The following is an 89,990-nucleotide window of genomic DNA, read 5'->3' on the forward strand; positions in this document are numbered from 1 at the left end:
GGGCAGGCTGCGGCTGGGGCTGGGGAGGCGCCGACTCCGGCTCTGCGGCGGCCTGCTGCTCGCCCAGTTGCGGCGCGATGTCGGGTGCGGCCTCGGCGGCGGGATCGGGCGAGGTCGCCTTGTCGGCCACGTCGTCCGCGATCGTCACGGTCATCCGCTCGGGCGGTGGCTGGATCGACTTGCCCGGCGGGGACAGCGTCAGCGCGCCGATCAGCGCGGCATGGGCGAGCACGGCCACGCCCAGCCCGGCCATCTCGGCGCGGCTGAGGCGGCCCTGCGGCGCCGGTGTCAAAGGCGTATCGCGGCTCGCCATGGGATCAGGGCGTGGCCTCGGCGGCCGGGGCGCTGCCCACGCCGTTGCTCACCAGCGAGATTTGCTTCATGCCCGCCGCGTTCAATTCGCCCATCACCGCCATGACGCGGCCATAGTCGAGGCCCTTGTCGGCGCGCAGCGTCACCAGCGGCGCCTCGCCGTTGGGGCGGGGGACGGCGGCAAGACGGTCGGCCAGCTCGCCCGGCGCCAGTTCCTGGTCGTCGAGGAAGGTGCGGCCCGAGGCGTCCATGCTGACGGTGATCTCGTTCTTCTTTTCCTGCAGCGCCTCGGCCTTGCTGTCGGGCAGGTCGATCGGCACCCCGGCGGTGAGCATCGGCGCGGTGACCATGAAGATGATGAGCAGCACGAGCATGACGTCGACCAGCGGGGTCACGTTGATTTCGGCCATCGGCGCGCCGCGCGAACGCCGCCGGCGGCCTCCGCCACCGCCTCCGCCCTGGCTCATGTTCATCGCCACGGCTTACTGCTCCAGTTCGCGGCTGAGCGTCGCGTGGAAGCGGTCGGCAAAGCGGAAGAGGCGCGCCTCGAAGCGGTTCACCGTGTTGCTGAAGCGGTTGTAGGCGATCACCGAGGGAATGGCGGCGACGAGGCCGATCGCGGTGGCGAAGAGTGCCTCGGAAATGCCCGGGGCGACGACGGCGAGCGAGGAATTGGCCTGTGCGCCGATGTTGAAGAAGCTGTCCATGATGCCCCAGACCGTGCCGAACAGGCCCACGAACGGCGCGACCGAGCCGACGGTGGCGAGGAAGTTGAGCCGGCCCGAGAGGCTGTCGGTCTCCACCGCGATCGCGCTGTCCATGGCAGTCTGCAGGCGCTGGCGGGTGCCTTCGCGATCGAGCGACTTGCCGGCGGTGCTGCGGCGCCATTCGCCAAGGGCTGCGCTCACCACGCGCGCCGAGGGGACGTCGCCCTTGCCGTTTTCCTTGTGGTAGGCGTCGATGTCGCGGGCTTCCCAGAAGCCCTGCTCATACCTGGTGGAACGGCGCGAGACGCCGGCCATGCGCAGGCTGAACGAGACGATGATCATCCACACCCATATGCTGGCCAGCACCAGCGCGGTCATCACGATCTGCACCACGATGTCGGCGTGGAGGAACAGGGCCACCGGGTTCAACCGAGTGGGGGCGCCGGCAGTCACGCCTGCGGCGGCGGCAAGGGTCGACAAGATCATGACTGGGCTTTCTCAAGGTCCATGGCGGGAGCGGTCCCGGAAGGGTCTAGCAGGGTTGCAAGGGCATCCTGCCAGGCGGGCGGCAGGCGGCGCGGCCGGCCACCGGGCGTGACGAAGGCAACACGAACGCGCGCGCTGCACAGAAGGGTGGCGTCCCTGAACGCCTCCTGAAGCAAGGTGAAGCTGGCGCCGTGCCGCACCTCGAGCCGGGTGGCGATCGCGACCACGTCGTCCAGCCGCGCCGGGCTGGCGTAGCGCAAGTCGATCGACGTCACGGCAAAGGCGCCTTCGCCGGCCTCGTGCGCGGCGCGCTGGTCGATGTCGAGGCAGCGCAGCAGGTCCGACCGCGCCCGCTCGAACCAGCGCAGGTAGTTGGCGTGATAGACCACGCCCGACAGGTCTGTGTCCTCGTAATAGACGCGCACCCCGAAGAGGTGGGTCTGGCCGTCGATCCGGCCGGAGGGCGGTTCAGCGCGATGCATGGACGAAGCGTGGCTGCCTTGCGACGGATGGAGGCGACAAGCCTATGCCATCCTGCTGCAATGCGAAAGGCTTAACCTGCCAGCATCGGTCCGAGGGGAGCCCCGCCGAACAGGTGGACATGCAGGTGCGGCACTTCCTGCCCGCCATGCCCGCCGACGTTGCCGAGCAGGCGATAGCCCTGCGCGACCAGGCCCAGATCCCGTGCCACGGTGCCGACCGCGCGGACGTAGCCGGCGATGAGGTCGGCCGGGGCGTGCGCCGAGAAATCGTCCCAGCTGACATAGGCGCCCTTGGGAATGACGAGCACGTGGACCGGCGCCTGCGGGGCGATGTCGTGGAAGGCGAGGGCAAACTCGTCCTCGTAAACCTTGCGCGACGGGATCTCGCCGCGAAGAATGCGGGCGAAGACGTTCTGGTCGTCGTAGGGCAGGGTGGCATCGATCGGCATGGTCGTCCTCGTCGTTCGGATTTGCGAAATGCTCAGTCCCGCGGCCGGGCGGCCTTTTCGGCAAGGCCCGACAGCCCCTCGCGGCGATCGAGTTCGGCGAGCACGCGCGCGAAAGGCACGTCGCGCGCACCGAGCAGGACCATGAGGTGGAACACGAGGTCCGCGGCTTCGCCGACCAGCTCCTGCTCGCTGCCCGAGAGCGCGGCGATCACCGTCTCGACGCCTTCTTCGCCCACCTTCTGCGCGATCTTGCCCAGGCCCTTGGCGTGGAGCCGGGCGACATAGCTGGCATCGGGATCGCCCGCGCGCCGGCTGGCGATCGTGGCTTCGAGACGGTCGAGCGTGGCGGCGTTCTGGTCCATGCGCGCGGCATGGAACGGCGCATCGCGGGGGTCAAGGGCCACGCGGCATGAGGCGGGCGCGGGACCTGCTGCTTAATCGCCGAAGAAGTTCAGCTCGAGCAGTACGTTGTTGGGATCGGCGACGAAGATCTGGCGCAAGGCGATCGCGCTGACAAAGTTGCGCTGGCAATCGAGGCCCATCGCCGCGATCCGCGCCAGAACTTCGTCATGGCCCGAGCAATTGAGCGCGACGTGATGGATCGCCCCGGTCAGCGCGCCGGGCTCGACCGTGCGATCGAAGGTACGGGGGCAATCGGTGCTGTTGATGTGCAGTACGGCGCGCCCGCCCTTGTCGTAAAGCCACTGCGCGTTCTGCGGCGTCAGCGGCGGAGGGGCGTCGCGCCGCTCGAGGCCGAGCAGCGCGACATAGAACCGGCAGGTGTCGTCGAGGCGATCGGTGATCACGTTGACGTGGTCGAGGGCATTCACCTGCATCGGTTCGATCCTTCCTCTGTCGACGGTCAGCTCTTGAATACGACCGTCTTGTTGCCGTTGACCAGCGCGCGGTCGTCGAGGTGCAGGCGCACCGCTTCGGCCAGGACGCGACGTTCGATGTCGCGGCCCTTGCGCACGAGATCGTCGGGGCGGTCGGCATGCGTCACCGGCTCGACATCTTGGTGAATGATCGGGCCTTCGTCGAGATCCGCGGTCACGTAGTGGCCGGTCGCACCGATCATCTTGACCCCGCGCGCATGGGCCTGGTGATAGGGCTTCGCGCCCTTGAAGCTGGGCAGGAACGAGTGGTGGATGTTGATGCAGCGGCCCGAGAGGAACGCGGCCAGGTCATCCGACAGGATCTGCATGTAGCGCGCCAGCACGACCAGCTCGGCGCCGGTCTCGGTGACGATGCGCTTCACCTGCGCTTCCTGCTGCGGCTTGGTGTCCTTGGTGATCGGCAGGTGGTGATAGGGGATGTCGCCGATCAGCGAGATCGACAGCGCTTCCTTGGGGTGGTTGCCGATTATCGCGACGACCTCCATCGGCAGCTCGCCGATGCGGGCGCGGTAAAGCAGGTCGCCCAAGCAGTGGTCGAACTTGGAGACCATCATCACGACGCGGCGCTTGTGCGCAGTGTCGCGCAGGTTCCAGTCCATGTCGTATTGCTGCGCAACAGGCTCCAGCGCGGCGCGCAGCATTTCGGCCGACTTCTCGCCGGGATCGAACACCACGCGCATGAAAAACTTGCCGGATTCCTGGTCGTCGAACTGCTGCGCCTCGAGCACGTTGGCGCCCTGCTCGAACAATGTGCCCGAGACGCGGGCGACGATGCCGGGCACGTCGGTGCACGAGATGGTCAAAATCAGCGGTGCCGTCATGGTGTTCTCTCTCCCGTCGCATGTGTCGCACAGACTGCACGATTTGCCATTGCGAATCTGATGCGATATTGTATGTGTTGCATACAAAATTCAACCAGCCATTTTCAGTCGGGAGAGAATCGAATGGCCGCAAGCAATCTTGACCAGCTTCTGCAGCAAACGCCGGACATCGTCGGCATGCTGCGCAACTCGCAGCTGGGCGCCTATGTCTATCCGGTGGTCGCACCCGAGTTCTCGAACTGGCGTTCGGAGCAGTGGGCCTGGCAGCATTCCGCCGTGCTGTTCGACCAGTCGCACCACATGGTGAACCTCTACATCCGCGGCAAGGACGCGCTGAAGCTGCTGTCCGACACCATGATCAACAGCCCCAAGGGCTGGACAGTCAACAAGGCCAAGCAGTACGTGCCGACGACGCCCTATGGCCATGTCATCGGCGACGGCATCATCTTCTGGGAAGAAGAAGAAAGCTTCACCTATGTCGGCCGCGCGCCCGCTTCGAACTGGCTGCGCTACCACGCTGCCACCGGTGGCTACGACTGCGAGATCGAACTCGACGATCGTTCGCCGATGCGCCCGATGGGCAAGCCGGTGAGCCGCAAGGAATGGCGCTTCCAGATCCAGGGCCCCAATGCCTGGGCCGTGATCGAGAAGCTGCATGGCGGCCCGCTCGAGCAGCTCAAGTTCTTCAACATGAGCACCATGAACATCGCCGGGAAGACCGTGCGCACGCTGCGCCACGGCATGTCGGGCGCTCCGGGCCTCGAAATCTGGGGTCCCTATGCCGAGCAGGAAGAGATCCGCGCCGCGATCCTCGAGGCGGGCAAGGAATTCGGCCTCGTCGCTTGCGGCAGCCGCGCCTACCCGTCGAACACGCTCGAATCCGGCTGGATCCCCTCGCCGCTGCCCGCCATCTACACCGGCGAAAAGCTCAAGGGTTTCCGCGAATGGCTCGGCGCCGACAGCTATGAAGCAACCGGTTCGATCGGTGGCTCGTTCGTGTCGGACAACATCGAGGACTACTACCTCAACCCGTGGGAGCTGGGTTACGGCTCGTTCGTGAAGTTCGATCACGAGTTCCACGGTCGCGAGGCGCTCGAGGCGCTCAACCCCGCCGAGCAGCGCAAGAAGGTGACGCTGGCCTGGAACCCCGAGGACATGGCCAAGATCACGGCCTCGCTGTTCAACCCCGATGGCGACCAGTACAAGTTCTTCGACGTTCCGCTCGCGAACTATGCCTCGTCGAACTACGACCGCGTCGTCGATGCCTCGGGCAAGACCGTCGGTCTGTCGATGTTCACCGGCTACTCGTACAACGAGAAGCAGGCCCTGAGCCTCGCCACCGTCGACCACGAGATCCCCGTCGGCACCGAACTGCGCGTCGTCTGGGGTGAAGAGAACGGCGGCACCAAGAAGACCACGGTCGAGCCGCACAAGCAGATCGAAGTGCGCGCGATCGTCTCGCCGGTGCCGTACAGCCGCGTGGCGCGCGAGCAGTACGCCGAAGGCTGGCGCACCGGCCGCTAAGGCCGACGTCAAGGACAAGCCCCCGTCGCCTCGGCGGCGGGGGCGGTCCGCGACCAGATACAAAAAACACGACATGGGCGAGGGATCAGACATGGCATACGCGCAGATTCATCCCAATTGGGACAAGGAACCCGCCGGCATCACCGACGGCTACTCGCTGGAGATGACCGCCAAGGACATCGAGTCCCTGCGCGAGGCCGCGCCCCTGATCCCCGCCGACACGCCCGTCGCCGTGACGTTCCTTCCTGGCGAGGAAGCCGGCGCGCGGATCGCCGCGACCGTCGCGGTGCGCGAACTGGGCTTCGAGCCCATGCCCCACTTCTCCGCCCGGCGCATCACTGATGCCGCGGAGTTCGAAGCCTATCTCAAGGCGGTGGTCGAGCAGGCCGGCGTGCGCCGCTGCTTCATCGTCGCCGGCGACCCGGCCGAGCCGCAGGGCCCGTTCTTCGACAGCTCCGCACTCATCGCCACCGGCGCCTTCGAGCGTGCCGGGATCACCGCGATCGGCGTCGGCGGCCACCCCGACGGCCACCCCAACATGACCGAAGCCGAGTGCTGGGCCGTGCTCGACAAGAAAGTGGCCGAGATTTCGGCGCGCGGCATGGCCCCGCTGATCGTCACCCAGTTCGGCTTCGACGCCGACTCGTTCCTCGCCTGGCTCAAGGCGCTGCGCGCGCGCGGGATCGACGCACCCGTGCGTATCGGCGTGCCCGGGCCTGCCGGCATCAAGCGCCTGCTCTCGTTCGCGGCGCGCTGCGGCGTCGGCGCCTCGGCCAGCGTGATGAAGAAGTACGGCATTTCGCTGGGCAATCTCATCGGCAGCGCCGGCCCCGACAAGCTGGTCGACACCTTCGCGCGCGAACTGGGCCCCGAACACGGCCGCGTGCGCCTGCACTTCTATCCCTTCGGCGGCCTGCGCAAGACCGTGGAATGGATCCAGGACTATAACCGCCGCCACCCCGTCGACTGACCGGACGGGCGTGGCGATGGCGGACTATGTCCTCGTCCACGGCGCCTGGGGCGGCGCATGGTGCTATGAAAGGCTGGTCCGCGAACTGGTCGCGGCAGGGCACCGCGTCGTCGCGGTCGACCTGCCGGGCCTCGGTGCCGATGTCGCGAACTTCCACCCCGGCATCACGCTGAGCGACCATGTCGCGCACGTCGTCGCAGCGGCAGACGACGCGGGCTTCGAGCGTTTCGTGCTGGTCGGGCACAGCTTTGGCGGCATGGTCGTGACCGGAGTCGCTGCCAGGATCGGATCGCGGATCGACGCGCTGGTCTATGTCGATGCCTTCCTGCCCGCCGACGGCCAGTCGCTGTGGGACCTCACCGGCGAGTGGGAGCACGCCCACTACATCGACTCGCAAAAGCACCAGCCCGGCGCGGTCGCCCCGCTTCCCGGCTTCGCGCACCCTGGCCTCACGCCGCATCCGCTGCTCACCCTGCTCGAAGCCGTGCGCCTTGGCGGCGAAGCGGCACACGTGCGGCGCCGAATCTATGTCTTCGCCACCGGAGGGTCACCCACCCCCTTCGCCCGCTTTGCCGAGGCGGTGCGGGCAGACCCGGCCTGGGAATACCACGAGGCCGAGGCGGGGCATTTCGTCATGGCGGATCAGCCCGAGCAACTCCTCGACATCGTGCTGGGCGCGGGCGTCACCTAGCCCAGCTTGCTTTCGAGCAGGTCGATCAGCGCCTTTACGTTGGTCAGCTTCTCGATCTCGTTCGAGCGGATCTTGATCTCGAACGCTTCTTCCACCGCGAGAATCAGGTTGATGTGCGTCAGCGACGTCCAGGCCTCGACATCGTTTGCCGTCATTTCGTCGTGCAGGACGAGATCGTCATCGTAGAAGATGTCGCGGAACAGCCCGGTCAGGGTTTCGGTGATTTCGCTTCGGGTCACGTCGGTTAGGTCCTCAGGCTTTCGGCTTGCGCCAGATGATCTGTCCCGGCACCCCGAACACGGTCGCGCCGGGCGGAACATTGCCGGTGACGACGGTGTTCATGCCGACCGTTGCCCCGTCGCCGATCTTGAGCCGACCGACGATCCGCGCACCAGGCCGCACGGTCACGTCATCACCGATCCACGGCACGTCGGTATCGTTGGAATAGCCGATCGTCACCTGCTGATTGAGCCAGAAATTGGCGCCGATGCGCTGCGCCGACACGATGCTGGAAAAGCCATGCTGGATGAAACATCCCGGTCCCAGGTCGGGAACATAGATGGCAAGGCTGTCGAGCTTGGGCATCAGCCAGCCGTAAGTGCGCGCAAGGCGCAGGCGCAGGTAGGCCAGGTTTCTGTATTCGCGGTAGAAGACCATAAGCCAGCAATGGCGCCACAGTATCCCGCCGGCCGAGAGATGGTCTTCCTTGAACAGGATCGATGCCCAGCGACGAATGTCGGCGCGGATCGGCGCGTCCTGTGCGCTCGACGCCAGGGCGATCAGGCTGGGCCAGAGCCGCACCAGATTGGCCAGCACCCATACCCGCTTCAATTGCTGCTTCATCGTGCCCCCATGCCGCCTTGGCTAGACCCCCGCCGCCGCCTGCGGGACAACGCGGACAGCCCCGGGCGACGCGACCGGCGTTGCTGTCGATAGCCTCCAACGCATCTCGTCACCGCCCTCATACACGGCCGTAAAGCCGAGGCGCGCATAATGGTCGCGCACCATGTCGTTTCGCGCCGTAGGGCGAAACACGCCTTGAAGTTCGGTCACGCCGGCTGCCGCGGCTTGGTCGACGAGCACCGCAAGGCATGCCCGCTCGACGTCCCGTCCCAGCACCCGGCAGCTCATCAGCCAGGCCTGGATTTCCAGCGTGGCGGGCGTCTGTGCCGGCATGGCCACGATCAGGGCGATGACGCCATTGTCGCCATAGCGATCGCGGAGCCGGAACTGCAGGACGCAGGCGGCGGGATCGACGATCAGCGCCGCCATCTCGGCTTCGCTGTAGCGGCGGGTCGTGAGGTTGAACTGGTTGGTCTTGTTGGCAAGCTGCGTGGCGCGGGCCAGGCCACTGCGGTCCACGCGCTGCCATTCGAGCACCATGTCGAGGCTGGCCAGATACCCGGCCAGGTCGGTCGCCTCGTCGCGCAGGCGCGCCCGTGCGGCGTTGGCGGCATAAAGCTGCGTGCGCGCGGCATCCTCGCTGGTCAGGGCCACGGCTTCGAAATATCCGGCGCTGGCGAGGCGGTCAGCGAAGAGGGCCGCGTCCTCGGGCATTTCCGGCACGCGCACCATCGGCAGCGTCTGTCGCACAAGTTCGCGCTCGAAGGGGTTGTCGTCGACGAAAACGAGCGCATCCAGCCCGATGCCGATCTGGTCGGCAATTCGCCGCAGATTGGTGGGCTTGTCGTCCCAGTTCGCCAAGAATGCGGTGATGTGGTCGGACCGCAGCAGCATGTCGGGATGGCGCTCGAACGCCGCACGGGCATTGGCCGCGTCGTTCTTGGAGCAGATGGCGAGGATCACCCCGCGTTCCATCAGCGAGAGAACATACCGCTGGAACCCGAGGAATGCCTCACCCTCGGGGCTGCCCTGCCCGATGGCGATACCGTCGAGGCCATCGTCGCCGATGACCCCGCCCCAAAGCGTGTTGTCGAGATCGAGCACGAGGCACTTGGCCGACCGGCCGCGGCGCGCAGACACCAGCCGGCAGGTGAGTTCGGCGTAGTGCTGGGCGGCGGCCGGTGAAACTTCCTGCCGTGCCTTCAGCCAGAGGACGGGGTCGTGCCAGGCCGACAGGCCATCGCGCATCACTTGCGTGTCGATCGCGAGAACATCCACACCTGCAGCGTCGGCTTCGTTACGCAAACGCGCGTTGAACGTCTGGACCAGCGCAGCCGGCGAACCGCCGAGCCGATGTTCGTTGTTGCCGAGCAGTGCGGGCATTCGGGGCAAAGCGGCTTGCTGGATGACCTGCGCCCCCAGTTCGCCAACCAGCACACACCATAGCGCACGCAGTCGGGCGAACGTCTCATCGAGCACGCGCCCGCCGTCGGGCTGTACCGTCTCGCCCACGAGGTGCGCAGCATCGAGCGCCAGCACCACCACGTCGGGCGCGAAGGCATGGAGAGGGCTGTTCCGGTCCATGACATCGGCAAGATACTGCCCGTAGTCGCCGACTTGGATATCAATATTGAAACCATGGCGAAGCCCGACCACGCGCAGCGCGGGCACCAGGTGGTCGAGCGTTGCGGACCCCAGCACCGCGATGCGCAGCGGACGCATGTGCTCTGGCGCCCGTCCCTGCAAGCGGAGGGCCTGCAGCCAGCGGTCGACCTTGAAGATCTGCGTGAAGCTGAAGTCGCGATGCGCCAGTTGCTGGGCAACGGCAGTAAAATCGGCTGACGATAGACCGCTCGCGGGGGCGGGCGCCGGGAGAACCAGCGTTTCGTCGCGAACCAGCCATTCCAGCCTTGTTGCCACGCGCTATCCTTTTGACTCTCATGGATCCGGTTGAGCCGAAAATCCGTTCGCCTCGGCGTCACGGTCGAGGCGGCGGCGGTTTATCGCTTCAGCAGTGCCTCCGCGCCTGCTACACACCTTGCTGCATTGCGGCAAGGAGATGGCGTTGAAAGCGTGGCGTTGGGCGGTGGGCGGACTTGCCGCCTGTGTGGCAATCGGCGCAGTGGCGGTGTGGTCGACAGCGGCCCGGCCAGGTCCGGGCCAGGTCGTGGTGGCGGCGAAGACCCCCTATTCGCAAGGTCTCTATTTTGCCTACGCCCAGCCGTGGGGTGGCGAGCGCTCTGCGCTGACCCGCTGGTGGGCGCCCCACGCCGATACGATCGCCGTCGATCTCAAGCGCTTCCCCGACAACACGACGACGCATTGGCGTTGGCTGCCGTTCTCCCCGCGGAGCGGGCCGGGGGTCTGGTCATACCAGGCTGTCATGCACGGCAACTACGATGGCGGCGAGCCGGAGGAGGCGATCCCGCCCGCACGGGTAAACGCCGTGCGCCGCTTCTCGCAGGACTTCGCCTGGTCGATCGACAACCGTTACGGCGATGCCAATGTCCTTACCGAATTCTACCTGCGATCGAGCCCGACCGATCCGGATGCAAAGCTCTTGGAGGTCGGCTGGCTGCTCCATGCACCGGCGCACTCGCGCCGGTATTTCGAGGCCGCGCAACTTGTCGGCCGTTACACGGATCCGCAGGGCCGGGCCTGGGAGGTCCGCCGCGACGGAAAGTTCTGCATGTTTGCGCCGCAGATCCCCGGCGACGTGACGAGCGGGACGATCGACATGCGCGCCGCGCTTGCCTGGTTGCAGCAGACCGGCACGATCCGCGGCGACGAATGGCTATGGGGCGTCGCGCTCGGCTCCGAAGCGATCAAGGGCATCGGCGGGCTTTCGATTCGCCATTGGAGTGTTACGCGCGAGCAGTAACAGCCGGCGAGCGCGCGCCCTAGCCTTCGAAATCAATCCAGTGGCGGTTATCGGGGCCAAGGCACTCGTCGGCTTTGGAGCGCGGAAAGATCGCGCAATTCCACAGCATCACTTCCATCCACTTGGCGCGCCGGTCGCGGATGTAGACGAATGCAATTTCGGATCGGTCCTCGACATGGCCCAGTACCTTGCAGACCTGGCGGCCGTCGCAGCGGCCCAGCGCCTGGAACGATTGCCGACCGCCGTCGCCGCCGGGCAACATCGTGATGCCGATCGCTTCGACGCGGGCTTGCCTCGGGCTTGATCCAAATGGATTGAGACCGTTCGGCACACCGGTGTTTGCCTTGCCATTCTGTATGAGCGCCGCGCCTGTGCTTTCGACCGCCTTTTCATCGAAGGCCATCGGAACAGGACCGGCCACAAGCGCGCCAGCGCGATGGGCATCCGACAACCCCGCCAGTGCGGCAATGACAGGCTCCTGGCCACGGTAAGGCTTGCCGAAAGCCCGGTCGCTTCCCCAGGCGCCATGCCACCGGAAAAACAGGTGCGTCTGGATGGCTGACAGCTTGTCCATCTCGGCGCTCCAGATCGGATGCACCCAATCGGTGTGGTAATGGGTGGCAAGGCCGACCTGTCTGACGACGCCCCCTGCCAGCATTTGCCATGCCCGCGCCTGGGCCAGCGCGAATCTGCGCCGATCGATCACCCGTCCAAGCGCGCCGTCGCAGGTGAACGTGAACTGGCACCCGGTCGCACGATCCGATCCCTGGAACACGACACCGCAAACCGTTGCGGGAAATGCGGCATGGCGGACGCGGTTAAGCACCACCTGCGCCACCGCGCGCTGGCCGAGGTCGTCGCTTCCGGCTTCATAGATCATCGCGGCGGCCAGGCAGTCCGCGGCGCGACTTTGGCTGGCCGCGTCCCCGCGCAGAGCAAAGGGCAAAGCAGCAGCGCCGACCGAGGAGGCGAACGGGATCGCTGCATTGAGCATGCGCGCCCGGTCGGCTGGTAGCGGTGCGAATGCCAAAGGCTCGATCGCGGGCGAGGGTGAGCCCAGGATCCGCGCCGTCTGCGCGGTGAAGCGGGCTGCTGCAGGATCGCCATTCGCGGCTCCATCGATCACGGGCGACCACGGCGCAGCGGGTAGGAGTGCAACCGGATGGCTACCGGCCGGCAGCGTCAGGACGGCGGAACACATTGCAACGCGGAGCCCTTGGCGGATCGTCCGAGTTCGGATCGAGCCGATCGTCTGCAGTGCATGGCGCGCGCCTAAGCGAATGCGCAATGTCACGGCCGCGCTCGCAGGCTGCGGCATCTGGATCGTCTCGCGCAATGCCATCGTGCTTGCCGCATGGGGCGGTATGTGTCGGTGAGTCAACCCGGGGAATGCCCGCCCAAGTCACCTGCCTGCCAAGGCGAGGTCGCGACGATCCTTATCCCAAATCGGGAGCGTACCCGGCCGTTTTGGCGAATGCTCTGTCAGCTATTGCAATCCGAAGCTCATCCCTGCGTTGAGGAACACGGCATTGACGGGGCTCGAAGTCATTGAATTGGAGGTGCAATGCGCGAAATGGGAGCATGCATAAGCGTAAATCGATATGCGGGGACGCTGCTCAGGTTTATGTCGCAGTGCAGCATCGGAAACGGTGAAAAATGTTGCGGAGGCAAACCGGCCGTGCCATTCCGCTGGCGTGCAACCTTTTGCAGTCCGTGGGGGTAATGTGAAATTTCTGCGATTCTTGGTTGTTCTCCCGGCCCTGCTCGCCAGTGCGTGTTCCACGCTCGAAGGTCATCAACTGATCTCCAGTGGTGAGCGGTACGAGGCGGCGCCTGCCACTGCCCCCTACGTTCTGGATGCCGGCGACGTGCTTCACGTTCAGGTCTACGGCGAAGCGACGATTGCGGGCGACTATACCGTCGAAACCGACGGCATGGTCGATCTGCCCTTGATCGGCCGCGTCGCCGCTGCCGGGAAGACGGCTGCAGACGTCGCCGCTGATGCGACCACGCGATACGGCGCCGGCTATCTGAAGACGCCGAGCGTGACGGCAGAAGTCCGGCAATACCGTCCATTCTTCATCCTGGGCGAAGTGGCCCTGGCCGGGCAATATCCCTACGTGCCCGGCATGTCGGCCCAAGCTGCCATTGCCGTCGCCAAGGGTTTCAGCCCACGCGCCAACCAGAAGTTCGTGTTCATCCGCCGCGCCGGCAGCGATCACGAGGATGCATTCGCGCTGACGCCAGCGCTGCGCATCTATCCGGGCGATACGCTGCGCGTGACCGAGCGGTATTTCTGACGTTTGATTTGAAGGGGGTCTGATACGGTCGGTCTACCAGGGCCTCGTGCATCATGATCCCGCGCGACAAGGATGCTCGCTTGACGATTTCGATGCCTTGGACTGGCAGGTCAGCACCGGCAAAGCGCGCGGCGCTTCGCGCGACCGGCTCGCTTGCTGCGGCTGCGACGTGGCTCGTCTGCGCCGGGGTGGCACAGGCCCAGGTCGCCGAAACCGTTCTGCTCAATCCTGCCTATCCCGACGGCTACGAAGCCTATCGCCAGCAGGGTGTGACCGAGCAAGGCCAGGGAGACTGGGCGGCGCGGGGCATCAGGGCCGGGTCTTTCGAAATCTTCCCGCAGCTGCGCACCGAAGTGGCGGGCACCACAAATGCGTACGTCTCCGCTGTGCGGAACGTTGCCACGCCGTTCGTGACCGTCAGCCCGGCTGTGCGTGCGAATTCGACCTGGTCACGGCATTATGTCGGTCTTACCGCTGACGCTGATTTTGCCCGCTATATCGGGCAGTCACGGCGTAACGAAAACAACTGGGAGGTCGCCGCCACCGGGAAACTTGACGTCTCGTCCAGTTTTTCCGTGACCGGTGAAGCCCAAGCCAATCAGATCACGCTCAACCGATTTTCGGGCGAGTTGACGGTCGATGCCGCGGCCGTTGCGGCCATCCGGCAGAATAGTGCATCTGTTACCGCCGAATCGAGTTTCGGCCGAGGCCGATTTATTGCCTCGCTCGAATATCTTGATCTTAGCTTCGCGCGCATTTTACTGGTGGACGGCACACAGTCGGACCAGTCTGCGCGCAACCATTCGGTGATGCGCGCCAGTTCGCAGGCGGAGTACAGCTTTACCCCGGCCCTGACGGTTTTTGCCCAGATGGCCTACGTGCGCTTCGACTATCGTCGGCCGACCACAGCGTCGATTTCGACCTCGGATTCAGACGGGGTGCGCGCAGTCGGTGGTGTGCGATACGAGATACAGGGCTTGGCCCGTCTCACGGTCGCAGCTGGGTATTCGCGTCGCACGTATGATGTGGGTGGGATCGGTGCGATCGGGCGTTTCACCGCCGAAGGCCGCGCGGAAATCTTTCCCAGTGCACTTACGACCATTCGCATCGAAGCCGGTCATCGGTTCACCGATGCACGCTTGATCGACTCCTCGCCGTTTTTGCAAAATTACGCATACGGCAACATCTCCCACGCTCTGCGCCGTAATTTCACGCTGGGAGTCAATGGTGGTTTCCAGCGCCAGAGCTACTTCGCGAGCTCGCAGGTCACCCGCATCATGAGCCTGGGTTTAACAGCCCGCTATCTCGTGTCCCCCCATTGGGAACTCGGTGCGCGATTGATCAACTCCAACCGTCACACGACGTCCCGAACGCAAGACTACAGTATCCAGGATACGACGGGCGGTATATCCGCGACGTTCAAAATCTAATGCACCCGACACACGCAGCTGAGCAGGCCTGACATGGAAATCGCAATAGCCCAACAAGAAGAATCTACGCTCGCCGAGGTGATCTTGCGGGCTCGCGATGTTTTCGTACGTCGCTGGAAGGTCTTCGCGCTCGTATTCGCGGCGCTGTTCGTCGTAGGTGTGGCGGTCGTCTTCGTCCTGAAGCCGAAGTACATTGCCACGACGCACATTCGCATCGACCCTTCGCGCGATCCGGTTGCCGCACAGACCAACGAGGTCAAGACGGGCCTGTCGGACGGCGCGATCGAGACCGAGGTGGCGGCGTTCTATTCGCTGGCACTGGCCAAGAGCGTGGTCGACGACCTGCAATTGACCAAGGATCCGGCCCTCGTCGAATTGGCGCAAAAGGCGGGTGCCGCGACGCCGGACGACATCAAGACCAGCATCGCCAACGAACTGCTGCGACGCCTCAATGTAGCGCGCGAGCAGACGACGTATGTGCTCGATGTCAACTTCACTGACAACGATCCGGTCAAGGCTGCGCAGGTCGCCAACGCATTTTCCGAGCACTACATCGCCGGCTCGGTCGGTTCGCGCACCAGCGTCGCCAGCGCGCAGGCCGAATGGTATCAGCAGCAGTTGCAGAAGCTCAGCCAGGAAATCACGCAAGCCGATGATGCTGCCGCGCGTTTCAAGGCGGCCCATGGCCTGACCGTGAGCACGAGCAGCGGTTCGTCGTCGGGCACGCTGGTCGACCAGCAGGTCCCCTCGCTCGCCTCGAGCCTCGCCGATGCGGAATCGACCGCCGCAGCGGCGCGCGCGCAATACCAGTCGGCGCTGGCGCAAGCCGCACGCCACGGCGTGGGTTCGGTACAGGAAGTCCTTGCCTCGCCGATCATCGCCCAGCTTCAGGCGCAGCGCTCCGCGCTCGTCCAGCAGCAGCAGCAGGCTAACGCCAACTTCGGCCCGATGCATCCGTCTGCCCGCCAGACCAATGCCGGCCTCGAGGAACTGGACAAGCAGATCGCGGCGGAAAGCCAGAAGATCGTATCCTCACTCGGCTCGGTTGCGGCTTCGGCGCAGGCGCGGGCCGACAGCCTTCGCGGATCGCTGAAGTCGGTCGAGGGTATCCGCACCGGACAGGCTGCCGATTCCGTTACCGCCAATGCCCTCGACCGTGAGGCCGAGGCCAAGCGCGACCTTTACAAGCAGTTGAGCGAACAGGCGCAGGCGAGCCTGCAGGCGTCGCAGAACTCGATGTCCTCGGCCACGATCATCGACAAGGCCGTGCCGCCGCAGGAACCGTCGTCGCCCAATCGTCCGCTGTTCATCGTGCTCGCTGCCATCTTTGCCGCGATCGCAGGCACTGCCACGATCGCCATGCAGGAACTGCTGTCGGGCTCTGTCCGCAACACCGACGACATCGAGAAGAAGCTCGGGCAGCGCCTGCTGTCCGCAATCCCGAACGTCAAGGACGACAAGCCGGCAGCGCTCATCACCGAGCGGCCGACCTCGATCTACGCCGAGGCGTTCCGTATCGCACGGACCGGCCTGTTCGGTGCGCGTGGTTGGCCGACGGACAGCGCGATCATCGCCTTCACGTCGTCGCTGCCCGGCGAAGGCAAGACGACATCGTCGCTCGCCTTCTCGCGCTCGCTGGCGGACAGCCAGCGTCGCACCCTGATCATCGACTGCGACGTCCGACGCGCGGCCCTTCCGGGAGCCTCGGGCGTGGTGTGCGACAAGGGCCTGGTCGAGTATCTCGGCGGTGAAGCCGAGATTTCGGACATCGTCGTCCATGCCGACGACGGCGGCCTCGACATGATCCTGGTCAAGGCGCCCTATTTCAGCACGACCAACCTGTTCGACAACGATCGCATGGCCAAGCTCCTGGCCTGGGCGCGCCAGAACTACGACCAGATCGTGCTCGACCTTCCGCCGATCGTGGGCCTGGCCGACGGGCGCAACCTTGCGGCGATGGCCGATGTCGTGGTCTTCGTGGTCAAGTGGAACGCCACGCCGGTCGCGATCGTGCGCAGCGCGCTCGATGCCCTGCAGGATATCGGCAAGGCCCCGGCCGGCGTCATCGTCAACGCCGTGTCGGAAACCTCGGACATGCTGGCCTCGGGTTATTACTACCTGAACCGCTACTCGAGCTATTATCAAAACGCCAACGCATGACATGACCGGTGGTCGTCGGCGCGCGTTCCTGCCGCAACATCTTGTTCGGCAATGGGCGCGCACCGGCGACCTTGTGCGATATGGTGCAGCCCTCGTCGGTACGGCCGGCAGTTCGGGCGCCCAGTTCGTCCTGACGATCGCACTGCTGCGGCGGATGCCGCCCGACGGGTTCGGGCGCTATACCTTCCTGATGATCGTCAGCCAACTCGTCTGGGGGCTCGGCGGGGCCCTGTTCGCCGCGCCGCTGGCCAAGCTCGCTGCGGGTGGCAGTGGCGAGGGCGGGGCAAGGGCAGCCAAGGCGGTCATCCGGCTGCAACCCTGGTTTGCGCTGGCCTGTTCGCTGGTCGCCTTCGCCGTCGCCGTGGCGATCGGCGCGGCTGCCTTGGCAAGCTTCGTCTTTGCGCTTCTCGTCGCGTCAGGGGGCCTTCGCCAGTTCCTGAGGATCGCAGGCTACAGCAAGGGGCGGCAGGGCCGCGTCGTCCTGTCCGATGCCCTCTACACCGCCTGCGTCCTTGTCCTGACGGGCTGGCTTTACTGGATCGGCAATCAGGACCTGGTCCTGGTGCTCGGCATTCTCGCCGCGGCGCATATCCTGGGCACGCTGCCCTTGGCCTGGCTGATCCTCGAACGTGGCGACGGCATCGGCAGCCGTTCGGCGGTAGTGGCCTATCGTGCGATATGGCGCGACTATGCCGGCTGGTCGCTTGTCGGCTTGATCGCCACCGAGACGACCGGCAATGCGCACAGCTACATCGTAACCGCGGTTGCGGGGCCGATGGGTTTCAGCGCCATCGCGGCGAGCACCGTCCTGTCCAAGCCCGCCACGGTGGCGATGAACGCGCTTAGCGAGCTTGAACGGGCGCGCATGGCGCGGTTCCATGCCGAAGGGGCTCTCGACCGGTTGCTGAGCACGCGCCGGCTGTTCCGCGCGATGGTGCTTCTGCTCTGGCTCGGGACGGTCGTGCTTACGTACCTCGCGCTCCATGTCTGGCCGGCGCAATTCTTTCATGATCGATACGATTTGACCGCGCTGCGCACGGCCGGATGGCTGTGGGTTCTGGCCATGCTGGTCCGCTGCTGGTGCCTGCCCGAAGCGATGGAAATGCAGGCCCGTGGGGCGTTCGACCGCCTGGCATCGACCAGGTTCATTGCGGCGCCAATTAGCTTGGTGGGCTCGTTGCTTGCCGTATTGATTGCAGCGCCGGAATGGTCGATGCTGGCCATATGCGCCGGCGAGGGGGTTTCGACGGCCCTGCTGATGCGTGCTTTTCGTCGGCTTGGTAGGACTGAGTCTGAATCTCGATGATAACGGTCGCGATCAAGGCGTTGAATGAAGAGGCGCACATCGCCGCGGCGATAGAAAGTGCCCTTCAGGCGGTCGCGCCTTTCGATGGTGTGGTCGTTTTAGCCGATAGTGGTTCGACCGACAGAACGACGGAGATCGCCCAAAACTATCCGATCACGATTCTGCGCCTGGCCGATCCAGAACAGCGCTGTTGCGGTGCGGGTGCGCAACTGGCGTTCCAGGGGGTTGCGACCCCATGGTTCTACCTGATGGACGGCGACATGGTGCTCGAGGCTGACTTTCTCGCACCGGGGCTGGCCTACCTTCAGGCCAATCCCGGTTGCGCCGGCGTGGGTGGCCGTGTCATCGAGACGGTTCTTGCCAACGCCGAGTTTCGCATCCGCAATGCCGCCATGGCGCGCGAGCCTCACCGGCGCGAAGGCCTGGTCGATCGCCTGGACGGCGGCGGCCTGTACCGGACCGATGCCATCCGCTCGGTCGGCTATTTCGCTGATGCCAACCTTGTCTCTTACGAAGAATTCGAACTGGCGGCGCGGCTTCATGCCGCCGGTTGGTCTTTGGCGCGGATCGACCGGCCCGCTGTTTCGCATGCCGGCTATACCGAGGGTGGCTATACCCTGATGTACCGTCGTTTCGTCTCGAGACGCATGGATGGTGCAGGGGCCGTCTTGCGCGCGGCATTGGCACGACCACATTTCGGAAGGGTTCTTCGGCGGCTCGCGCCACTTCGAGTCACGGCGATCGTCGCCCTGTGGTGGGTGCTGCTGGTTGCCGCCATGTGGAGCGGGCGGGATGGGCTTGTTGTGGCTTTGCTGGTCGTGCCACTTGCGTTCCTCACCTTGCGGCGTGGTTCGCTTGCGCTCGGGGTCTATTCATTCTGTCAGTGGAACCTGACTGCCCTCGGAACGCTGCGGGGCCTGCTGGTCCCCCAACGCAATCCCGCGAACGGCATCGCCGCCACCTTGCTCAAACGCGGTCCAACGCCTGTCGGCATGACGTCAGCACCCGTTGAACCATGACGGGCCAGCCGTATTCGCGACGTGTCCTTTCCCCCGCAGCGCGACCCATCGCGCGCACCTGATCTGGCGTCAATTCCGCCAATCGATCGAACGCGGAGCAGGCAGGATCCGCTTGATCCGCCAAAAGCCCGCCCATGGCCTCGACCATGTCGCGCGCGCCCGCCATCGGCAGGACCACGGGCAGGCAATCTGCCGCCAAAGCCTCGAGCACGATCAGGGGAAAGCTGTCGATAGCAGACAGATGGACCAGGACGTCCGCTGACCGCAATTGCTGCTGCATTGCCACTTCGTCGAGCCAGTCGATCTGTTCGACCACATCTTCGAGCCCGGCCTGTCGGATCGCCTCGGCGATCGAGTCCATGGTTGCCGGATCGGATCGGCCGACGAGGCGGGCCTCGAATGGAATGTGGGCGGCACGCAGCCGGGCGCACAGTGCCAGCATGTGGAACGTGCCCTTCTCAGCCGAAAACCGTGCGGCGTGAAGCAGCCGGAGGTGACGAGGACGGCGTTGCACCGTCTCGTCCGCTTCACCGTCACGCAGCGCCGACTGAGGCAGGAACGTGCCCAGAACCGTCGTGGGCAGATCAGGGATCATGATTTCGTGGCCTTGTCCGCGAAACAGGAGAAGGATGCCATCCGCGCGGCCCACGAGCCAGCGCACCAGGCCGCGGCGGAGTACCTTCTGCTGTACGGCACTGTTGGCGCCGAAATGGGGTGTCGCGAGAACGCGCATGCCGGCAATGCGGGCCAACGCCACATAGAACGCATCGGGCAGGTTGCTGACCTGCACCCACGCGACGTCGTGGGTGCGGGCGAGGCGGCGCAGGCGAACGAGCGCCATGGGCAGGTCCAGCAGGGCACGCGCGCCGCGATAGGCGGTGTTGGTCGCGATCAGGTCCACGTCGGTCGGCGGCGTTGCACTGGCCAAGGCAGCACGTGCCCGGTCACAGAACGCTTCAAGCCCGCCGGGATGCCTAGGTGTGCCGCCGATCAGGCATAGCCGCATGGGCGCTCAACTCCGCCGCCGCCGGACCCGCTTCGATGCCGTCGCCGGCATCGTTTCCGGCTCGGCGTTCGCGTCACGGTTGGCCCAGTCGAACAGGTCGTCGCTACCCGCCTGGGCCGCCTGGACCCGCGGGTTGACCACCATGGCCAAGGCGATCGTGATCATGAGAAAGACCTGGCCGATCGTATCACGGTCGAACAGGCTGCTCTCGGTGAAGTTGTGGCCGATGAAGAAGATGACCAGCGAGAGCAGCAAGGCGCTGCTGTCGCGCCGTGTCTGGCGCCAGGCCAGGATCCGCAGCACCGGTGCGACGAAAGCGCCGGCGATGATGAGCGCCAGGCCGATCGGACCGACCGCAGCAAGCAAGTCGAGATATCCATTGTGCGCTTCGGAAACCAGCTGGACCCAGCCCTTGCCATAGCGGAAGATCGGGCTGGCGGGGCCGATCTGCCAGAACGAGCCATAGCCTGCACCCAATACGGGATGATCCAGATAGAATGCCCAGACGGCGTCCCAGATCGCGGTACGGCCGGTGAAGGTAATCGGCGTGTTCAACGCTTGTTCGAGCATCGGGAACAGGATGTTCTGCAAGGCGAACAGGCCGACGGCGATCGCGATCATCGCACCGATGGCCAGGGAGCGGTAGCGGAACCGATAATAGACCGCAGTGGATGCCACCCCCAGCGCAATGATGCAGACGCCGAGAGAAGTCTTGGAATTCGACTTCCACATGAAGAAGGCTGCGGCGAGGATCACGACGATCTGGACGGCGCGAGGCAGCTTGCCGCGGTCGAAACCGCAGAACATGATCGTCAGGGCACAGACGATGCCGGCCATGTTCTTGTGGCCCATCAGGCCGTACCAGTTGCCGAGGAGGCTGGCATCACCATCGAGCATGACCTGGTGAATCGAGCCCAGCGGGTTGACCAGAACGGCAATGTAATTGGCCGCGAGCAGCAGGATGAGTGCACCCTGGATCATCGTGATCGTGGTGCGATACCCGATCTGGCGAATGACGATGAACGCCGTCCACGCCGCGATGAATAGCAGGATGAAGCGCCGCCCGCTGCTAGCCGGGTCGATGGCCCAGACGATGCTGAGTGCACACCAGGCGATCGCCAGCATGAGAGGTGGGGGAATGACCAGGAGTCGTGCGGGCGCGTCCCATCCGCGGACGGCGATGATCGAGGCGAGCGCGATCAGCGTGTAGCCGATCTGGCGGATGACCTGTTCGAAGCCGTTGCCCTGACTCGTATAGGTCATGTACGGACCGAACAGCACGAGGACGAGGAAAGCGCCGAAGGCGATGCGCAACGCCCGCTCCGCCACGGGCCGATCTGCCAGCTGCCCGGCGCTGTCGGCGGTATCCTGTCGCCTTCCGGCGACGCGCTTGCGCCGCTCGACCGTGCGGCGCGCCGGCGACGGATCCGCAGGCCCGGGGGGCATGTCCGGGGCGGCACTTCCGGCCACTTCGATCTCGCTGGTGCCGATGGTTTCCCGGTCCGGCACGGGCACAGCCGCTCGATCAGTCATGACATGTCACTCACGTCCGAACCTGTCCCAAAGCCTTGGTCAGAAACCCGGCGATTTCCGTGCAGACCGCCACTCTTCCCCGGCAGTCGCGCGTCGCGGGAGGAGGCGGTGGTGGATCGGCGATGAAGCGACGCAGCGATGCCTGATCACGAGCCACGGCAATACCGGCGCGCCCATCGAGAGCGCTGGCCGTCGCCATCTGATGATCGTTGCGATGCTCTGCCAGTTCGACAGCTCGCGGGAACAGGATGAGGCTGCGTCCGTGCCGTTCGGCGGTCAGGATGGTACCGATCCCGGCGTGCGAGACGATGACCCTCGCCCGATCGACGAGATTCTCGAAATCGAGCGGCGCAATGACCCTGTGCCACTCCATGTTTACGGGTAGGTACTTGGCCCGGCCGATCTGCGCAACGACGGGTTCGCCGAGATCGGGCGCCATGGCATCCATCATCTGGATCAGGCGATCGAACGGCAACTGCGTGCCCACCGTCACCAGGATCACAGCAGTGCTCCACGATAGAGCACGCGCCTGCCGCCAGCCAGGTGCTCCCACTGTGTCAGCCACAGTGAGGTGAACGGGCGGGCGACACGGCCACTGAGCGATGGTGCATCGGAATTGGCGATGCTGTCCACCCAGACCGTCTGCGCGCCGATCACCCGTCCCGCGATCAGGCAGAACAGGCCGGGTAGCGCACCCGTGGTGACGACCACCTTGGGGCGCAGCTGCAGCACGAGCTGCAGGCTGGCCCACATGCAGCGCAAGGACTTGCGCACCTGGTCGCGATTGCAGTCGGGAAGAACGGCGAGATCGACGATGTTGTCGCGCATCGACAGCTGCGGGTTCGTCGTGGCGTAGACGACCGAACGGCCGGTGAATGCCGACCGGAGCAGCATCAGTTCGTCCCAGTGCCCCCCGCCGGAAGCGATGGCGAGAATCTCGGTGGTCGCCCGTGCGCGCTTCATCATACGCATCCTGTTTTGCACTGCAGCGCGAAGCCGACAACCAATTTGTTGCGGATTCCACAGGGGCGGATCGCCGCCGACGGGCGGCGCAGTATCATTCTGACCCGTCCCCCGCCATCGTTTTCGCAGCACGCCCAGTTCGCAGCCGCCGCAACTCGCGTAGCGGCCTGCTGACCAGGCCGGAGAACGAAAACCGGCGCTGCTTGACGTCGATCAGCGTCACGTGCCCGGCGGGTGACAAGGTATGGCAGCCATCGACGAAGGGGTGGGCAGCAACCGGCGCGGCCATGAAGCCACCCTGCTCCAGCCGCACATCGCCATCGATCGCATCGACTTTCAGCAGGCGAAGTCCCGAGCCGTAGGACCGGGTGCAATCCTGTATGGGCAGAACGAGGCCTTCGCGGGACGTCAGGACGGGGCCGGCAGGCCGCGCTCCGGACTGGTCGCGCCAAACCGGGTTGCCGCGATGAGGGGACCAGGGGCCCAGGAGGTCCGGTGCGGTGGCAAGGTTGAGGTGAGTCAGACGCTCACGGGCAGAACCGACCGGGGCGTAGAACATCCACCATCGGTTGCCGACGCGGAACGGCGTCGCATCGATGGCCGGCAAGTCGATCGTCGCCGCCAGGACCCAGTCGAGAGGGAAAGTCCGAGCGCGGTAGATGCGCAGATGTCCGGATTCGCAACATTCCGGGATCATCCAGGTCTCGCCATCGTGCTCGACGATGAACGGATAGGACAAGTGGAACGGTTCGCGAAGGACCGTCCGGGTTTCGACCGTGCGAAACTGCTTGTCGACAATGTGCACGCCGATCGTCCCGCGGGCGTCGCGGTAGTCGAATTGCTCGACGAAAACATGAAGATGATCGTCGCGCCACAGGCCAAAAGGATCGGCGGTGTACGCCAGCGCGCCGGATTGCGGCAGGCCATGCAGCGCAAATCCGTCGAGCGATCCTGCATCGAGGATCGCATCGATGGGCGCTTCGACGATCATCGGACGCCAGAAATCCTTGACGATCTTCATCTGGCTAGAGCGGTCCGGTTTGCCTGCGTTGCCGTCAGCGTCGACACTTGCGACGCCATGATGGTTTCGCCATTTGCACGATGCCACCCAAGGCGGCTAATGCCATTCGCTCCGGGCCGATTGCCACAGCCCCCTCCGAGCAACAAGGCGCGCGTGCAACGCATTATGAAAGTCCCCAAACAAAGGAGCACTATGCACCGCGTGCGGCGAACAGCCAAGGGCGAACGCATTTACGTGATCGGGGACGTCCATGGACGCTACGACCTTCTGCGCGACCTGTTGCGGCGGATCGAACAGCATTCACGCGGCCGCGGGCAGGCGGATCGCATCCATATCGTCCTGCTGGGGGATATCGTCGATCGCGGTCCCGAATCCGCGCAGGCCTTGCGGTTTCTTCATGAATGGACCCGGCATGCGCGCGGGCAGCATATGCTGCTGGGCAATCACGAGGAGATGATGCTGCGGACGTATGGCGGAGACGCCCGCTCGTTCCGCGCCTGGCTGAGAGTGGGCGGGAGGCAGACGCTGCAGAGTTTTGGTCTGTCGATCGGCAAGGACGACGATCTGTACGACCCGCGCGTGCTGCGTCACGTTCGCGAAGCGTTGCCTGACGAGTTGATGGCGCACGTAGCCCGGTGGCCGCTGACGGCCCGTTCGGGGGACTATTTCTTTTGCCACGCGGGTGTGCGACCGAGTGTCGCGCTGGACAAGCAGGCCCGGCAGGACCTGATCTGGATTCGCGACGAGTTTCTATCGGATACCCGCGACCATGGCGCGATCATCGTGCACGGCCACAGCATTTCGCCAACGATCGATCGCCAAGCCAACCGGATCGGTATCGACACGGGCGCTTATCATACCGGCGTTCTGACGGCGGCCTATTTCGAGGACGACATGATGGACTTCATTTCCACCAGTCCGGAAGACCACACGACGGCATTGCTGCGGTAAACCGATGTCTTCGATCTGCAGCATAATAGCCGACTTGCCGAAATCTCTGCTAGAATCACGCAAAGGGTCCGGGCGAATAATACAATTCGATTGACGTTCTATGCTGCAATGCGGAATAGCTTTGCCGCCGGATCGCTGATTGCGTGCCGCCGGCAAATGGGCTTCGTGATGCCGATACCGCGCATCACGATCCCGGGGACCAACGCTGGTGCGAGAGACTGCCGCTATGAAGATTGCCGTTTTCGGACTGGGATATGTTGGCCTGTCCAACGCAGCGTTGCTCGCGCAGCACAGCACGGTCATGGCCGTCGACGTCAATGCCGAGCGGGTTGCCTTGCTCAACGCGCGCAAGTCGCCCATCGTCGATGCCGAGCTCGAGGACTTCCTCGCCACGCGCGAACTGGACCTCACCGCGACGCTTGATGCCCACGCCGCGCTGGCCGCTGCCGACTACGTCATCGTCGCGACGCCCACCAATTACGACGTGGACACGAACAAGTTCGACACGTCCTCGGTCGAAGCCGTGATCAAGGCCACGATCGCCGCCAACACGAATGCGACGATCGTCATCAAGTCGACGATCCCGGTCGGCTTCGTTGACGACGTGCGCGCGCGCTTTGGCACCGCGCAGGTGATCTTCAGCCCCGAATTCCTGCGCGAGGGCCGCGCGCTCTACGACAACCTGCACCCCTCGCGGATCATCGTGGGCGAGCAGTCGGAACGCGCACGCGTGTTCGCCGATCTCCTGCGCAACGGCGCCATCAAGCAGGACATCGACGTGCTGTTCACCGGCACGCGCGAGGCCGAGGCGATCAAGCTGTTCTCCAACACATACCTCGCGATGCGCGTCGCGTTCTTTAACGAGCTCGACAGCTACGCCATCGCCGGCGGCATGGATTCGCGCCAGATCATCGACGGCGTCGGCCTCGATCCGCGCATCGGCACGCATTACAACAACCCCAGCTTCGGCTACGGCGGGTATTGCCTGCCCAAGGACACGAAGCAGCTGCTAGCCAACTACTCCGAGGTCCCGCAGAACCTGATCCGCGCGATCGTCGACGCCAATCGCACCCGCAAGGACTTCCTCGCCGACCAGATCATCGCGAAGAAGCCCCGCAAAGTCGGCGTGTTCCGCCTGGTCATGAAAGCCGGCTCCGACAACTTCCGCCAGTCCTCGATTCAGGGCATCATGAAGCGGATCAAGGCCAAGGGCATCGAGGTCGTGATCTACGAGCCGACGATGACCGAGGACGACTTCTACGGCTCGAAGGTGATCCGCGACCTCGCCACGTTCAAGGCCGAAAGCGACGTGATCGTCGCCAACCGCGCCACCGCCGAGATTGCCGACGTGCCGGACAAGGTGTTCACGCGCGACCTGTTTGGATCGGATTGAGGAACTGACAATGCGTACTGCTCTCGTAACAGGATCCGCGGGGTTCATTGGGTCGTTTGTTTGTGCCCGCCTTCTCAAGGATGGCTTCAGAGTCATTGGCTTAGACGCGATGACCGACTATTATGATGTTGCACTTAAGGAGCGTCGCCATGCAGGACTGCTCCAGTCCGAGCAGTTCCGGGCCGTGATCGACAAGGTTGAGACGCCAGGCCTGCTCATGGATCTTTTCGAGAATGAGCGGCCTGACGTTGTGATCCATCTCGCCGCGCAGGCAGGTGTCCGTTACTCGATCGAAAACCCTCGTTCGTACCTCGAAAGCAATGTTGTCGGTACCTTCGAACTGCTTGAGGCTGCACGGGCTTATCCGCCCCAGCATATGCTGCTGGCGTCGACTTCGTCCGCGTTCGGGGCCAATACGGAGATGCCTTACCGGGAGACGGACAAGGCCGATCACCAGATGTCGTTCTACGCCGCCACGAAAAAGGCGACCGAGAACTTTGCCCACAGCTACGCGCACCTGTTCGGCCTGCCGATCACGATGTTCCGCTTTTTCACGGTTTACGGACCGTGGGGCCGCCCTGACATGGCGCTGTTCAAGTTCACTAAGGCCATCCTCGAGGGGCGCCCGATCGACGTGTACAATCACGGTGATATGAAGCGCGACTTCACGTATGTGGAGGATCTGGTCGAGGCTATCCGCCTGCTGATCGACGTGCCGCCTGTCGCGCCCGTCGATGGCGAAATGCCGGCGGAAGGGGACAGCCTCTCTCCGGTCGCGCCGTGGCGGGTGGTGAACATCGGCAATTCCGATTCGGTCCAACTCACCGCCTTCATTGAGGCGATCGAGGCGGCGACCGGCATCAAGGCTGAACAAAACCTCATGCCGATGCAGCCCGGTGACGTGCCCGCCACCTGGGCCGATGCTGAGTTGCTCAAGGCGCTGACGGGGTATACGCCAAAGACCGACGTGCGGGAAGGCGTAGCCAAGTTTGTCGCTTGGTATCGGGATTATTATAGGGTTTGACAGCACTGAATGTGCTGGCGGGAGCAGGGCATTGACACCTTGCTTCAGGCCGGTAGATTTACTTGAATTCGGTTTCCATATAGACGCGCTACATGGCACTTTTTTAAACGGTGGCGTATGTTGGATGATCCCGAAGTTCCTTCACCGCAATTGGTGGGAAGAAATAAAAGATCGAATAAAAGTGGTCGGGCCAATTCTGTTTTTTCCGCCGGCGTAATGACGCTTGCGACTTTGGCCGTATTTTTTTCCGTTGGGCCGTTTAACGATCAATTAATTCGGTCTTCCAACGGAGGATTCGATCAAGTTCAACAATACCTAACGATATTCCTGTGGTCTGCCACTGGCATCATGAGCATTTTAGGCCCGCTCTCAAGGCGCGCAGGAAAAATTCCGGTAGGATTGTCTGCGTTCTATGCATACTCCGCTTTAAGTGGCGCGTGGGCGGAAAAAGTAGAGGATGGGCTCCTTAAAGGCGCTATTTTGCTTGTTGTTGCGGTAATGGTCTACCTTTCAACATTTTCATTAGACTTAAAAAAGATGATGAAATGTGTTAAGATCGCAACACTGATTTTATGTGCTTTGTCATGGCCTATTGCGATATTAATGCCTAGCATCGGGACGTCGGGCTCATATTATCACACTGGCGCTTGGGAAGGTATCTTTAATAGTAAGCAGGCTTTAGGAATTAGCGGGGCCTTTTTAGCCTTTGCTAGTATGAATGATTTTATTGACAGATCCGCAAGGCAAAAATTTAGTAGATTGCTAAGTAACTTACTTGCATCTGTTTTTGGAATTACTACCTGCGTAATGTCCGAAAGTCGTGGTGCGGCGGCGATTGTTATTGTTGCAATTTTTATGGCGTATATTGGGAAAAATCTCGCAAATATCAGGAAGGTATTTGTGACGATTCCGCTCTTAACGCTAATAGCGGCTAGCGCAATGATTGCTTATATTGCAGGAACCGGCCATAACGGTTTTTATATTATCGGTCAAGAAATCACTTTAACGCAGCGTACCTTGATATGGTCTCATGCGATTCACCACTGGCTTGATCAGCCACTGCTCGGTTTTGGTTTGAACGGATTTTGGACCGTTGATAAATTCAATAGCGAGTTTCTCGGACAATACGGATGGTTCATTGCCAATTTCCATAGCGGATATGTTGCTGTTCTTACGGAAGTTGGGATAATTGGCTATGTATTATTTTTCTTAATGACATTCTTTCTTTGTATTCGATTGCTTAGCGGTTTGTCATACAATAAATACGACGAATACTCAAAATTTGTTCTGGTTGTTGGAGTTGTAATTATTTATACATTAAATCTGACTGAGACATTCTTTTTAAGATCTACTAATTTTCTAAACTGTTTTCTTTTGTTCATAATATTCAAAGCGTACGGCTCCTCTGAACCTGTTCTTTCCCCAAAGGTGTAGCGTGGCGAAGTTGCTCAAAAGTCGCAGATCTATCGTGCGGTCGTTGACTGCCATGTTTGGAGCCTTTGCTGCTCCAGCCGGCGCCGTTGCGAGGCAGCAAGCGGTTCGTAATGGAGGTAGCTTGCCAAAGCTCTCTAACGGATCTGGATTGCTCAAGATAGATTTTGATAAAGCTGGCGCATATTTGAGCGATGCGGCCGTGCATACTGCTGGATTCAATAGAATTGGAATAGGTGAAGGGCGATATGTCCATGACAAAAGCGCCAGTGATGTATTTGCCAAGCAGTTTCCTGCGGCAACCATAACGGATCATAGCGGAAGGATTTTTCGACTAGTTCAAGATCGTATTGGTCCTAGTCATTTTGGGGCCTACGGTGACGGTCTACGAGATGATTGGCCAGCTTGGGACGAATGTTGCCGATACGCTCGCCAATTCGGTATTAAGACGATATTTCTAAATGGAAGCAGTTTATATGGATCTAAAACCTTCGAACTTCCGGTAGGCATTAATATAGAATCAAGCGGCGCTGTATTTTACCCCCTCGATAACTTCGAGGGTGACTGCGTTGTATCAACGCCGGATGGTGAAATATACAATGATGTTATGATTGATAGTCTATCGGTCGATGTACTCGGAAAAAGATCCGTTAGCGGCCAACCAATATCTGGTGTAATTTTTAAATGGATTTCTTACATCCGTGTAGGAAGGGTCATTGTAGAAAATTCCACGGGTAATGGACTGCAAATTCTAAAAGGAAAAACGGGCGCACCGGAGGGGTCAACGCATCAGCTTTATTTGGAATATGCTTCCATCAAGGCTGACAAAAATGCGGATCCCGAAGCAACTGGCGTAACAATAGACGGATCGGACCACTTTTTTGGTTATGGTGTTGTGTTTGGTTTCTCCGTGGGTGGTTCGTCAGTGGGTTCCAATAACGCCCTAGGGACTTGGCATGTTTGGAGCCGCTATCGTGCTGGATGGCGACAAATGCGACTAGGCTGGGATGCGGTTGGAGAGGGTAATCGTGGCACGATTGAGGTCGATAGTCCAGGAATGGTGGTTCCTACCGAAAAGCCGAGTTTGGAAAATGGTCCGGTGGGAATTCATGTCCATGGGAATGCAATTCGAAATCGCCTTGACGTGATCGTAAACGTATCCCGCTGGGGTGATCCGGGGATCAGGCCTCCGCCAATGTCAATAACTCCGGCGATGGTTGAAGTAAAAAACAGCATTATTGATGTCGATGTGGTCGATTATCTCGGGCGCATTGCTGGGGTAACAACGATAAAGGAATGAAAACATAATCTATTTTGGGTGATTTATGTCGATATTAATGCTAAAAACGTATGTAATGCAAGATTTTGAAGCTAATCAAGGTAACGGCAAGGGAAGGATTTTTCTTTTAATATTTAGATTGGCGAAATGGCTAGATGGATCGTCTGCATTGATACGAACTTTTGGCATTCCAGTAATTTATTTTTACAAAATAGTCAGTCAATTTGGGTTTGGCTGTGATTTTCCACTTACAATTTCGTTGGGTAAGTCTGCCAAGATCGTCCATATTCACGGACTGGTCGTAAACAAGCGAACCGTGATCGGCGAAGGGGTAATTCTTCGAAATGGCGTTACACTAGGGGTGAAAGGCAATGGGATGGCTGGCGCTCCGGTGATCGGCGACCATGTGGAATTCGGCTCGAACGCAATCGTGATTGGTCCTGTCCATATAGGTAGCGGCGCCAAGATCGGAGCAGGGGCGGTCGTATTACGCGACGTTCCACCAAATGCTATCGCCGTGGGCAATCCTGCCCGCATCTTGACACGGTAAATGCGCTGACACTTAAGAGTGGGGACTATCGTGAAATTATCACAGGCAAACCGGGACCGGATCTTGAATTTGTCGGGTCCGTTGATTTTTTCGGGTTCCGGGTTTTTTGCCTCTTTTTTGGTTCAGCGCGCAAGTTCGCTACATGATTTTGGCGTCTTCGCATTTGTCCAGGTGGTGTTGGCAACGGGCATGGCGCTGTCGAATGGGCTCGTGACTGTCCCTGCCGCGTCCCAAATTGCGCAGGGCGGGCTGTTTGACGACGTCGAACGAGTGTTCGTGCCCACAGTCTGGGGCATATCCCTGATGGGGAGTCTAATGCTCATCCCGGTAATTTGGTCTGCCGGCGCTTCGTCAGGCGTCTTGGTGGCATCGGCACTGCTGGCATTGGCGACTTGGTCTCGATATGCGTTCAGGGCGCTGGCGTTGGTCGGTCAACAACGAAAAGAGGCTAGAAACTCCGATGTTGCTTACGGCCTTGTCTACTGCTTGCTGCTTGTCGGAGCCGCGATTATCAGACTTGAAAGCATTGTTTGGTTTCTTACCCTTCAGATATTCGCGTCAATCCTATCTGGAATACCAATTCGTCAGGTTTGGTTGAGACTTCCGAATTTTAGCCGAGATTGTTATATTAGTTACGTAGCGCGTTTCAAGCGCACTGGCGCTGGCTCGCTGCTGTCTTCGATATTTGGCCAGATCTCATCTAGTTCACATGCCTATCTGACCACCTTGTTTCTGTCGCCTGCTGCGTTTGCGCCGATCGCATTGGCTACGCTTACGTTCCGTCCGTTGGGCGTGGTGTTGACGGGAGTGATGCAATTTGAGACACCCCGAATTGCAGCCTCACTTCGCGACCAATCGGATCAAAGCTCCATCATCAAGCTTTTACGCGATCTTTTTTTCATAATGGCCATCGTGTGGGTACTGAATTGTTTGTTAGCGTTTCCTATCGCATATTGGTCGGACCGGCTCTTTGCATCTCGGGGGTACGAAGCTTCCCAAGTCCGAATTGCCATTTTTTTGATGGCGATTTTGGTGTTTTTCCGAGCATTGCGAGAGCCACATACCGCATTGCTGGCAGTGAGTGGTGCGAACCTTCACTTGGCAAAATTTAGCGGAATTTGCTCTGTTCTGACTTTGTCTCTAGTAATTATTTTTGCGCTAACATTTAAAAATAATTCTCCATTGACAATATTAGGCCCGGTTATTGGAGAAATTGTGAATTTTTTGGCAGTTCTATCGCTATCACGACGAAGATTTGCGTCCGCCGTTTCATAAATTGCAATCGACAGCCCATGTAAATGAATGTCAAGTTAGTCTTCAGACTGACAACCAAACATTTCGGCGTAGAATTTCGCGCTCATGGCGTCTGAACTGAAGTTCTGGGACCTCGCAATTCCTTTGGCTGCCTGCGTGTCTCGATAAGGGCGCGATATGAGATTTTCTATCTCTGCAGCCCAAAGGGCGGCGTCCAAGGGGAGTGTAATCGCTCCATCCCCGGCGACTTCTACCAGAGCCGGATAGTCTGAGCTTACGACTGGGGTGCCCGCTGCCATAGCTTCGACCATTGCGAGGCCGAAAGCCTCAAAGATCGATGGGAAAGCAAATACGTCACCTGCATGCATGAAGTCCGCGATATCTTGCGGCGGTATACGCCCTATCAACGAAAACCGTTCGGACAGATTGGCATCCTTCGCCTTATTTTCAAGTTCGGACTTCAATTCCCCTTCGCCGACAATGACGCATCTATAGTCTGTGGGAAGCCTCTTGAGGATATCAATCAAAAAGGATTGATTTTTTTGGTGCGACAATCTGCCGCAATTAATCAGTATCTTTTCGCCTTCGCGAAATCCGAATTTATTTCTTGCGTCCGCTCTGCTCATCGATGGCTCAATCGGGCGAATGCCGTTGTGGATGATCTTCAATGTGCTTCGGTAGCGCTGAGGGTAATCTTTCAAGCCATTAAAAATTGCTTCGGATGCCGCTATATTGGCGGTGTAAATACCAACGGCGCCGCAAAATTTGTCTAATGGCACCGCGGCAAACTTGGAATCATGAGGGGGGTTTGTCTGCGTCGCAATTCTGGATTTTATCCCAAAAAATAACCCCAAAGTGGTTGCTATGGGAGATGCGTAGTGTGCAAATCCTACCACTGAAGCATATTGGCCATTTTTATATAGCCTTAGTAGTTTAAAAAATCCCTTTAACAACGATATCGGGTTTTTTGTTTTTTCATGAAATATGGCAATAATGCTCTCATTTTCAGCAATGGCGGCACTCTTCCTGTAAAGGAAAACAATATCGACTTTTCCGCCGCGTTCTTCGATGAATCTTTTCAGCTCGAGTGCCCGGATCTGGACTCCGCCCAGTTCCATTTGCGTACAGACAAGCAGTGCTCTCTTCACGTGCGCAGACTCCTTGTATTCCATTCGATGTGAGGCGCGTCGTCGGTTCTGCCTAAACTGATTATTCCAGGCGAATGGCTCCTTTCTGTGGCAAAGCATTTTACGTCCAAATGCAACAATTTTCTTGCACTGCGGCATAGCTAGCGCCAAAATTGCAGTGTGCGAGGCTTAACCCGTTGCAGTGGGAATTCATCCGTGGTCGAATCGATTTTCATCAAAGCAAGCGGTTCGGGCAGCGATGATGCTGTCGGCTTGGCCCGTGCTGTCGTAGGGGGCTTGCCGACATTACAGATCACCCGTCCCGCCTTCGCGGACCTGATGGTTGCTGATTGCAAAAAAGCCCAGCTTTCACGCGATAAGGCCATGCCTAAATTGGTTTTTTCGTCTAATGGCCAGGGAGTTGCTCTCGCTGGTCAAGACCCCAAGTTTCGCGATGTCATGCTGAAGGCGACATGGATCCATGCAGACGGGCAGTCGGTCGTGTTTGCAAGCCGCTTGACCAAGGCACCGCTCCCCGAACGCATCGCAACGACTGATTTCTTTCATGACGCTGCGGAAGCTGCAGTGCAGCATAATCTTTCATTTTTTGTTCTGGGTGGTTCGGAAAGCCAGAACGAACGCGCGGTCGAGCAAATGCTCACGCTTTATCCTGGCCTGAAGGTAGTCGGCCGCCGCAACGGCTACTTCAGGCCGGATGAAGAAGACGCGATCTGTGCTGACATCCGTGCCAGCGGTGCGGACGTATTGTGGGTAGGGCTGGGCAAGCCCCTGCAAGAGCATTGGTGTGTGAGAAATGCCGCCAAGCTTAAGGGCGTCGGCTGGATCAAAACGTGCGGTGGCTTGTACGGATTTCTATCCGGCGACTCGCCGCGTGCTCCAAACTGGATGCAAGATCTTTGCCTCGAATGGTTGTTTCGGACACTCCAAGATCCCAAGCGCCTGGTTTGGCGCTATTTAACAACCAATCCGTATTCTCTGTATCGTCTGCTTCGCTACACAAAGTCCGAGCCGGTTTGATCCAAGCCCCGTTCCAGATGGAACGAGGCTTTGAGTTTTGTCGGTTTCGTCACACTCCACTCGCCTTCGATCGCGCCCTTGCCTCTGCGAAGGACTTTGCCCGAAACGCCTCGAAGGCCACGCGCTGGTCGTAGCCGGTGTCCTTGGGGTAGTCCTGGTATTCGGCGATGATCTCGTCGAAGATTTCGCGCATCTCTTCCTTGTGGTCGGGGTGCGAGAAGATGTGGAGGCGGTTTTCGCGCATGGCGTCGAGGGTGCGGCGGGCGATGACGTCGGGTTCCATGCCGAACTCGTGCACCCCGGCGAGGCGATCGACCGCGGCCTGGTTCACCGGCTTGGCACCGGCTTTCAGGGCATCGGGGCGGATCGCGTCGCTGGCGTAGATGTAGCTCTTGACCAAGCCCGGGCATAGCACCGAGACGCCGATGCCGTATTGCAGCAGCGAGTAATGCAGCGATTCCGACAGGCCGCGCACCGCGAACTTGGTGGTGTTGTAGATCCCCGGCGTGCCCGCGGCTAGGAAGGCGGCCATCGAGGCGGTGTTGGTGATGTGCCCGCCAGTCTGGGTGCCGGCCTTCACCCGCTCGACCATGCGCGGCACGAAGGTCATGACCCCGTTGATCACGCCGTGGAGGTTGACGCCGAGCAGCCAGTCCCAGTCGTCGTAGCTCGATTCCTCGATCGGCTGGAAGAGATTGACGCCGGCGTTGTTGAACAGCAGCGAGACCGGGCCGAATTCGGCCTCGACGCGGTCGGCGGCCTTGCGGAAGGCCTCGCGGCTGGAGACGTCGAGCTGGACGCCCATGACTTCCCGGTTGTCGAGGCTGGCGAGCGCCTGGTCGATCGAATCCTGGCGGATGTCGGCGATCGCGACCTTGCAGCCCTCTTCGAGCAGCTGGCGAACGAGGCCGATGCCGACGCCGTTGGCGCCGCCGGTGACGAAGGCCGTACGGCCGGCATAATCCTTCATGAGTCTTGCTTCTCCGGTCTTGGCGTTCAGGCGGTTGCGGGCTGGGCCGGGGTGGGCTGGGTACGCGACGCTTTCAGGGCGCCCTGCCGTTCGACTTCGGCGGTGATCGCCGGGTTGCGGAACAGCATGGCGAAGGTCTGCTTGTATTCCTCGTTCTCGGGCAGGTGCGTCTGCACGGCGGCGGTCGTCGCCTCGCCGCGTTCGCGCACGCCGACGAGGAATTCGGCGTGGGTGAGGATGTAGAGCTCGTCGGCGAGGATGCCGGCGAGCACGCGCTGGCCCACCTCTTCCTTGGTCTGATAGAGGTGCGCAAAATTGCCGCCGGCCTGGCGGCGCTTGTCGGCTTCGGCATAACCGGTTTCGGCAAGGTCGGCCGGGCGGGTCTTGCCCGCCTCGGCAATGTTGGACTGGACCGCGCCGGGGCAGAACGCCGAGCAGATCACGCCGCGCGCCTCGAGTTCGGGGCGCATGCATTCCATCATCGAGGTGACGGCCGCCTTGCCCGAGGAATAGATCGTGGTCATCGCCGCGGGCACCAGGGCCGACATCGAGGCGGTGTTGACGATGTGGCCGCCTTCGCCATGCGCGAGGATGCGCGGCAGCACGGTAACAATGCCGTTGATGGTCCCGCCCAGGTTCACGCCCATGACCCAGTCCCAGTCGGCGAAAGTCGCCAGTTCGGTCGGGCCGACAACGGCGACGCCGGCATTGTTGGCAAGCAGGTGGATCTTGCCGAAGCGCGCCTCGATCGCGTCCGCTACTCCGGCGAACTGCGCGCGGTTGGTCACGTCGAGCTTGAGGGCGAGGATGCGGTCGGTGGCGCCGCCTGCCACGTCGGCCAGCTCGGCCGCGCCGGCGGCGAGGTGATCGTCGCGGATGTCGGCGATGGCGACGTTCATCCCGGCGCCTAGCAGCGCCTTGGCGATGCCGAGGCCGATCCCGCTCGCGCCTCCGGTGACAAGGGCGGTCTTGCCCGGCAGGTCCTGCATCGAAGCTCTCCTCTTCCGCTGTAACGATTGTTATCGTCTGGACCGGTCCGAAACGGCCGCATCCAAGTTTTTCGCCTTACCTATTCACCAAGGCGAATTTGTATGCAAGACTAACAATGCGCCGGATGAAAAAGGTTCGCGATTCAAGCGTGCCTGGCCGGGAGAGGAGATCGATCATGGCAGGTGCAATGGCGCCGACGATTCCCGACGACGGGGTCGCGGCGATCGCGGCGGAAGCGGAGGCCGGGCGCGAATCGGGGCAGGCTGCTCAGGCCAGCACGCAGGCCTGGCCCAAGGCGTCGGCAGCGTGGTTCGCGCTGTTCGCCATCGTCTTCGCCACCTTTCTCAATTTCTTCGACCAGACCGTGTTCGGAATGCTGGCGCAGCGGGTGAAGCTCGACTTCGGGCTGTCGGACGAGCAGCTGGGCTTCCTCGGTGGCCCGGCGAGCGTGATCTTCTTCGTCGTGGTCGGCATTCCGCTGGCGCGCCTCGCGGATATCTACCCGCGCCGCCTCGTGCTGGCGGGCGGAATGCTGGCGACGGGCACGGTCATGGCGCTGGGTGGCCTTGCGCAGGGGTTCGGGCAGTTCGTCGGCTCGCGCATGTTCCTGGGCGCAGGCGGTTCGGCACATGCGCCGGCCTCGTACTCGCTGCTGGCGGATTTCTTCCCGCCGCAGAAGATCACCCGCGCCTTTGCCGTGCTGCAGTTCGGCTTCATCGGCGGGACGACGGTGGGCGTCGCGCTCGGCGGCAAGCTGATCGTCTGGCTGGCGGGGATCAAGGACCCGGTGGTGCTGGGGCTGCACGTCCATTCGTGGCAGCTGATCCTGCTGGGGCAGGGGGCGCTGGCGCTGGTCGCGGCTGCGCTGCTGCTGATGATCCGCGAGCCGGCGCGGCGCGGGATCGCCCCGCCGATGCAGGTGCAGAGCGCCGCGCCGCGGCAGGGCCTGGCGCAGCGCATGCTGACCTTCACGGGGCTTGACGCGGTGCGCGCGATCCACGCCCGCGGGCGGGTCTATTATCCGCTGTTCCTCGGCCTCGCGCTCGCCGCGATCGAGACCTTCGGCCTGGCCTTCTGGCGCGTGCCCTTCATGATCCGCACCTATGGCTGGGACGAGGGGCGGATCGGCATGGTCATGGCGCCGATGCTGCTGGTCAGCTCGGTGCTCGGCGTGTTCCTCGGTGGGGCCTTCGTCGAATGGATGGCCAAGCGGCACAAGGACGCCAATGTGCGCTGCGCCGCGATCCTGTTCAGCCTGGTGACGGTCTGCGCGATCACCTCGCCGCTGATGCCCACCGGCGAGGCGAGCCTTGCGGTTATGGCACTGGGCGGCATGTTCGGCCTGGCCGGCGCCGTCCCGCAGAACGCGGCGATCCAGCGCATCGCCCCCAATGTGATGCGCGGGCAGGTCACGGCGATCTACCTGTTCATGTTCACCTTCTTCGGCGCGATGGGCAGCTTCGTGGTCGGCGTGATCGCGCAGCGCGTGGTCGGCGTCGAGAGCGAGCTGTGGAAGGCCCTGGTCATCACCGCGGCCGTGCTGCTGCCGGTCGCCACCCTCAGCATGATCCTGGCGATCCGCCCTTATCGCGACGAAGTCCTGCGGCTGGAAGCGGAAGGTCGTTGACACCCGGCCGGCGATCCGCAATTCGTTAGTGAGGCATACTAACTAAAAAGCGCTGGCCCCAATCCGGCCGGGCAAACATGGAGAGTGGGATGACGGGCGAAACCGATCGCATCGCGGCGCTGGAGGCCAAGCTGGCCGACGTGGAACGCCGCCTGACCGTGCGCGAAGACGAGCTGGACGTGCGCAAGCTGCAGCACCTCTACGGCTACCTGATCGACAAGTGCCTCTACAACGAGACCGTCGACCTGTTCACCGAGGACGGCGAGGTCCGTTTCTTCGGCGGCGTGTGGAAGGGCCGCGAGGGCATCCGTCGCCTCTATTGCGAACGGTTCCAGAAGCGTTTCACCTACGGCAACAATGGCCCGATCGACGGCTTCCTGCTCGATCACCCGCAGCTGCAGGACATCATCGATATCCAGCCCGACGGCGTCACCGCGCTGGGCCGTGCCCGGTCGATGATGCAGGCCGGGCGCCATAAGGATTTCGAGGGCGAGGAGCCGCATCTCAAGGCACGCCAGTGGTGGGAAGGCGGCATTTACGAGAACACCTACAAGAAGGTCGACGGGGTGTGGCGCATGCACATCCTCAACTACATGCCGATCTGGCATGGCGACTTCGAAAAGGGCTGGGCGCATACCCCGCCCGAATACGTGCCGTTCCCCAAGGTGACTTATCCCACCGACCCGACTGGCCCGGACGAATTGCTCGAAGGTCACTGGCTCTGGCCGACCCACAAGATTACACCGTTCCACATGAACCACCCCGTGACCGGCAAGCCGATCGAGGCGCAGCGCCTGCAGCGCGACCTCGATCATGATGCCGCGATCGCTGCCAAGTAAAAGGCTGTAGTTGCAATGACCTATCCCCCGCTTTCGATGATTATCAACGGCCAGCGCGTCAGCGGGGAGGGTCGGCGCACACATGCCGTGGTCAATCCGGCAACCGGCGAGGTGCTGGCTGAATTGCCGCTGGCCTCGGCCGCCGATCTCGACCGGGCGCTCGAGGTTGCGGCCGAGGGCTTTGCCCTGTGGCGCAAGGCACCCGCCCAACAGCGCGCCGCGGTGCTCAACCGGGCTGCGGCGCTGCTGGTCGAGCGGCAGGAAGATCTGGCGCGGGCCGCCACGCTCGAGCAGGGCAAGACCCTGGCCGAGACGCGGATCGAGGTGATGATGTGCGCCGGGCTGTTCCAGTTCTATGCCGGCGAGGTTCACCGCATCTACGGCCGCGCGCTGGTGCGCCCCACCGGCACGCGCTCGATTGTCACGCACGAGCCGGTCGGCCCGGTCGCGGCCTTCGCGCCGTGGAATTTCCCGCTGGGCAACGTCGGGCGCAAGCTCGGCGCGCCGGTGGCGGCGGGCTGCTCGGTGATCCTCAAGGCTGCGGAAGAAACCCCTGCCTCGGCGCTGGGCGTGCTGCAGTGCCTGCTCGATGCCGGCCTTCCGCCGCAGGTCGCCCAGGCCGTGTTCGGCGTGCCCGACGAGGTCAGCCGGCACCTGCTCGGCAGCCCGGTGATCCGCAAGCTGTCGTTCACGGGCTCGACCGTGGTCGGCAAGCACCTCGCCAAGCTGGCGGCCGACGACATGAAGCGCACGACGATGGAACTGGGCGGGCATGGGCCGGTGCTGGTCTTCGCCGATGCCGACCTGCAGCGTGCGCTCGATACCGTGGTCGCCTCCAAGTATCGCAATGCCGGCCAGGTCTGCGTCAGCCCGACGCGCTTCATCGTCGAGGAGCCGGTGTTCGACGCCTTCGTCGAGGGCTTCGTCAGCCGTGCCGCCGCGATCCGCGTGGGCAACGGGCTGGAAGAGGGCGTGCAGATGGGCCCCATGGCCAATGCCCGCCGTCCCGAGGCGATGGAGCGGCTGATCGGCGATGCCGTGGCGCGGGGCGCCAAGCTGCACACCGGCGGCCAGCGCATCGGCAATGCCGGGTTCTTCTTCGCGCCGACCGTGCTGTCGGACGTGCCGCTCGATGCCGAGATCATGAACGAGGAGCCGTTCGGCCCGGTTGCGCTCATCAATCGCCACGCCGATGCCGACGCGATGATCGCCGAGGCCAACCGGCTGCCTTATGGCCTGGCCGCCTATGCCTGGACCGAGGGGCACGCCAATCGCGCGCGCGTCGCGGCCGAGGTCGAGGCGGGGATGCTGGGCATCAACACCACGATGATCGGCGGGTCGGATTCGCCGTTCGGCGGCATCAAGTGGTCGGGCCACGGCCACGAGGACGGGCCGGAAGGCCTGATGGCCTGTCTCGTCACCAAGACCATCCACGAAGCCTGACGCGCAACGTCATGCACGGGCAACACTCCGGAAAGGACAGGGGCATAGCGGGACCAGCTTCCCCCTCGTTTTTCGGAGTGACCCATGCGCCGCCTGCCTGCCAACTGCCTGTTGGCCGCTCCGCTGCTCGCGTGGGCCGCACCGGCTCTCGCGGCGGACCCCGATGCGCAGGTATGGGCCGCGCAGCAGGCGTTCATCACGCTCGATCCCAAGCTCCTGGCCTTCACCGACCTGCAGCTGCGCATGACGGACGATGCGAGCCGTGCCGGGCAGATCCTGGTGCGCGGCGCGCTCGGGGTGAAGGTCGCGCCCTCGACCACGGTCTGGGGCGGCTATGGCTACATCCGCACCGATCCCAAGGGCGGGCGTGTCAGCCACGAGCATCGCATCTTCCAGCAGGTGATGTGGCGCGCGCTGGGCGACGGCCTCGGCAACCAGACCTCGCGCGTAACGGTCACGGGTCGCACCCGGCTGGAGCAGCGCATGGTCGAGGGCACCGCCGGCACCGGCTGGCGGCTGCGACAGCTGGTCCGGCTCGACGTGCACATCGGCAAGCGCGGCGATCCGCTGGTGGTGGCCTGGGTCGAACCCTTCGTGGCCTTCAACCGCACCGCCTGGGGCCAGAAATCGGGCTTCGACCAGCTGCGCACTTTTGCCGGCGTGGCACTGCCGGTCGGGCGGGGCCTCAGCCTCGAGGCCGGCTATTCGACGCAATACGTGGCCCGCGAAGCGCGCGAGGACCGCATGAACCACATTGCCAGCCTGTCTTTCGTGATCCGACGGTGATCGCGGGCGGGCCGGCGCAAGCCATGGAGAGGCCCGCATGACCGAAGAACGCCAGACCGCACAGCTGAAGACCGGGGGCGATCAGGGCTACCTGCGCATCGCGACCGAGGAAGCCTTCGCCACCGAGGAACAGGTCGCGGCGTACCTGCGCATGATCCGCGATGGCGAGGCGGACAAGGGCATGGTCTCGCTCTGGGGCTTCTACGCCCAGTCGCCGTCGCCGCGCGCCACGCAGATCATGGAGCGCCTGCTCGACCTCGGCGAGCGCCGCATCGCCGACATGGACGTCCATGGCATCGACAAGGCGATCCTGGCGCTGACCTCCCCGGGCGTGCAGCCGCTGACCGACCTCGACGAGGCCAAGGGCATCGCCACGCGCGCCAACGACCAGCTTGCGGCGGCCTGCGCGAAGTACCCCGACCGCTACATCGGCATGGGCACCGTGGCGCCGCAGGACCCCGAGTGGTCCGCGCGCGAGATTCATCGCGGGGCCAAGGAGCTGGGCTTCAAGGGCATCCAGATCAACAGCCATACCCAGGGCCACTATCTCGACGAACCGCAGTTCGACCCGATCTTCCGCGCGCTGGCCGAGGTCGACCAGCCGCTCTACATCCACCCCTCGACCTCGCCCGATGCGATGATCGGCCCGATGCTCGACGCCGGGCTCGACGGCGCGATCTTCGGCTTCGGGGTGGAGACGGGGATGCACCTGCTGCGCCTCATCACCATCGGCATCTTCGACCGCTATCCGACCCTGCAGATCATGGTCGGCCACATGGGCGAGGCGCTGCCGTACTGGCTCTATCGCCTGGACTACATGCACCAGGCAGGCGTACGCTCGCAGCGCTACGAGCGGATGAAGCCGCTGAACAAGACCATCGCCGGATACCTCCAGTCTAACGTCCTCGTCACCAATTCTGGCGTGGCGTGGGAGCCGGCGATCAAGTTCTGCCAGGAGGTCATGGGCGAGGACCGCGTAATGTACGCCATGGACTATCCCTATCAGGTCGAGGCGCGCGAGGTGCACGCCATGGACGCGATGACCATGTCGCCCGAGACCAAGAAGAAGTTCTTCCAGACCAACGCCGAGCGCTGGTTCAAGCTCTGACGTCCCGCCTCCATCAAGGGGAAATTCCATGTACGCAGTTGCAGGTGCCTCGGGCCAGCTTGGCCGTCTCGCCCTCGGCGAACTCATTGGCCGCGTCGGTGCGGACAAGGTCGTCGCGCTGGCCCGCGATCCCGCGAAGCTCGCCGATGCGGGTGTCGCGGTGCGCGTGGCCGATTACGACCGGCCCGAAACGCTCGTCCCGGCCCTCGCCGGCGTGGAGCGGCTGTTGCTGATCTCGGGCAATGCCGTCGGCGCGCGGGTGGCGCAGCACAAGGCGGTGATCGACGCCGCGCGCGAGGCTGGGGTCAAGCTGATTGCCTATACCTCGATCCTCCATGCCGACAGCTCGACCATCGGTCTGGCGGAGGAGCACCGCCAGACCGAGGCGCTGCTACGCGAGAGCGGTCTCGCCTTCGTGCTGCTGCGCAATGGCTGGTATAACGAGAACTACACCGGGGCGCTGGCGCCGTCGGTGGCGCATGGCGCGATCATCGGTGCGGCGGGGACGGGGCGCATCGCCTCGGCCACGCGCGCCGACTATGCCGCGGCCGCCGCGGTCGCGCTGGTGAGCGCACAGGGCGGGGAGGTCTACGAACTGGCCGGCGATGCCGCCTTCACCATGGCCGATTTCGCCGCCGAGGTGGCGCAGGTGGCGGGCAAGCCAGTCGCTTATGTCGACATGCCCAAGGCCGACTATGCCGCCGCGCTCGAAGGTGTCGGCCTGCCCGGCTTCATCGCGCAGATGGTGTCGGACTCCAGCTTCGAATCGAGCAAGGACCAGCTGTTCGACGACAGCCACACCCTCAGTCGCCTGATCGGGCGCCCGACCACCCCGATCGCCGAGACCATCGCGGCGGCGCTCGCCTGATGGCCATCCCTGCCGCCCTCCCTGGCGCCGACGTTGCCAGCGGCGTAACCAGCCCCTCGCAGGCCATCGCCAAGGGCGGCTGGTATGCGCTCGTGCTCGTGGCGCTGACCAATGCGATGAGCCTGCTCGATCGCCAGATCCTCGCGATCCTCGCACCAGCGATCAAGCAGGACCTGGCCATCGGCGATGCCGAGATGGGGCTGCTATACGGCACCGTCTTCGCGCTGTTCTATGCGGTGTTCTCGTTGCCGGTCGGACGGCTGGCCGATGGCTGGACGCGCACGCGGCTGCTGGGCATCAGCCTGGTGCTGTGGTCGGCCGCGACGGGGCTGGCGGGTCTCGCCTCGAGCTTCGCGCTGCTCGCGCTCTCGCGGCTGGGGGTCGGCATCGGCGAGGCGGCGACGCAGCCGGCGGGCACCTCGCTGCTGTACGACTACTGGCCGAAACAGCGGCGCGGGTTCGTCATGGCGGTCATGGCTGCGGCGATCGCGCTGGGGCTGGGCGGCTCGCTGATCCTGGGCGGTGTCGCGGCACAGGCATGGACCGCGCATTGGGCGGGGGGCACGGCCCCGTTCGGCCTCAAGGGGTGGCAGTTCGCGTTCCTCGTGGCCGCGGTGCCCGGCTTTGTGCTGGCGGCGTTCCTGTGGACCATGCCCGAGCCGGTACGCGGCGCGATCGACGGAATGCCCACCCAGCCCGAGGCGAATCCGTTCCGCGCCAGCCTCGGCCTGCTCGGCGGGGTTACGCCCGGCTTCCACTGGATCGCCATGGCGAGGCGCCGTGCGCGTCCCGCCGCGATCGCCTTCAATCTTGCCGCGCTGGCCGCGATCGCCGGCTCCATGCGCGTGCTGGTCTGGCTGTGCCAGGGCCTGTCGCCGCGCCCGCCGATGGCGCTGGGGCCGGTCACGATCGATGCCCACGTCCTGCAATGGAGCGTGATCGGCCTGGGGCTGTTCGTGCTGGTCAACCTTATGCAGCGGATGCGCGCAGCCGATGCGCAGGCATTCCGCGTCATTGCCGGCTCGTCCACGCTGACCATGGCGATCGCGGTCGGCACGTTGCAGTCGACGATCAATTACGGGATGATGGCCTTCAACCCCAGCTTCCTCATCAAGACCTACCATCTCTCGATGAAGGATGCGGCGCTGCAGTTCGGCATGCTGTCGGTGGCGATGGGCATCGTCGGGCCGCTGCTGTGGGGGCCGCTGGCCGATGCGCTGCATCGCCGCCTGCCCTCGTCGGGCCGCGCGCTGGTGGCGCTGTTCACGATGGGGGTTTCGCCGATCCTGTCGTTCTGGACCTACCTCGCGCCCGACGCGCCGACGTTCTACTGGCACTTCGCGCTCTACAGCTTCGTGCTGACCGGCTGGATGCCGCCGCTCTACGCGATCATGTACGACCAGGTGCTGCCCCGCATGCGCGGCGTCACTTCCAGCCTCTACCTGTTGACGATGACGATCCTGGGCATGGGTATCGGCCCCTATGCGGTGGGTCTGCTGTCCGATGCCACCGGCAACCTGACCCACGCCATGCTGTCGATGAACGTGGTGGCGGTGCCGATCGTGGTGCTGATGCTGCTGATCGCGCGCCGGTCCGCGCGCGACGAGGCCCTTCTGATCGCGCGAGCGACCGTCTGACGACCGGCATGGACGTGCCGGTCGTCAGGCCCGGATCAGCTGCCCCCGGATCAGCTGCCGTTCGGGCCCGAACCGGTCGGGCCGCGGCCCTGGCCCTGTCCGCCCATGCCGCCGGGCAGCGCACCGACCGAGCCGATGTTGCCGAACAGATCCTGGAAGAAGCTGCGGTGACGGCCCAGCGTCGGCGTCGTCTCGCGCACGGGGTGGATCGTCGGCACGCGGGTCAGCCTGCTGCGGTCGATCGTGGTGACGTTGCCGGCGGCGTCGAAGTTCACCTTCATCACCTGCTCGTCGACGGTGCGCGGGCGCTTGAACGGACGCTGGCGCGTGTCGATCGACACGTAGTACCAGCTCTGCGGGCCGAACTGGCTCTTGAAGGTGGCCTGGCCCAGCGCGCGCTCGACCGAGAGGCGGTTGTCCACCCCCGGCTGCAGCGAATCGGTCAGCGCATGGTCCATCTGGAACCCGCGGTGATCGCGGATGCTCGCGCAGCCTCCGAGCGTCACCAGCGCGGCCAGCGCCGTGCCTGCCATGACCATCCGATTTGCGCGCATTCCCGAACTCCGAAATCCCGTGGCCGCGCCGGTTTTCCCGGCATGCGGCCGTCACAGCGACCAGCGATGACAACGTCCAAAGGCGCCCTTTGCCTTCGCGTCGCCGCGCCCTATATCCGCCCAAGCCTTAGGGGCGAAACGGGTTGTCCGCAATGGCGGCGTGCCGGTTTGGCCCATGACATCTTTACGCGTCCCATTTTGCCATCCCCTCCCGCCCGCCATTTTTTGCCCGCCAACTTCGAAAGCCTTGCCGCCATGTCCTTGCTCGCCCGCCTGATGGGCCAAACCCGCGATGATCGCGACGCCGCCCGCCCGCTGTGGCACCGCGTGGTGGAAATCGCCCGCGAGAAGGAATGGTACGCGCAATGCGGCGTGGCCGACACCGTGCCGGGCCGGTTCGACATGATCACGCTGATCCTGTCGCTCGTATTGCTGCGGATGGAGCGCGAGGAGGGCCTGATCCCCGCCTCGGTGTGGATGACCGAGCTCTTTGTCGACGACATGGACGGCCAGCTGCGCGAAAGCGGGGTGGGTGACATCGTCGTCGGCAAGCACATCGGCAAGCTGATGGGCACGCTGGGTGGCCGCCTCGGCGCCTATCGCGAGGGGCTGGAACAGGGCGAGGACGCCTTCGCTGCAGCGATCGCGCGCAACGTTACGCTGATTGAGGGGACCGACCCGCTGGTCCTGGCCCGCCGTGCGCGCGCCTTTGCCGCCGGCCTGGCGATGGTGCCCGCCGACCGCGTGCTCGGCGCGGAGATCGGCCGATGATCGAGACGCCCGAATTCTCGCACATGGTCGACTTGCGCCAGATCACCGACGCGCCGCTGCTGCTCGAGCCGGACGCGGAGGCCCGCCGCCGCCTGGCCGCGCGCTTCGGCATTTCGGCGATCCATGCCATGCAGGCCGCGGTCCGGCTGTCGGTCGACGGGACGGTCGTGCGGGCCGACGGGCGGCTGACCGCCACGATCGACCAGCCCTGCGCCATCTCGGGCGAGGACTTCGCCGTCACCATCGACGAGCCGCTGACCCTGCGCTTCGTGCCCGAGACCACGCTCGCGGCCGAGCCGGACGAGGAAATCGAGCTGACCGCCGACGACTGCGACGAGATTCCCTACGAAGGCCTGAGTTTCGATCTGGGCGAGGCGGTGGCGCAGAGCCTCGCGCTCGCGATCGATCCCTTTGCCGAGGGGCCGATGGCCGACAAGGCGCGCGCCGAGCACAACCTTTCGGGCGATCCGGCCAGCGGTCCTTTCGCCGCACTCGCCGCGCTACAGAACAAGAAGGACTGAACGGCATGGCACGTGCGCACGGCAATACCGCCCCGGGCGGCCCCGGGGCGCGCGACTTGACGCGCGGGCCGATCCTCAAGACCCTGCTGCTGTTTTCGCTGCCGACATTGGTCGGCAACATCCTCCAGTCGCTCAACGGCTCGATCAACGCGATCTGGGTCGGGCGCCTGCTCGGCGATTCGGCACTGGCCGCGACCGCCAATGCCAACGTCGTCATGTTCCTGGTCTTCGCCGCGGTGTTTGGCTTTGGCATGGCGGCGACGGTCAAGGTCGGGCAGTCGTTCGGCGCGGGCGACGTCGACGCGGCGCGCCGCACCTTCGGGACCGCGGTGGGCTTCTGCGTAGGGCTGGCGGTCCTCGTCGCCTCGGTGGGTTGGATGTCGGCGCCGGCGCTGCTCGGGCTCATGTCGACGCCGCCGGACATCTACGCCTTCGCGCTGGCGTACCTGCGAGTCATTTTCGTCGCGCTGCCCGCGACGATGATCTCGGTCATGGTCTCGATGGGCCTTCGCGGCGCGGGCGATGCCAAGACCAGCCTCTATTTCATGATCGTTTCGGTCGTGCTCGACTGCGGGCTCAACCCGGTCTTCATCGCCGGCCTCGGGCCGATCCCGGCCTTCGGGATCGCGGGCTCGGCGCTCGCCACCGCGACCTCGTCCTATGTCTCGATGATCGTGCTGGTGATCTATGCCTATGCGCGCAACCTGCCCTTGCGCTTGCGCGGGCCCGAGCTGGGCTATCTCGTGCCGCGCATGGACGAGCTGCGCTACATCGTCACCAAGGGCCTGCCGATGGGCGCGCAGATGCTGATCGTCTCGGGCGCAGGCATCGTCATGCTCGGCCTCGTCAACCGCGAGGGATCGGTGACCAGCGCCGCCTATGGCGCCTCGCTCCAGGTGTGGACCTACCTGCAGATGCCGGCGATGGCGATCTCCGCCGCGCTCAGCGCCATGGCCGCGCAGTCGATCGGGGCCGGACTGGTCGACCGCCTTGGCCGCATCACGCGCGCCGGCCTCATCCTCAACTGCGCGGTGACCGGGGCGATGACGGCGCTGTTGCTCGGTTTCGACCGGCCAGTGCTGGTGCTGTTCCTCGGCTCGACCAGCCCGGCCGTCGACATGGCCCGCCACATCCAGTTGCTGGCGAGCTGGAGCTACATCCTGTTCGGCATGACGATCATGCTGTTCGGCACGATGCGCGCGGGCGGCGTGGTGCTGGCACCCTTGCTGGTGATCGCCGTGGCGATGTTCCCGGTGCGGCTGGGCTTCTACCACCTGACCTATCCCGCGCTTGGCGCCGACGCGCTGTGGCTGGCCTTCCCGGTCGGCTCGCTCGCGGCGATCGTGATGGCCACGGTGGCCTATCTCCAGCCCGGCTGGAAGCGCAAGGCGACGGCGATCGCCTCCAGCCGGCGCATCGAGACCGAGGCCGCAGCAGAGTGTTCGGCCGAGGGCAAGCCGGGCTGAGCGGTTGAAGGTTGCGTCGCGTCTGGCCGTCCTTCGACAGGCTCAGGACGAGCGGATGGGATGCAGCGCAAACGACCCGAACCCATTCCCCCTGAGCCTGTCGAAGAGCCAGACGGCCATGCGCCCACGCCTCATCGAAGCGAGAGCCGAATTTATCCAAGATAAGCGCAAAGGTGGGGGGATTTCTGTTGCCCGGCACCCCCCGGGCCGCTGGTATCACTTCTGTTGACCGGCGTGTCCAGCCGCGCTTTCGCTTTGTAAGATCAGGCCGTTAGGCCGTCAGGTTACGCGGCGAGAGCAAGTGCTTCGTTGTCGTTGGCACTTGTGGGTTTTGAGCCTTTAACGGGTTACTCAGCCCGGGCGAAAACAACGCTTTTCAACACACGTCGATCCTAGTTCGGCCCCGTCATCTTTCCCGCAGCCCCTGGAAGGAGCCGTGCGCGGAAGAGGTGGTGGAGCCGCCGGGTACCGCCCCCGGGTCCGCTGCATCTATTGCACGTCGCAGTTTATCGCCATAGCCGGACGAACCGGCAGAGGGTCATATAGGAAGCCCGCGCCGCCAAGGGAAGGGGCGGCGCAGGCTTGTCCCGTCCTTTTCGTCTCAATCCCTGGCCTTGAGCGCGTCGCGGATCTCGATCAGCAGGTCGACTTCGCTCGGGCCGGCGGGCTTGGCGGGTTCTGCGGGCTTTTCCTCGTGATGCTTGCGGATCAGCGAGTTGGCGGCCTTGACCAGCAGGAAGATGATGAAGGCGACGATCAGGAAGTTGACCGCCTGGGTGATGAAGTCGCCATAGCCGATCATCGAAACGCCGGCGGCCTTGAGCTGCGAATAGCTGTCGACGTCGCCCTTGAACGTGGCGGGGATCGGGCCGAGGCGCACGAAGAAGCGCGTGAAATCGACGCCGCCGGTCACGAACCCAACCACCGGCATGATGACGCTTTCGGTCAGCGAGGTGACGATCTTGCCGAACGCGCCGCCGATGATCACACCGACCGCGAGGTCGAGCACGTTGCCGCGTGCGATGAAGGTCTTGAACTCGTCGAGAATGGCCACGCTGCGTGTCCCCCTTTTGTTAACCGTCGTTGGCGGTTTTGTGCCATTCGATGGCCTGCGCGGCAAGGCGCAGGGCCAATCCTTTACAGTTCGACGAACGACACGACGAACGCACGACGAAGCCGGGTTCATGCCCTTGAACGGAAACGTGCCTGCGCTATGTCGTCTCGTGCATTCTGCAACGAGGATCCAGTCATGTCCGGCCAGTTCAACCGCTTCCTGCCCCGCTTCGCCCTGACGGCCGTGGCGGCCGCGAGCCTCGCCGGCTGCGGGGTCAACTCGATCCCGACGTCGGAGGAAAACGCCAAGGCCAAGTGGGCCGAGGTGCAGAACCAGTACCAGCGCCGCGCCGATCTCGTGCCCAACCTGGTCGCGACGGTGAAGGGCTATGCCAAGCAGGAGCAGGACACCTTGGTCAAGGTGACCGAGGCGCGCGCCAAGGCGACGTCGGTACAGATCACCGCGGCCGACCTGACCGACCCCGACAAGGTCGCCGCCTACCAGAAGGCACAGGGCGAGCTGTCTCAGGGCCTCGGGCGCCTGATGGCCAACGTCGAGGCCTATCCGGACCTCAAGTCGAACGAGAACTTCCTCGCGCTGCAAAGCCAGCTCGAAGGCACCGAGAACCGCATCGCCGTCTCGCGCCGCGATTACAACGACGCGGTGCAGTCGTACAACACCACCATCCGCACCTTTCCGGCGGTGATCGGCGCCAAGGTGATCTACGGCGCCAAGCCGATGGTGCCGTTCCAGGCCACCACCCCGGGGGCAGACACCGCGCCCAAGGTCAACTTCAACTAAGCCGGTGAAACGGCTCGCCACGATCGTGCTGCTGGTGCTGGCGTTCCTCGCCGCACCAGCCATGGCGCAGACAGCGTCGGACCTGAAATTTCCGCAACTGACCGGCCGCGTGGTGGATGACGCCCACCTGCTCACGCCCGAGCAGGTGGGGGCACTTGATGCCAAGCTCGCCGCGCTCGAGACGCAGTCGCAGCGCCAGCTTGTCGTGGCGACGGTGCCCGATCTCGGCGGGCTCGAGATCGAGGACTATGGCTATCGGCTGGGCCGAGCCTGGGGGATCGGTGACAAGGGCCGCAACGACGGCGCGATCCTGCTGGTCGCGCCCAACCAGCGCAAGGTGCGCATCGAGGTCGGCTACGGGCTCGAGGGCATCCTGACCGACGCGCTTTCGGCGATCATCATCCAGCGCGAGATCGTGCCGCGCTTCAAGTCCGGCGACTATGCCGGCGGCATCAACGCGGCGACCGACCAGTTGATCGCGCAGCTCAAGCTGCCCGAGGACGAGGCGCGTAAGGTCGCGGCGCAGGCCGAAAAAACCCAACGCAAAGCGCGCGAGCCGCATTTCGATGCCGGCACTGTGGTGTTCCTGCTGATCTTCTTCTTCTTTTTTGCCCTGCCGTTCCTGCGCGCGATGCGCGGCGGGCGTCGCTATGGCGGCGGGCCGGGCGTGTTCATCTTCCCCACCGGTGGCTGGGGAGGCGGCGGTGGCGGCGGCGGCTCCGACTGGGGCGGCGGTGGTGGCTTTTCCGGTGGTGGCGGCAGCTTCGGCGGCGGCGGCGCTTCGGGGGACTGGTGACATGATACTGACCAGGGAAGATGGTACCCGGATCGCGCAGGCCGTGGCCGAGGCTGAAGCGGGCACCGCCGGGGAGATCGTCACGGTGCTGACCCCGCGCTCCGACAGCTACACCGACGTTGCCTTGGCATGGTCGGTCTTCGTCGCATTTCTCGCGCTGGCCGCGCTGGAGACGGCGCCTGCATTCTATATCGCGCTCGTCGATCGCGCGCTGGGCCTGTGGGCCAGCGAGTGGGGCCCGCGGGCCTATTTCGGGCTGGCGCTGACCGTGGCCGTCATCAAGTTCGCGGCGATGCTGGCGATCCTGCAATGGCGGCGCCTGCGCCTGTGGCTGACACCGACGCCCGTCAAGCGCGCCCGCGTCCATGCCCGCGCGCTGACCGCCTTCCGGCTGGGTGCTGAGAGCCGCACCACTGGACGCACCGGCGTGGTGATCTATGTCTCGCTGGACGAGCGCAAGGCCGAGATCATCGCCGACCGTGCCATCGCCGATCGCGTCGATCCCGAAGTCTGGGGCGCGGCGATGGTCGCGCTGCTCGGTCCCTTGCGCGACGGACGCTTGGCCGACGGCATGGTCGCCGCGATCGCGCAGGTCGGCGCGGTACTTGCCCAACACGCCCCGCGCCTGGCCGACGACGTCAACGAACTGCCCGACGGACCCATCCTGCTATGAGCTTCGAGACCGAATACCGCGAGAACCCCGAGGAAGTGCGCTGGGAAGGCCGCTTCATCACCGCGCGCACGCGTGGCCGCTGGGAATATGTCACCCGCGCCCGCAACATCCGCGCCGCGGTGATCCTCGCCATTACAGAGGCGCGCGAGGTCGTGCTGGTCGAGCAGTTCCGCGTGCCGCTGGGCCGGCCCTGCCTCGAGCTGCCTGCGGGCCTCATCGGCGACGATGACAGCAGCGCCGACGAGGACGCGATCCTGGCCGCCGCGCGCGAGCTGGAGGAAGAGACCGGCTACCACGCCGAGCGGCTGGAATCGCTGGGCGAGTTCTGGTCCTCGCCGGGCATGGTTTCGGAAAGCTTCACCCTGTTCCGCGCGCACGGGTTGACCCGCGTGGCGGCGGGCGGCGGCGTGGGCGAGGAAGGCATCACCGTCCATCACGCCCCGCTCGATGACTTCGCCGACTACCTCGCGGCGCAGCGCGCGCGCGGGCTGGCGGTGGACGTCAAGCTGCTGACGCTGCTGGGGCCGGGCCTGATCGCCTGACCTTCACGATCGGCGCAAAGCCGGCGAGCCTGGCAAGGCCGAGCCGCGTGGCGACGAGATCCAGAACGACGGGGATGGCCACCGCGCCGCCGAAGATCACCGCGAAGGCCAAGGCCACCGGGATGCCCGGCGCGACCTTGTAGACCAGCGCGCGCAGCACCGCGCCGACCATGACGTGCACGAGGTAGATCGGCAGCGAGCGCTGGCCAAGCCAGGCCAGCCCCGGCACCGCCAGCCGGCTCGCAAGCCAGACGAGGGCATAGCACGCGCACAGGCTGGGCACGAAGAACAGGCTCCAGCGGATGTCGATCCCGCTGCGCAGGCTGGCCAGTGCGGCAAGGGCCGCGACGGCGAAGGCGACGAGAGCTGGTCCGGTGCGCCAGCGCAGAAGCACCCCGCGCCGGGCCAGCCACGCACCGAAGAAGAAGAACGCCGGCCAGTACGTGCCGTTGTCGAGCGTGACGCCGAGCCGGTCCTGCGGCAGGTCGGCGCGCCAGGCGACAAGGTTGGCGACGAGGAACAGCCCCGTCACCAGCAGGGGCCAGCGCCCGACCAGTGCCATCAGCGCGATGCAGGCGATGAGGTACAGCAGGAACCAGTAGTGCTGGAACGGGATCACCGGCAGCACGATCACGTCGCTAAGGCGCAGGGCGCTGCCCGAGGCCGGCATGGCGAGCAGCAGGACCGCGGTGATCGTCGACCACAGCAGGTAGGGCCAGTAGAGATCGAGCGCGCGCGGCCAGACGTCGGCCCAGCGCCGCACGCGGCCTTGCAGGAAATAGCCCGAGACCAGGAAGAAGATCTGGACGTGCCAGCCATAGGCCAGCCGGTCCGCCCATTGCAGCAACGGGTCATCGGCCATGTGCCCGGTATTGATCAGCGCGCGCGTCATGTGGAACCACGCGACCGCCAGGATCGCCAGCCCGCGCGCGCGGTCGATAGCCGGATCTCGTGTCACGCTGCCCCCTTTGCCTGAGGGCCGGACATGCCACGGCGGCACGGGCGTGTCGATGTCGTGGTGGCGGGTGTCGGGTGTGGGCCTTCGACAGGCTCAGGCCGAACGGAGGTGGGGTTCGGGTTCCGGTTCCAGCACCCTTGGCCTCTCCATCCGTTCGCCCTGAGCTTGTCGAAGGGCGGGGCCGGCAGGCGCCTCGCTCAGACTCCTTCGCGCAGGCGCAGCGCCAGCAGCGTGCCGGCCGCGCACAGCGAGCCGAGCGCCATGATGATTGACACCGTGAGCAGCGGCATGCCGGCGGCGTGGAACAGTTCGCCCGCGAGGATGGGCGAGCCTGCCGCGCCGATGCGGCCGGCGCCGATGGCGAAGCCGGTGCCGGTGGCGCGGACCTTGGCCGGGAAGCCATGCGCGAAGGCGGAGTAGAAGCCGACGATCGCGGCATTGGTGGTGAAGCCGGTGCAAAACACCGCGAAACGCCAGCCGTCGAGGCTCTGCGCGCCGAGGCCGAAGACCATCACCGCGGCGCAGCCGGCCAGCAGCATGACGATCGTCGGCCACTTGATCCCGAAGCGGTGCATCAGGAAGCCGAACAGGCCGCCGCCGATCGCGCCGCCGATGTTGGCCCAGACGAGCACGCTGGCCGCCTCGGGCTGGCTGTAGCCGAAGTCGGCGACGATCTTGGGGCTCCACTTGAGGATGTAGTAGAACGTGATCGCGTGGAACGAGTAGCCGATGGTGAGCAGCAGCGTCGTGCCGATCAGGCCGGGGCGGAAGATGTCGAGCACGCTGGCGCGCGGCGCGGCGGCCTCGACCGGGGGCAGGGCGGTCGCGGGCGGCAGGCGGAACGCGGCGAGTGAGCGGTTGGCGCGTTCGAGCGCATCGGCCGGACGACGGACCAGATACCAGGCGGGCGTCTCGGGCACGAGGAAGAACACCAGCGGGATGAACACGACGGTCGCGATCGCGCCGAATTCGAAGACCAGGCGCCAGTCGCCGCCCTTGAGCAGCAGCGCGGCGATCGTGCCGCCCACGGTCGCGCCGATGGGATAGCCGATCACCATCAGCGACATGGCGAGGCTGCGCCCCTTGTTGCTGCAGATCTCGGCGGTCACGGCATTGATCGCAGCGAGCATGCCACCGATGCCCAGGCCCGTGAGCAGGCGCCACAGGGCCAGCGTCGTCGGGCTGGCGGCGGTCGTCGCGAAGCCCATGCCGATCGCCATCACGACGAGGCAGCCCAGCACCGTGGGCCGGCGGCCGAAGCGGTCGGCGGCACCGCCGAACACGATCGAGCCGAAGCCCATACCGATCAGTTCCATCGACAGCACGACGCCCAGCGCGTCGCGGGTGATGCCCCATTCCTTGGCGATGCCCGGCGCGGCGAAGGCGCTGGACAGCACGTCGAATCCGTCGAGCGCGTTGAGCGCGATCATCAGCGTCACGGCGATCCATTGCCGCGCGCCCATCGGCGACTGGCGGATCACGTCTCGTGGGTCGTTGAACATCGTGCCTCTCCCGTCGGCGCCATCCGGCGCGCATTGCTATGGCTTATAACAAGGTCTTGCGGCCTGACTACTCATGAATGCGGGCGAGCAGGTCGAGCAGCAGCCGGACTTCCTTGTCGCTGAAGCGGCTCTTCACCCAGGCCTCGTGCTCGCCGATCGCGAACTTGGCGCGGGCGAGCATGGCCTGGCCTTCGGGCTCGAGATAGAGCGCCTGCTTGCGGCCATCTTCTGGCGAGCGGTCGCGGCGCAGGAAATGCTTGGCCTGCAGGCGGTTGATGATGGCCATCGTCGTCGCGCGGTCCATGCGCAGGCGCTGGGCGAGGTCGGTCTGGGCAATGCCCGGGTGGTTGTCGACCAGCCACAGCACCGAGACCTGCTTCTGCGTGAGGTCCAGTTCGGTGAAGGTCTCGGTGAAGTGTCGCAGGCAGGCACCGTGGGCCAGGCGGATGTGGAAGCCGAGAATGTCGTTGATCTCGCCGATGTCGGCTTCCTCGCCGGGCGGCGGCGGCGTCACCGCGTCCACGAACTTGTCCTTGATCAATGCCTGCTCCCCGAATTCAAGCGCATCACGCTTGCACAATCGTTAGTGTACCATACAATGAACCACGAAGGATGCCCCACGAGGATTCCTCAGGAGGATGCCATGGCCCACTTTCCCGCGTCGCCCGCTTTCACGGGCTTCAATACGCCGTCGCGAATCGAGGCGGACATTGCCGACCTTGCGCACGAGGGCGAGATTCCCGCCGGTCTGAACGGGGCGTTCTACCGTGTCCAGCCCGACCCGCAATTCCCCCCGCGCCTGGGCGACGACATCGCCTTCAATGGCGATGGCATGATCACCCGCTTCCACATCCACGACGGCCAGGTCGATTTCCGCCAGCGCTGGGCGCAGACCGACAAGTGGAAGCTGGAAAAGGCCGCGGGCAAGGGCCTGTTCGGCGCCTATCGCAACCCGCTGACCGATGACGAGAGCGTGCAGGGCGCGATCCGATCCACCGCCAACACCAATGCCTTCATCCACGCCGGCAAGCTCTGGGCGATGAAGGAGGACAGCCCCGCGCTGCTGATGGATCCGGCGACGATGGAGACCATCGGCTTTGAAAAGTTCGGCGGGCGCATGACCGGCCAGACCTTCACAGCGCATCCCAAGATCGACCCGGCCACCGGCAACATGGTGGCGATCGGCTATGCCGCCAGCGGTCTGTGCACCGACGACGTCACTTACATGGAAGTCGGCCCCGATGGCGAACTGGTCCGCGAGGTCTGGTTCAAGGTGCCCTACTACTGCATGATGCACGACTTCGGCATCACCGAGGATTACCTCGTGCTGCACATCGTGCCCTCGATCGGCAGCTGGGAACGGCTGGAGCAGGGGCAACCGCACTTCGGCTTCGACACGACCAAGCCCGTGCATCTGGGCGTGATCCCCCGCCGCGACGGCGTGCGCCAGGAGGACATCCGCTGGTTCACGCGTGACAACTGCTTTGCCAGCCACGTGCTCAACGCCTGGCAGGACGGGACCAAGGTCCACTTCGTCACGTGCGAGGCGAAGAACAACATGTTCCCGTTCTTCCCCGATGTCCACGGCGCCCCGTTCAACGGCCGCGAGGCGATGAGCTTCCCGACCGACTGGGTGGTGGACATGGCGAGCAACGGCGAGGAATTCGCCGCGATCGAGCGCCTGTCGGATACCGCCTGCGAATTCCCCCGGATCGACGATCGCTTCGCTGGCCGGCACACCCGCCACGGCTGGTTCCTCGAGATGGACATGAAGCGCCCGGTCGAGCTGCGCGGCGGCAGCGCCGGGGGCCTGCTGATGAACTGCCTGTTTCACAAGGACTTCGCCTCGGGCGAGGAGCAGCACTGGTGGTGCGGCCCGACCTCGTCGCTGCAGGAGCCGTGCTTCGTGCCGCGCAGCCCCGATGCGCCGGAGGGTGACGGCTGGATCGTCCAGGTTTGCAACCGGCTGGAAGAGCAGCGCAGCGACCTCCTGATCTTCGAGGCACTGGACATCGCCAAGGGTCCTGTCGCAACCGTCAACATCCCCATCCGGCTGCGCTTCGGCCTGCACGGCAACTGGGCAAACGCCGACCAGATCGGCCTGATGGAGAAGGAAGCCGCCTGATGACCGCGATCCGTGCCGCCGTATGCCGCGAGGGCAGCCCCGCCTTCACGATCGAGAACGCCACGCTCGAGGCGCCGCGCGCGGGCGAAGTGCTCGTGCGCGTCGTCGGCGCGGGCGTGTGTCACACCGACATGGCGGTGCGCGACCGGCAGCTGCCCGTGCCGCTGCCCGTGGTGCTGGGCCACGAAGGCTCGGGCGTGGTCGAGGCGGTGGGCGAGGGCGTCACCAGCGTCGCGCCCGGCGATCCGGTGGTGCTGAGCTTCGCCAGCTGCGGGCAGTGCCCCAATTGCGCGGATCACGCGCCCGCCTACTGCTACGGCTTCGGCCTTCACAATTTCAGCGGCGGCCGGGCCGATGGCAGCACCGCGATCGCGACCGACGGCGGGGCGGTACACAGCCACTTCTTCGGGCAATCCTCGTTCGCGACCCATGCGCTGGCGACCGAACGCAACGTGGTCAAGGTGCCCGAGGATGCGCGCGACGTGCCGCTCGAGCTGCTCGGCCCGCTCGGCTGCGGCATCCAGACCGGCGCCGGCGCGGTGCTCAACGCCATGGCGGTCAAGCCGGGCCGCTCGCTCGCGGTATTCGGGGCGGGCGCGGTCGGCCTCTCGGCGATCATGGCCGCGCGCATCGCCGGCGCCCATCCGATCATCGCCATCGACCTGCATGACAACCGCCTTGCCCTGGCGCGCGAACTGGGGGCGACGCACACGATCAAGGGCGATGGCGACATCGCGGCAGAGCTTGCGGCGCTGTGCCCGCAAGGGTTGAACTATGCCTTCGACACCACCGGCCTCGCCAGGCTGATCGAGCTGGCCTTCGGGCTGATCGCCCCGCGCGGCATCCTCGGCCTCGTCGGTGCCTCGGATGCCGATGCCATGCTCCACTTCAACGAGACCGCGCTGATGGGCGGGGGCAAGCGCGTCATGGGCATCCTCGAAGGGGACAGCGATCCGCAGACCTTCATTCCCGAGCTGATCGGCCATTACCGCGCGGGGCGGTTTCCCTTCGACCGGCTGGTCGAGACGTTTCCGTTCGAGGCGATCAACGACGCGTTTGCCGCGGGCGAAAGCGGCCGCGTGATCAAGCCCGTCCTCAAGGTATCCGCTGCATGATGATCAAGCCCGAACTCGAATTCGTCTACGAGGCCAGCGGCGAGCTGGAGCCGCCGCGCGCGATCGGCAAGACCTATGACGGCACGCGCCGGATCATCCCGATCGTCGGCGGCGGCCGGGTCGAGGGCCCGCTGATCCAGGGCCGGCTGGTGGGAAACTCGGCCGACTGGCAGGTGACGCGCCCCGACGGCGTCACCGTGGCCGATGCGCTCTATGCGATCGAGACCGACGACGGCGTGGTCATCCAGATCCGCAACAAGGGCCTGCGCCGCGGCCCGCCCGAAGTCATGGCCCGCCTCGCCGCCGGTGAAGAGGTCGACCCGGCGGAATACTATTTCCGCACCGTGCCCGAGTTCATCGCGCCCGAGGGCAAGTATGCGTGGATGAACGAGTCGATCTTCGTGTGCAGCGGCGCGCGCTATCCGCTGGGCATCAAGCTGTGGGTCTGGCGCGTCCTCTAGGCGGCGTGGACAAATTGGAATGACTGATTACGCCCTAGAGTCGGACGTTCCGGATGGGGATCCGGGCTACCACGACCTGCCATTGGTTAAGCATGTCTTTCCCGTTTCTCCGTTTCGAACAGGCCGGTTTGGGAAAGAGCAATCGGGAACAGGTTTTGGGAAACGGGGTCCCTTGGACGGCCCCCGCTGGGATTGCCGCCGCGACTGTCCCGCCTTCGGTTCGTGTGCGGGAACGGTCGTGTCTGCTCGACGAGCCGGTTATGTGTAGTTGATGCCGCTGCTCGAGTCCGCCACCCACGAACCTCCGTCGATCCTGACAGAGAGTGATGCCGGCGAGGTCGCTGACCTATATGCCCGCTGCACCGACTATTTCATGTTGCAGGACGGGGAGCCGGCGACTCTGGCGGATGCGATCGAGCTGTTCCGGGACGTTCCAGAGGAAAAGAGTGCTGTCGATCAGGTCGTTATGGGCTGGCAAGACGAGAATGGTCTTATCGCCGTGGCCGCTATCCTGCGTGACTATCCAAGCGATGGTGTCTGGTATCTTGGCTTTATGATCGTTGATGCAGCTGCCAGAGGGCGAGGCATTGGCCGGTCGATCTATGACACGATCGAACGATGGGCGGTGGATGGCGGGGCGCAGGAAATACGCCTTGCCGTGCTTGAGGTGAACGGGGCAGCGGAAAGGTTCTGGCGGTCGCTGGGTTACAGAGAGCTTCGGCGGGTCGGTCCTGACACATTCAAGGCGCGAAGCCACCATCGCGTCGAACTATGCCGGTTGTTGGGCGGCAATCTGCCAGCGTAGCCCGCCCCGTGGGGTGGCAATCGGCATTCCCGATATTCGATCCCGATGCGAAGCCTCGGCCCGCTATCTGCCGGCGGCGCTCCGCTGTTCGGCCGGCGTCGCGGCGCGGTGTCCGTAGCTGAGAACGCTGGTGATCCGCCAGGCGCCATCCTGCTTCGCCCAGACCATAACGAACTTGGCGATCCCCTCGCATCGTCCCGTTGCGAGCTCACAGAAGCGGTGTTCACCTTCCTCGATCGCGCCGTAATCCTTGATCGGATAGACGCGGAACGTCGCCGAGATCAGTTCACGCTTCACCTTCCCGCAAATGTATTTGCGAACGCCGTCGACCATCGCGTCACGCTCGAATGTCGCACCGCCGGTGTCGTGATAGAAAGCGACCTTCGGATCGAAATAGCCGGAGAAGGTCGGCAGGTCGCAGCGATTGTAGGCGTCGAATACCTTCGCATCGAGCGCGCCGATCTCCGTGGTTAACGGATCGGCCGGCGGCAGCATGGACGTCGCGAGCAAAGCTGCGGCAGCGACGACGGCTGTCATCATGGCTTTGGTCCTGTCAGTTCATTTGGGCGCGAAGGAAGGCGATCAGCTTCGGATCGCTACCCGTGCGTTCGAGGATGGGCAGGATGACCCGCCACCCGTTGTCGCTGTTGGTCAGGATGACGATGCCGTCGCCGCTCACCCGATCGATCGCAGCGAAGGTAAACGCCCCGGCATCCTTGCCAGTGTGGAGCATCGTTGTGCCTCCGGGGAAGCCGAGGAGCTGCCAGCCAAGGCCGAAGCCAGTCCAGGGCGGGCAGGTGGCCACTTTCGATCCGGCACATATTTCGGGTGTCAGATCGGCTTGCGATCTGCTGCGCTCCGCCGCGACGGACGCGGACAGGCTACGGTCATTGCGGACGTCGGTGAGGAAGCGCGCATAATCGCGTGCCGTCGCATGCGCCAGATCGGCAGCGTTGTATCGCGTCACCCGTCCGACGGGCAACGGCTTGCCTGCGGCGTCATAGGGCACGGCGATCGGCACCGTCTCGCCTTGCGCCGACACATAGCCCGTGGCGCGCATTCGGGCGGGGGCGAACAGCCAGCGTCCGGCGAGCGCCTCGAACGACTGGCCGGTGCGGTGCTCGGCGTAGCGCGCCGCATATTGATACCCCTCGCCCGAATAGCCGGTCGTCGTGCCGGGATCATGATCGAACGCCAGCCCCTTTGCATCGCGCCAGTTGGGTAATCCGGTGCGATGGCTAAGCGCCATGCGGACCGTTAGCTTCATCCGCCGGGGATCGCGCGACAGGTCGGGATCGCTCCAGTAGCGATCCATCGGCTCGTCGAGCGGCAGCCTGCCAGCTGACACGAGCCGCAGGATGACTTCCGCCGTAAGCGGCTTAGTCAGCGAGGCGAGATTATAGGGCGTGGCAACAGTCGCCGTGCGGTTCGGCCCCGCCATACCCCAAGCCCCGGTAGAGACGATCCGTCCATCGCGGATCACGGCGACCGATGCGCTCTCCACCCGCTGTTCGCGGAGGGTTGTGGTCATGTCCGGCAGTGCGATGTTCCGGGCGTGCGCCATCGAGGTGCAAACCATCAACGCAAGCACGCCGACGCGGACTCCCCGTTTCGCCATATTCAATGTATTGCCCATATATAACAGCTAACGGTATCGAAGTTCGACGGCAACCTGCGTCGCATTTTCATCGAAGTGACGGACGCGAAACCGCTGCGAGATTCCTCAAATAGCATTGTTTTCGGGACGGCAGCTATCGCCCGCGCCCTCCCCAAAAACGGCCAGACTGCTCCCCACCAATTCTTGCCGTTCCCACCGATTCCGAATTTGTCCACGCTACCTAGGAGCGTGCCCTCTGGGGGCACGCGCTTGAACGGCGGGTCCGCGATCCCATATCGCGGGCATGAACGACAGCAAGGCGAGCCACGGCCTGGTCCAGTGGCACGGCACCACCATCATCGGGGTGAAGAAGAACGGCCGCACGGTCATCGCCGGCGATGGCCAGGTTTCCATGGGCAACACCGTCATGAAGCCCAATGCGCGCAAGGTGCGCCGCATCGGCGATGGCAAGGTGATCGCAGGCTTCGCCGGCGCCACGGCGGATGCGTTCACTCTGTTCGAGCGGCTCGAGCGCAAGCTGGAGCAGCATCGCGGCCAGTTGATGCGCGCGGCGGTCGAACTCGCCAAGGACTGGCGTACCGACAAGTACCTGCGCAACCTCGAGGCGCTGATGATCGTCGCCGATGCCGAAACGCTGCTGGTGCTGACCGGCAACGGTGACGTGCTCGAGCCCGAAGGCGGCATCACCGCGATCGGCTCGGGCGGCAATTATGCGCTCGCCGCCGCACGCGCCCTCGATCTGTATGAAGACGACCCGGAAGTGATCGCCCGCCGGGCGATGCAGGTGGCCGCAGACATCTGCGTGTTCACCAACGACCGCGTCACGCTGGAAGAAATCGCATGAAGGATTCGCTGACCCCCAAGGCCATCGTCCGCGCGCTCGACGAGCACATCGTCGGCCAGGCCGATGCCAAGCGCGCCGTGGCCGTGGCGCTGCGCAACCGCTGGCGCCGCCAGCACCTCTCGGCAGACCTGCGCGACGAGGTGAGCCCGAAGAACATCCTGATGATCGGGCCGACCGGCTGCGGCAAGACCGAGATCAGCCGGCGCCTGGCGCGGCTGGCCGACGCGCCCTTCGTCAAGGTCGAGGCGACCAAGTTCACCGAGGTCGGCTATGTCGGCCGCGATGTCGAGCAGATCGCCCGCGATCTTGCCGAGGAAGCCATCCGCCTGGAAAAGGAGCGGCGCCGCGAGGCGGTGCGCGAGGCGGCCAGCAAGGCGGCGATGGACCGCCTGCTCAAGGCCCTCGTCGGCGACGGCGCGAGCGAGGCGACCCGCGAGAGCTTCCGCCAGCGCCTGTCCGAGGGCGCGATGGACGATGTCGAGGTGGAGATCGAGGTCGAGGACCAGCCCTCGATGCCGATGGAGATCCCCGGCATGGGCGGCAACGTCGGCATGATCAATCTGTCGGACATGATGGGCAAGGCCTTTGGTCGCAACCAGACCAAGCGCCGCAAGATGCGTGTCGCCGATGCCTGGGACAAGCTGGTCGACGAGGAAGCCGACAAGCGCATGGACCAGGACGACGTGGCGCGCGTGGCGCTGCAGAATGCCGAGACCAACGGCATCGTCTTCCTCGACGAGATCGACAAAATCGCGGTGAGCGACGTGCGCGGCGGTTCGGTGAGCCGCGAAGGCGTGCAGCGCGACCTGCTGCCGCTGATCGAGGGCACCACGGTTGCGACCAAGTACGGGCCGATGAAGACAGACCACGTGCTGTTCATCGCCTCGGGCGCCTTCCACGTCGCCAAGCCTTCCGACATGCTGCCCGAACTTCAGGGTCGCCTGCCGATCCGGGTCGAGCTCAAGGCGCTGAGCGAGGACGACTTCGTGCGCATCCTGTCGGAAACGCGCGCCAACCTAGTCGAGCAGTACCGCGCGCTGATCGGCACCGAACAGGTGACGCTGGACTTCACGCCGGAGGCCGTGCGCGCGATCGCCCGCACCGCTGCGCAGGTCAACGATAGCGTCGAGAACATCGGCGCGCGCCGCCTGCAGACGGTGATGGAAAAGCTGCTCGAGGAAGTGAGCTTCGATGCCGAGGATCGCATCGGCACGACGGTGACGGTGGACGAAGCCTACGTGGCCGAACGCCTCGCGGGTCTTGCCGCCAACGCCGACCTGTCGAAGTACATTCTCTGACGGCACGCAAGGCTGCCACCCTCGTCTGACACCCAAATCCTCCCTGCCGCAAGGCGGGGAGGGGGACCACCGCAAAGCGGTGGTGGAGGGGCCGACTTAAGGGTCAGCCGTTGAGCCGGTCCCAGTCCTGCATCAGTTCCGCGCAATCGCGGATGTCGCCCGAGATCGCCGCCGTCAGCGCCTCGGCATCGGCCTTGGCAATCGCCTTGGCCGCGGACTGGTGGTGATCGACCAGCGCCGCAGTGCCGTAGCGGCCATAGACCACGCGCATGAACGGTCCGAACTGCATCCACAGGCTCTCGATCATGCGGTTGGCCAGCGGCATCGGCGCCGCCCCGTAGATCAGCGAGTGGAAGCGGAAGTTGGCTTCCATGTAAGCGTTGACGTCGCCTTCGCCGAGCGCGGCGTGGGTCGCCTCGTCGGCGGCGCGGATGTCGCGCAGGCGGGCCGCATCGATGTGGGGTAGGGCAGCCAGCGCGGTCATCGGCTCGAGCACGGTGCGCAGGCGCATGATCTCGTCGAAGCGTTCGAGCGTCATGCGCGGCACCATCACCGCTCGCTTCGAGCGGATCTCGACCGCGCCTTCGGCGGCGATGCGGCTGAGCGCGTCGCGCACCGGCATCTGGCTGACGCCCATCTGCTGCGCCAGCCCGCGTGTCGAAATGCCCACGCCCGGCGCGATCTTGCCGGTGATCAGGCGATAGCGCAGGTCGTTGTAGACCTGCTCGCGCAATGACGACACTGCATCGGGCTCGGCCACCGGGACGGCGCGCGCGGCAACGCCCTTGGAGGCAGCCTTGGATGCCGGGGCCTTGGCGACCGTCGTCTTTGCCGTCGCAGTCCTGGTCGCGGCTTTCGTGGCAGGTTTTGCAGCGGCGGTCTTGGCGCCAACAGTCTTGGCGGCTGCAGTCTTACCGGCAGTGCGCGGCGCCACCCCTTTCGCGGTCTTGGCGGAGGGTGCGCCGATCTTGCTGACTGCCATTGTTTTTTCTCTTCAAGCCGGGCGTGAACGTCCCGCCCGGTATTACCAACTGCCGTTCGCGATGCAAAGCCTGATGGCCTCGGCACGAACGGCAGATATCGATCAGGCCTGCGTGATTGCCTCCTGCAGCGGAATGCGGCGCAGGCGCTTGCCGGTGGCGGCGAAGATCGCATTGGCCACGGCCGGCGCGATGACCGCGGCGGGCGGCTCGCCCATGCCGCCCGGCGCATTGTCGGTCGGCATGACATGGACGACGACACGCGGCGCCTCGTTCATCCGCAAGGGGCGCACGTCGTTGTAGTTGCTTTGGGCGATCCGGCCCTTGGACAGCGTGACCCCGCCGAATAGCGCGGCCGACAGCGCGAAGATCACCCCGCCCTCGATCTGCGCCTTGACGCCCAGCGGATTGACCGCCGGCCCGCAGTCGACCGCGATCGTGACGCGCGGCACCGCGATCTGGCCTTGGCCATCGACCCGGGCGTGGGCGACCGCGGCAATATAGGTGTCCCAGATGTGCAGGACGGAAAGGCCGAGGCCTTCGCCCTTGGGCATGGCCTTGCCCCATCCGGCTTCCTGCGCGGCGCGTTGCAGCACGGCGCGGGCGCGCGGATCGGTGATATGCGCCAGGCGCCAGGCCAGCGGATCGGCGCCGGCGGCATGGGCCAGTTCGTCGGCGAAGCTCTCGATCACGAAGGTATTGCGCAGGCCGCCGACGCCACGCCACCAGCCAGTGGGCATCGCGCTTTCGACCTGCTTGAACGTGACGAGCCGCGCGGCGGCGGGATAGAGCGGATCGAGCGCGCCATCGACGGCGTCGGCATCGACGCCGGGGAACTTGTCGCCCATCAATCGCGCCATGACCGAGGAGCCGGCGATGCGATGTTCCCACGCCAGCGGCTTGCCGGTCTTGTCGAGCGCGACGGAAATGCGGTCGACGTAAGCGGGGCGCACGATGTCGTGCTGGATGTCTTCCTCGCGCGTCCACACCAGCTTGACCGGGTACGGCAGCTTGGCGGCCAATTCGACGGTGCGCTCGACCATGTCGGTCTCGAGCCGCCGGCCGAAGCCGCCACCCATCAGGAAGTTGTGGAACGTGACCTTCTCGACCGGCAGGCCGAGCTTGGCCGCGGCGGCCTTGCGCGCATCGGCCGGCACCTGGCTGCCGGCCCAGATCTCGGCACCGGCGGCGGTGACGTGCGCGGTGCAGTTGCACGGCTCCATCGTCGCATGCGCCAAGAACGGCTGGTGATAGACCGCCTCGACGGTCCGGGCCGCACCGGCGCGGGCGGCGGCGAGATCGCCGGTGGTCTTGGCGGTGACGCCGGGCTTGGCCAGCGCCGCCTCGATCGCGGCCTCGACCGCGGACTGGTCCGCGTTGGCGTTGGCGCCTTCGTTCCAGGTGGGCGCCGCGGCGGCGAGGCCCTGCTTGGCGTTCCACATCGTGTCGGCGACGACATAGAGGCAATCGTCGGTCGCGATCACCGCAGCGACACCCGGTACGGCCTTGGCGGCCTTGGCGTCATGGCCGGCGAGCTTGCCGCCGAACACCGGCGATTGCGCGAGCGTCGCGATCTTCATGCCGGGCACGGCCACATCGATGCCGAAGGCGGCGCGGCCGCGGATCTTGTCGGCCGAATCGAGGCGGCGCGTGTCCTTGCCGATGACCTTCCACGCCGAGGCGGGCTGCGGCACGGCATCGGTCGGCAGCGGGGCGGCAGCGGCGGCGGCGACCAGCGCCGCATAGGGCAGGCGCCTGCCGCTGGCGGGATCGACCACCGCGCCGTTGTCCACGCGCAGCCCGGCGGGCGAAACCTTCCACTGGCGCGCGGCGGCGCCGATCAGCGCGGCGCGGGCATTGGCCCCGGCCTGGCGCAGCGGCTTCCACACCTCGCGGATCGTGGTCGAGCCGCCGGTGCCAGTGTCGATCGGGGCGAAGCGTTCGGGCGCGGCGTCGGGGATCGACACGCGCACGGCCGTCACCGGGACGCCCAATTCCTCGGCGACCAGCATCGTCACCGAAGTCAGCACGCCTTGGCCCATCTCGGTCTTGGGCAGCGCCAGCGCGACGGTGCCGTCAGCCCCGACCGAGAGAAATCCATTGGCGGCGAGGCCACCCTTGCCGTCGCCAGGCGCAACAGCGGCTGCACCGCGCAGCGGCACCACGAGCGCACCGGCGAGGGCCGTCGCGCCGACGAGGAAGCCGCGGCGCGAGGGAGCGAGTGTGTCGGTCATGGTCGTCCCCCTCAGGCGCGTGCGGTGTCGGCGGCGCGATGGATCGCGGCGCGGATGCGGTTGTACGTGCCGCAGCGGCAGATGTTGCCGCTCATGCCCTCGTCGATCGCGGCGTCGTCGGGCTTGGGATTGGCCTTGAGCAGCGCGGCGGCGGCGACGATCTGCCCCGGCTGGCAATAGCCGCACTGCACGACGTCGAGCTCTTCCCATGCCGCCGCGAGGGCCTGGCCCAGCGGTTGCCGGGTCAGTCCCTCGACCGTGGTGACCTGCTTGCCCTCGACCGAGGACACCGGGGTCTGGCAGGAGAACAGCCGCTCGCCATCGACCAGCACGCTGCAGGCCCCGCACAGGCCCGCCCCGCATCCGAACTTGACCGCGGTCACCCCGGCGACGTCACGCAAGGCCCACAGCAGGGGCGTGTCGTCCGTCACCGCGAGGGTGCGTTGCTGGCCATCGATCGTGAGCGTGACGGGCATTGGGGCTCCTGGCGTATCTGCGATCAGTGCAGGGTCTTGAGGTAGGCGATGATGTCGGCGCGCTTCTTGGCGTCCGGCACGGCGATGACCATGCGGGTTCCGGGAACCAGCTTGCCGGGCGCGGTCAGGAAGGTGTCGAGCGTCTTCGGATCCCAGGTCTTGCCCGAATTCTTGAGCGCGGTCGAGTAGCTGAACGGCGTGCTGGCGGCCTTGCGTCCGACGACGCCCCAGAGGTTGGGCGCGGCCATGCCCTTGGCGCCGGCGGTGTTGACGTGGCACATCTGGCACTGCTGCTTGAACGAGGTCGCGCCGGCGGCGGCGTTCTGGGCCATGGCGGGCGCCGTCACGCTCGCGGCCAGGCTGGCAAGGGCAGTGGCAAACCAATGAATACGACGCATTCGGGATCGTCCTTCGGATGACAGGGCTCGCCACGCGCGGTTGATCCATGCGCACGGCCCGGGGGGGTCGGGGCTACGGAACGCGGCGTCCCGTCTCCCGCCCGCCGTTTTGCCGCATTGCAAGGGCAAAATCCACCGATTCAGCAGAACTGATGCCCCGCCAAAGGTATGGTTAAGTCCACCATCAGTCTCGAATTTGCCCGCGGACGTGGCTGGCGGGCAAGCGGTCCGAAGGGGAAGGTGTCAGAGCAGCGAGAGGTAGGTGTCGTATTCGAAGCGGTCGATCTGCGCGAGGAACGTCGCCCGGTCCTGGCGCTTGCACGCGGTGAAGATGTCGCGAAAGCGCGCGCCGAACAGGTCTGCCATGGCAGGCGATGCGCCAAAGGCCAACAAGGCGGCGCCCCATTCGACCGGCAGCGCGACGCCGGCCCCCGGCTGGCCCGGGTCCTGCGGCGGCGGCGGCGTCGATCGTCCCTCGATGCCCGCGAGCATGCCGCCGAGCATCGCGGCCATGGCGATGACGGGATTGGCGTCGGCCCCGGAAATGCGATGCTCGATCCGCGTCGCGGCCGGTCCGGCGCGGATCACCCGCACCGCAGCGGAGCGGTCATCGAAGCCCCATCCTGCCGACAGCGGCGCATGGGCATCGGGGCGGAAGCGGCGGTACGAGTTGAAGTTCGGCGCGAAGGCCAGCATCGCCTCGGGCATCGTCGCGATCAGCCCGGCCACGGCGTGATGCAGCATTTCTGATGGTCCGCCCTCGGCATCGGCGAGCACGTTGCGTCCGGTCGAGTCGAGCAGGCTGGCGTGGATGTGCAGGCCGCTGCCCGAACAATCGCCATAAGGCTTGGCCATGAAGGTCGCGCCAAGCCCATGCGCCGCGGCCAGGCGGCGGACCAGATGGCGCAACAGCACGGCGTCGTCGGCCGCGGCCAGCGCGTCGGCGCGGTGTTCGAGGTTGAGTTCGTACTGGCCCGGCCCGGCCTCGCTGACCAGCCCGTCGGCCGGGATGCCGCGGGCCTGTGCGGCACCGAGGATCGCATCGAACAAGGCCGCGTGCGACGCCAGCGCCGTGGTCGACAGCGTGTCGTTGCGATACCTTGCGCCGTCGGGCGGCACGGGCAGGCCATCTTCGCGGCGGTAGAGATAGAATTCGAGTTCGGTCGCCACCACCGGCGTCAGGCCGAGGGCGGCATATCGTGCCAGCACCGCCTGCAGCACGCCGCGCGGATCGGCGGGGCAGGGCGCGCCGTCGTCTCCCGTCATCGCCAGCATCACGGTCGCGCTGTTGCCATCCAGCCATGGCGCCATGCCCCAGCGGCCGGTGACCGGGCGGCACAGTCCATCGGGATCGCCCGTGCCGAACGCCAGCCCCGCCGCGCCGACATCACGGCCCCAGGCATCGAGCGCGAAGAGCGAGCGGGGCATCGGCATGCCCTTGGCGGCCAGCGCCAAGGCCTTGGCGCGGGTCAGCCACTTCCCGCGCGGGGCGGCGTTGATATCGAACAGCACGGCCTCGACGCGCGTGACGTCGGGATGCGCGGCCAGCCAGGCATCGAAGGAAATGGCGGTGTCATGAGGCATTGCCGGGGCATAGGAAAGCAGGGCGGCGCTGTCCATTGCGAGGGCCGGTTGTACCCCTCCGTCAGGCCTGACGGCCTGCCACCTCCCCGCCGCCATGCGGCAGGGAGGACCCCAAAGATCCTCCCCACACCGTGGGGAGGGGGACCGCCGGCGTAGCCGGTGGTGGAGGGGCAATGGCGCAACGCCCCACCCCTCCGTCAGGCCTTGCGGCCTGCCACCTCCCCATCAATGATGGGGAGGAGCGTCCGCGTTACAGCTTGCCGGCCAGTTCGGGTGCGGCGGTGAACAGGTCCGCCACCAGGCCCACGTCCGCGACCTGGAAGATCGGCGCGTCCTCGTCCTTGTTGATGGCGATGATGGTCTTGCTGTCCTTCATCCCGGCCAGGTGCTGGATCGCGCCCGAGATGCCGACCGCGACATAGACTTCGGGTGCCACGATCTTGCCGGTCTGCCCGACCTGGTAATCGTTGGGCACGTAGCCCGCGTCCACCGCCGCACGGCTCGCACCGATCGCGGCGCCGAGCTTGTCGGCCAGCGGGGTGATCGTCGCGGCGAAGGTCTCGGCATCCTTGAGCGCGCGGCCGCCCGAGACGATGATCTTGGCGCTGGTCAGTTCGGGGCGCTCGCTCTTGGCGATTTCCGAGCCGACGAAGCTCGACAGCCCGGCATCGCCCGCACCGCTCACCGCCTCGACCGCCGCGCTGCCGCCGCTGGCCTCGGCCTTGGCGAAGGCCGTGCCGCGTACGGTGACGACCAGCTTGGCATCGCCGCTCTCGACCGTGGCGATGGCATTGCCGGCATAGATCGGGCGCGTGAAGGTCTTGGGGCCCTCGACCGAGAGGATGTCGGACACCTGCATCACGTCGAGCAATGCGGCCACGCGCGGCGCGACGTTCTTGCCGGTGGTCGTGGCGGGCGCGACAAAGGCGTCGAAGCCGTCCATCAGCCCGGCGACGAGCGGCGCGACGTTCTCGGCCAGCGCATGGGCGTAGGCCGCATCGTCGGCCTTGAGCACCGCCGACACGCCGGCGACCTGCGCCGCGGCAGCGGCCACGGCATCGACGCCCGAACCGGCGACCAGCGCGGTCACGTCACCGATCTGCGCGGCGGCGGTCACGGCATGCAGCGTGGCGTCCTTGATCGCGGCGCCGTCGTGCTCGACCCAGAGAAGAACCTTACCCATCACGCGACTCCCAGTTCCTTGAGCTTGGCCACCAGGCCATCGACATCGGCGACCTTCACGCCGGCGGCGCGCACCGGCGGCTCGGCCACCTTCAGCGTCTTGAGGCGCGGCGCCACGTCGACGCCGAGGTCGGCCGGGGTCCTGGTCGCCAGCGGCTTCGACTTGGCCTTCATGATGTTGGGCAGCGAGGCATAGCGCGGCTCGTTGAGGCGCAGGTCGGTGGTCACCACCGCGGGCAGCGCCAGCTTGACCGTCTCCAGACCGCCGTCGATCTCGCGCTTGACCACGAGCTGGTCACCCTCGACCGAGACCTCGTTGGCGAAGGTGCCCTGCGGCCGGCCGAGCAGCGCGGCGACCATCTGGCCGACCTGGTTGCTGTCGTCGTCGATCGCCTGCTTGCCGGTGATGATCAGGCCCGGCTGCTCCTCGCCCGCGATCGCCTTGACGATCTTGGCGACGCCCAGCGGCTCGACCTCATCGTCGCTCTGCACCAGGATCGCGCGGTCCGCACCCATCGCCAGCGCCGTGCGCAGCGTGTCCGCCGCCTTCGCCGGCCCGACCGACACCGCCACGACTTCGGTAACCACGCCCTTTTCCTTCAGGCGGATCGCTTCCTCGACCGCGATCTCGTCGAACGGGTTCATGCTCATCTTCACGTTCGCCAGCTCGACACCCGTGCCGTCCGCCTTCACACGCGGCTTCACGTTGTAGTCGATCACGCGCTTTACGCAGACCAGGGCTTTCATCGGTAAAGTCCTTTCAACATCCTTTGCGCGGCAATCTACTCCCCTTTACGTAAACGTCAACCTGCCCGAGAGGCGGTGCGCTCATTCCATCTCGAGGATCACCGCATCGACCGCAAGGCTGTCACCCGCCTTGGCACGCACCGCCTTGACCGTGCCCGACTTTTCCGCGCGCAGGATGTTCTCCATCTTCATCGCCTCGACCACGGCCAGCGGCTGGCCGGCCTCGACCGAATCGCCCTCTGCCACATGGAGTGCCACCAGCAGCCCCGGCATCGGGCAGATCAGGAAGCGCGAGAGGTCGGGCGGGATCTTCTCGATCATGTGCGCGGCATAGGGCGCCACGTGGGCGGGCAGAACCTGTACCTTGTGGATCGCCCCGCGCGTGGTCAGTGCAAAGCCACCGCGCGTCGGCCTGATCTTCACGCCGAGCACGTCGCCGTCGACCTCGGCCTCGATCCAGGTCTCGCCGGGCGTGTATTCCATGGCGAGGTCGACTGGCGTGCCGTCGACCGTCACGCTGTCGCCGTCCATCGCCACGGCGAGGCTTTCGCCCTGCAGGGTCACGACCCAGCTCGCCGGCGGGCGCAGCCGCTTGCCCAGCTGGCCGTCGACCCGGCGGGCGCGATCGGCGCGGGCCGTGGCCAGGAACGCGGCAATCGCCGCCAGCGCGCGGCGCAGGTCGGGCGTGGCGGGGGCCCCGTGGAAGCCCTCGGGATATTCCTCGGCGATGAAGCCGGTGGTCAGCTCGCCCGAGCGGAAGCGCGGGTGCTGCATGATCGCGCTGAGGAAGTCGATGTTGTGCCCAAGGCCCTCGATCGCGAAGGCGTCGAGCGCGGCGACCTGCTTGTCGGCTGCCTCGCCGCGCGTCGCACCCCAGGTCACCAGCTTGGCGATCATGGGGTCGTAGAACATAGAGACTTCGCCGCCTTCGTAGACGCCATCGTCCACGCGCACGCCCTCGATCCCGCGCCGGCCGTTGGCCGCGCCATCGTCCGCCCAGCCTTCGACCGGCGGGTCATAGCGCACCAGCCGCCCGGTCGAGGGCAGGAAGCCGCGATAGGGATCCTCGGCATAGACGCGGTTCTCGATCGCCCAGCCGTCGATGCCGATGTCGTCCTGCCCGAAGGCCAGCTTCTCGCCCGCGGCGACGCGGATCATCTGCTCGACGAGGTCGATGCCGGTGATCGCCTCGGTCACGGGATGCTCCACCTGCAGGCGGGTGTTCATCTCGAGGAAGTAGAACGACTGGCCGGTTTTGTCCGCGCCCGAGACGATCAGCTCGACCGTGCCGGCGGAATGATAGCCGACCGCGCGCGCCAGGGCGACGCACTGCTCGCCCATGGCCTTGCGCATCGCGGGGCTGACGAAAGGCGAAGGCGCTTCCTCCACCACCTTCTGGTGGCGGCGCTGGATCGAGCATTCGCGCTCGTTGAGATAGAGGATCGTGCCGTGCTGGTCGCCCAGGATCTGGATCTCGATGTGGCGCGGGTTCTCGATGAACTTCTCGATGAACACGCGATCATCGCCGAACGAGTTGAGGCCCTCGCGCTTCACGCTCTCGAAGCCTTCGCGCACGTCCTTCTCGCTGAAGGCGAGGCGCATGCCCTTGCCGCCGCCGCCGGCCGAGGCCTTCATCATCACCGGATAGCCGATGTCGTCGGCGATCTGCACCGCGTGGTCGGTATCGGCGATCTCGCCCACGAAGCCGGGCACCACGTTGACGCCCGCGGCCTTGGCCAGCTTTTTGGATTCGATCTTGTCACCCATCGCGGCGATCGCGCCGACGGGCGGGCCGATGAAGGCGATGTTCTCGGCAGCGAGCGCCTCGGCGAAGCTGGTCCGCTCGGACAGGAAGCCATAGCCCGGATGCACCGCATCGGCGCCGGTCTGCTTGCAGGCGGCGATGATCTTCTCGGGGATCAGGTAGGATTGCGCGGCGGGGGCGGGGCCGATGTGCACCGCCTCGTCGGCCATCGCCACGAAGGGCGCGCGCGCATCGGCGTCTGAATAGACCGCCACGGTCGCGATGCCCATGCGGCGGGCCGTCTTGATGACGCGGCAGGCGATTTCGCCACGATTGGCGATGAGGATCTTCTTGAACATGGCTCTCTCCCGTCCCGTCATTCGCCCAGCGGCGGCATGTTGTGGCCCAGCAGCCGGAGCATGTCGGCCGCACACTCGACCACGTTTGAGCCCGGGCCGTAGATGCCCTGGACCCCGGCCTCGCGCAGATAGTCGTAGTCCTGCGGCGGGATCACCCCGCCGGCCACCACCTTGATGTCGCCGCGCCCGGCCTCGCGCAGGCGCTGGATCAGCTCGGGGATCAGCGTCTTGTGCCCGGCCGCGAGCGAGGAGGCGCCCACCGCGTCGACATCGGCCTGCAGCGCCAGCACGCAGGTTTCCGCAGGCGTCTGGAACAAGGGGCCGCTGGTCACGTCGAAGCCCATGTCGCCAAAGGCCGAGGCGATGACGTTGGCGCCGCGATCATGGCCATCCTGGCCCATCTTGGCGACAAGCAGGCGGGGGCGGCGCCCCATCCGGCGCGTGACCGCCTCGACGCCCTCGATCACCTGCACGTAGCGGCGATCCTGCGCATAGGCAGCACCATAGACGCCCTTGACCGGGGTCGGCTGCGTGCCGTGGCGACCGAACACCGCCTCCATCGCATCGGAAATCTCGCCCAGAGTGGCGCGATGGCGCGCCGCCTCGACCGCGAGCGCGAGAAGGTTGTGGGTAAGGTCGGGGGCCTGGCTGCTTGGCCCTTCGACAGGCTCAGGGCGAACGGGGGTGGACGAGGGGGTATCTTCCCCAACATCCGTTCGGGCTGAGCTTGTCGAAGACCCATGCCCACCCCGTGCCGCCTCGGTGATCGCCCGCAGTGCCGCCTGGCAGGCGGCTTCGTCGCGGCCCGCGCGCACGCGCCCGAGCCGGGCGATCTGCGCCTCGCGCACCGCGTGGTTGTCGACCTCCAGCGTCTCGATGCGGTCCTCCTCGGCGAGGCGGTACTTGTTGACGCCGACGATGACGTCCTCGCCGCGATCGACGCGGGCCTGGCGCGCGGCGGCGGCTTCCTCGATCATCGCCTTGGGCCAGCCGGCGGCGACGGCCTTGGCCATGCCGCCCTCGGCGCCGACGCGCTCGATGATCGTCCAGGCCTGGTCGACCAGCTGACTGGTCAGCGCCTCGATGTAGTACGACCCGCCGAGCGGATCGACCACGTTGCACATGCCCGTCTCTTCCTGGATCACGATCTGGGTGTTGCGGGCGATGCGCGCGGAAAAGTCGGTCGGCAGTGCGATCGCTTCATCCAGCGCATTGGTGTGCAGCGACTGGGTTCCGCCCAGCATGGCCGCCATCGCCTCGATCGTGGTGCGGATGACGTTGTTGTAGGGGTCCTGCTCCTGCAACGACACGCCCGAGGTCTGGCAGTGGGTGCGCAGCATCTTGGAGCGTTCGTCCTTGGCGCCCAGCTGTGTCATCGCCCGGTGCCACAGCACGCGTGCGGCGCGCAGCTTGGCCACTTCCATGAAGAAGTTCATGCCGATGGCGAAGAAGAACGACAGGCGTCCGGCGAACTTGTCGATGTCGAGGCCGGAGGCGACGCCGTACTTCACGTATTCGATGCCGTCGGCAATGGTGAAGGCCAGTTCCTGCACCTGCGTCGCCCCGGCTTCCTGCATGTGATAGCCGGAAATCGAGATTGAGTTGAACTTGGGCATCTTGGCGCTGGTGTAGGCGAAGATGTCCGAGATGATCCGCATCGAGGGTTCGGGGGGATAGATGTAGGTGTTGCGGACCATGAACTCCTTGAGGATGTCGTTCTGGATCGTGCCGTCGAGCTTTTCGGTCGGAACCCCCTGTTCCTCGCCCGCGACGATGAAGAAGGCGAGGATGGGGATCACCGCGCCGTTCATGGTCATCGACACCGACATCTGGTCGAGCGGGATGCCGTCGAACAGGATCTTCATGTCCTCGACGCTGTCAATCGCGACGCCCGCCTTGCCGACGTCGCCGACCACGCGCGGGTGATCGCTGTCATAGCCGCGGTGTGTCGCAAGGTCGAAGGCGACCGACAGGCCTTTCTGCCCCGCCGCGAGGTTGCGCCGATAGAACGCGTTCGATTCCTCGGCGGTGGAGAAGCCCGCGTACTGGCGGATCGTCCAGGGCCGCCCGGCGTACATGCTGGCGCGCACGCCGCGCGTGAACGGGGCGAAGCCGGGCAGGCCCAGATTTGCCTGCATCTCGGTGGTCACGTCAGCGGCGGTATAGAGCGGCTTGACCGCGATGCCTTCGGGGGTCTGCCAGGTCAGCTCGCGGCCCTTGACCTCCTTGGTGGCAAGGGCGTCCCACTCCTCGATACCCGGCTGTTCAAAGCCCGGCTTATCAATGTTGGCCACGGGGCGTCTCCATGATTTCGGTCAGCTGGCCCAGCATGTCCTTGGGGTGCAGGAAGAAGATCGGCGTGCCGTGCGCGCCGATGCGGGTGGGGCCGAGGATGCGCTTGCCCTGCGCGGTGAACCAGTCCCGCGCAGCCTCGATGTCTTCCACCTCGTAGCACAGGTGATGCTGGCCCCCGGCGGGATTGCGCGCGAGGAATGCGGTGATCGGGCTGTCGGCGCCTAGCGGCTCGATCAGTTCGATCTGCGTACCGGCGGTGCCGGCCTCGCCGGTTGTGTTGACGAACGCCACCAGCACGCCCTGTTCGGGCATGGCGAAAGGCTCGGTCACGACCTCGGCGCCCATCACATCGCGGTAATAGGCGATCGCGTCGGCCATCGCGGGCACGGCCACCCCGACGTGGTTGAGACGTCCTAGCTTCATCGCTGCGGATTCCTTAAAGCGGGATATTGTCGTGCTTCTTCCACGGATTGGCGAGCTGCTTGGTCCGCAGCTTGCGCAAGCCGAGGGCGATGCGCCGGCGGGTGGAGTGCGGGTGGATGACCTCGTCGATGAAGCCCTTGCTCGCCGCCACGAAGGGATTGGCGAAACGGTCCTCGTATTCGCGGGTCTTTTCCGCCTGTTCCTCGGCCGACAGCCCGCGGAAGATGATCTCGACCGCGCCCTTGGCGCCCATCACCGCGATCTCGGCGGTGGGCCAGGCATAGTTGAGATCGCCGCGCAGGTGCTTCGACGCCATGACGTCGTAAGCGCCGCCGTAGGCCTTGCGGGTGATGACGGTGATCTTGGGCACGGTCGCCTCGGCATAGGCGAACAGCAGCTTGGCGCCGTGCTTGATGATACCATTGTGCTCCTGCGCGGTGCCGGGCAGGAATCCGGGCACGTCGACGAAGGTCACGATCGGGATCTCGAAGGCATCGCAGAAGCGTACGAAGCGCGCGGCCTTCTTCGAGGAATCGATGTCGAGCACGCCGGCCAGCACCATCGGCTGGTTGGCGACGACGCCGACCGTCCGCCCCTCGATCCGGCCGAAACCGCACAGGATGTTGCCGGCATGGCCCGGCTGAATCTCGAAGAAATCGCCCTCGTCCAGAACCTTGGCGATGACTTCGTGCATGTCGTAGGGCTGGTTGGCCGAGGCCGGGACCAGCGTGTCGAGGCTGTCCTCGATGCGGTCCCACGGGTCCGAGGTCGGCCGCTCGGGAACACCGGTGCGGTTGGTCAGCGGCAGGAAGTCGAAGAACTCGCGCGCGGTCAGCAGCGCCTCGATGTCGTTCTCCAGCGCGAGGTCGGCGACCGAGGTGCGGGTCGAGTGCGTGACGGCACCGCCCAGTTCCTCCTGCGTCACGACTTCGTTGGTCACGGTCTTCACCACGTCGGGGCCGGTGACGAACATGTAGCTGCTGTCCTTCACCATGAAGATGAAGTCGGTCATCGCCGGCGAATAGACCGCGCCGCCCGCACATGGCCCCATGATGAGCGAGAGCTGCGGCACCACGCCCGAGGCGAGCGCGTTGCGCTGGAAGATTTCGGCATACCCACCGAGCGAGGCGACGCCTTCCTGGATGCGCGCGCCGCCCGAATCGTTGAGGCCGATCACCGGCGCGCCGACCTTCATCGCGGTGTCCATGATCTTGCAGATCTTCATCGCGTGGCGTTCCGACACGGCGCCGCCGAAGACGGTGAAGTCCTGGCTGAAGACATAGACCAGCCGGCCGTTGATCGTGCCCGAGCCGGTGACCACGCCGTCGCCCGGGATCACCGTGCCGGGCATGCCGAAGTCGACGCAGTTGTGCTCGACGTAGGCGTCGACTTCCTCGAAGCTGCCTTCATCGAGCAGGATGTCGAGGCGTTCGCGCGCGGTCAGCTTGCCCTTGGCGTGTTGCGCGTCGATCCGGCGCTGGCCGCCGCCCAGGTGCGCGGCGGCGCGGCGCCGTTCCATTTCGGCAATGTTGGCGGACATGGGCATCCTCTCGAGGCAGCAGGGTTGGGGATCTTGACCTCGCGATGCCGCAGCAGGACGGCACTGTCCAATGTTAAGCTGCAAAGTTGCAAAGCGTCACTTTGCAAAGCAGCTAAACGCATGATAGCGGCGGGCGCCATGGTACGTCGCTCGCTCTTCGCCGGTCAGGCCCTGCGCGCCCTGCGCCATCGTCGCGGACTGCGCCAGGCGGACATGGCGACGGCGCTGGGGATCAGCGCGTCCTATCTCTCACAGCTCGAGAACGACGAGCGCTCGCTCACCGCGGCATTGGCAGACACTCTGGCGAGCGCCTTCCCGGTCGACTGGGCGGACCTTGCGCCGCCCGCGGTCGACGACCTTGCCGAAACCCTGCGCGCGGCGCTTGGCGATCCCCAGCTTGCCGCCGCTCCTGCAGGGGAGCAGATCGAGCGCCTGGCGCGCCAGTTCCCCGATCTCGCGCGGCAGGTGGTGCAGTTGCATGGGCTCTATACCCGCGCCCGCCAGCGGCTGGACATGATGGACGAGACCATCGGCACCAGCCTCGCCGCCGGCGGGCGCCTGCCATGGGAAGAAGTGCGCGACTGGTTCCACCAGGCCAACAACTACGTGGATGCGCTCGATCGCGGGGCCGAGGATCTGGCGGCGCGCATCGGCGCGGGAGAGCCGTCGCCCGATATCGCGCAGATGGAGCAGTGGCTGGCCGGCGAGGGCGTGCGTGTGCTCTGGCGCGGGGGCGGGCCCGTGCGTCAGTTCGATGCCGAGCGCCGCGTGCTGACGCTCGATTCCAACCAGCCGCTCGAATCGAGCCGGTTCCAGATCGCCTACCAGGTCTGCGCGCTGGCCCTGGCCGACACGATCGCCGGGATCGCCGGGGCGGCCACCCTGCGCAGTGATGCGGCGCGCGACCTGCTCGCGGTGGGCCTGGGCAACTATGCTGCCGGTGCGCTGATCATGCCCTACGAGGCGTTCCGCCAGGCCGCGCGCACCTTGCGCCACGATGTCGACCGGTTGCGCCAGCCGTTCCACACCAGCTTCGAGCAGGCCTGCCATCGCCTCTCCACGCTGCAGCGCCCCCAGGCGCGGGGCATTCCGGTGTTCTTCTGCCGGGTCGACATGGCGGGCAACATCACCAAGCGCCATTCCGCCACGCGCCTGCAGTTCGGCCGCTATGGCGGCGCCTGCCCGCTGTGGATCGTGCACGAGGCCGTGGCTATCCCGGACCGCATTCACGTCCAGCTGGCCGAGATGCCCGATGGCGTGCGCTACGTCTCGATCGCCAAGGGCCTGGTGAAGCCCTCGGGCTCCTACTACCGCCCGCCGCGCCGCTATGCCGTGGCATTGGGGTGCGAGGCCGCGCTGGCGCGGGACTTTGTCTATGCTGACGGTCTCAACCTGCGCAGCGAGGAGGCGGTGACGCGCATCGGCACCTCGTGCCGGACCTGTCCGCGCGATGCCTGCGACCAGCGGGCGTTTCCGCCCAGCGACCGCTCGATTGCGGTCGATCCGGCCGAGCGCGACATGGTTCCCTACCGACTCATTCCCGGAAAGTGATTCGCGGCCCGGCTGGAATCGCGAGTCCAAATCGTTGCGTCGCAACAAATTTACGCACGAACCGTGGGAACGATTCCGAAAACCCCAAAAATCGGGGCTTCCCAAGTGATTTTGCGTAGGTAGAAGGCATTTGTTAACCAATGTCTGCAAGGTCTGCGGTGTGAATGCTGAGGGGTGGCACGATGCGGGCTGATGCTAAGATCCTTTTGGAAAGGCTGGGACGGAGCGATTTTCGCTATCGCGAGTTCGTCGACCGTTTCGCCGATCTCGAAAGCTGGCCCATCTTCGAGGCGCTCTTGCGTGACGGACGGGTCATGCCGCAGGACGAGGCCGCGATGATCGAGGCGGCGACGCCGGGCGACAGCCTGCGCCAGCCCGCGCCCCAGGCGCAGCCCGCGCCGGTCTTCAAGTCAGCGCCGGTGCCCGAGCCTGTCATGCCGCTGGCACAGCCCGAAGCCCGCGCCCCGGAACCCCGCACTGACGCCATGTCGCGGCCCGCGCCCTCACGCCCGCGCAGCGTCGATCTCACCGCCGAGGCACCGCCGCCGGCTTCCACGCTGTTCGGCCGCTACGGTCGCCCCGAACGTGCCCAGAACATCCGCTCGCTGTTGCAGCGCCTGTCCGATGCCGTCGAGGGTGGAGAAGACTGATGCCTTTGATCCTTTTCCACAGCCCGCGTGGCGGCACCGGCAATTCCTTCCTCGCCGCGACCACGGCCATCGCGCTTTCGCGCGCCGGGCACGACGTGACCGCGCTCGACTTCGACCGCAACGGAACGCTGCAGCTGCACTTCGGCATGGGTCCGGGCGAGCGCCTGCCCGGGCTCGACGCTCCGTCGGACGAAACCGCCAGCGCCTCGGTCCAGGGCGTTGCACTGCGCGATGCCTCCGCGCTTTCCCGCCAGAGCGACTTCGCCGAGGGTCTTGCGCGCAACGAGTTCGGCTTCTCGGGCCAGAAGGTCTTCGTGGCCGACATCGCCGCGGGTGACAGCCAGCTGCGCGACATGCTGCTGCCGCACGCCCTGCTCGAGATCTGCCCGCTGACCGCGACGGCCGAAAGCCTGATGATGCTGCCCGGCATCACCGACGCAGGGATCGCCAAGACCTTCTTCGTGCTCAGCATGGTCGAGGACACGCGCCGCTTCGCCCGTCACTCGATGGGCTTCCTGCGCGAACTGCTCGGCGAGCGCCTGCTCGGCCAGGTGCGCCGCGACGAGGCGGTGACCGAGGCCTGCGCCATGCTCAAGTCGCTCGGCCGCTATGCACCGCACAGCGCCGCGCTGGCCGACACCATCAAGCTTGGCGGCGAGATCAGCACGCTGCTGGCCGACCTCTACGACGAGGATCTCGACGTCGAGTTCTTCGACGACCCCGCGGCGCTCGGCACGAGCGACGACGACACCAGGCATCGCGCCGCATGATCCGGCTGCTGCGCCAACCGGCCACGCTGTTCCGGCTGGGCACCTTCGTGATGCTCGGTCTGATCGCCATCGTCGTGATCGGCGTTCCGCTCGACCTCAAGCAGCAGTGGATGCTGGCGGGCGGCACAATCGTGGGCATGATGGCGCTGTCGCGCTGGAAGACCCGCAAGGGTTCGCTGGCGATCGGCATCCTCGCGATCATCACCTCGACGCGCTACATCTTCTGGCGCACGACGCAGACGCTCGCCTTCGGCACGCCGCTCGAATTCCTGTTCGGCACCGGCCTTTACCTCGCCGAGCTCTACGCCTGGATCCTGCTGATCCTGGGCTTCCTCCAGACCACCTGGCCGCTCAACCGCCCGGTGATCGAGATCGAGGGCGAACCCGATACCTGGCCGACCGTCGACGTCTACATCCCGACGTGCAACGAGAGCCTCGACATCGTGCGCAACACCACGTTCGCCGCGATGGACATGGATTACCCGCACGACCGCTTCAACGTCTACATCCTCGACGACGGTCGTCGCCCCGAATTCCGCGCCTTTGCGCGCGAGGCGGGCTGCGGCTACATCACGCGTGACAACAACCTGCACGCCAAGGCGGGCAACCTCAACGCGGCGATGAAGAAGACCGATGGCGAGCTGATCGCGATCTTCGATTGCGACCACGTGCCCACGCGCGCCTTCCTGCAGCTCACCGTCGCCTACTTCCAGAAGGAAGAGAAGCTGGCGCTGATGCAGACGCCGCACTTCTTCTATTCGCCCGATCCGGTGCAGCGCAATCTGGCCACCGCCAAGGACATGCCGGGCGAGGGCGATCTGTTCTACGGCCCGGTGCAGGGCGGCAACGACCTGTGGAACGCGACCTTCTTCTGCGGCAGCTGCGCGGTCATCCGCCGCGAGGCGCTGATGGAAACCAACGGTTTCGCCGGCGAGACCGTGACCGAGGACGCGCACACCGCGCTCAAGCTGCAGCGCACCGGTTGGTCGACCGCCTATATCAGCGCGCGCCTGTCGGCTGGCCTCGCGACCGAGCGCCTGGTGCTGCACATCGGCCAGCGCATCCGCTGGGCGCGCGGCATGACGCAGATCCTGCGCATCGAGAACCCGCTGACCGGGCCCGGCCTCAAGTGGCAGCAGCGGCTGTGCTACCTCAATGCCATGCTGCACTTCCAGTTTCCGCTGCCGCGGATCTGCTTCCTGACCAGCCCGCTCGCCTACCTGATCTTCGGCCAGAACATCATCGCCGCCTCGGCCTCGCTGATCTTCGCCTACGCCGCGCCGCACCTGTTCTGCTCGCAGGTCACCAGCGAACGCTCGCAGGCCGGTGAACGCCGCCCGTTCTGGGGCGAGATCTACGAGACGATCCTGGCCTTCCACCTCGTCGCGCCCACGGTCATGACCTGGTTCAACCCGCGTAAGGGCAAGTTCAACGTGACCGACAAGGGCGACCTGCTCGACCGCACGTTCTTCGACTGGGCGATCGTCAAGCCGCACCTCATCTGCATCGGCCTGATCGTATTCGGCATCGTGCTGGCGGTGGTGAAGCGCATCTTCTTCCCCCACCTGTTCAACGTGCAGCTCGACACGCTGGCGCTTAACGTCGCCTGGGCGATCTTCAGCCTCATCATCCTGACCGGCGCGGTCTCGGTGGCGCGCGAAACCCGCCAGGCCCGCCAGACCATCCGCGTCGATGCGCAGCTGCCGGTCGCGGTCCACTTCGCCTCGGGCCACGTGGTCGACGGCACCACCATCGACATCTCGATGGGCGGCGCCGCGATCAGCCTGCCTAAGGAACTGCCCACCGGCGATGCGCCGATCACCGACATCGTGCTGGCGATGGGCGACGACCGCCTGGCCGTGCCGGTCGACACCGTGCGCCGCGCTGCCGGCAAGGCCTTCGTGCGCTACCAGCGCCTTGACACGCTGGCCCAGCGCCGGCTGGTCCGCGCCGTGCTCGGCCGTGCCGACGCCTGGCAGCGCAAGGCGCCGCCGCCGATCGTGTCCGGCTTCAAGTCGATCAAGGGAATTCTGGCCGTCGATGCCATGACCATCAAGCGCATGTTCCTGCTCAACTTCAACGAACGCAAGCGCGCCCGCGAGGAAGCCCGGCGCCTGGCCGAGGCAGCCAAGGTCGCCGCCCGCGCGGTGGAGGAGAAGGCCAAGGCCGAGGCCGCCATCGCCAAGAAGGAAAAGAAGGCCAAGAAGCGCCAGGCCATGGCCGCTGCGGCCGCACTGGTTCTCGCGGTGCCGGTCCTGGGCTCTTTGCTCGCGCCGCCACCGGCCCTCGCCGCACCGGCTGCCGCTGCTGCCACCGCTGTCACCGCTTCGGTCGGCAGCGGTGTTCAGCACGAGCGGCTGACGCTCAAGGACCTGCGCATCCGCGACGCGGTGCGCCTGCAGGGCACGCGCGGCGAAATCTCGATCCCGTTCGGCGTGCGCAAGAACCAGGTCGTGACCGATGCCTCGATCACGCTTCAGCTCGCCTGGTCGCCGGCCATGCTCGGCGACCTGTCGCAGCTGGTCGTTCTGGTCAACGGCGAGGTCGTCCAGACCGTGCCGCTGCGCCCGCAGGACTCGGGCGGCCAGGTGCTCAACCTGCCGATCAACCCCGCGCTGTTCCTGCCCGGTGACAACCAGCTCAACCTGCGTCTGATCGGCCACTACGCGCGCGATTGCGAAGACCCGTTCAACTCGGTGCTCTGGGCCAACGTCAGCAACACGCGCTCGTGGCTCGACCTCACGGTGCAGAGCCTGCCCAACGTGCCCGACCTGTCGCGCCTGCCCGGGCCGTTCTTCGACAAGGCCGCCAACACCACGCTCAAGATGCCGTTCGTCTTCGCCGGCCAGCCGCATCACGGCGAGCTCGAGGCGGCGGCGGCGATGGCCTCGTGGCTGGGCAGCATGGCCAGCTATCGCGGCTTCTCGTTCCAGCCGATGTTCGGCGCGCTGCCCACCGGCAACGCCATCGCCTTCCTCAAGTCGGGGCAGAGCCTGCCGGGCACCGATCTCCAGGCGACCGGCCCCTCGGCTGCCGTGATCCGCAACCCGCGCGATCCGTTCGGCACGCTGCTGGTCATCATGGGTCGCGACGATGCCGAACTGCGCACCGCGGCGGCCTCGGTCTCGGCCGGGCGCGGCGTGTTCGGCGGCGCGCGCATGAACTTCGACGGCGCCCGCATCCCGAGCTACCCGCGCTACAGCGCGCCGCGCTGGATCACCACCGACCACGCGGTCAAGCTGGGCGAGATCATGGAGCCTTATGCGCTCCAGGGCCTCGGCCTGCCGCCGGGGCCGCTCACCGCGCGCTTCCGCGTCGCGCCCGACTTGTTCTTCTGGCCGCGCCAGGGTGGTACGCTCAACCTCACCTATCGCTATCCGCTGGCCAAGTGGATGGACCGCAAGGCCTCGCGCCTCGACGTGTCGATCAACAGCCAGTTCCTCAAGACCCTGCCGCTGGCCGGCAGCTGGTGGAGCGACTGGTTCGGCGCCGCCGGGGCCAAGAGCTTCGACGGCAGCGCAACGCTGACCCTGCCGCGCTACAACCTGTTCGGCCAGAACGAGATGGTCTTCGACTACAATCTCATCCTGGCGGACAAGCAGAAGTGCACCGGCACGCTGCCCGACAACGTGCGCGTCGCGATCGACCCGTCCTCGACGATCGATCTCAGCCACGCCTACCACGCGCTCGAGATGCCCGACCTCGCGACGTTCGCGGGCGCCGGCTATCCCTTCACGATCCGCCCGGACCTGGGTGAGACCACCGTGCTGATGAGCCGCAACCCCACGCCCGCGGCGGTCCAGGCCTTCCTCGACGTGATGGGCCGCTTCGGTGACAGCACCGGCGTCGCCGCGACCGGCGTGACCGTGGCCGACTCGATCAATCCCGACCGGCTGCAGGAGCAGGACATCCTCGTCATCGGCAGCTCGGCGATGGTCGGGGCCGGCGGGGTCTTCGCCAACTCGCCGCTGCGCTGGACCGGCAATGGCCTCAAGGTCGCGGAGAAGAGCCCGCTGCAATACGTGACGGCGCTGTTCAGCGATCGCGGCCTGACCAGTGAGGGCGACGTCGAGCCGATGATCCATGCGGCCCGCGGCTTCTCGGGCATCGTCAGCGCGCAGTCGCCGTTCTCCTCGAACCGCACGGTCGTGGGCCTGATCGCCGACGACGCGGCCGCGCTACCCGACCTGGTCGAGGGCATGGCCGACACCAAGATCAACGCCCAGATTCAGGGCGATCTCTCGGTCTCGACGGGCGACGGCATGTCGAGCTTCGCCATGGGTAGCACTTACTGGGTGGGCAGCCTGCCGATCTGGATGAAGATCGCGTTCTGGTTCAGCCAGCGCCCCTTGCTCATGGCCTTCGGTACGATCATTCTCGCCCTGGGCCTGACCGGTCCTGCCTACGCCTACTTCCGTCGTCACGCCCGCCAGCGCCTTGCCGCCAAGGATGAATGAGATGTCCGCGCCTCACACGATCAGCCGAGCAGCCCTTACGGTTCTGATGGCCTCCGCCACCACGGCGGCGATCCCTGACGTGGCCTTCGCCGAAGTGCCGGGTGTCCAGGCGCTGGTGAAGCAGGGTGCGTACTGGAAGGGCAAGGGCCGCAACGACCTCGCGGACCAGGCCTTGCGCCGTGCGCTGGCGCTCGATCCCGCCAATGCCGAGGCGCGCCGCCTGCTCCAGGGCGGGACGCCCGCAGCCCCGGCCAAGGCGGCGGCACCGGTGCGCAGCGCCGCAGCGCCGACGCGGCCCGCGGTGACCAAGCCCGCGCCGGCACCGCGCCCTGCCCAGGTCGCGCGCGCCAAGCCTGCCCCCACGCCCGCGCCGGCCAAGCAGCGTGCGGCCGATACCGCAGGCAAGCAGCGCATGGCCGGGTTCAACGCCCTCGACGACAACGATCTCGACGGCGCCGCCGCGCGGTTCCAGAAGGCACTCGGCGTCAATCGCAACGACGGCGATGCGCTCGGCGGTCTGGGCATCGTTCGCTTGCGCCAGAGCCGCTTCACCGAAGCGCGCGACCTGCTTGAGAAGGCGGCCCGCCAGCCCAACCCCGATCGCTGGTCCGAGGCGCTTTCGGCCGCGCGGTTCTTCTCGGGCATCGAGGAAGCGCGCGCGCTCGTCGCGCGTGGGCAGGTCGACCAGGCCCAGGCCAAGGCCGAGGCGCTGGTCCGTTCGGGCTATCCGCAGCAGGCCCTCGCGCTCGAGCTGCTCGCCGACATCTACGAACGCCAGGGGCGCTATGCCGACGCGGCCGACTTCTATCGCCAGGCGGGCGAGCAGGGCGGACCGCAGACCGACCAGCGCCTGCAGAGCCGTGCCGCCCGCGGCCGGGCACTGGCAGCGATGTCGCGCGGCGACGACATCACCGCGGAACAGGAGTTCCAGGGCGGCCTGATGGTCGACCAGAGCGACCCATGGATCCGCTACGAGTTCGCGCGCTTCCTCATCCGCCATGGCCGCAGCGTCGAGGCGGAATCGCTGATCGGCTCGCTCACACAGTCGAGCGATCCCGATGCGCTCTATGCCGCGGCGATGATCGACAGCGACCTCGGCCGCAATACCGCGGCGCAGGGGCTGATCGACCGCGTGCCCGAAACCCAGCGCAGCCCGGCGATGCGCAACTTCGCCATCGCGATCAAGACCGACAGCGCGATCGAGCGCGCCAAGGCCATGGCTGCCAACGGCCAGCGTCCGCAGGCCATTGCCGCACTGCGCCAGCTGGGCACGATCACCACCCTGCCGGCCGCCCGCCGCGCCGCCATCGCCAGCGCGCTGTTCGACCTCGGCGACGGGGCTGGTGCCGGCCAGTTCGCGCAGGCCGCGATGAACGGCGACATCTCCGACCTCGACGGCTACGACGCCGTCGTGCGGGTTCTCGCCAAGACCGGGCGCGACGACCTGGCCCGTGCCGCCCTGCAGAAGGCGGCTTCGCTCGGCAACGCCACGCCCGATGGCCAGCGCCAGCTCGCGCGCATGTCCGCCGGCCTCGCCGTCGGCCAGGCCGACCGCCTGCGCACCGCCGGCCAGTACGCCCAGGCATTCGACGCCCTGCGCGGCGCATGGGGTGCGGCGCCCGACAACCTCGAAATCCTCTCGGCGCTGGCGCGTCTCTACCAGTCGGGTGGCATGGCCTCGCGCGCAGCGCAGACCTACCAGATCGTCCTGACGCGCGAGGGACGAGACCGCGACGCGCTGATCGGCCTTGCCCAGACGGCGCAGGCGGCGGGCGATCGCGAGCTGTCGCAGAACGCGTCCGAACGTGCGCTACGCCTGTTCCCGCAGGACTACCAGGTCCGCATGTCGCTGGCGCAAGTGGCCGAATCGCGTGGCGACAAGTCGACCGCGGTGCGCCTGCTCAAGGAAGCGCGCGCGCTCTATGCTCGGCAGAACGCCGGCCAGCCCGGCGCCACGGTCCCGGCTTTCGGCGGCAACCCGTTCGGCGGCGCGCCCGCAGCGGTCGCCACCGGCAATCCGTTCCGCGACCAGCAGATGGTGCAGCAGCCGCAGGTCAACCCGTTCGCCCTGGGCAACGGCACACGCCTGCCGCAACAGAGCTATGCCCCCGGCATGGCCCCTTCCGCTTATGCCCCGGCACCGATCGCGCGGATGAGCGCGACGCTGCCGCAGCCGGCCTTCGGCCAGTCGTCCGGCGCAGGCGATGGCGGCTATGCCCCCGCCAGCTATACGACGCCGGCCGCGCTCGACCGCCCTGCTGCCGGCCAGGCGCCGTCGGGCTTCCAGCAGGCGGCTTATGGCGACGCGTACCCGCAGGCGCAGGCCTATCCCGCGCAGGCGCAGACCTATCCCGCCCAACAAGGCTATCAGGGCCAGGGCTACCAGGCGCCACCGGCCTATCCAGCTGCCCCGTATCAGGCCCAGCCTTACCAGGCAGCACCCTATCAGGCTGCCCCGTATCAGGCGGCCCCTTATCAAGCCCAACCCTACCAGGCCGCGCCGTATCAGGCGCAACCGTTCGACAGCCAGTACCCGGCACAGACCTATCCGGCGCAGGCCTATCCCGGCGCATCGGACAATCCCTTCGCCGGCCGCAGCAGCCAGGCCGGCTATGGCGGCATGGCGCCGCTGCCCGGCGGCGAGCCGCTCGACCCGGTCATGGCCAAGATCCAGAACGACATCAGCGGCCTGACCCGTGAAAGCGGACCGCGCGCGGATCTCGCCACCTCGTATCGCGAGCGCAAGGGCGAGACCGGCCTGTCCGCCCTGCAGGACATCCGCGGCTCGGCCGAACTCTCGACCGGCTTCATTGGCGGCCGCGTCAAGGCGCGCGCCGAGGCCGTGGTGATCGACTCCGGCCGGCCCACCGGCTCGGGCCTCGCCCGCTTCGGCACCAATGCCACGATCGAGGCGCAGGCCATCGTCAACAAGCAGCCCTCGGCGCTGGTCCAGACCGAAACGCAGCATAAGTCGGGCGTCGCGCTCAGCGCCGGGTTTGACAGCAAGACCGTGCAGTTCGACGCCGGTACCACCCCGATCGGCATGGGCAAGACCAAGTTCTCGGGCCGTCTCGCGGTCACGCCCTCGCTCGGCAACGGTGCGCAGGCGCAGGCCTGGATCGAACGCCGCCCGGTGACCGACAGCATCATCTCCTATGCCGGCACGCGTGATCCGGTCACCGGGATCACCTGGGGTCAGGTCATGCGCTTTGGCGGCGGCGCCGGCCTTTCGGTCGACCATGACGGCAACGGCGCTTATGCGAGCGTCGCCTACAACACCTATCGCGGCACGCGCGTGGCGCATAACCGCGGGATCGAGGCCAATGCCGGCGGCTACCTCAAGGTCATGCAGACCGAGCATTCGCGCCTGACCACCGGGGTGAACGTCAACTACCAGGCGTTCCGCAACCCGCAGAACTACTTCACCTATGGCCACGGCGGCTATTTCAGCCCGCAGAGCTTCTTCTCGGTGAGCTTCCCGGTCAGCTACACGCTCGACAAGGACAAGCTCGCGCTCAAGGCCGGCGTCACGCCGGGCTACCAGAGCTACAACCAGGATGCAGTGGCGCTCTATCCGATCGACACGGCCCGCCAGGCCCAGCTCGACGGGTTGAAGGTGAACAACAGCGACGTGCGTGCCCGCTACGACAGCCTGAGCAAGACCGGCTTCGCGCTCTCGGCCGCGGGTTCGCTCTATTACCAGATCGGCCCGTCGACGCGCATCGGCGGCGAGGCCAGCTACAACACCTTTGGCAGCTACGACGAGCTCCGCTCGACCATCGGCCTGCGCCAAAGCCTGGGAGCAACGAAGTGATGTACGAAGATCCGCAGGTCCCGCGCATGTCGGGAGCCTTCCGGGCCAGCCCGCCCGCCGGCGCCAGCTTCCTCGTCGCGATGATCGCGCGCGAGCTGGCGAGCGCCGCCAGCGAGGACCAGAGCCATGGCTTCTACGTCGCGGTCGGTCACCGCATCGCCGCGGTCGTGCCGCTCGACGACGTCGAGGATCTCGGCACGATGACGGCGCGCATCAATGCGCTCTGGGCCGCGCTCGGCTGGGGCAGCGCCGTGGTCACGGTCGAGGACAGCGCGATCGTGGTGCGCCACGACGGTCTCTATCCCGATACCGAGGCGGAGATCGCTACTCCGTGGAAGCAGCTCCTGCCCCCCTTGATGGAGGGCACGTACGAAACCTGGTTCCGCATGATGGGTAGCAGCCGCGCATTGGGCACCAGTGCCCGCTGGATCGATCGCACGCTTGAAATCCGGCATGGTCGTTGAACGTGGGTCCGCCGGGAACGGCGGCGAGGCATCGGGTGCCGTGCGCAGCGCGGACATCGACCGGCGCGGTTTCGGCTTCGGGCTGCTGGTGGCGCTGACCGCCGCCTGCGCCCCTTCGCGGCAGAGCAAGGCCATGGTCGGCAACAGCGAGTGGGAGACGTTCAAGGCCCGCTTTCTCGATCCCTCGGGGCGCGTCGTCGATCCGCAGAATGGCGGCATCAGCCACAGCGAGGGGCAGGGCTACGGCATGCTGCTCGCTTATCACGCCGGTGATCGCGCCGCGTTCGAGCTGATGGCGAAGTGGACGCAGGAGACCCTCCGGCGCAACGACGTCGCGCTGCATGCGTGGAAATACGAGCCCAACGGGTTCAGCCACATCCCCGATCGCAACAACGCGACCGACGGCGACATCCTTATCGCCTGGGCGCTGGGCCGTGCAGGCCAGCGCTGGGGCGTGGCGGCGTGGCGCTCGCAATCGACCGAGATTCGGGCTGCGATCCGCAAGCGGCTCGTGGTCGATCGCTTCGGCATGAAACTGCTGTTGCCCGGCCTCGACGGCTTCACCGCCAATGGCCGGGTCGTGGTCAATCCCGCTTATTTCATCTGGCCGGCCTTCCGCGCCTTCAGTGAATGGGATGGGCAGGGCGCCTGGCAGCAATTGGCCGACGACTGCACGATGATCGTCAGCCAGGCGCGGTTCGGCCCCTATGGCCTGCCGGCCGACTGGATCGAGATCGCCGGCCCGGGCCAATATGCGCTCGCGCCGAATCACGATCCCCGGTTCGGGTTCGATGCGATCCGCGTGCCGCTTTACGCCATGGCAGGCAATCGCGCGGGGCTGGCGCAGCCGGTCGCCAATTTCTGGCGGCAGTGCCTGGCGCAGGGGCAGCCGATCCCCGCCTGGATCGACCTCGCCACCGGTCAGCGGGCGGAGTATGCCATCTCCAACGGCGGCGCCGCGATCGCCAACAAGCTGATCGGCACCGCCCCGCCACTCGGCCTCGCCAACGATTATTACGGCGCGGCGCTGCAGATGCTGGTCTCGGCGCTGCTCTGATCGCGGTTGCTCATTCCCGGGGGGTGCAGGCCCATAGTCTGCGGACTTGCCAAGACGGTCCCGCACCCCCATTTCTCCGGGAATGACTGAAGAAGAACTCAACACCTTGCGCAATCGCAAGTTCTACAAGGCCGAGCAGGAAGCCGGCTTCGTCGAAAGCCACCCCAAGACCACCGCGCAGCAGCAGGATCCGGCGTATCAGCTGGCGTTCCGCGACACCGATTTCCTCCTTCGCGAGGAACTGCGCCCGGTGCGGTTCCAGCTCGAACTGCTCAAGGCCGAGATGCTGCTCGAGGAAGCGGACATCGGTTCGACGCTGGTTATCTATGGCTCGGCGCGCATTCCCGCACCCGAGAAAGCCGAGGCGGCCCTCGCCACGGCGACCACGCCCGAACGCAAGGCGGTGGTCGAGCGGCTCGTCGCCAAGTCGAAGTATTACGAGGAAGCCCGCAAGCTGGCGCGCTACGCATCGACCTGCGGCGTGGTCGAGGACGGCAAGCGCCAGTTCGTGGTCTGCTCGGGCGGTGGTCCCTCGATCATGGAAGCCGCCAATCGCGGCGCGGATGACGTCGGCGTCGATTCGGTCGGGCTCAACATCGTCCTGCCGCACGAGCAGGCGCCCAACCCCTATGTCACGCCGCACCTCTCGTTCCAGTTCCACTACTTCGCGCTGCGCAAGATGCATTTCCTCATGCGTGCCCGCGCCGTGGCGGTGTTCCCCGGCGGCTTCGGCACGTTCGACGAATTCTTCGAGCTGCTGACCCTGATCCAGACCGGCAAGATGAAGCCGATCCCCGTGCTGCTGTTCGGGGCGGATTACTGGAACAAGGTCATCGACTTCGAGGCGATCGCCGACGAGGGGGTGATCAACCACGAGGACCTCAAGCTGTTCACGCCGGTCGAGACCGCCGAGGAAGCCTGGCGCGAGATCATGCGCTTCTACGACTTGGACTGCGCTCAGCCCTGATCCTCGAGCCTAGACCAAAAGAAAAACCCCGCAGCTCGCGCTGCGGGGTTTTTCTTTTGCGCAGTTTTCCGGCCCTGATTCTCCCCTCCCACTTGCGGGAGGGGCCGGGGGAGGGCCTGTTTCGGACAGTGGTGAACACTGATTCGCCAGATCGTTCCCGTGCGATTTCACAAAAGTGCCATGTAAAAGTGCCGATGGCAGCTGGGTTTTGGGATGTTTGGGGCGGCTTGTGGAAAAATCGGTGTTGACCGTGTGGGGCCTCGTCCATATATGCCGCTT

82 protein-coding genes, 1 other RNA gene and 1 pseudogene are annotated in these 89,990 nt (G+C 65.4%); 45 read left to right on the plus strand and 39 right to left on the minus strand.

Annotation, left to right across the window (positions count from 1 at the left end; translation table 11 throughout):
• The 8 genes and pseudogenes from V7Q48_RS11655 to purU form a co-directional block, all read right to left on the minus strand.
• A pseudogene (locus V7Q48_RS11655) lies at positions 1-313 on the minus strand (hypothetical protein); the annotation flags it as partial.
• 4 nt (positions 314-317) lie between these two features.
• Positions 318-779 (minus strand): ExbD/TolR family protein, encoded by a 462-nt coding sequence (locus tag V7Q48_RS11660; protein WP_442947127.1) that lies wholly within the window; start codon positions 777-779, stop codon positions 318-320.
• A gap of 15 nt (positions 780-794) precedes the next feature.
• The gene (gene tolQ, locus V7Q48_RS11665; RefSeq protein ID WP_333838310.1) at positions 795-1,505 is read right to left on the minus strand and encodes a protein TolQ; all 711 of its coding nucleotides are present in this window, start codon (positions 1,503-1,505) and stop codon (positions 795-797) included.
• Positions 1,502-1,987: a YbgC/FadM family acyl-CoA thioesterase gene (locus tag V7Q48_RS11670; protein WP_333838311.1), complete on the minus strand. Its 486-nt coding sequence runs from the start codon at positions 1,985-1,987 to the stop codon at positions 1,502-1,504. The genes tolQ and V7Q48_RS11670 overlap by 4 nt, the downstream gene beginning before the upstream one ends.
• A 71-nt stretch (positions 1,988-2,058) precedes the next feature.
• Positions 2,059-2,436 carry a histidine triad nucleotide-binding protein gene (locus V7Q48_RS11675; protein ID WP_333838312.1) on the minus strand — a complete coding sequence of 126 codons (378 nt, stop codon included), beginning with the start codon at positions 2,434-2,436 and terminating at the stop codon, positions 2,059-2,061.
• A 32-nt stretch (positions 2,437-2,468) separates the two neighbouring features.
• Positions 2,469-2,798: a phosphoribosyl-ATP diphosphatase gene (locus V7Q48_RS11680; protein ID WP_333838415.1), complete on the minus strand. Its 330-nt coding sequence runs from the start codon at positions 2,796-2,798 to the stop codon at positions 2,469-2,471.
• A gap of 72 nt (positions 2,799-2,870) precedes the next feature.
• Positions 2,871-3,272, minus strand: a complete 402-nt coding sequence (locus V7Q48_RS11685; RefSeq protein WP_333838314.1) for a VOC family protein — start codon at positions 3,270-3,272, stop codon at positions 2,871-2,873.
• Between the two features lie 26 nt (positions 3,273-3,298).
• On the minus strand, positions 3,299-4,153 hold the full coding sequence (gene purU, locus V7Q48_RS11690; RefSeq protein WP_333838315.1) for a formyltetrahydrofolate deformylase: 855 nt from the start codon (positions 4,151-4,153) through the stop codon (positions 3,299-3,301).
• Between the two features lie 123 nt (positions 4,154-4,276).
• On the opposite strand from purU, the gene ligM reads away from it, so the two are divergent.
• From ligM to V7Q48_RS11705, 3 genes are all read left to right on the plus strand, one after another.
• Entirely contained in the window at positions 4,277-5,677 is a 1,401-nt protein-coding gene (ligM, locus tag V7Q48_RS11695; protein WP_333838316.1) for a vanillate/3-O-methylgallate O-demethylase, read from the plus strand.
• A gap of 91 nt (positions 5,678-5,768) precedes the next feature.
• Positions 5,769-6,647 (plus strand): methylenetetrahydrofolate reductase, encoded by an 879-nt coding sequence (locus tag V7Q48_RS11700; RefSeq protein WP_333838317.1) that lies wholly within the window; start codon positions 5,769-5,771, stop codon positions 6,645-6,647.
• A 16-nt stretch (positions 6,648-6,663) separates the two neighbouring features.
• The gene (locus V7Q48_RS11705) at positions 6,664-7,338 is read left to right on the plus strand and encodes an alpha/beta fold hydrolase (protein ID WP_333838318.1); all 675 of its coding nucleotides are present in this window, start codon (positions 6,664-6,666) and stop codon (positions 7,336-7,338) included.
• Here the strand turns inward: V7Q48_RS11705 and V7Q48_RS11710 are convergent.
• The 3 genes from V7Q48_RS11710 to V7Q48_RS11720 are packed head-to-tail and all read right to left on the minus strand — an operon-like array spanning position 7,335 to position 10,101.
• Positions 7,335-7,577: an acyl carrier protein gene (locus V7Q48_RS11710; protein WP_333838320.1), complete on the minus strand. Its 243-nt coding sequence runs from the start codon at positions 7,575-7,577 to the stop codon at positions 7,335-7,337. The two genes, V7Q48_RS11705 and V7Q48_RS11710, sit on opposite strands and share 4 nt — an antisense overlap.
• A 13-nt stretch (positions 7,578-7,590) precedes the next feature.
• Entirely contained in the window at positions 7,591-8,181 is a 591-nt protein-coding gene (locus V7Q48_RS11715) for a hypothetical protein (RefSeq protein ID WP_333838322.1), read from the minus strand.
• Positions 8,182-8,202: 21 nt separating this feature from the next.
• Positions 8,203-10,101 (minus strand): HAD-IIIC family phosphatase, encoded by a 1,899-nt coding sequence (locus V7Q48_RS11720; protein ID WP_333838323.1) that lies wholly within the window; start codon positions 10,099-10,101, stop codon positions 8,203-8,205.
• Between the two features lie 145 nt (positions 10,102-10,246).
• Here V7Q48_RS11720 and V7Q48_RS11725 point away from each other — a divergent pair, with 145 nt between their 5' ends.
• Complete coding sequence (locus V7Q48_RS11725) at positions 10,247-11,062, plus strand: hypothetical protein (RefSeq protein ID WP_333838324.1); 816 nt, start codon at positions 10,247-10,249, stop codon at positions 11,060-11,062.
• Positions 11,063-11,081: 19 nt separating this feature from the next.
• Here the strand turns inward: V7Q48_RS11725 and V7Q48_RS11730 are convergent, their stop codons facing one another.
• Complete coding sequence (locus V7Q48_RS11730) at positions 11,082-12,404, minus strand: cell wall hydrolase (protein ID WP_333838326.1); 1,323 nt, start codon at positions 12,402-12,404, stop codon at positions 11,082-11,084.
• A 400-nt stretch (positions 12,405-12,804) separates the two neighbouring features.
• On the opposite strand from V7Q48_RS11730, the gene V7Q48_RS11735 reads away from it, so the two are divergent.
• The 5 genes from V7Q48_RS11735 to V7Q48_RS11755 all read left to right on the plus strand — a co-directional run bounded on the left by V7Q48_RS11735 (position 12,805) and on the right by V7Q48_RS11755 (position 19,277).
• A complete protein-coding gene (locus V7Q48_RS11735; protein WP_333838327.1) occupies positions 12,805-13,362 on the plus strand; it encodes a polysaccharide biosynthesis/export family protein in 558 nt (185 codons plus the stop codon).
• Positions 13,363-13,415: 53 nt separating this feature from the next.
• Positions 13,416-14,792: an outer membrane beta-barrel protein gene (locus tag V7Q48_RS11740; protein WP_333838329.1), complete on the plus strand. Its 1,377-nt coding sequence runs from the start codon at positions 13,416-13,418 to the stop codon at positions 14,790-14,792.
• A 78-nt stretch (positions 14,793-14,870) separates the two neighbouring features.
• A complete protein-coding gene (locus V7Q48_RS11745; protein WP_333838331.1) occupies positions 14,871-16,952 on the plus strand; it encodes a GumC family protein in 2,082 nt (693 codons plus the stop codon).
• 1 nt (position 16,953) lies between these two features.
• Positions 16,954-18,258 carry a hypothetical protein gene (locus V7Q48_RS11750; RefSeq protein WP_333838332.1) on the plus strand — a complete coding sequence of 435 codons (1,305 nt, stop codon included), beginning with the start codon at positions 16,954-16,956 and terminating at the stop codon, positions 18,256-18,258.
• Positions 18,255-19,277 (plus strand): glycosyltransferase, encoded by a 1,023-nt coding sequence (locus tag V7Q48_RS11755; RefSeq protein WP_333838334.1) that lies wholly within the window; start codon positions 18,255-18,257, stop codon positions 19,275-19,277. The genes V7Q48_RS11750 and V7Q48_RS11755 overlap by 4 nt, the downstream gene beginning before the upstream one ends.
• Here V7Q48_RS11755 and V7Q48_RS11760 read toward each other — a convergent pair.
• From V7Q48_RS11760 to V7Q48_RS11780, 5 genes are all read right to left on the minus strand, one after another.
• A complete protein-coding gene (locus V7Q48_RS11760) occupies positions 19,225-20,178 on the minus strand; it encodes a glycosyltransferase family 4 protein (protein ID WP_333838336.1) in 954 nt (317 codons plus the stop codon). The two genes, V7Q48_RS11755 and V7Q48_RS11760, sit on opposite strands and share 53 nt — an antisense overlap.
• Positions 20,179-20,289: 111 nt before the next feature.
• Positions 20,290-21,816: an O-antigen ligase family protein gene (locus V7Q48_RS11765; protein ID WP_333838338.1), complete on the minus strand. Its 1,527-nt coding sequence runs from the start codon at positions 21,814-21,816 to the stop codon at positions 20,290-20,292.
• A 10-nt stretch (positions 21,817-21,826) separates the two neighbouring features.
• Entirely contained in the window at positions 21,827-22,318 is a 492-nt protein-coding gene (locus V7Q48_RS11770; RefSeq protein ID WP_333838339.1) for a glycosyltransferase, read from the minus strand.
• Positions 22,315-22,779, minus strand: a complete 465-nt coding sequence (locus V7Q48_RS11775) for a glucuronosyltransferase (RefSeq protein ID WP_333838341.1) — start codon at positions 22,777-22,779, stop codon at positions 22,315-22,317. The genes V7Q48_RS11770 and V7Q48_RS11775 overlap by 4 nt, the downstream gene beginning before the upstream one ends.
• A 94-nt stretch (positions 22,780-22,873) precedes the next feature.
• A complete protein-coding gene (locus V7Q48_RS11780) occupies positions 22,874-23,800 on the minus strand; it encodes a glucosamine inositolphosphorylceramide transferase family protein (RefSeq protein ID WP_333838342.1) in 927 nt (308 codons plus the stop codon).
• Positions 23,801-23,992: 192 nt separating this feature from the next.
• Here V7Q48_RS11780 and V7Q48_RS11785 point away from each other — a divergent pair, with 192 nt between their 5' ends.
• The 7 genes from V7Q48_RS11785 to V7Q48_RS11815 all read left to right on the plus strand — a co-directional run bounded on the left by V7Q48_RS11785 (position 23,993) and on the right by V7Q48_RS11815 (position 31,703).
• Positions 23,993-24,751 carry a metallophosphoesterase family protein gene (locus tag V7Q48_RS11785; protein ID WP_333838343.1) on the plus strand — a complete coding sequence of 253 codons (759 nt, stop codon included), beginning with the start codon at positions 23,993-23,995 and terminating at the stop codon, positions 24,749-24,751.
• A gap of 226 nt (positions 24,752-24,977) precedes the next feature.
• The gene (locus V7Q48_RS11790) at positions 24,978-26,144 is read left to right on the plus strand and encodes a nucleotide sugar dehydrogenase (protein WP_333838344.1); all 1,167 of its coding nucleotides are present in this window, start codon (positions 24,978-24,980) and stop codon (positions 26,142-26,144) included.
• Positions 26,145-26,154: 10 nt separating this feature from the next.
• The gene (locus V7Q48_RS11795) at positions 26,155-27,168 is read left to right on the plus strand and encodes an NAD-dependent epimerase/dehydratase family protein (RefSeq protein WP_333838345.1); all 1,014 of its coding nucleotides are present in this window, start codon (positions 26,155-26,157) and stop codon (positions 27,166-27,168) included.
• Positions 27,169-27,285: 117 nt separating this feature from the next.
• Positions 27,286-28,602: an O-antigen ligase family protein gene (locus V7Q48_RS11800; RefSeq protein WP_333838346.1), complete on the plus strand. Its 1,317-nt coding sequence runs from the start codon at positions 27,286-27,288 to the stop codon at positions 28,600-28,602.
• Position 28,603: 1 nt separating this feature from the next.
• The gene (locus V7Q48_RS11805; protein WP_333838347.1) at positions 28,604-29,899 is read left to right on the plus strand and encodes a hypothetical protein; all 1,296 of its coding nucleotides are present in this window, start codon (positions 28,604-28,606) and stop codon (positions 29,897-29,899) included.
• Positions 29,900-29,954: 55 nt separating this feature from the next.
• Complete coding sequence (locus V7Q48_RS11810; RefSeq protein WP_333838348.1) at positions 29,955-30,428, plus strand: serine acetyltransferase; 474 nt, start codon at positions 29,955-29,957, stop codon at positions 30,426-30,428.
• A gap of 30 nt (positions 30,429-30,458) precedes the next feature.
• Complete coding sequence (locus V7Q48_RS11815) at positions 30,459-31,703, plus strand: hypothetical protein (protein WP_333838349.1); 1,245 nt, start codon at positions 30,459-30,461, stop codon at positions 31,701-31,703.
• A 35-nt stretch (positions 31,704-31,738) separates the two neighbouring features.
• Here the strand turns inward: V7Q48_RS11815 and V7Q48_RS11820 are convergent, their stop codons facing one another.
• Positions 31,739-32,830 carry a glycosyltransferase family 4 protein gene (locus V7Q48_RS11820; RefSeq protein ID WP_333838350.1) on the minus strand — a complete coding sequence of 364 codons (1,092 nt, stop codon included), beginning with the start codon at positions 32,828-32,830 and terminating at the stop codon, positions 31,739-31,741.
• 195 nt (positions 32,831-33,025) lie between these two features.
• Between V7Q48_RS11820 and V7Q48_RS11825 the strand changes: the two genes are divergently transcribed.
• Positions 33,026-33,847: a WecB/TagA/CpsF family glycosyltransferase gene (locus V7Q48_RS11825; protein WP_333838351.1), complete on the plus strand. Its 822-nt coding sequence runs from the start codon at positions 33,026-33,028 to the stop codon at positions 33,845-33,847.
• A gap of 49 nt (positions 33,848-33,896) precedes the next feature.
• Here V7Q48_RS11825 and V7Q48_RS11830 read toward each other — a convergent pair whose 3' ends face one another.
• Together V7Q48_RS11830 and V7Q48_RS11835 are read right to left on the minus strand one after the other, a co-directional pair.
• Positions 33,897-34,817 carry an SDR family NAD(P)-dependent oxidoreductase gene (locus V7Q48_RS11830; protein WP_333838352.1) on the minus strand — a complete coding sequence of 307 codons (921 nt, stop codon included), beginning with the start codon at positions 34,815-34,817 and terminating at the stop codon, positions 33,897-33,899.
• A 26-nt stretch (positions 34,818-34,843) separates the two neighbouring features.
• Entirely contained in the window at positions 34,844-35,806 is a 963-nt protein-coding gene (locus V7Q48_RS11835) for an SDR family NAD(P)-dependent oxidoreductase (RefSeq protein WP_333838353.1), read from the minus strand.
• 176 nt (positions 35,807-35,982) lie between these two features.
• On the opposite strand from V7Q48_RS11835, the gene V7Q48_RS11840 reads away from it, so the two are divergent.
• The 7 genes from V7Q48_RS11840 (at position 35,983) to V7Q48_RS11870 (ending at position 44,115) form a co-directional block, all read left to right on the plus strand.
• Positions 35,983-37,434, plus strand: a complete 1,452-nt coding sequence (locus V7Q48_RS11840; protein WP_333838355.1) for an MFS transporter — start codon at positions 35,983-35,985, stop codon at positions 37,432-37,434.
• An 89-nt stretch (positions 37,435-37,523) separates the two neighbouring features.
• Positions 37,524-38,273: a nuclear transport factor 2 family protein gene (locus V7Q48_RS11845; protein ID WP_333838357.1), complete on the plus strand. Its 750-nt coding sequence runs from the start codon at positions 37,524-37,526 to the stop codon at positions 38,271-38,273.
• Between the two features lie 15 nt (positions 38,274-38,288).
• Positions 38,289-39,716, plus strand: coding sequence for an NAD-dependent succinate-semialdehyde dehydrogenase (locus V7Q48_RS11850; protein WP_333838359.1), 1,428 nt, complete (start codon positions 38,289-38,291; stop codon positions 39,714-39,716).
• Between the two features lie 84 nt (positions 39,717-39,800).
• Entirely contained in the window at positions 39,801-40,502 is a 702-nt protein-coding gene (locus tag V7Q48_RS11855; RefSeq protein WP_333838360.1) for a DUF2490 domain-containing protein, read from the plus strand.
• A gap of 37 nt (positions 40,503-40,539) precedes the next feature.
• Entirely contained in the window at positions 40,540-41,610 is a 1,071-nt protein-coding gene (locus V7Q48_RS11860; RefSeq protein WP_333838361.1) for an amidohydrolase family protein, read from the plus strand.
• Between the two features lie 28 nt (positions 41,611-41,638).
• A complete protein-coding gene (locus V7Q48_RS11865; RefSeq protein ID WP_333838362.1) occupies positions 41,639-42,478 on the plus strand; it encodes an NAD(P)H-binding protein in 840 nt (279 codons plus the stop codon).
• Positions 42,478-44,115: an MFS transporter gene (locus V7Q48_RS11870; protein WP_333838363.1), complete on the plus strand. Its 1,638-nt coding sequence runs from the start codon at positions 42,478-42,480 to the stop codon at positions 44,113-44,115. The genes V7Q48_RS11865 and V7Q48_RS11870 overlap by 1 nt, the downstream gene beginning before the upstream one ends.
• A 50-nt stretch (positions 44,116-44,165) precedes the next feature.
• On the opposite strand, the gene V7Q48_RS11875 is transcribed toward V7Q48_RS11870, so the two are convergent.
• On the minus strand, positions 44,166-44,669 hold the full coding sequence (locus V7Q48_RS11875; protein WP_333838364.1) for an outer membrane protein assembly factor BamE: 504 nt from the start codon (positions 44,667-44,669) through the stop codon (positions 44,166-44,168).
• Between the two features lie 255 nt (positions 44,670-44,924).
• Between V7Q48_RS11875 and V7Q48_RS11880 the strand changes: the two genes are divergently transcribed.
• The 3 genes from V7Q48_RS11880 to V7Q48_RS11890 are packed head-to-tail and all read left to right on the plus strand — an operon-like array spanning position 44,925 to position 47,427.
• Positions 44,925-45,440, plus strand: a complete 516-nt coding sequence (locus V7Q48_RS11880) for a ubiquinol-cytochrome C chaperone family protein (RefSeq protein WP_333838416.1) — start codon at positions 44,925-44,927, stop codon at positions 45,438-45,440.
• Complete coding sequence (locus tag V7Q48_RS11885; RefSeq protein WP_333838366.1) at positions 45,437-45,961, plus strand: YceD family protein; 525 nt, start codon at positions 45,437-45,439, stop codon at positions 45,959-45,961. Before V7Q48_RS11880 ends, V7Q48_RS11885 begins: the two co-directional genes overlap by 4 nt.
• A gap of 5 nt (positions 45,962-45,966) precedes the next feature.
• Positions 45,967-47,427 carry an MATE family efflux transporter gene (locus tag V7Q48_RS11890; protein ID WP_333838367.1) on the plus strand — a complete coding sequence of 487 codons (1,461 nt, stop codon included), beginning with the start codon at positions 45,967-45,969 and terminating at the stop codon, positions 47,425-47,427.
• A 211-nt stretch (positions 47,428-47,638) separates the two neighbouring features.
• On the opposite strand, the gene ssrA is transcribed toward V7Q48_RS11890, so the two are convergent.
• Positions 47,639-47,999, minus strand: a transfer-messenger RNA (tmRNA) gene (gene ssrA / locus V7Q48_RS11895).
• Positions 48,000-48,028: 29 nt separating this feature from the next.
• Positions 48,029-48,481: a large conductance mechanosensitive channel protein MscL gene (gene mscL / locus V7Q48_RS11900; RefSeq protein ID WP_333838369.1), complete on the minus strand. Its 453-nt coding sequence runs from the start codon at positions 48,479-48,481 to the stop codon at positions 48,029-48,031.
• 195 nt (positions 48,482-48,676) lie between these two features.
• Here mscL and V7Q48_RS11905 point away from each other — a divergent pair, with 195 nt between their 5' ends.
• Genes V7Q48_RS11905 through V7Q48_RS11920 form a run of 4 tightly spaced genes read left to right on the plus strand, consistent with a single transcriptional unit; the run spans position 48,677 to position 51,293 of the window.
• Positions 48,677-49,282, plus strand: coding sequence for a LemA family protein (locus V7Q48_RS11905; RefSeq protein WP_333838370.1), 606 nt, complete (start codon positions 48,677-48,679; stop codon positions 49,280-49,282).
• Between the two features lie 4 nt (positions 49,283-49,286).
• A complete protein-coding gene (locus V7Q48_RS11910; RefSeq protein ID WP_442947128.1) occupies positions 49,287-50,078 on the plus strand; it encodes a TPM domain-containing protein in 792 nt (263 codons plus the stop codon).
• A gap of 1 nt (position 50,079) precedes the next feature.
• A complete protein-coding gene (locus V7Q48_RS11915; RefSeq protein ID WP_333838372.1) occupies positions 50,080-50,751 on the plus strand; it encodes a TPM domain-containing protein in 672 nt (223 codons plus the stop codon).
• On the plus strand, positions 50,748-51,293 hold the full coding sequence (locus tag V7Q48_RS11920; protein WP_333838374.1) for an NUDIX hydrolase: 546 nt from the start codon (positions 50,748-50,750) through the stop codon (positions 51,291-51,293). The genes V7Q48_RS11915 and V7Q48_RS11920 overlap by 4 nt, the downstream gene beginning before the upstream one ends.
• Here V7Q48_RS11920 and V7Q48_RS11925 read toward each other — a convergent pair.
• The 3 genes from V7Q48_RS11925 to V7Q48_RS11935 all read right to left on the minus strand — a co-directional run bounded on the left by V7Q48_RS11925 (position 51,253) and on the right by V7Q48_RS11935 (position 54,294).
• The gene (locus V7Q48_RS11925) at positions 51,253-52,251 is read right to left on the minus strand and encodes an acyltransferase (RefSeq protein ID WP_333838376.1); all 999 of its coding nucleotides are present in this window, start codon (positions 52,249-52,251) and stop codon (positions 51,253-51,255) included. The two genes, V7Q48_RS11920 and V7Q48_RS11925, sit on opposite strands and share 41 nt — an antisense overlap.
• Positions 52,252-52,448: 197 nt before the next feature.
• The gene (locus tag V7Q48_RS11930) at positions 52,449-53,753 is read right to left on the minus strand and encodes an MFS transporter (RefSeq protein ID WP_333838377.1); all 1,305 of its coding nucleotides are present in this window, start codon (positions 53,751-53,753) and stop codon (positions 52,449-52,451) included.
• Positions 53,754-53,820: 67 nt separating this feature from the next.
• Entirely contained in the window at positions 53,821-54,294 is a 474-nt protein-coding gene (locus V7Q48_RS11935; RefSeq protein ID WP_333838378.1) for a MarR family winged helix-turn-helix transcriptional regulator, read from the minus strand.
• Between the two features lie 102 nt (positions 54,295-54,396).
• Here V7Q48_RS11935 and V7Q48_RS11940 point away from each other — a divergent pair, with 102 nt between their 5' ends.
• The 4 genes from V7Q48_RS11940 to V7Q48_RS11955 all read left to right on the plus strand — a co-directional run bounded on the left by V7Q48_RS11940 (position 54,397) and on the right by V7Q48_RS11955 (position 58,259).
• Positions 54,397-55,878 carry a carotenoid oxygenase family protein gene (locus V7Q48_RS11940; RefSeq protein WP_333838380.1) on the plus strand — a complete coding sequence of 494 codons (1,482 nt, stop codon included), beginning with the start codon at positions 54,397-54,399 and terminating at the stop codon, positions 55,876-55,878.
• Positions 55,878-56,993: an NAD(P)-dependent alcohol dehydrogenase gene (locus V7Q48_RS11945; RefSeq protein ID WP_333838382.1), complete on the plus strand. Its 1,116-nt coding sequence runs from the start codon at positions 55,878-55,880 to the stop codon at positions 56,991-56,993. The genes V7Q48_RS11940 and V7Q48_RS11945 overlap by 1 nt, the downstream gene beginning before the upstream one ends.
• On the plus strand, positions 56,990-57,454 hold the full coding sequence (locus V7Q48_RS11950; RefSeq protein WP_333838383.1) for a DUF3237 domain-containing protein: 465 nt from the start codon (positions 56,990-56,992) through the stop codon (positions 57,452-57,454). The genes V7Q48_RS11945 and V7Q48_RS11950 overlap by 4 nt, the downstream gene beginning before the upstream one ends.
• A 271-nt stretch (positions 57,455-57,725) precedes the next feature.
• Positions 57,726-58,259, plus strand: a complete 534-nt coding sequence (locus tag V7Q48_RS11955; protein ID WP_333838385.1) for a GNAT family N-acetyltransferase — start codon at positions 57,726-57,728, stop codon at positions 58,257-58,259.
• A gap of 63 nt (positions 58,260-58,322) precedes the next feature.
• On the opposite strand, the gene V7Q48_RS11960 is transcribed toward V7Q48_RS11955, so the two are convergent.
• A complete protein-coding gene (locus V7Q48_RS11960; RefSeq protein ID WP_333838387.1) occupies positions 58,323-58,799 on the minus strand; it encodes a nuclear transport factor 2 family protein in 477 nt (158 codons plus the stop codon).
• Between the two features lie 13 nt (positions 58,800-58,812).
• A complete protein-coding gene (locus V7Q48_RS11965; protein WP_333838388.1) occupies positions 58,813-59,895 on the minus strand; it encodes a serine hydrolase domain-containing protein in 1,083 nt (360 codons plus the stop codon).
• 265 nt (positions 59,896-60,160) lie between these two features.
• On the opposite strand from V7Q48_RS11965, the gene hslV reads away from it, so the two are divergent.
• Both hslV and hslU read left to right on the plus strand, forming a co-directional pair.
• Positions 60,161-60,721, plus strand: a complete 561-nt coding sequence (hslV, locus tag V7Q48_RS11970; protein WP_333838389.1) for an ATP-dependent protease subunit HslV — start codon at positions 60,161-60,163, stop codon at positions 60,719-60,721.
• Complete coding sequence (hslU, locus tag V7Q48_RS11975) at positions 60,718-62,019, plus strand: ATP-dependent protease ATPase subunit HslU (protein WP_333838390.1); 1,302 nt, start codon at positions 60,718-60,720, stop codon at positions 62,017-62,019. The genes hslV and hslU overlap by 4 nt, the downstream gene beginning before the upstream one ends.
• A gap of 103 nt (positions 62,020-62,122) precedes the next feature.
• Here hslU and V7Q48_RS11980 read toward each other — a convergent pair whose 3' ends face one another.
• The 11 genes from V7Q48_RS11980 to V7Q48_RS12030 form a co-directional block, all read right to left on the minus strand.
• Positions 62,123-63,001: a GntR family transcriptional regulator gene (locus V7Q48_RS11980; protein ID WP_333838391.1), complete on the minus strand. Its 879-nt coding sequence runs from the start codon at positions 62,999-63,001 to the stop codon at positions 62,123-62,125.
• A gap of 102 nt (positions 63,002-63,103) precedes the next feature.
• Positions 63,104-65,233 (minus strand): xanthine dehydrogenase family protein molybdopterin-binding subunit, encoded by a 2,130-nt coding sequence (locus V7Q48_RS11985; protein ID WP_333838392.1) that lies wholly within the window; start codon positions 65,231-65,233, stop codon positions 63,104-63,106.
• Positions 65,234-65,244: 11 nt separating this feature from the next.
• The gene (locus V7Q48_RS11990; RefSeq protein WP_333838393.1) at positions 65,245-65,709 is read right to left on the minus strand and encodes a (2Fe-2S)-binding protein; all 465 of its coding nucleotides are present in this window, start codon (positions 65,707-65,709) and stop codon (positions 65,245-65,247) included.
• 23 nt (positions 65,710-65,732) lie between these two features.
• On the minus strand, positions 65,733-66,107 hold the full coding sequence (locus tag V7Q48_RS11995; protein ID WP_333838395.1) for a c-type cytochrome: 375 nt from the start codon (positions 66,105-66,107) through the stop codon (positions 65,733-65,735).
• A gap of 243 nt (positions 66,108-66,350) precedes the next feature.
• The gene (locus V7Q48_RS12000) at positions 66,351-67,691 is read right to left on the minus strand and encodes a glutamine synthetase family protein (protein WP_333838396.1); all 1,341 of its coding nucleotides are present in this window, start codon (positions 67,689-67,691) and stop codon (positions 66,351-66,353) included.
• A gap of 250 nt (positions 67,692-67,941) precedes the next feature.
• On the minus strand, positions 67,942-68,874 hold the full coding sequence (locus V7Q48_RS12005) for an electron transfer flavoprotein subunit alpha/FixB family protein (RefSeq protein WP_333836199.1): 933 nt from the start codon (positions 68,872-68,874) through the stop codon (positions 67,942-67,944).
• Positions 68,874-69,620: an electron transfer flavoprotein subunit beta/FixA family protein gene (locus V7Q48_RS12010; RefSeq protein WP_333836197.1), complete on the minus strand. Its 747-nt coding sequence runs from the start codon at positions 69,618-69,620 to the stop codon at positions 68,874-68,876. The genes V7Q48_RS12005 and V7Q48_RS12010 overlap by 1 nt, the downstream gene beginning before the upstream one ends.
• An 81-nt stretch (positions 69,621-69,701) precedes the next feature.
• Positions 69,702-71,723: an acetyl/propionyl/methylcrotonyl-CoA carboxylase subunit alpha gene (locus tag V7Q48_RS12015; RefSeq protein WP_333838398.1), complete on the minus strand. Its 2,022-nt coding sequence runs from the start codon at positions 71,721-71,723 to the stop codon at positions 69,702-69,704.
• A 17-nt stretch (positions 71,724-71,740) separates the two neighbouring features.
• The gene (gene scpA, locus V7Q48_RS12020; protein WP_333838399.1) at positions 71,741-74,017 is read right to left on the minus strand and encodes a methylmalonyl-CoA mutase; all 2,277 of its coding nucleotides are present in this window, start codon (positions 74,015-74,017) and stop codon (positions 71,741-71,743) included.
• Positions 74,004-74,441 carry a methylmalonyl-CoA epimerase gene (gene mce / locus V7Q48_RS12025; protein ID WP_333838400.1) on the minus strand — a complete coding sequence of 146 codons (438 nt, stop codon included), beginning with the start codon at positions 74,439-74,441 and terminating at the stop codon, positions 74,004-74,006. The genes scpA and mce overlap by 14 nt, the downstream gene beginning before the upstream one ends.
• A 13-nt stretch (positions 74,442-74,454) precedes the next feature.
• Complete coding sequence (locus V7Q48_RS12030; protein WP_333838402.1) at positions 74,455-75,981, minus strand: acyl-CoA carboxylase subunit beta; 1,527 nt, start codon at positions 75,979-75,981, stop codon at positions 74,455-74,457.
• Positions 75,982-76,119: 138 nt separating this feature from the next.
• Between V7Q48_RS12030 and V7Q48_RS12035 the strand changes: the two genes are divergently transcribed.
• From V7Q48_RS12035 to V7Q48_RS12070, 8 genes are all read left to right on the plus strand, one after another.
• Positions 76,120-77,532, plus strand: coding sequence for a helix-turn-helix domain-containing protein (locus V7Q48_RS12035; RefSeq protein ID WP_333838403.1), 1,413 nt, complete (start codon positions 76,120-76,122; stop codon positions 77,530-77,532).
• A gap of 182 nt (positions 77,533-77,714) precedes the next feature.
• The gene (locus V7Q48_RS12040) at positions 77,715-78,182 is read left to right on the plus strand and encodes a hypothetical protein (RefSeq protein ID WP_333838404.1); all 468 of its coding nucleotides are present in this window, start codon (positions 77,715-77,717) and stop codon (positions 78,180-78,182) included.
• Positions 78,182-78,952 (plus strand): nucleotide-binding protein, encoded by a 771-nt coding sequence (locus V7Q48_RS12045; RefSeq protein WP_333838405.1) that lies wholly within the window; start codon positions 78,182-78,184, stop codon positions 78,950-78,952. The genes V7Q48_RS12040 and V7Q48_RS12045 overlap by 1 nt, the downstream gene beginning before the upstream one ends.
• Complete coding sequence (gene bcsA / locus V7Q48_RS12050; RefSeq protein ID WP_333838406.1) at positions 78,949-83,409, plus strand: UDP-forming cellulose synthase catalytic subunit; 4,461 nt, start codon at positions 78,949-78,951, stop codon at positions 83,407-83,409. Before V7Q48_RS12045 ends, bcsA begins: the two co-directional genes overlap by 4 nt.
• Position 83,410: 1 nt before the next feature.
• Complete coding sequence (locus V7Q48_RS12055) at positions 83,411-87,223, plus strand: cellulose biosynthesis protein BcsC (protein ID WP_333838408.1); 3,813 nt, start codon at positions 83,411-83,413, stop codon at positions 87,221-87,223.
• A complete protein-coding gene (gene bcsD / locus V7Q48_RS12060) occupies positions 87,223-87,687 on the plus strand; it encodes a cellulose biosynthesis protein BcsD (RefSeq protein WP_333838410.1) in 465 nt (154 codons plus the stop codon). Before V7Q48_RS12055 ends, bcsD begins: the two co-directional genes overlap by 1 nt.
• Positions 87,677-88,744, plus strand: coding sequence for a glycosyl hydrolase family 8 (locus tag V7Q48_RS12065; protein WP_333838411.1), 1,068 nt, complete (start codon positions 87,677-87,679; stop codon positions 88,742-88,744). Before bcsD ends, V7Q48_RS12065 begins: the two co-directional genes overlap by 11 nt.
• A gap of 82 nt (positions 88,745-88,826) precedes the next feature.
• A complete protein-coding gene (locus tag V7Q48_RS12070) occupies positions 88,827-89,711 on the plus strand; it encodes an LOG family protein (RefSeq protein WP_333838412.1) in 885 nt (294 codons plus the stop codon).
• Positions 89,712-89,990: the final 279 nt, after the last annotated feature.

Source organism: Novosphingobium sp. (assembly GCF_036803765.1).
Classification (GTDB): domain Bacteria; phylum Pseudomonadota; class Alphaproteobacteria; order Sphingomonadales; family Sphingomonadaceae; genus Novosphingobium.

What these genes read in the sequence shown, in the direction of transcription:
- V7Q48_RS11705 (WP_333838318.1), top strand. Translation starts at nt 6,664, where the DNA reads ATGGCGGACTATGTCCTCGTCCACGGCGCCTGGGGCGGCGCATGGTGC.
- V7Q48_RS12055 (WP_333838408.1), top strand. Translation starts at nt 83,411, where the DNA reads ATGTCCGCGCCTCACACGATCAGCCGAGCAGCCCTTACGGTTCTGATG.
- V7Q48_RS11670 (WP_333838311.1), bottom strand. Translation starts at nt 1,987, where the DNA reads ATGCATCGCGCTGAACCGCCCTCCGGCCGGATCGACGGCCAGACCCAC.
- V7Q48_RS11960 (WP_333838387.1), bottom strand. Translation starts at nt 58,799, where the DNA reads ATGATGACAGCCGTCGTCGCTGCCGCAGCTTTGCTCGCGACGTCCATG.
- V7Q48_RS11765 (WP_333838338.1), bottom strand. Translation starts at nt 21,816, where the DNA reads ATGACTGATCGAGCGGCTGTGCCCGTGCCGGACCGGGAAACCATCGGC.
- V7Q48_RS12040 (WP_333838404.1), top strand. Translation starts at nt 77,715, where the DNA reads ATGCGGGCTGATGCTAAGATCCTTTTGGAAAGGCTGGGACGGAGCGAT.
- V7Q48_RS12030 (WP_333838402.1), bottom strand. Translation starts at nt 75,981, where the DNA reads ATGTCCGCCAACATTGCCGAAATGGAACGGCGCCGCGCCGCCGCGCAC.
- V7Q48_RS12005 (WP_333836199.1), bottom strand. Translation starts at nt 68,874, where the DNA reads ATGGGTAAGGTTCTTCTCTGGGTCGAGCACGACGGCGCCGCGATCAAG.
- V7Q48_RS11715 (WP_333838322.1), bottom strand. Translation starts at nt 8,181, where the DNA reads ATGAAGCAGCAATTGAAGCGGGTATGGGTGCTGGCCAATCTGGTGCGG.
- V7Q48_RS11890 (WP_333838367.1), top strand. Translation starts at nt 45,967, where the DNA reads ATGGCACGTGCGCACGGCAATACCGCCCCGGGCGGCCCCGGGGCGCGC.
- V7Q48_RS11980 (WP_333838391.1), bottom strand. Translation starts at nt 63,001, where the DNA reads ATGGCAGTCAGCAAGATCGGCGCACCCTCCGCCAAGACCGCGAAAGGG.
- V7Q48_RS11660 (WP_442947127.1), bottom strand. Translation starts at nt 779, where the DNA reads ATGAGCCAGGGCGGAGGCGGTGGCGGAGGCCGCCGGCGGCGTTCGCGC.
- V7Q48_RS11955 (WP_333838385.1), top strand. Translation starts at nt 57,726, where the DNA reads ATGCCGCTGCTCGAGTCCGCCACCCACGAACCTCCGTCGATCCTGACA.
- V7Q48_RS11865 (WP_333838362.1), top strand. Translation starts at nt 41,639, where the DNA reads ATGTACGCAGTTGCAGGTGCCTCGGGCCAGCTTGGCCGTCTCGCCCTC.
- V7Q48_RS11840 (WP_333838355.1), top strand. Translation starts at nt 35,983, where the DNA reads ATGGCAGGTGCAATGGCGCCGACGATTCCCGACGACGGGGTCGCGGCG.
- V7Q48_RS11985 (WP_333838392.1), bottom strand. Translation starts at nt 65,233, where the DNA reads ATGACCGACACACTCGCTCCCTCGCGCCGCGGCTTCCTCGTCGGCGCG.
- V7Q48_RS11920 (WP_333838374.1), top strand. Translation starts at nt 50,748, where the DNA reads ATGAGCTTCGAGACCGAATACCGCGAGAACCCCGAGGAAGTGCGCTGG.
- V7Q48_RS11700 (WP_333838317.1), top strand. Translation starts at nt 5,769, where the DNA reads ATGGCATACGCGCAGATTCATCCCAATTGGGACAAGGAACCCGCCGGC.
- V7Q48_RS11850 (WP_333838359.1), top strand. Translation starts at nt 38,289, where the DNA reads ATGACCTATCCCCCGCTTTCGATGATTATCAACGGCCAGCGCGTCAGC.
- V7Q48_RS12010 (WP_333836197.1), bottom strand. Translation starts at nt 69,620, where the DNA reads ATGAAAGCCCTGGTCTGCGTAAAGCGCGTGATCGACTACAACGTGAAG.
- tolQ (WP_333838310.1), bottom strand. Translation starts at nt 1,505, where the DNA reads ATGATCTTGTCGACCCTTGCCGCCGCCGCAGGCGTGACTGCCGGCGCC.
- V7Q48_RS11685 (WP_333838314.1), bottom strand. Translation starts at nt 3,272, where the DNA reads ATGCAGGTGAATGCCCTCGACCACGTCAACGTGATCACCGATCGCCTC.
- V7Q48_RS11990 (WP_333838393.1), bottom strand. Translation starts at nt 65,709, where the DNA reads ATGCCCGTCACGCTCACGATCGATGGCCAGCAACGCACCCTCGCGGTG.
- V7Q48_RS11730 (WP_333838326.1), bottom strand. Translation starts at nt 12,404, where the DNA reads ATGGCATTGCGCGAGACGATCCAGATGCCGCAGCCTGCGAGCGCGGCC.
- V7Q48_RS11930 (WP_333838377.1), bottom strand. Translation starts at nt 53,753, where the DNA reads ATGTTCAACGACCCACGAGACGTGATCCGCCAGTCGCCGATGGGCGCG.
- mce (WP_333838400.1), bottom strand. Translation starts at nt 74,441, where the DNA reads ATGAAGCTAGGACGTCTCAACCACGTCGGGGTGGCCGTGCCCGCGATG.
- V7Q48_RS11870 (WP_333838363.1), top strand. Translation starts at nt 42,478, where the DNA reads ATGGCCATCCCTGCCGCCCTCCCTGGCGCCGACGTTGCCAGCGGCGTA.
- V7Q48_RS11940 (WP_333838380.1), top strand. Translation starts at nt 54,397, where the DNA reads ATGGCCCACTTTCCCGCGTCGCCCGCTTTCACGGGCTTCAATACGCCG.
- V7Q48_RS11855 (WP_333838360.1), top strand. Translation starts at nt 39,801, where the DNA reads ATGCGCCGCCTGCCTGCCAACTGCCTGTTGGCCGCTCCGCTGCTCGCG.
- V7Q48_RS11860 (WP_333838361.1), top strand. Translation starts at nt 40,540, where the DNA reads ATGACCGAAGAACGCCAGACCGCACAGCTGAAGACCGGGGGCGATCAG.
- V7Q48_RS11775 (WP_333838341.1), bottom strand. Translation starts at nt 22,779, where the DNA reads ATGAAGCGCGCACGGGCGACCACCGAGATTCTCGCCATCGCTTCCGGC.
- V7Q48_RS11790 (WP_333838344.1), top strand. Translation starts at nt 24,978, where the DNA reads ATGAAGATTGCCGTTTTCGGACTGGGATATGTTGGCCTGTCCAACGCA.
- hslV (WP_333838389.1), top strand. Translation starts at nt 60,161, where the DNA reads ATGAACGACAGCAAGGCGAGCCACGGCCTGGTCCAGTGGCACGGCACC.
- V7Q48_RS12070 (WP_333838412.1), top strand. Translation starts at nt 88,827, where the DNA reads ATGACTGAAGAAGAACTCAACACCTTGCGCAATCGCAAGTTCTACAAG.
- V7Q48_RS12045 (WP_333838405.1), top strand. Translation starts at nt 78,182, where the DNA reads ATGCCTTTGATCCTTTTCCACAGCCCGCGTGGCGGCACCGGCAATTCC.
- V7Q48_RS11845 (WP_333838357.1), top strand. Translation starts at nt 37,524, where the DNA reads ATGACGGGCGAAACCGATCGCATCGCGGCGCTGGAGGCCAAGCTGGCC.
- V7Q48_RS11835 (WP_333838353.1), bottom strand. Translation starts at nt 35,806, where the DNA reads ATGCAGGACCTGCCGGGCAAGACCGCCCTTGTCACCGGAGGCGCGAGC.
- V7Q48_RS11785 (WP_333838343.1), top strand. Translation starts at nt 23,993, where the DNA reads ATGCACCGCGTGCGGCGAACAGCCAAGGGCGAACGCATTTACGTGATC.
- V7Q48_RS11780 (WP_333838342.1), bottom strand. Translation starts at nt 23,800, where the DNA reads ATGAAGATCGTCAAGGATTTCTGGCGTCCGATGATCGTCGAAGCGCCC.
- V7Q48_RS11880 (WP_333838416.1), top strand. Translation starts at nt 44,925, where the DNA reads ATGTCCTTGCTCGCCCGCCTGATGGGCCAAACCCGCGATGATCGCGAC.
- ligM (WP_333838316.1), top strand. Translation starts at nt 4,277, where the DNA reads ATGGCCGCAAGCAATCTTGACCAGCTTCTGCAGCAAACGCCGGACATC.
- V7Q48_RS11810 (WP_333838348.1), top strand. Translation starts at nt 29,955, where the DNA reads ATGCAAGATTTTGAAGCTAATCAAGGTAACGGCAAGGGAAGGATTTTT.
- V7Q48_RS11800 (WP_333838346.1), top strand. Translation starts at nt 27,286, where the DNA reads ATGTTGGATGATCCCGAAGTTCCTTCACCGCAATTGGTGGGAAGAAAT.
- V7Q48_RS11795 (WP_333838345.1), top strand. Translation starts at nt 26,155, where the DNA reads ATGCGTACTGCTCTCGTAACAGGATCCGCGGGGTTCATTGGGTCGTTT.
- V7Q48_RS11740 (WP_333838329.1), top strand. Translation starts at nt 13,416, where the DNA reads ATGATCCCGCGCGACAAGGATGCTCGCTTGACGATTTCGATGCCTTGG.
- hslU (WP_333838390.1), top strand. Translation starts at nt 60,718, where the DNA reads ATGAAGGATTCGCTGACCCCCAAGGCCATCGTCCGCGCGCTCGACGAG.
- purU (WP_333838315.1), bottom strand. Translation starts at nt 4,153, where the DNA reads ATGACGGCACCGCTGATTTTGACCATCTCGTGCACCGACGTGCCCGGC.
- V7Q48_RS11750 (WP_333838332.1), top strand. Translation starts at nt 16,954, where the DNA reads ATGACCGGTGGTCGTCGGCGCGCGTTCCTGCCGCAACATCTTGTTCGG.
- V7Q48_RS11875 (WP_333838364.1), bottom strand. Translation starts at nt 44,669, where the DNA reads ATGCGCGCAAATCGGATGGTCATGGCAGGCACGGCGCTGGCCGCGCTG.
- V7Q48_RS11675 (WP_333838312.1), bottom strand. Translation starts at nt 2,436, where the DNA reads ATGCCGATCGATGCCACCCTGCCCTACGACGACCAGAACGTCTTCGCC.
- V7Q48_RS12015 (WP_333838398.1), bottom strand. Translation starts at nt 71,723, where the DNA reads ATGTTCAAGAAGATCCTCATCGCCAATCGTGGCGAAATCGCCTGCCGC.
- V7Q48_RS11950 (WP_333838383.1), top strand. Translation starts at nt 56,990, where the DNA reads ATGATGATCAAGCCCGAACTCGAATTCGTCTACGAGGCCAGCGGCGAG.
- bcsA (WP_333838406.1), top strand. Translation starts at nt 78,949, where the DNA reads ATGATCCGGCTGCTGCGCCAACCGGCCACGCTGTTCCGGCTGGGCACC.
- V7Q48_RS11905 (WP_333838370.1), top strand. Translation starts at nt 48,677, where the DNA reads ATGTCCGGCCAGTTCAACCGCTTCCTGCCCCGCTTCGCCCTGACGGCC.
- V7Q48_RS11830 (WP_333838352.1), bottom strand. Translation starts at nt 34,817, where the DNA reads ATGAAGGATTATGCCGGCCGTACGGCCTTCGTCACCGGCGGCGCCAAC.
- V7Q48_RS12065 (WP_333838411.1), top strand. Translation starts at nt 87,677, where the DNA reads ATGGTCGTTGAACGTGGGTCCGCCGGGAACGGCGGCGAGGCATCGGGT.
- V7Q48_RS11965 (WP_333838388.1), bottom strand. Translation starts at nt 59,895, where the DNA reads ATGGGCAATACATTGAATATGGCGAAACGGGGAGTCCGCGTCGGCGTG.
- bcsD (WP_333838410.1), top strand. Translation starts at nt 87,223, where the DNA reads ATGTACGAAGATCCGCAGGTCCCGCGCATGTCGGGAGCCTTCCGGGCC.
- V7Q48_RS11995 (WP_333838395.1), bottom strand. Translation starts at nt 66,107, where the DNA reads ATGCGTCGTATTCATTGGTTTGCCACTGCCCTTGCCAGCCTGGCCGCG.
- V7Q48_RS11755 (WP_333838334.1), top strand. Translation starts at nt 18,255, where the DNA reads ATGATAACGGTCGCGATCAAGGCGTTGAATGAAGAGGCGCACATCGCC.
- V7Q48_RS11680 (WP_333838415.1), bottom strand. Translation starts at nt 2,798, where the DNA reads ATGGACCAGAACGCCGCCACGCTCGACCGTCTCGAAGCCACGATCGCC.
- V7Q48_RS12035 (WP_333838403.1), top strand. Translation starts at nt 76,120, where the DNA reads ATGGTACGTCGCTCGCTCTTCGCCGGTCAGGCCCTGCGCGCCCTGCGC.
- V7Q48_RS11915 (WP_333838372.1), top strand. Translation starts at nt 50,080, where the DNA reads ATGATACTGACCAGGGAAGATGGTACCCGGATCGCGCAGGCCGTGGCC.
- V7Q48_RS12000 (WP_333838396.1), bottom strand. Translation starts at nt 67,691, where the DNA reads ATGCCTCATGACACCGCCATTTCCTTCGATGCCTGGCTGGCCGCGCAT.
- V7Q48_RS11945 (WP_333838382.1), top strand. Translation starts at nt 55,878, where the DNA reads ATGACCGCGATCCGTGCCGCCGTATGCCGCGAGGGCAGCCCCGCCTTC.
- V7Q48_RS11885 (WP_333838366.1), top strand. Translation starts at nt 45,437, where the DNA reads ATGATCGAGACGCCCGAATTCTCGCACATGGTCGACTTGCGCCAGATC.